Below are 113344 nucleotides of genomic sequence, written 5' to 3' on the forward strand. Positions count from 1 at the left end.
TACGCTCGTCCAGCAGCTCGGCGATGCGGCCCTCCTGATCGTCGGCCCCGGAACGGATCTCGGCCAGTTCCTCTTCCACCTCGGCCAGGCGCTCGCGCGCATGCGGCTCGTCCTGCAGATATCGGCTGAGGATCCAGGCTTCGTTGCCGCTGGGGAGCCGGATCCGGCTGTAACCGCTGTCTTCCTCCAGCACCTCGACCCGGTCACCGGAGTCCAGCGAACTGATGATCCGGCCGCCCTCGGGGCTGGACCAGACCCCCGTCTCGAGGGTGTCGGAAACGTAACGGGTCTCCGCCGCGGCCGAACCTCCGGCGAGCAAAAGCCCCGCCAGCGTCACTGTCATCAGCCCCTTTCGCATTCGCACCCCGCGTACCTCGGTCAATGTTTCGGATCGGACCGCCATTCTAGGCGAACGTCCGGTCAGGCACACATACCTCTGGCGGATGAGGTGAAACGCGTCACGCACCAGGAACACCCCCTGACCGGCGCGCCGCCAGGGCGCGACGGATCCACCCGGGCAGAAAGATCACCACCTCGAAGGCGGCCGGCAGCAGGCGACGCAGCTGGCATGCCCCCACGGCCAGCAGGTACAGCAAGCCGGCGAGCAGGCCCAGCAGGGTGCTCAGGAGACCGCCGAGTAGCACACGGGTCGCCTGCAGCAGCCCCACGACCCACACCGGCACCAGCGCCAGAACAAGCGGGATCAACAGTCCCAGGGCCGCGCCGACCAGCTGTTCCGCATGACGGATACCCGGCGGCAGTGCCCGCTCCTCGCCCTCCAGCAACAGCGTCACCAGCTCGTGCTGATACACCAGCCAGTCGAGATGGAATCCGGCCAGTGCGGACACTGCCGCCACCAACGCGAGCACCCCGATGGAAACCGCCGCCAGGGCCCGCGGTGCCCAGCCGCCACCCTCCATCAGGGCCCGCGGCAGCGTGCGGGTGACGCCGCGAGTCTCGGCCAGGATCCAGCCGGCCAGCGTCGCCATTCCCAGCAACAGGAACAGCATCCACTCGGCCCCCGGCGCGGTGAGGCCCGAGCCCTCCGCTGGATCCGGGAACATGCCGGCCAGGGCGGGGCCGAACACATGCTGATGCACCACCACGGCCAGCGCCGCCAGCGCCAGCCCGGCCGCCCCCATCAGCCATTGCGTCGCGGCCTGGGCATGCGCCGGCAGGGCCCGGCCCAACCGCTGCCCATCCTCCCCGCGGCGATTGAGCGAACGGTCCAGGCGTTCGCCCTGGCGTTCAAGCCGGCCCAGCTCGTCCTGCACCTGTTCCAGCCGCGCGACCATCTCGCGCAGCGGACTGTCGACCCGGCGCCGCGCCGACAGCAGGGCGCTGGCCGAGCGACGCTGCTCCTCCAGCCCCGAGCGGGCAATGCGCAGCACCGTGTCTTCCATGTCGTGCGCCAGGCGCCGTGCCTCCGGGGTCTCGCCGGCCGGGGTCTGCGCCAGCGCCTCCAGGCGCGAGACCCAGACCGGCTCCTCGGTCAACCGGCGTTCGTCGCGCTGGTAGGCCTCCTCCATCAGCCGCAGGGTGTCGTGTGCCTGCTGGCGCAGGGCCGGCAGCTGTGCGAGGTCATGCCCCACCATCTCGGCGTACCGGCGTTCCAGCGCGGTTACCGCACTGTGGATGCGTTCAGCCTCCAGCCGCTCCACGTGTTGCCCGTGCCAGCCCTGCACGGCATCGCGCAGGTGCAGGACCTGGCGGCGCAGGGCACAGGTCCCGCGCGCCAGCGCCGCCGCCACCGCGACCAGAAAACGCCGCAGCGGTTGCCGGGCCAGATCGAGCAGTCCGATGGCGATCGCGATCGCCAGGATCCACAACAGAACGGTGGCCGCCACTTCTCCCCCTTTCGGACCGCGCCACACACCGGCGGCAGGCCGGGGCGAAGACGCGGACTCGCGGTCTGGATGTCGGACCCGATTATGCACGACCCGCAGCCGCCTCGCCGTGCCATCCCCATGACCGGGATTCTGACCGGCCTCAAGTTCCGGACGGGCACGCCGATACCCCGATTAAATCTTCGGAGGATCCGCGATGCTTGATCTCGAACTCCTGTCCGGTCCGTCGGTGTCCACTCACGACGAACCGCAGTGGCTGGACACCGGCTTCACCGCGGGCTGGATTCCGGCCTTTCGTCACCGTGGCAACGGCGAGGTGCATGCCAGCCACCTGGAAGACGGCCGCCTCGCCAGTGCCCATATCCTGGACACCCTTCCGGATGCCTGGGTGGCCGAACGCGACGACCGGGGACGGCCCGATTCGCTGATCCCGCAGGTTCAGGCCGGTTACCTGCGCGGGGATCGTTTCTTCACCCTGGCGGAGCTGCTGCGCTACCCGGCCGACGCCTGACCCGCCCTTCCCGCCGCCGGCCCCGGCGGCGGGAATTGCTTTTGCCCGCCGGTTTCGGTCCAATACCGGGCTTTTCCCCCGAGCATCCTCCCCATGCAGAAGAATCAGTACGATCGCGACGAACTCCTGGCCTGCGGCTACGGCAACATGTTCGGCCCGGGCAACGCCCAGCTGCCGGTCCCCAACATGTTGATGATGGACCGGGTCACGGAGATCAACAGCGATGGCGGCCAGTACGGCAAGGGCGAGATGCTCGCCGAACTGGACATCCACCCGGACCAGTGGTTCTTCGCCTGCCACTTCCCCGGCGACCCGGTGATGCCCGGCTGCCTGGGACTGGACGCGATGTGGCAGCTGGTCGGCTTCTATCTCGCCTGGTTGGGCAACCCCGGCCGCGGGCGCGCGCTGGGCGTGGGCGAGGTGAAGTTCACCGGCCAGGTGCTGCCGACCGCCGAACGGGTCACCTACCACGTGGAAATGAAACGGGTGATCTCGCGCAAGCTGGTGCTGGGCATCGGTGACGGCACAGTGCAGGTGGACGGTCGTACGATCTACGAAGCCACCGACCTGCGCGTCGGCCTGTTCACCTCCACCGAAAACTTCTGAGGCAGCCCCAGCACGTCCCGGTGCCCGACCCGCAGGCGGCCCTCGCCCCGATCAATATGGGCGCGGCGCCGCTCGCCCCATTCCCGGAACGCCGCCGCCCGGCCAGGCTCGATCGCGGACGCCGCGGCCACCCAGCCATCCATCAGGGCACTTGCCAGGCCCGCCCGTGACGCGTCGAGATCCCAGACCGCATCGGCCATCTCGACGGCGTAGCCATGGTCTTCCAGGCGTCGCGCCAGATATTCGCCGGCCCGCGGGCCCAGGGCCGGGCCGAACCCCTTGTCGGTGAGCTGGTGGCGATTGACCGCCGCGCGCAGCGCCGCATCCCCGTGGTCCGCGGGACTTGCCTCGATCCGGCCGTCGTAACTGAGCGCGAACAGCACCGCGGCCCCGCGCTCTGCACAGGCCGCCACCAGCCGGTCCAGCCAGTCCGCCGAGACCAGGTCCAGCAGCGCGGAGCCGGTCACCACCAGCGGCTCGCCCGGCGGCGGGTCCGGCAACGGCGGCGGCCCTGCGGCGAAGTCTTCCACCCGGCGTTCGCGCACGTATTCGCCACCCGCGCCCCGGCAGGCCGCCTCCAGCAGTTCCGCGTCGTGGTCCACCAGGGTCCAGTGCTGAGGTTCCGGCAGCCGCGGCGCCAGCCAGCGCAGGCCGGAACCCCGGCCGGCACCCAGATCGAACACGCGCAGGGGCGTCTGTGGCGTCGCCCGCACCTGCCGCGCCCAGGCGTCCAGGGCATCGGCCAGGGCGGTCGAACGCGCCGCATGGTCCGCGGGCTCGCGCAGGCTCAGCCAGCCGGCATCGAAGTGCTCGCTCACGGCGCCAGTTCGCGCAGCGCGCGCTCCATCGCCTCCACCGACGCCGGCCAGTCGGACATGCGCCGCGCGGCCTCGCGGCCGGCCATGCCGGCGGCCCGCCGCGCCTGCGGGTCGTCCAGGAAACGCGCCAGTGCCTCGCGCAGGGCCCGGATGTCACCCGGCGGAACCCGCTCCCCGGCGGCGGCCGGAACGGTGTACGGGATCGCCCCGCCGGTGGTCGTGACCACCGGCAGGCCGCGCGCCATGGCCTCGGTGAACACCATGCCGAAGCCCTCGTATTCGCTGGGCAGCACGAACAGCGAAGCGGCGTCGTACAGCACCGCCAGATGCGCCTCCGAGCAGGCCCCGGTGATGCTGACCCGGTCCTGCAGACTGCCCTCTTCGACCTGGCGGTGCAGGCCCTGCACGAACGTCGGGTCACGGTCCGCCGGCCCCGCGAGCACCAGATGCCAGGGCCGGTCGGTGAGCCCCGCCAGCGCCGCGAGCAGATGCTGCTGGCCCTTGCGCGGGATCAATGCCCCCACCGCGAGCAGCCCGGGCGGCGCACCCGGGGCCGGCCCGGATGCCACGGCATGCCGCTCCACCCCCGGCGGGACCACCCGCAGGCGCGCGGACTCGACACCCCACCCGGCGAGCACCTCGGAGGTGAACGCACTGGTGGTGACGATGCCCTCGGCGGCCGCCAGTCCGGCGTGTTCCAACGCCAGCAGTTCGCGGCGGCGCCGGGCATCCAGACCGGTCTCCTCGCCGAGCGGGTGATGGACCAGCGCGATCAGGCGCAGGCGCCGGGCATGGCGCTGCAGGACCTCCGGGAAGGCCCCGCCGGCCAGACCGTCCACCAGCACTCGCTGACCGTCCGGCGCGGCTGCGAGCGCCGCTTCCAGCGCATGCTCCGCATCCCCCGAGGGCCCGGGGAAGTCCCCTTCCAGTTCATCCACCGCCAGCGACCAGCCCCGCGCGCGCAGGCCGGCGACCATCTGCGCGTCATAGCGGTACCCGCCCGTAGGCTGATCCAGCGACCCCGGCACCAGCAGGCGCAGGTCCGCGGCCTGATTCAAGGAGCGGCCTCATAGGAGGCCCAGGCGACGTGGGATTCGTGCAGGGTCACGCAGACCGCGTCCAGACCCCGCGCAGAGTCACCCAGGCGGCCGTCATGGATGGCATCGCTGATGCGTGCATGGATGGCGCGCGCGAGGAACTCCGTAGTGGTGTTGTGTCCCTCGAACTCCGGCCGGTCGTCCAGATTCTGGTAGTTCAGCTCGCCGAGGATCCCGCGCAGCACCTCCCCGGCACGGCCGATGTCGACCACCAGACCGTCGGCATCCAGCTCGCGCCGCCGGAAGGTCGCGTCCACCACGTAGGTGGCGCCGTGCAGGTTCTGTGCGGGGCCAAAAACCTCTCCGGCAAAACTGTGGGCGATCATGAAATGATCACGGACATTGAGGCTGTACATGCTCGGCTTTCTCCATTCGCAGTGATGGATCAGACCCACACCGGGTCGGGATCCGGGTAGCGGATGCGATGACAGAGGGTGGTCGCGGCGGCCGGCCCGGCCACCCGCGGCATCACCCGGGGCAGATCCTCGAAGGCGTCCTCGCCACTGATCAGCACGTCCAGCACGGGATCGGCCAGCAGCTCCAGGGCCAGCGCCAGGCGCCGGCGATGGTCCCAGCGCGCGGCCCGCGACGGCGGGATACGGCCAACCTGGCTGCTGCGCAGCTCCAGGCGCCGCGAATGGAAGCCCTCGCCCAGCGGCAGGCTCACGGCGCCGTCGCCGTACCAGCTGCCCTCCACCACCCGCGCCTCGGTGCCCGCCAGCTCCAGCGCCTGCACCAGGCCATCGCCATGGCCGCTGCAGTGGATCACCACGTCGCACGAAGCCGGCCCCGGCCGCTCGCGCGCGGCGGCCGGGGCATGCAGCGCGAGGCCCAGGGCCCGGGCCGGTTCGGCGCGCGCGGGTTCGGGGTCGATCAGTGCTACCCGCGTGCCCGGGATCGCGCGGACCAGCCACGCGCACAGCAACCCGACCACGCCCGCGCCGATCACCGCGACCCGGTCACCGGGGCCCACCCCGGCATCCCACACGGTGTTCACCGCCGTTTCCATGTTGGCCGCCAGCACCGCACGGGTGTCGGGCACCGCGTCGGGGATCGGCACCAGCATGGACTCGGGGGCGTTGTAGCGATCCTGATGCGGATGCAGACAGAAGACCCGTTCCCCGGCGCGCGTTCCGCCTTCCACCACCCCCACGCTGATGTAGCCGTATTTCACCGGCGCCGGGAACTCCCCTTCCTGCAGCGGGGCCCGCATCGCGGCGTACTGGTCCGGCGGTACCCGACCGCGGAACACCAGCGATTCGGTCCCGCGCGAGATCGCGCCATAACGCGCCCGTACGCGGCATTCGCCGGGGCCCGGCGGCGCCAGCCGGGTGGCGCGGATCTCGCCTTCTCCGGGGGCCGTGATCCAGAAGGCACGGGCCTGATTCATGCGGGTTCTCGCAACGTTCGGGACACGGGTTCATGCTCGCGGGTTATCCAAGGCCCGCAGTGTAGCCGAGTCGCCACCGTCCACCGCAATCCCGACCCCGGAGGCCGCCACGGATGCCCCTTTCCGCCGTTCTGCGTCGCCCGCTGCACCCCGCCGACCTGATCCTCGGCGGGGTGCTGGCGCTGGCTGTCGCCGGCGGCATCGTGCTGCTGACCCCGGCGGGTCCGGTCCTTCCGCTGGCCACACTGGCGCTGTGGGGACTGCTGGTGGCGCTGGTGGCCGGCAGTGCCGGCCGCAGGGGAGGACTGCAGTCCATCCCCGGACCGGGCAACCGGGTCACCCTGCTGCGCGCGGCCCTGACCGCCCCGGTCGGCAGCGCGGCCCTGCTCGCACCGGTCCCCGGCGCGCTCGCCCACGAAAGCCTGGCGCTGTGGGTCACCGGTCTCGCCCTGCTGGTGCTGCTGCTGGACGGACTGGACGGGGCGGTGGCGCGGCGCAGCGGGACCACCTCGGCCTTCGGCGCGCGCTTCGACATGGAACTGGATGCGGCCCTGATCCTCGCGCTGTCGGTGCTCGCCTGGCAGCCGGGGCCGGCCGGCCCCTGGGTGCTGCTGATCGGGGCGATGCGCTATCTGTTCGTGCTGGCCGGCAGGCGGCTGCCCTGGCTGCGCGCGGAACTGCCGCCCAGTCGGCGCCGTCAGGCGGTCTGCGTGCTGCAGACCCCGGCGCTGCTGATCGCCCTGGCCCCGCCGGTGCCCACGGGGCCGGCCATCGCTGCGCCGACACTCGCCCTGGCCGCGCTGACGGTTTCCTTCGCCGTGGATATCGTCTATCTGTATCGGGGAAGACCCGCGTCGGATTCACCCCTCCCGGAGGACACGTCATGAAGAACCGATTCCGCACCCTGGCCACCACCGCCCTTATGGGACTTGCATGGATGCTGCCAGCCGGCGCCGCGGCCATGGACGAATGGGAGATCGACACCGAGCACTTCGCGGTCGGGTTTATGGTCGATCACGCCGGATACGCGCGAGTGCTGGGGATGTTTCTCGAGGCCGAAGGCGCCTTCATGTTCGACCCGGATACCGGCGAGCTGGGGGAGGGCCATTTCGTGGTGCAGACCGACAGCGTGTTCACCAACCACGAGGAACGCGACGACCATCTGCGTAACGAGGACTTCCTCGACGTGGAAAACTACCCCGAGATGCGTTTTACCGCGACGGACTACGAGCCCACCGGCGAGGACAGCGGGCAACTGACCGGTGATCTCGAACTGCTGGGCGAAACCCGGCCAATCACTCTGGACGTGACCATCAACAAGGTCGGACGCTACCCGTTCCCGCTGGGCGGCGTCTTCTCGCGTCCTTACGTACTGGGCGCCTCGATGCGCGGGGAATTCCAGCGCAGTGACTTCGGCATGGACTACGGGCTGATCCGCGACATCGTGGGGGACACGGTGGAACTGATCATCGAATTCGAGGCGCAGCGTCAGTAGCCGCGCCGGGAAGCCGGGGACCGGGGCCCCCGGCCCTGCCTTCAGGCCGTGGTGTTGACCAGCGTCCCGACGTTGTCGGGCAGCGCCTCGGCCGCACCGGCCGCCGCCTCCACGCTGGCACCGGCCCCCGCGTTCACGTCGGCCACGCCCTCGATCAGCTGCGTCACCGCAGACCCTTCGGCTTCCATGGCACGGTTCATCACCGCGATGTCCTTCTGCTGCATCAGGCTGGCCTGCTGCATCTGCACGGATTGAGAAACCGCTGCGTTGACATCCATGGGTACCTCCTTGACGTTCACAGACGCTTCCGAATGTATGAACCGTCTGCGCCGGGGCTAACGGCAGGCTGCAGTCAGGCTTTAGGGTCCGAGGGAAGATTTTTTCGCACCACCGACGGGCGGGCGGTAAAACGCCGCATCACGCCCCGTGCCACCCGGTCATGCGGGTCGATGGCAAACCCCGCGGCCTCCACCGCCGCCTCGGTGTCGCGATTCGGATGGCAGCCGCCCGCGATGCAGGTCCAGGCCGGCTGCACCCGATCCTGCAGGCGCGCCAGGGTCGGACGCGTGTGCCGCACGTGTTCCAGCATGCGCAGCTCGCCCCCGGTATCCAGCACCCGCCGAACCTCGCCCAGCGCCCGCGGCGGGTCCTGCACCGAACAGAACACCAGCCCTGAAACCACCACGTCGAATCGCCCGTCGTCGAAGGGCAGGGCCTCCGCCCGGGCGATCACCAGCGGCACCTCGGGGGCACGCCAGCGTGCCCGGCGCGCGGCCGCCGGGTCGGGCTCGATGGCCACCACCTGCGCCGGAGATAAATACAGGGGAAGGTTACGACCCGTGCCGCAACCCACCTCCAGGATCCGGCCATGCACGCCGTCCAGCAGGCGCTCCCGCCAGCGGCGCAGACCGAGCAGCTCGGCCACCCGCATGAAGCCATCATAAAGCCAGGGAATCTGTTCCAGTCCGCGCATGTCACCTGCCTTGATCCGGATCCTCCGGTTCCGACCCCGGCGACCGGGAAGAAGTGCCCGACTGCCCCTTTTCGTGAACTGTATCGCACGCACCGGACGCAAATCGGAACTTCTCAGGCTGCGGTTCGTCCGACGCAATGAAGGGTGAGGGAAGCCCCGCCGCCGATCCGGCGGGGGGCTTCAGCCCCCGGGCCACGACGTGGCCACTGCATGGTGTGGACCCGGTCTACGACCGGGGCATCGAGACAACCGACTCCCTCCGTCACACGGTTGTTTCTGGATTAAGCCCGGCCCTGGTCGGGCTTCTTTTTTCGCATCTCCTCATCCGCGATCTTCTCCCCCGCGCCGACACGCCCATGGAACCGGCAACGAAAAAGGCCCGCAACCACCGGATGGCTGCGGGCCTTTGGAATATGGCGTCCCCACGGGGATTCGAACCCCGGTCGCTGCCGTGAAAGGGCAGTGTCCTAGGCCTCTAGACGATGGGGACGCAGAGGCAACGTCCTTGCTGCAAACCTAATCGGGCGGGCCCCGTGGCCTTTCAACACGCCCCCTGACCTTCGGGGGATGCAGGATGGTCGTCACCACACCGTTGAAAAGCAGCAAAAAGCCCAGCGGGACCATCGCGACCAGCATCTTGGACCATGTCTGCTCACCGGCAAACATCAGGCCGAAACCACCGATCAGTCCCACGATCGACAAAACCAGCCCAACGTAAACGGAGATCATCCCAAAACGATGCATCGCTGATCCTGCCTTTCGCCGTAATGGTGGAGCCAGGCGGGATCGAACCGCCGACCTCCTGCATGCCATGCAGGCGCTCTCCCAGCTGAGCTATGGCCCCGTAACCGGCGAGGTGCGTAATTTAGCCACACCCCTTTTACCTGTCAACCCGCCTGCGCGGAAATTCTCGCGATCGCCCGTTCGATCCGCTCCAGCGCGCGCTCGCGCCCGATGAGCACAAGCGTGTCGTCGATCGGTGGAGATACCGTACCCCCGGTCAGCGCGACACGCAATGGCTGCGCGACCTTGCCCAGTTTCAGGTCCAGGCGTTCGGCGGTGTGCTGCACCACCTCGTGCAGGGCCTCCTGTTCCCAGGCCCCCAGGGCACTGAAGCCATCGTGCAGGGTCTGCAGCACCGGGCGCGTATCGGGCGTCAGCTGCTTGCGCTCGGCCTTCGGATCGTAGTCGTCGAAGTCGCGGTAAAAATACACGCTGTTCTCGGCCATCTCGCGCAGCGTACGCGCCCGTTCCCGCTGCGCCAGCACCACCTGCCGCAGTTCCGGCCCCTCGGCGGGATCCACGCCCAGCTGGCCCAGGTGCCATCCCAGCTCCAGCGCCACATGGTCGGGATCCAGGGTCTTGATGTAGTGCTGGTTCAGCCACAGCAGCTTGTCGGGGTTGATGGCCGAGGCGGACTGATTCACGTCCTCGATATCGAACAGGCGTACCAGCTCGTCCAGCGAGAAGATCTCCTGATCACCGTGGGCCCACCCCAGGCGCACCAGATAGTTCAGCAGCGCCTCCGGCAGGTAGCCCTCCTCGCGGAACTGCATCACCGACACCGCCCCGTGGCGCTTGGACAGCTTGGCGCCGTCCGGCCCCATGATCATCGGCAGGTGCCCGTAACGCGGCGGTTCCACACCCAGGGCCTTGAGGATGTTGATCTGGCGCGGGGTATTGTTCAGGTGGTCATCGCCACGCACCACATGGCTGATGCCCATGTCCATGTCGTCCACCACCACGGTGAGGTTGTAGGTCGGCGAGCCGTCGGAGCGGGCAATGATCAGGTCATCCAGCTCGCTGTTCTGGAATGCCACCTTGCCGCGCACCATGTCGTCAACGATGGTCGCGCCCTCGTCCGGGGTGCGGAACCGGATCACCGGCTCCACGCCGTCACGCGGTTCGGTACGTGCGCGGCAGCGGCCGTCGTAGCGCGGCTTTTCCTTGCGTGCCTTCTGCTCCTCGCGCATCGCGTCCAGCTCTTCCTTCGTGCAGTAGCAGCGATAGGCGTGGCCGGAGGCCAGCAGCTGATCGATCACCTCGCGATACCGGTCGAAATGCTCGGTCTGGTAGAACGGGCCCTTGTCGTAGGTCAGGCCCAGCCAGTTCATGCCCTCGAGGATCGCATTCACCGACTCGGCGGTACTGCGCTCGAGATCGGTGTCCTCGATACGCAGTACGAACTCGCCACCATGGTGGCGGGCGTACAGCCAGGAAAACAGTGCGGTGCGGGCACCGCCGATGTGCAGATAGCCGGTGGGGCTCGGGGCGAAACGGGTACGCAGGGTCATGCTCGGACCATCGGTTGCTTGGGTGAACGGGTGCACAGGGTAGCAGACGACCGCGCCCGTGGCCCCGGCAGGACGCAGAGGACGGTCTACAATGTCCTCAGGGGCCGCCAGGAGCCTGTCCGCGGCCCCTTCAACCCGATAAGGGGGTTATGCGATGACCCGAAACCGGAGCTTCATCGCCTGTTCCGTGGCCCTTGCCGCCACCCCGGTCCTGCCCGTCTCGGCGCTCGCTGATCGCACGGATCCCGCAGAGGGTACGGAGCTCTATTTCATCAGTCCGCAGGATGGAGACACCGTCGTGAGTCCGATCCATGTGCGCATGGGCCTGCGCGGCACCCACACCCTGCAGCTGCTCTTCATGGACTATCGCCACATCAGCTTCGACCCGCCGGTGGTGTCCGAACAGATCACCATCACGGTGGAATAGAAGCCCCATCAAAAAGGCCCCCTCCATTCATGGAGGGGGCCGCGACAAGGGGATTCGCATCAACGCTCAGGTACCGCGCGATCCCCCGTGCATCACGGCAGCGCCGGGATGGTGATGTCCGGCATCTCGCCGGTCAGGGCGTGCATGAACGCCTCGAGGTCTTCCAGCTCGTCTTCCGTGAAGTCGGTGTCCAGCATCTCCTGACCCATGATGTCGATGGCTTCCTTGAGGGTCTCGGTCTCTCCATTGTTCATGTAGGGGTAGGTCAGGGCCACGTTGCGCAGCGTCGGGGTCTTGAAGGCGTACTTGTCGCGCTCTTCCCCGGTCACCAGATAGCGCCCCTTGTCCTCGGAGCCGGGCACCTGGATTCGGTGGAAATTCGAGTCCGTCAGCGCCGGGCCGCGGTGGCAGGCCACGCAACCGTTGTCCGCGAACAGGGCCATGCCGCGCTTCTGCTGCTCGGTCATCGCGTCCTCGTCACCCACCAGCCAGCGGTCCAGATCGGAGTTTGGCGTGTTCAGGGTACGCTGGAACGAGGCCAGGGCCTTGGCCACGTGATCGGTGTTCACGACGTTGTCGCCGTCATAATCCGGGTACGCCGCGTCGAACATCTCGATGTACTCGGGGAACTCCTCCAGACGCTCGATCGCTTCCTCCAGCGGCATCGCCATCTCCACCGCATCCTGGATCGGACCCAGGGCCTGACCTTCCAGGTCATCCTCGCGGCCGTCCCAGAACTGGGCCTCGAAGAACCCGGAGTTCAGCACCGTCGGACTGTTGCGTTCGCCCACCTGGCCGGCATGCCCAACGGCGCGCGGGATGCGGTCGGCCCAGCCCAGCGCGGGGTTGTGGCAGGTCGCGCAGGAGATCACGCCCGAGCTGGAGATGCGCGGCTCGAAGAACAGGAACTTGCCCAGCTCCACTTTCTCGTCGGTCAGGGAATTGTCGGCCGGGATCGGCGGCAGGGCCGGCAGCGGCTCGAACATGTCGCGGTACTGGTCGTAATCACCGGCGAACGCGGGGGCCGACAGCCCCAGGGCCACCGCAGTGCAGGCCGACAGCAGCAGGCCACGGAAGGTGCGGTTGTTCTGCATGGTGCGCTCCTTTTTTGTTTTTGATGACACATTTCCGTCCGGGGCGCGGAGGAGAATGCGTGGACTCAGTCTAAAAGAAGCTCCTGCTGTTTGGGGGGCTTTCTGCAGGGCAATCCCGTCCAGACTTGACATGGATCATCCCGCCCGCGATTTGCTCCGGCGGTTCCGCCCGGTTAGAGTCCGCTCGCCTTCAGGTGCCCCGGCCCACGACGCCGGGGATAATCGGGAAGCCGGTGCGTGAATCGACGTTCGCAACGCCGGCACTGCCCCCGCAACGGTAGGCGAAGACAGGCGGCTCCACTGCCACTGCGGCGCATCCACGGGATGCCCGCGGGAAGGCGATCCGCCCGGGGTGTCCTGCACCCCCTTCGCGAGTCCGGAGACCGGCCTGGAGGAAACCCGACGCCGCGGCGGGCGGCCGAGCGGGACTGGGCCGGTGTGTCCGCCCCCTTCCCCCTGCTCCCTTGCCCGACTGCCGGTGTCGTTTCATCCACGGCGTGCGGGGTCGCGCGCCCAAGGGAGCATCACAACAATGAAAGCTATCCATCTCCGACCGGGGCGGCCTGCCGTGCCGGCTCTGGCTACCCTGTGCCTGGTGACGGCCACGGGCATCGCGCCGGCGCAGGCCGGTTTCGATTTCGGCGACGCGGAGGACGGCCTGCAGGTCACTCTGGATCCGCTGATCCAGGGCCGTTACAGCTACGAGCATGATCCGGACGGTTCCAGCAGCGAATTCGATTTCCGGCGCGCCTGGCTAGACACCTCGGGCACCCTGTTCCACCCCGAACTGAGCTTTCGCCTGCAGCCGGATTTCAGCAACGGCGAGGTGTCCATGCGTGACGTCTGGCTGGAATACGGCCCGGGCGAACACCTGGGCCTGCGGGCGGGCCAGTTCACCGTGCCCTTCGGTCTGGCGCGGGACATCGGCGGCCCCAACCGCCTGTTCACCGAACTGAGCATCGCCGGCAACCAGTTCGAGATCCCGGCCGGACGCGACACCGGCCTCGCCCTGCTGGGTGGCGCGGGTGACGACCGCGCCTGGGCGGTCGGGATATTCGATGGCCGCGGCCGTCTCGATCAGCGCGACGACCGGCCCTCCACCTCCGGACACCTGTTCAGCGCCCGCGGCGCCTGGGCCCCGGTGGGGTCCGTCCCGCGCGACAACACCACGGTGGGCCGGGCCGTGGAGCGCACCGTAGCCCTGGGCGCCGGCCTGCAGGCCGCCAGCCGCAACCACCTGCGTGACTGGAGCCGCGGGCAGGAAGACACGGTGGACCGGCAGCGCGCCGACTGGGTCACCGCCACCGCCGATGCGGTGGTCAAGTTCGGCCATACCTCCCTGTCGCTGGCGGCCTACCGCCGCGATGTCTCCCCCGACCGCACCGCGAGCTACCACGACCTGGGGGCCGAGCTGGAACTGGCGCAGTCGCTGCCGCTGGAGGGCCTCGAGCTCGCCGCTCGCCACGCGGTACTGCGCCACGACGCCGGCGACGACCTGGACGGCGACGAGCGCTGGCAGCGCGAATGGGGCGCCGGCCTCAACTGGTACCACCGGGGGCAGCGGCAGAAGACCCAGCTCATGTGGCTGGACCGCGACACCGACACCTCGAACTGGCAGCTGCACCTGCAGCACCAGTTCCGCTTCTGAACAAACAGGGAGAATCGCCATGAAACGGATGCCATCCACGCGCCGGCCGCTGACGGCCGGCCTGTCGCTGGTCCTGCTGCTCGCAGCGACCGGTACCGCCGGCGCGGAAGACGAGATCAGCGTGCCGATGCCGGGCCCCTGGGGCGAAGACTACGCGGAGACCCTGGACGACCCGGCCGGAGTCGATGCCACCGAGGCCTTCCAGCGCTTTCGGCAGCAGAGCATGCAGGGCACCTCGGCCACCTACCGCAGCATCGAGCAGATCCTGCGCTACGACGCACCGTTCGCCGAACGTCTGCCCGAGCTGGCCGACGAACTCGCGCGCGGGGCCGCCGACATCGACACCTGGTTCGCCCGCGAGACACCGGCGCGGGACGGCCAACCCGGGGCCCTGCCCGCGGCCTGGGAGGATCCGGCGTTCGCCGAGTACAAGGCAGCCTACCGCGAGGCCACCACTGAACTGCAACGCAAGGTCGAGGCGGCCGACGACCTGGAGGACGAGGACTTTCAGCTACGCGCCACCGAGGCCCTGAACGGCGTACGCCACCAGTGCCTCGCCTGCCACGACAACTTCCGCCGCCGCTGAACCACGCGGGAAAACGCGGAAACCGGGGCCGCCGCCCGGCGGCCCCTTTCCTTCATCCTGACCGGGAAGGAACCACCTTCGCCTGCAAGCAGGCTCTACATCGTCGCCAACTTGCAGGAGCCTGCTTGCAGGCGAAAAGCCCCGTGTCCCACGACACTCACCGGCGTGATCCCTGTCTGCGGAAGATCGGGGGCGCCGCCGTTCAGTCCTCGTCCATGCCCCGGTAACGGCGCACGTGCGCCGGGTCGTACAGCGCACTGTCGCGGAAATCGCCCGGGTCCAGCGCCGGGCCCACCAGGATCAGCGCCGAGCGCCGCGTGGTCAGGGCCTGCGCCCGTTCCGCGATATTCCCCAGCGAACCGCGCACCACGGTCTCGTCCGGCCAGCTGGCGCGGAAGACGATCGCCACCGGGCAGTCGCAGCCATAGTGCGGCCGCAGGTCCTCGACCACGGTCTCGATATTGTGCAGCGACAGGTGGATCGCGAGCGTCGCCCCGGTGGCGGCAAAGCTCGCCAGCCGTTCGCGCTCCGGCATGGAGGACGCCCGTCCCGGCGTACGCGTCAGCACCACCGACTGCGCCACCTCCGGCACCGTCAGTTCCCGCCCCAGGGTCGCGGCGGCGGCGGATAATGCCGGCACGCCGGGCGTGATGCTGTACTCGATCCCGGCCGCCTCCAGCCGGCGGATCTGCTCGCCCAGCGCGCTGTAGACCGAAAGATCGCCGGAGTGCAGGCGCGCCACGTCCTGGCCCGCCGCGTGGGCGCGTTCGATCTCCTCCATGATCGCGTCCAGCGTCAGTGGCGCGGTGTTGACCACGCGCGCCCCCTCCGGGGCATGTTCCAGCACCGCCTCCGGCACCAGCGAACCCGCGTACAGGCACACCGGGCAGGCCGCGATGCGATCGCGCCCGCGCAGGGTCAGCAGATCGGCCGCACCCGGCCCCGCTCCGACAAAATGAACCGTCATCAAAACTCCTCGAAATTCCCGTCTGTCCCGTTCACCGTCCGCACGGCCACCGCGCAGCTCGCCCGTGCCGAGAGCCGCCGCGGCAGCAGCAGGCGCGCCCCGTCGCCGGCCACCGCCAGCGCCGCCGCCTCCGCCACCGAACCGACCCCGGCGGCGGCACGCGAGCGCGCCGACTCCGTGGACAGGGCCGCGTCGCGCGCGGCCAGCGCGGCCAGCGCGGCCGCCGACGCGAACACCGGCTCCAGCTCCAGGTCGCGCGCGGCCGTCCACAGCACCGGGCTGTCGCCCTTGTGCGCCGGGGCCGCCAGCTGCCGGATCTCGATCGCCTCGCCGCCCCCCGCCCGCAACCCGGCATGCGCCTCGGCCAGCATCTCGCGGACCAGTGCCTCCAGCTCGCCGGCCGTGCAGGCCGAGGCGAAGCCGACCCCGGGGGTCACCCGGACACGTGCCCCGCTCGGCGTTTCCCTCAGCCCCGGCGCAGCGACCACAGGGTCACCGGCCGCAGCGGCTGCCAGCCGGCCATGCCGCCCAGCGGCTCCGCGCGACTGACGTTGATCCGCGTGAGCTCGCCGCCGTGGCGCTCGTGCGCCGCCGCCAGCACCGCGTCCCCTTCCACGGTCACGCTGCTGGCGACCAGCCGCCCGCCCGGGCGCAGCTGGTCGATGCAGTGCTCCACCAGCCCCGGCGTGGTCAGCCCGCCGCCGATGAAGATCGCGTCGGGTGGCGGCAGGTCTCCCAGTACCTCCGGCGCCCGCCCGTGGATGGGACGCAGCGCCGGCACTCCCAGCGTGCTCGCGTTGCGCGCGATGCGTTCCAGGCGCTCCGCGCGCGGCTCGATGGCCACGGCGGTGTTGGCCGGATCCGCCAGCATCCACTCGATGCCGATGGCACCGGAGCCGGCGCCCACGTCCCACAGCCGCTCGCCGCGACCGGGCGCCAGCAGGGCCAGCGCCACCGCCCGCACCTCGCGCTTGGTGATCTGCCCGTCCTGCTCGAACTGCGCCTCCGGCCGGCCGGCACTGGCCGCCAGCACCTGCGCCGCCGGATCGGCCCGGCATTCCAGCGCCACGGTGTTCAGCGCCTCGATCGCGACCTCCGGCCATGCCCCGGCGCGCGCGCGGACGACCGCCTCGCGGTCCGCGCCCAGCGACTGCAGTACGGTCAGGGTGGAATCGCCGAAGCCGAGTCCGGTCAGCCAGTGCGCCAGTTCCGCCGGGGTATCCCCGTCGCGGCTCAGGATCAGCAGTCGCGCGCCGTCATGCAGCCAGGGCCGCAGCGCCTCCATCGGCCGGCCGTGCACCGACAGGCAGCGGGTCTGCTGCAGCGGCCAGCCCATGCGCGCGGCGGCCAGACTGAACGCCGAGGGCGCCGGCCAGACGCAGGTCTGCGCGACCAGAAAACGCCGCATCAGGGTCGCGCCCACCCCGAACCAGAAGGGGTCGCCGCTGGCGAGCACGCACAGCGGCTGCCCGGCGCGCGCCTCGATCCAGTCCAGCGCGGTCTCCAGCGGCGACGGCCACACCAGGCGCTCCTGCCCCGGCCGCTCCGGCAGCATCTCCAGATGCCGTGCGCCGCCGATCACCGTCGCCGCCGTGTCCAGCGCCATGCGGGCATCGGGGGCCAGCCCGGCGAGCCCCTCCGCGCCCACGCCGACGATGTTCAGCCATGGCGCTCGCTCCTCTCGCTCCTCGTTCGTGGCTAGACTGGTCATCCTCATGAGCTCCCGTTCATCCACCGATACCGGCCCCCGGGCGGCGCGCCCGCGGCAGATCCTGCTGCTGGGCGGCACCACCGAGGCCGCGGCACTGGAACCGCTGCTGGACGGCCACCCGCGGCTGCACGCCACCGTGTCGCTGGCCGGACGCACGCGCAGGCCCGCACCCTCGCGACTGCCGCGGCGCACGGGTGGGTTCGGCGGCGCCGACGGCCTCGCCGCCTGGCTGCGCGACCACGCGATCGACGCCGTGGTCGACGCCACCCACCCGTTCGCGCGGCAGATCTCGGCCAATGCCGTCGCCGCCACGCGCCGCGCCGGCGTACCCCTGGCCCGGCTGACCCGGCCGCCGTGGGAGGCCGGACCCGAGGACCGCTGGATCCGCGCTCCCGATCTCGCGGCCGCCGCCCGCGCGCTCCCCGGCCTCGGCCGGCGCGTGCTCATCACCACCGGGCGCCAGCACCTGGAGGCCTTCGCGGCCGCGTCCGAGCTGGACTACGTGATCCGCACCATCGACCCGCCGGAACCGCCGCCGGCGCTGCCCCGGGTCACCTGGCTGCGGGCCCGCGGCCCGTTCAGCCTGGCCGATGAGCACCGGCTGCTGGAGACCCACGCCATCGACGTGCTGGTCACCAAGGACAGCGGCGGCGCGGCCACCGCCCCCAAGCTGCAGGCCGCGCGCGAACGCGGCATCCCGGTGGTGATGGTGGACCGGCCGCCGGACGCCCCCGGGGTGCCCCGCTTCCACGCCCCGCAGGCGGCCCTGGAGTGGCTGGAAGGCCTCCCGCGCGTTCACCGCGACTCCGCCGACTCGACATAGCGCGGGGTGTACACATGGCGCCGGCCGGAGGGGCGTTCCAGCACCCGGGTGGAGGCGGCGCCGACGATCACCAGCGTGCTCATGTTGGCCGCCGCCGGATCCACCTCGCCGAGGGTGGAGACCCGCAGCTCCTCCCGCTCGCCGCGGCCCACCGCGGTGGCCAGCACCACCAGGGTGTCCGGGCCCTGGACCTCGCGCACGATGTCCAGCGCCGCACCCAGCTGCCACGGTCGCGCGCGCGAGATCGGGTTGTAGAAGGCCATGGCGAAGTCGGCCTCGGCCGCCAGCCGCACCCGGCGCCGGATCAGCGACCACGGCTTGAGATTGTCCGACAGGGAGATCGCGCAGAAGTCGTTGCCCAGCGGCGCCCCCAGCCGCGCCGCGGCCGCCTGCATCGCCGACACCCCGGGCAGCACCTCCACCGCCACCGCATCCCAGCGGCCCGGCTCCGCGCCCTCCAGGGCCTCGAACACCGCCGCGGCCATCGCGAACACCCCGGGGTCGCCCCCGGAGACCACCGCCACATCGCGCCCCTCGGCGGCCATGTCCAGCGCATGCGCCGCGCGCGCCAGTTCCTCGCGGTTGTCGGAGGCATGCACGCGGTGATGCGCCCCGGCCACGCGCTCCAGGTACGGCCCGTAGCCGACCAGGTCGGTGGCATCCGCGAGCAGCGCGGTCACCTCCGGCGTGATCCATTCGGGGCCGGCCGGTCCGACCCCGACCACGCTCAGACGCCCGCTCATCGCCGCACCCCCTCGCCATGGATCACGATCAGGGAGAAATACGGCGCCTCCCCGGGCGTCTCCTCGAGCGCCTCGGCCAGCGGCCGCACCCGTTCCTCGTCGAAACTCGCGCGTTCGATGTACCAGGCGCGCGCGGTCAGCCCCAGGCGCTCCAGCACGCGGCGGATCTTCGGCAGCTGCTTGCCGAGCTTCATGATCACCGCGGCCTGCGCGGGCGCGAGCGCCGCCTCCAGTTCCGCCTCCGGCAGCGTCCCCGGTACCACGCTCAGGGTGTCGTCGCGCATCACCAGCGGCGCCGGCAGTTGCGCCGCCGCGGCGATCGGCGAGATCACCCCGGGCACCACCTCGCTGCGAAAGCGCTCGCGCAGGCGCAGGTGCACGTGCATGAACGAACCGTAGAAATACGGATCGCCCTCGTTGAGCACGCAGACCGAACGGCCGGCCTCCAGATGGGCCGCCAGGCGTTCGGCGCACTGGTCGAAGAACGCCTCGATGCGGCTGCGGTAGCTCTCCTCTTCGTGGGCGATCTCGTTGGTCACCGGATACTCCAGCGCCTCCTCGATCTGCCCGGGACCGATGTGCGCATCCGCGATGCGCCGCGCCTGCCCGGTGGTCCCGCGCTTGCAGAAATACGCCACCACCGGCGCCTCGGCGATGCGCCGCGCGGCGCGGAAGGTCATCAGTTCGGGGTCCCCGGGGCCGGTGCCGACCCCGCAGAGCACCCCGGGTTCGATCGTTCCGGGTTCGACCGTTCCGGGCCCGCTCGTCTCCGCCGCACTCATGCCGGCTCCCTCCCCAGGCCGTTGACCGCCCCGGCAGTGATCGCGCTGCCGCCGCGGCGCCCGGCCACGGTCAGGTATTCCAGCCCGAACGGGTTGTCCGCCAGCGCCTGCTTGCTCTCCACCGCGCCGACGAAGCCCACCGGGATGCCGATCACCGCCGCCGGGCGCGGCGCGCCGTCGCGCAGCATCTCCAGCAGGCGGAACAGGGCGGTGGGCGCATTGCCGATGGCCACCACCGCCCCGGCCAGCTCGGGGCGCCACAGCTCCATCGCCGCCGCGCTGCGGGTGTTGTCCAGTTCGCGCGCCAGCTCCGGCACGCGCGCATCGCGCAGGGTGCAGCGCACCGGGTTGTCCGCCGGCAGGCGCGCGCGGGTGATGCCGTGGGCCACCATCTCGCTGTCGCACAGCACCGGGGCCCCGGCCTCCAGCGCCTGACGGAGCGCACTGCCGGCACCCGGCGAGAAGCGGATGTCCTGCGCCAGATCGGGCATGCCGCAGCTGTGGATCATGCGTTCCACCGCCGCCACCAGATCCGCCGGGAAGCGCTCCAGGTCCGCCTCGGCGCGGATGATCGCGAACGACTCCGCATAGATCGCCTTCCCGTCGCGCTCGTAGCGCCAGGCCTCAGTCTCCGTCACGTTCGTGCTCCTCGCACAGCGCCGCGTCCACCGCGGCATTCCAGGCCTCGGGCCCGATCCGTTCCAGCATGGTCTGCAACTCCTCTCCAGCATTGCGTTGACGGGCGAACGCCCGCTCCAGCGCCGTGATCCGGGCGCGCGCCTGTGCCGGGGCCAGCCCGCTCCATTCAAGGGCCGCACCGGGTCGCGAGCGCAGCACCACGGCATGGCCTTCCGGCCGCGCGATCCACTCGACCACCCCGGCTTCCGTCCGCGGCGGCGCCGCGCAGCGCTTGTCGCAGGCGGATACCTGCAGCCGCATCCCGCTCGCGGCCAGGGTCGGCATGCGCTGCACCAGCGCGGCGGCCTCGCTGCGCGCGGCGATGTGCGCCGAGGCGCAGCCCGGCTGCCCGACACAGGCATCCGCCGCCAGGCGCCGGTCGGCCGGCTCGGTCACCGCGCCCAGTTCCCGCAGCAGGCGCTGCAGCTCCGGAATGGCCTCCGCGGCCACGCCGGTCGCCAGCAGCGCCCGCCACGGCGTCAGGCGCAGACCGCCGCCGTGCGGCTCCAGCCACGCGGCCAGACGCTCCAGCCGGTCGGCGTCGATCACGCCGAACGGGAAGACCGCCCCCAGCCAGGCTCCGCCGGCCGCCGCACCGAGCCAGTCCCCGGCGCGCACCGGCGTGTCGGCGTGGGCGACCGCACCCGGCGTCTCCCCCTCCGAACCCGGCAGGCGCAGCGCCTCGCTCCCGGGCATGCCCAGCGCGTCACGCAGCCGTCCCGGCGGCGGATCCAGCACGACGCGCTGCTCGAGAAACGCGCGCAGGGCGCGCACCACCGCCTCCGGGGCGTGCTGCGCCGAGACCTCGCCGAGCGGGGTCGCCGTGGCCGCGGTGCCGCCGGCCGCCAGACGGAAACGAGGCCCCGCGCCGGCGAGCGGATCCAGACGCAGATCCGCCGGCACCCCGCGCAGCGAGGCACGCCCGCCACCGTCGACCACCACGCCCACCTTGGCCGGCAGACCCCGCAGCGCGGGCTCGTCGACGATCGCGGCGCTCACCGCGCGCGCCAGGGCCAGCACGTCCACCGCCTCCGGATCGAGGTCCGGCACCGGCGCCGCCAGCACGTTGCGCCGCGCCTCGCGCTCCGCCTGCGCATCCACCAGCCCGGTGGGGGCCAGGGCCGCGCGCGCCGCGTCCAGGTCGCCGGCCGCCACGCCGCGCAGCTGCAGGTTGCCGCGCAGGGTCAGTTCCAGTTCGCCGTTGCCCAGGCGCCGCGCGGTGTCCGCCAGCACCCGCGCGGCGGCCGCCCCCAGGCCCCCGATCGGGTGGCGCAGGCGCAGCAGATAGCCGTCCCCGGTGGCCATCGGCGCCGCCACCCCGGGACAGGCCCCGCGTACCCGCGGCGGCTGCGGCGCCGCCGGACGGTTCATGAGCGCAGCCTCCGGCTGTGGGCCAGCAGATACCAGGCCCCGCCCGCCACCAGCACACAGGCGGCGGCCAGCACCGCGAAGGTCGTGGTCCAGGCGACCGCGCTGACCCCCAGCAGGCCGTGGCGGAAGCCCTCGATCACGTAATAGAGCGGGTTCAGCTGCGCGATCCCCTGCCAGGGATCGGCCAGGCGCTCCACCGGATAGAACAGCCCGCCGAGATAGATCAGCGGGGTAAGCACAAAGGTGCTGATCACCGAGGTGTGGTCGAAGCTGCGCGCGTACAGGCCGTTGATCAGCCCCGCCAGCGAGAACAGCACCGCGGTCAGCAGCGCGATCCCCAGCACCGCCCCGGCGTGGTGCAGCTGCAGATCGCTGAACGGCAGCGCCACCGCCAGCACCAGCGCCCCGGCCAGCAGCCCACGCAGTACCCCGGCGGTGGCAAACCCGGCCACCAACAGCCACGCCGGCATCGGCGCCACCAGGATCTCCTCGATGTGGCGCTGCAGGCGCGCGCCGAACAGCGCGAGGCTGCTGTTGCCGTAGGCGTTGGTGACCACCGCCAGCATCACCAGGCCCGGCAGGATGAAGTCGGCATAGGGCACGCCGCCCAGGGTGCCGATCTCGCGCCCCACCAGATGCCCCAGCACCGCGAGAAACAGCACCGCGGTCACCAGCGACGGCAGCAGGTTCTGCACCCAGCCGCGCAGGAAGCGGCGCACCTGCTTCACCACCAGCCCGCGCCAGGCGTACCAGTACAGCGCGGCGTTGTGCAGCGGGCTCATGCCGCGCCCTCCCCGCCGCGCTCGCGCAGCAGTTCGAGAAAGCGGGTCTCCAGCCGATTGCCCTTCTCGCGCAGCCCGGCGATACGCGCCCCGGCGGCGGTCAGTTCGGCGAACACCGGGTTCAGCTCGGTGCCGCGCGGCACGTCCACCTCCAGGGTGTGCGCATCCACCGGGCGCAGGGTGCCGGCGGACAGCGCGAGCTCCCCGGGCCGCGCCAGCGGCTCTGCCAGTTCCACCACCAGGGTCTGGAAGCGCAGCCCGCGCAGCAGCTCGCCGGTGCCGCCGCGGGCGATGATGCGCCCGCCATCGATGATGGCCAGCTCGCGGCACAGGCGCTCGGCCTCCTCCAGGTAATGCGTGGTCAGCAGGATGGTCACGCCATCCGCGTTCAGTTCCTGCAGCAGGGTCCAGAGGTCGTGGCGGGCCTCCAGGTCGACGCCGGCGGTGGGTTCGTCCAGCACCAGCAGGCGCGGCTGGTGCACCAGCGCGCGCGCCAGCAGCAGGCGCCGCTTGAAGCCCCCGGACAGCCCCCAGGCGGTCTGCCGGCGGCGGTCGGCCAGCCCCAGGCGCTCGCACAGTTCGTCGGTGCGGCGGCGCGCCTGGCGCGGCGACAGTCCGTAGTAGGCGCCCTGGGTCTCGATGATCTCGCCCACCGGCTCGAAGCTGTTGAAATTGACCTCCTGCGGCACCAGACCGACCAGACGCCGCGCCGCCACCGGCTCGCGCGCGACATCGTGGCCGAAGATCCGTACCGTGCCGCGCTCCAGGCGCAGCAGCGAGGTCAGCAGCCCGATCAGGGTGGTCTTGCCGGCGCCATTGGGCCCCAGCAGGCCGAAGAACGCCCCCGGCTCGACGTGCAGGCTGACCCCGTCCAGGCCGACCCGGCCACCGCGATAGCGCTTGGCGAGGTCGTCGATGGCGATGGCCGGGGCGCTCATCGCGTCACCCCCGTGGCATGGTCGTGGTCGCCGGCCGTCCCCACCACCCGGCCCTGGCGATCCACCGCGACCACCTCCAGCGTGGTGTCGGGCAGCTGATAGCTGCGCGCCTGTTCCAGGGCCAGCGCCGCCATGCGGTCCCCCAGTGCCACGCCGGCCTCCTGACAGGCGGCGAGGGCCTCGATGCTGGTGTTGCAGCCGCGGATCCGCCGCGCCAGCGCGGCATCCGCCCCGGCGGCCGCGGCGGTGGCGGCGATGAAATCCAGGTCGATCGCGCTGCTGCGGCTGTGGGTATCCGGGTGCCCGGCGGCGAACTTGCCCAGCTTGGCGAAGCCCGCCACCAGCGCGACGCGCGGCAGCGGCTGGCGCCGCAGGTACTTGAGCGCCGCGCCGAAGAAATCGCCCATCTCCACCAGCCCCATCTCGTCAAGCCCGTAGCGCTCGCTCGCGGTGCGTTCGCTGGTGCCGCCGGTGCAGCAGGCGACCTGCCGCAGGCCGTTGGCCCGCGCCACGTCGATGGCCTGGTGGATGGAGGCGATGTAGGCGGAACAGGAGAAGGGCCGCACGATGCCGGTGGTGCCGAGGATGGAGATGCCGCCGAGGATGCCGAGGCGCGGATTCATGGTGCGCCGGGCGATGCGTTCGCCGCCATCCACGCCGAGCGTGACCCGGAACCCGCCCGCATGGTCCAGCTCGCGGGCCAGGCGTTCGAGGTGGTCGGTGATCATCCGCCGCGGCACCGGGTTGATCGCCGGTTCCCCCGGCGGCAGCACCAGACCGCTGCGGGTCACCGTGCCCACCCCGGGCCCGGCGACGAAGGTCACCCCCGCATCCGGCCGTGGTTCCACCCGCGCGCGGATCCAGGCGCCGTGGGTGGCATCGGGATCATCGCCGGCGTCCTTGATGACCGCCGCCTCGGCACCGCCCGGAACCCGCTCCAGCGACGCCAGCGCCAGGCTGACCACCTGGCCACGCGGCAGCACCACCTCCTGGCTCGTGGTCGCGCCGCCGCCCAGCGCCAGCCGCGCCGCCCCCAGGGCCGCCGCGGTCGCGCTGGTGCCGGTGGTCAGGCCGGTGCGCAGCGGCGCGGTGCCGTCGCGGCTCTCCGCGCGCATCGCTCCGGGTTGCGCGCCCGGCTCGGGTACGGGCTCAACCATGGATCCCGTCAACCGCGCCGAGGTCCATCGCGGGCGCCCCGGAAGCATCGCCCGTCAGCCGGGCGCGTTCGCCCACCACGTCGCCCACGATCAGCAGGCTGGGCGACTCCAGCGCGAGCGCCGCGGTGCGCCCGGGCAGGTCTCCCAGGGTGCCGGCGACCACGCGCTGCCCCGGCCGCGTCCCGTGCTCGATGATGGCGGCGGGCCGCGTGGCCGGGGCGCCGGCGGCGACCAGCCCGGCACAGATCTCCGCCAGCGGGTTCAGCCCCATGTAGATCACCACTGTCTGTCGCGGGGCGGCCAGCGCCTCCCAGTCCAGCTCGGTAATGCCGTTGCGCCGGTGCGCGGTCACGAACTGGCAGCGATGGGCATGATCGCGGTGGGTCAGCGGGATGCCGGCGAACGCCGCGCAGCCGCCGGCCGCGCTGATGCCGGGGATGACCCGCACCGGGATGCCGGCCGCCGCCAGTGCCGCCGCCTCCTCGCCACCACGGCCGAAGACATACGGATCTCCGCCCTTCAGCCGCACCACGTAACGCCCCTCGCGGGCGCGTTCGATCATCAGCGCGTTCAGCTCCTCCTGGCGCAGGCTGTGGTTGGCGCGCGCCTTGCCCACGTAGCAGCGTTCGGCCTGCGGACTGGCCATCGCGAGGATCGCCTCGGGGATCAGGCGGTCGTGCAGCAATACCTCGGCATCGCGCAGCGCCGCGGCCGCGTCCAGCGTCAGCAGCCCGGGATCACCCGGCCCGGCGCCGACCAGATCCACGCGGCCGGCGGCCGGCGTGCTGTCCGTGAACGCCCGGCTCATGACGCGAACAGGGCTGCGGCCGCCTCCGGATTGGAGGGGAACCAGGCGTGCAGGTAGGTGGCGGTCAGCCGGCCGTCGCGGTAGACCGCCTCGCCGGTGGAACCGGCGCCGCGGGCACGGGTGCAGTGCGCGACAGGTTCCAGCCCGACCTCGGCCCGGGTGTGGTGGAAGGTATGACCGCGCAGCTCGCCCTCCGGCAGCGGCGCCGCCTGCAGCCCGAGGCCCTGCAGCTTGTCCTCCAGACGCGCATGCCCCGGCAGCAGACCGGCCATCGGCGCGGCGTGGCCGTCGCGGTCCGCCAGCTCTTCCAGCAGGTAGAGGAAGCCGCCGCACTCGGCCAGGAGCGGCCGGCCGGCCGCGTGATGCGCGGCCAGGTCCGCCTTCAGGCCGGTGTTGGCCGCCAGTGCCCCCAGGTGCAGCTCGGGATAGCCGCCCGGCAGCCACACCGCATCCACCTCGGGCAGGCGGTCGCCGGCCACCGGGGAGAAGAACTCCAGGCGCGCGCCCAGCGCACGCAGGAACTCGAGGTTGCCCGGATAGGTGAAGGCGAACGCTGCGTCGCGGGCAATGCCGATGCGCAGCCCGTCCAGCCGCGGGGCCCGTTCGGTCCCGGAGTGCGAGTCGGGCTCCGCACCGGCGTCCGCTTCGGGGGCGAAAGCCACCGGGGCCGGCAACTCGGTCACCCCGGCCTCGGCGATCGCCTGCGCGGCGGCCTCCAGACGGGCGTCCAGGTCGGCGACCTCGCCGGCCTGCACCAGCCCGAGGTGGCGGTCGGGCACGCTCAGGGCCTCGTTGCGCTGGATCGCGCCGAAGAAATGCACGCCATCCGGGGTGGCATCGCGCAGCATGCGCCCGTGCCCCGGGCTGCCGGTGCGGTTGGCGATCACTCCGGCCAGTGGCATCTCCGGGCGGTAGGTCGCCAGCCCGTGCACGATGGCGCCGAAGGTCTGGGCCATGCCGCCGGCATCCACCAGCGCCAGCACCGGCAGGCCGAAGGCGACCGCCAGGTCCGCGCCGGAGGGGTCGCCGTCGAACAGGCCCATGGAACCCTCGACCAGGATCAGGTCGGCATCCTGCGCGGCGGCATGCAGCTTCGCCCGGCAGGCCGCCTCGCCCACCATCCACAGGTGCAGCGGGTCCACCGGATGCCCGGAGGCCTGCTCCAGGATCATCGGGTCGAGGAAATCCGGGCCGGTCTTGAACACCCGCACCCGGCGCCCCTGGTTGCGATGGTAACGCGCGATCGCGGCGGTAACCGTGGTCTTGCCCTGGCCCGAAGCCGGCGCCGCCACGAACGCGGCCGGGCAGCTCACCGGGGCACTCATGCCGACACCTCCGCCTGCAGGCCGGCCGCCTGCCGGGCCCGGTGCCCGTCCGGCCAAAGACCGCGCGCGGTCAGGCCTCGCTCATAGGGGGCTCGGTATCCGGCGGTGCGTCCTCGAAGATGCGCCCGCCTTCCAGTGTCAGGCCGACGCTGCGCAACTCCACAGTATCCTCCATGGAATCGCGTGGATCGTGCGTGTACAGCACCCAGTGCCCCTCCGGGTCGCGCCGGTAGAGCTCCACCGCGCCGCTGGCCGGGTCGATCATCAGGTATTCCTGCAGCGAGGCCAGGGAACGGTAGGCGGCGAACTTCGCCCCGCGGTCGAAGGCCTCGGTCGACGGCGACAGGACCTCCACCACCAGCAGCGGGGCCTGCTTGTACTGCTCGCGCCCCCGGTCCTGCGGATCGCAGGTGACCATCACGTCCGGATAGAAGAAGGCATCGGCCGCTTCCACCCGCAGCTTCATGTCCGCGATGAAGGTCCGGCAGGGCCCGCCCCGCAGGTATTCGCGCAGCGCCGAAGCCACATTGAGCGAGATCGTCACGTGCCGATCCGAGGCCCCGCCCATCGCAAAGACCTCGCCGGCCACAAACTCGTGCTTCTCCGGCTGTTCGGCCTCCCACGCCAGAAAGGCGTCGGCATCCATCTGTGCGGGTTGCGGGTTGCCCATGCTGGAGTCTCCGGTTCGGGCCGTCGTCCCCCTGATAGTAGCGCAGCGCCATGGCTGCCCGCAGCGTCCGCCGTGTCACAGTTCGATTCCCTTCTGCGCCTTGATGCCGGCCTGGAAGGCGTGCTTGACGACCTGCAGTTCGGTCACCGTGTCGGCGGCGTCGATCAGGCCCTGCGGGGCCGCGCGGCCGGTGGTGATCACGTGCTGCATCTCGGGGCGCGCGGTAAGGTCCCGCACCACCTCGTCGACATCCAGATAGCCGTACTTCAGCGCGATGTGCAGCTCGTCCAGCAGCACCAGGTCGATGGCCGGATCGGTCAGCATGTCGCGGGCGTGGGCCCAGGCCTCGCGCGCCGCCTCGCCGTCCTTGTCGCGGTCCTGGGTCTCCCAGGTGTAGCCCTCGCCCATCACGTAGTACTGCACGTTGTCCTGGCGCTTGAAGAAGGCCTCCTCGCCGGTGGCGAAACGGCCCTTGATGAACTGCACGATGCCCACCTGCATGTCGTGGCCCAGGGCACGCGCCGCCATGCCGAAACCGGAGGAGCTCTTGCCCTTGCCGTTGCCGGTCAGCACCAGGAACACACCGCGTTCCTCCTGCGCCTCGGCGATCTTGCGGTCCACCACTTCCTTCTTGCGCGCCATGCGCTCGGCGTGGCGGCGCGCGCGTTCGTCCTGTTCACTCATGGTCCTTTTCCTCGATTGGGTTTGCGGCCATCGGGCGGCCGGCTCGGGTGTACTCAGTCGCCACCCTCGATCAGCAGCATGCGGCCGGTCTCCGGGTCGCGGTAGACCTGGCCCATGGATTCGAACCCGGAGCCGGCCTCGCCGGCACCGTCGGGCAGTTCGGGAACCTCCTCGCCGGCCTCGACGTCCACGCCACCGGCTTCCTGCTGTTCCAGTCCGTCGTCGGCGGCCACCAGGGCCACGATCAGGCCGACCGCGAACACCAGCATGATGTCCGCGAGGTTGGCCAGCGGCCCCATGGGTTCCTCGTCCGGCGCGTCGAACCGGCTGGCACGGTAGTGCGGGACCCTCATGCCGCCTCCATGCGTTCCATCGCCCCGTCATACCAGCGCCGGCGCAGGCGGCCGAGCAGGAAACCGAGGATACCGATCAGCAGGCCCAGGACCGTGGTGTTGAACGCCACGGTCACCGCCTGCGCCAGTACGTCGAGTTCGCCCCGGCCCATGGCCGCCAGACCCGGTCCCAGCGGGATCAGCGTCCCCATCAGCCCCAGCATCGGGCCGATGCGCGCGAGCAGATCGGCACGGTCGATGCGCCGCCGCGCCAGGAACGCCAGGCGTTCGGCATTGCCGCTGGCCTCCAGGCGCCGCACGCCGCCGGTACGCTCGCCGATGGCCTGTCCCAGCTCCCAGACGGCCACCGCGACCAGCACCAGCAGGGCGATGATCACCGGCTCCAGCAGCCAGCTCACCACCGTGTCCATCAGTTCCATCGTGATCGAGAACGACATTCGCGTTACCTCATCAATCTTTGTTCAGCGCTTCCTTAACGGCGCCGGCCGGCAACGATGCCTCCGAGCAGCAGCACGAACAGCACCCCGGAGACCAACCAGGGGATCCACTGCATGGCCTGTGCCTCGCCCGATTCGCGGCCATCCTCGGCCTCCACCGCCTCGACCTCGGCCGGCTCCGGGGCCTCCTGCATCTCGCGGGCATCCGGCTGTTCCAGCGGCTGGATCTCGGCCATACGCGCCGGGTCGGTCTCGGCGGGCTCGCGTTCGATCTGCGCGGCCTCGCGCACGGCCTCGAAGGCCTCGGCCAGTTCCGCGTCGTCCAGACGTTCGGCGACTTCGTCGAGCACGGGATGATCCGGCCGCGTATGACCGCTGCCGGGCAGGCCGTGCTCGGCCACCAGTTCGGCGAAGTCCTCGGACAGCGCCTGCAGGACCTCGGGGTCGGCATCCCAGAACTCGCGGCTCGCGGCCACCAGCAGCGTGGCCTGCATGTGCGTCTTCACGTGCACCTTGTGGCCGTCTTCCAGGAATTCGTCGAGCCCCAGGTCGTGCCGGTCCTGCAGGTAGACGTCGTGTACGTGGTCCCATACCTCGGAACCGACCACGTGGGGGCTGGTCGCCTGCCAGCCCCACAGGTTGTTGACGAAATCGGCGGTGAAGGTCCGCGCCCCGGCATAGCCGTGGTCCATCAGCGGCTCGATCCACTGCGGGTTCAGGTTCTGCCCGTGCAGCTCGGTCATCAGCGCGCGCTGCAGGCTCTCCACGCGCGGGTTGTCGGGGTCGGCATGCTGCAGGATGCGATTGTCCGGCGGGGTTCCGCGGGCGTGTTCCACCGCGGCCGACAGACCGCCCTGGAAGTCGAAGCCGTCGTCGTTGTCCAGCAGGCCGTAGAGATGGCTGGCGCGGCCCAGATAGGTGCGGCCCACGCCTTCCAGACGTGCATCGAAGGCCTCGTGGGCGGGCTCGCCGCGGGTCCCGGCGCCATAGGCATGCCCCATGCGCCGGGCATAGGCGTCGGCCAGCTCGGCCCGATCCTCCCAGGCCCCGGAGCGGTCGGCCAGACGGTTCACCCCGGCGCCATAGGCCCCCGGCGCGGTGCCGAACACCCGCAGCGCCGCCTGACGGCCGGCCTCGGCCGCCTCCACGCCATCGGATTTCAGCGCCCGGGTATCGGCTACCCACTGGCTCGCCACGTCGTTGCGCTCCAGCGGCTCCCGGCCCGGATCCCTCAGGTCCTCGCTCAGGGGTTTCAGGGCCACGTCCAGCGCTTCGTCCAGGTGGGGATATTCGGCGCGGATGGTCTTCGACGAGCCGTCCAGCGCCAGGCGCGCGGCCTGGTCCAGCCAGGCCAGCTGATCCTCGTAGAGGTCGCGGAACAGGCCCGAGGTGGTGAACAGGGCATCCCGCCGACGCTCACGATCGGCCTCGTCGAGATCCATCAGCTTCAGGCCCTCGACGATCCCGCGGCTGTTCCAGTCGGGCTTGACCCCCAGCATGTCGAGTCCGAAGGCCACCATCACGCCTTCGTCGCGCACGGTGTCGGAGGCCCACAGCACCACGGCCTCGCTGCCGTCGGCCTCGGGGTCGCCCTGCTCGCGGGCATCGGCCGCCAGGTCCTGGCCCAGGCTCCAGGCGATGCGAGTGGGCACCAGATCGGAGGACAGGGCGTGGAAATTGCGCCCGGTGGGCAGCACATCCGGGGTGCGCACCGGATCGTTGCCGCGGCTCGGCGGCACGAAGCGGCCCTCGAGCCCGGCCAGCAGGTTCGCTCCCTCATTGGCGGGCGAGCCCTCCAGGTCTTCGCGCATCGCCGCGTCCGGCTCCGCGTCGCCGGCCATGGAGTCGAGCATGGTGTCCACGGCCTCGCCATCCCAGTCGCGGGCCAGCACATGCAGCCCGAGGGGCATGTGCTCCTCCTGCATGTCGGTCACCCAGTGACCGATGTCGTGGACCATCAGCTCCTCGTCGAGGTCCGCCAGGCCACCCTCGTGAGCCGAGTCATGGTCATGCCCGTGAGCGTGATCATCGCCATGGTCGTGCTCGCGGTCATGACCATGCTCCCGGTCCTCCTCATGACCGTGGTCACCATCGTCCTCGTGTCCATGATCATGGTCGTGGTCGTGGTCATGATCGGCCATCGCCTCTTCGATGGTCTCGCTCAGACCCAGCTCCTCGATGCGTTCCAGCAGCGTGTCCGCGGCCCGGGCCTGAGTCGGCGAGTCCGGATCGGTGCTCGCCTCATAGCTTTCGACCAGCTGGCGCAGTTCCAGCAGGTCGTCGTAGAGCTCGGTGGTCGCCAGCGCCGGCGTCAGATGGCTGATGATCACGCCCTGGGCGCGACGCTTGGCCTGGATGCCCTCGCCCACGCCATCGACGATGTAGGGGTACAGCACCGGCAACGGGCCGCCGAGGAGTTCCGGATAGTCGTCCGGGGCCAGCCCGGCGCGGCGCCGCGGCAGGAATTCGCGGGTGGAGTGGCGCCCCATGTAGACCAGCGCGTCCGCCTCGAAATGGTCGCGCAGCCAGTGGTAGAAGCCCACGTACTGATGGGTGGGCGGGAACGTGGTGTTGGCGTGCAGCAGGCGCTCGCTGACCTCCCAGCCCCGCGGCGGCTGCGGGCCGATGAACACGTTGCCGTATTCGATCCCGGGGAAATGCATCGCCCCGTCATGGGTCATGGCCTCGCCCGGGGGTTCGCCCCAGCCGCTCAGGCCCGGGATGCCGGTGCGTGTCAGGGCATCGCGCAGGGATTCCGCCTGCGCCAGATCCCCGCCGCCGTCCAGCAGCGCCTCCCATTCGCGCTCCAGTTGATCGATCAGTGACTGCGCACGCTCCTGTGCATCGTGCGAGTGGTTCTGCACCATGTGGCGCAGGTCGCCGATGCCGTTCTCCAGCGCGCGCTCGGCGGCGTCGGTCGCGCCCAGCTCGCGGGCCTTGAGCAGCCGCTCGTGCAGATAGCCCACCGGACCGTGCACCAGCTCGGCCTGTACGGTGTCCGGCAGGGTCTCGAAGTAAGAACGATAGGTCTCCGCATCCAGGCTGGCCACGCGGTCGGCGATGTCGGCGGCCGCGTCGGCCTGTTCGGGCAGGTTGACGCCGCGGTCCTGGATATCGTCCAGCAGGGCCTCGGCATCTTCCGGGTGATCCCCGGTGTCGTAGCCCGCGTCGCGCAGCAGATCCAGGGTCTCCAGCAGCGACTCGGGGACATCCAGCTTGTCGGCGCCGATGTTGTGGCGCCCCGGCGGATGGTTGTAATAGACGATGGCCACGCGCTTGTCGGCATTGGAGCGCTCGCGCAGGCGCTGCCAGCGGGCCATGCGTTCGGCCACCGCGTCGACCCGTTCCCGGATCGGCTCGGAGAGCATCAGGCGCACGCCGGTGCGGTCGTCGATCTCGGGCTCGCCGGCGGCGGCCAGCACCGTGGGCTGGCTCACGCCCTGCAGTTCGGGCATGGCCACCTGGTAGTGGACGCTGTCCCGGGGAACGCCGTCATGTGCGACCCGCCATTCGTCCTCGCTGCGCGAGGCCAGGCGCAGCCCCTTGACCACCGGCACGTCCAGCTCGCCCAGCGCCCCGGCAACCGCCTCGCGGTTACCGCCGCCCCCGATCACGAAGTCCTGCAGGGAGACGATGCCGGCGAGATCGGCGGGTGCGGCCGACTGCGCCAGGTCCTCCACCGCCTGCCGGCTGGCGCCACCCCAGCGCGCGAGCACGCCGAAGCACTGCAGATCGCGCGATTCCAGCGCGTCGCAGGCGGCGTCCAGCAGTGCACGGTCGCCCGGCCGGTCGCCGGTGTCCAGGTCCAGCAGGGCGACCGCCGGGCGTTCGTCCAGCTCCATTGCGGCGGCGTCATCCACCGCGTGGCCGTCGTGGTAGAAACGGATGGTCTCGCGCGGATCCGGCTGCGGCACGTCGATGTCGTGGCCGGCCTCGGCGGCCAGCCAGCGCATCAGACCCTCCATGCTCTCCGGCGTACGCCCCTGATAATACGCCCGGCCGGTGAGCCAGTCGGCCTGCTCGGGGAACGCCTGCCGCTGCTCCCGCAGGTGTTCGCGCGGATCCTCGTCGGCATCCGGGTTCTCCGCCAGCTCGGTCCGTTCGTCGTCTTCCAGACCGGCCAGCGGCTGCTCGCCATCCAGGCGCGACAGGGACGTCAGCTCCCGATCGCTGTTGATCGCCAGCAGCGGAACTTCGGCGTCCGGGCCGCGCTCGCGCAGCAGCCGCGTCAGCCGGCCGACCTCGTCGCCCAGCACCGCCGCCACCAGCACGGCGTCCGCGTCGTCCCACAACGCGGTGACCTCGGAGTCATCCTTGTCGGCCAGCTGCTCCGGGGTGCGCAGGCGCACCTCGGACTCGGGGAAGGCCTCGAGGAAACGGTGGGCCCCGGCCGTGACCTCGGCGGCGGAGCGGTCCGAGACGATGCCGAGGATATGCGGGGACGGGTCCGTGTCCGCCGACGGAACCCCCGGCAGCAGCAGCGCCAGCAACAGGGGGTAGCGTTTTTTCCATGTACTCATCTTCAACACCCGGATTCGTGCACACACGGCGGCCGGGACACGCGAGGCGTCCCGACGGAGCGTGGATAAAAGGGGAGCGGCCGCGGGTCGCGTCAGCGTCGCGGCATTACTGTCGATCGGGGCCGTCGCGGATCCGCCGTCACGGTGCCGCTGGCAGAATCAGCCGCCGGAGGCCTCGCGCCGCGCGGCGGGCTGCCACAGGACCTCGGAGCCGTTCTCGTGGCGCGCCAGCACGCGGCAGAACACGAACAGCAGGTCCGACAGACGATTGATGTAGGCCAGCGAGCTCGGCCGCAGGGCCTCGTGGTGGTTGACCGCGACCAGCCGCCGCTCGGCGCGGCGGCAGACGGTGCGGGCAATGTGGCAATCCGCGGTGGCCGGGCCGCCGCCCGGGAGGATGAACTCCTCCAGCGGCGGCAGCTCGTCATTGAAGCCTTCGAGCTCGACATCCAGGCGTTCCACCGACGCCTCCGGCAGCGCCTGATACCCCGGCACCGCCAGCTCCGCGCCCAGATCGAACAGCTCGTGCTGCACCCGGGCGAGGGAACCCCGAACGTCTTCGGGCAGCTCGTGCACCAGCACACGCCCGATCACGCTGTTCAGCTCGTCCACGTCACCAAAGGCCTCGACGCGATGCGAGTCCTTGTCCACGCGCGAACCGTCACCCAGACCGGTACGCCCCTCGTCACCCGTGCGGGTCGCGATCTTCGAAAGTCGATTGCCCATGACCTTACCTCTGCTGCTGATAGCGCAGTTTCACGAACGCGCCCATGCCGGGGTTGTTGTAGCCACCCTGGGTCTCGTAATCCCGATCGAAGACGTTGGTGAGGGAGCCCTCGACCGTCCATTCCGGATCCAGTTCATAAGCCGCGCGCAGATCCAGGGTCCCGTAGCCCGAGAGGCGCGTCTCGTTGTCGCCGCGGTCATAGCTGCGACTCCGGGCCCGGATTGTGCCGCCCAGGGAAGCGTCTCCGAACTGACGGTCCAGGTCGAAACGCGCCGAGACCGGAGGCCGGCGCGCCAGCTCGTTCCCCGTATCCCGGTCCTCGGTATCCAGCAGGGTCAGCGAGACCCGCGAATTCCACGGGCCCAGATCGTGGCCACCTTCGAGCTCCAGACCGCGAATGCGCGCTTCCCTGACGTTGCGAGGCTCGTTTATATCCGTGTCCGGGTTGCCGTCATCGCAATTCACCACACAACGACTTTGAATCAAGTCATCTACGTTCGTTTCAAATACTGAAACATCCACGTATGCAAGACTGGCCGAGTACCTCGCACCGAGTTCAAAAGTTTCCGACTCTTCCGGATCCAGGTCCGGATTGCCGAATCCGGGGAAATACAGGTCGTTGAATGTCGGGGCCTTGAACGCCGTGCCATAGCTGGCCCGTAGCCGCAGGGCATCCGTCGCCTGAAGACCCCAGGCGACCTGCCCGGTGGTCTTGTCGCCGAACTCTTCGTTATCGTCGTAGCGCAGCGAGCCTTCCAGGTCGTGGTTGCCGATCTCGGTGCGCAGGACCGAATACACGCCGACGTTGTAGCGCGAGTCCTCGTCGTAATCCGTCGAACCGTCAACCCGGTCTTCGTAGGCATCCACCCCGGCGATCAGGTCGGTGCGCTCCCCGACGCGGACATCATTGCGCCAGGCCGCCTGATCCCGCCGTGTGTCGAAACGGTCAACACCGCCGCCCAGGACGCCGCCTTCGGTCACGTCGTCACTCTCATCCCGCGACTGCCCGAGCGTGACTTCCGTGTCCCAATGGCGGGTCACGGGAATACGCACGCCTGCCCGCAACGCGGCATGCACGAAATCCGTATACGCCCGATCGTACGGTCCCAGAATGTCGACAGGATTGGCAGGATCGGATTCATCTGCGTCGTATTCCGAGCGGCCCTCCGAATACAGCACGTTGCCGAAGAACTCGAGCCCATTGGTGAGACGGTGCGACAGCTTGCCCGCCAGCGAGGTGTTGTCATAGCCGTCGGGGTCATCATCACCGACATCGTCCTGGACGTTGATGCCGTCGGTGTCGTAGCGGCTCAGGGACAGGCTGTAGCGGGTGCGTTCGGTGCCGCCGGCGATCCCGGCTCCGGCCTCGCGGGTACCGAAGGAGCCCAGCCCGAAGAAGGCGTTCACGCGCGGCGGTCCCTCTTCGCCCTCGCGACTGAAGATCTGGGTCACCCCGCCGATCGCATCGGACCCGTAGATGGAAGTGCGCGGCCCGCGCACGATCTCCACGCGGTCGACCTCCTCGGGTGGCAAGAACCTCCAGCTGGCGCCTCCGCTGGTCGCCGACCCCATGCGCACGCCATCGATCAGCATCAGGTGGTGGTCGGATTCGGTGCCGCGCAGGCGCACGCTCGACTGTTTGCCGAACGGACCGGCGCTGGAAACCGAGACCCCGGCGCGCCCTTCCACCAGATCGGTGAACTGGCGCGGCTGCAGGCGCTCGATCTCTTCGCGGTCGATGACCGTCACCGAGGCCAGGGCCTCGTCCACGGTCTGGCTCAGGCGGGTCGCGGTGACCTGCACGGGCTCCAGGGTCACGGCACCGCTGTCCGGTGCCTCTTCGGCCAGAGTCGGGGAGGCCGCCATCACGATGGCGGCGGAAAGAATGCTGCGTTTCATGTCTTCGGATCTCCCGGCGAGCCGCCCGCACGCCGCTGGTTCACGGGGATCGTGCTGGCGCGAGGGAGAAGACGACAACGCATTCCCGGGAGGGAACGGCCATCCGTCTCGCACGCCCTCCGCGTGCCGCACGACCATTCCCCGGCCGGTCTCCGGGCTGACGAGCGGGGCATGCCCGGCCGGCGGCGCCTTCCCGTGTCCGTGACACAGTGGCCTTGAGCCGCCAGCCTCCGGGATCCATGGCCGAAGGATTCCGGCCCGGATCCGCGCTCGATCACCGTTGCGGGGGCAGCGCCGGATTCGCGCCAGGGCGCTCACCGGACTTCCCGTTTAACCCGGCGGGGGACCGCCGAGGCACCGAGGAACGGGGCGAAGACTACATGAGGGATGGCTGATTTTCCACCCGGCAGGTCCGGCATGCCGCGCGACGTTCAGTTCTGGCGCGCCTCCTCCGCCTGGCGGTAACGGGCGCCCCGCCGCAGCAGCCGACCCCACTGCCGGTCCTGCAGCATCGTGTCGAACTCGGGCGAACGCTCGGCGCGCAGAGCCACCGGCTGCGATTCGTCGCCGGTATTCTGCGCCAGCATCTCCAGACGCTCGGGATTGGCCCCGTAGTGACTCTCGAGAAAGCCGCGCATGCCATCGGTCAGCGGCAGGTGGTAGACCCGGGTCAGACGCAGGGCCAGCCACTCGGCCGCACGCCCGAGGTCCTGGCGGACCATGCGCACCATGGCGGAGCCCAGCCCGGCCTTGGCATCGGCGCTCATGCCGACGTACAGCCCGCCGAGATAAGCCGCCGGACTGGCGTAGATCGCGCGCTGGATGCTGGGGTTGGTGAGATCCACCAGCGGATCCAGCAGCAGCGCCAGCTGGATGCCGATGCGCTTGGCGGTATCACTGTCCAGCGGCTTGTTGCCGAAATGGATAAAATCGCCTTCGCGTCGGATCTGCAGCTCCTGCAGATAGTCGCAGAAGCCATCCGCCAGCCGGATCTTCTGGTCGTCGTCCAGCTCGATCAGCTCCTCCGACACGCGGATGCGCCGCGCCGAACGCTTCTGCCAGCGCCGATCGCCCTTGCGGTCGCGTTCGCGCCGGCGCAGATTTTCCCAGCGTTCCACGGCGTTCGCATAGCGGCTCTGCGCCTGCATCAGCCGGTCACGCGCCTCTCGCAGCTCCTCGACCTGCGACATGGCGGCCCCGAGAATGCGCCCGTCCGGGCTCTTGACGTCCGGCGCGGCCTCCAGCAGCGCCTGCAATCCGGCCAGCACCTGCTGCCCCAGCACCGGGAGCGGTTCGCGCAGATGCTGCTGGGTAATGCCGCTGGTTTCGCTGTGTGCGAGCAACATCGCCAGCGAGCGCAGGCGACTGATCACGGCGGCCTGGGCCACGCGGAAACGATTGCCCTGGTACTCCAGCCGGTCCAGCGCCCGCCCCAGCTGCCAGGGGCCGGACCATTCGAAGCTCAGCCGCTTGATCTGGCGCCCGTTCACCAGCTCGAAGGCGAGCACGAAGATCGCCTGCACGTCATCCAGGGTGCAGCGCGAGAGATCATCGGCATCGGCCGCGGAGAACAGGCGTTCGAGGAACTGGTCCACGCGCCGTACGCCGTCCTCGCGCGTGGGCGCGATCCCGCGCAGGCGATCGCGCAGCAGCTCGGCCAGATCGGAATCCTCGGCATGCAGCCGTTCCAGCGCGGCCATGCGGGCGTCGGCGGTGGCATCCACCAGATCGGTCACCCGGGCATGCAGGCCCAGGCGCCGGAAGATCTCGATCTGTTCCGCGGTGGAGGCCAGGGTCGAATCGCCGGTCATCTCGCGCACCGCCACGGCCACCGCCTCCGGCGAGACCTCGACCTCGTGCAGCAGGACCCCCGCGGCCTGCCGTCGCCGTACGTCCGGCGTCATCTCGCCCATGGCCAGGTCGCGGGTCGCGAACAGCAGATCCGGCAGCAGATCGATGGTGTTGCGCAGCTGGGTCTGCGAACGCTCCTGGCGACGACCGCGGGTTGCATCCGCGACGAAACGCGCAACCAGACCGATCACCCCGAACAGCAGGGTGTAGACGGCGAAAAAGACGAAGTTCTGGGTGGGGGCCGCATGGCCGAAACCGAGGAAATACCCCCCCTGCATCGCGAGGAACGTCACCGGACCGGCGGCCCACAGCAGCTGCAACAGGTTCAGCGACCACGGCACCTTGCGCGCGCTGGTCGCCACCTCGGTGATGCGGCTGCGACCGGCGGCCTCGATCAGGACCTGATCCTGGTTCGACTCCTGTGGTTCGGCGGCGCCAGAGGCCCCGGACTTCTTTTGACGAAAAAGGCGGAACACCCCAACTCCCCGACCCCGGACTCGCCGGTCAGTGTAAAGCGCGAAAACCCCGCGCGCCGCCGTGCGCAAACGCGGGAATCACGTCTGGACCGTAGCGCCCGCGGGAGGTTCGGCGCGGCACTTCACCGCGGAGAAGAAATTCCTTCTTCCGCAGGCGGGACCGAGGAAGTCCCGGGATCCTCCAGGCCGCAGAGATAGTCGCGGGTCAACGGCACGGCGTCCTGCCGGCGCGCCATCTGGATGTGGAACACCACCTGCCCCCACCAGCGGAACGTGCCCTCGCAGCTGGCCAGGTAGAACTCCCACATGCGACAGAAGCGCTCGTCGAAGTAGTCGGCCGCCTCGTCACGGACCGCCTGAAAGCGCCGGTACCACTCGGCCAGAGTCTCCGCGTAGTGCAGGCGCCACACCTCGATGTCGGTGGTATGCAGCGGCGTGGGCTCCAGCGCCCCCGTCACCTCGGACAACGCCGGCGTGTAACCACCGGGGAAGATGTACTTCTTCAGCCAGGGATTGGAGGTGCCCGGCGGCCCCTGACGTCCGATGGTATGCAGCACGGCAATGCCATCCGGATTGAGCAGATCATTGACCCGCTGAAAGAACGTGCCGTAGTTGGGCTGGCCGACGTGCTCGAACATGCCGACGCTGACGATGCGGTCGTAGCGTTCTTCGTGCTCGCGATAGTCCTGATAGAGGAAACGCACGCGGTCCTCCAGCCCCCGGCGCTTCGCCTCCTCCTGCGCCACCCGCAGCTGCTCGCGCGACAGGGTGATGCCGTCGACCTGAACGTCCGCATGCTCGGCCAGATGCATCGCCAGCCCGCCCCAGCCGCAGCCGATGTCCAGCACGCGCATGCCCGGCTCCAGGCACAATTTCCTGCGCAGGACCTCGCATTTGGCCTTCTGGGCCTCCTCCAGGCTCATGTCCGGGCGGGCAAAGTAGGCACAGCTGTAGAACATGCCGTCATCGAGGAAGCGCCGGAACAGCCACTCGTCCACGTCGTAGTGATGGGAGATGTTGCGATAGCTGCGCGCCACGCGATTGCCCTGCTCCACCAGCCCCCGCAGGGTGCGGGTCAGGAATCCGACCCGTTTGCGAAACATCGGCGCAAAGTTGCGCATGGTCATGTCCAGGAAGACCCGCAGCCCCTCCGGACCGGGCGACCACAGCCCCTCCATGTAGGTCTGCCCCAGCTCGAAGCCGGGATCCCGCGCGATGCGCCGCAGGGCATTCGCCTCGTGCACCTGCAGCACCACCTCGGGACCCCCCTGGCCAAACCGCCGTTCGCTCCCGTCCGGATGACGCAGCAACAGCGTGCCGTAGCGAACATGCTCGTCCAGCATCCGTTCAATCATTACCTGCTGCCCCCCGATTCCCCGGTATCCGGCACGCATCCGTGTCCGGCCATTTTTATACTGAGTCTAAATCCTGCCTGTAAGGCCGTCCAGTGCAGCGGGCCTGCACAACGCATGTTGTACCAACGCATCAAGCGTAGTGCATCCAGCAAACACCGCCATCGCAAGTCGCGCCGCGAAAATCCGCAACGCCTTTCCACATTGACGCAAACGGGCTACCCTCGAGCCATGACCTTGCGCCCGGCCCAAGCCTGTGAAAAGTGCACCCTGCGTCAGCTCTGCCTGCCGATGGGACTGCCCGATACCGAGCTGTGGCAGCTCGACGAAATCGTGCAGCAACGCCGTCCGATCGAGAAGGGCAGCACGCTGTTCGCGATGGGCGCGCCGTTCGAATACCTGTACGCAGTGCGCACCGGCGCGATGAAAACGGTGCTGATGGGCGACGACGGGACCGAACAGATCACCGGCTTCGCGCTGGCCGGCGAACTCCTGGGGCTGGACGCCATCCACCAGGGATCCCACCCGGTCACCGCCATCGCGCTGGAATCCACGAGCGTCTGTGCGGTGCCGTGGTCACTGGTAGACGACCTGTCCGGGCGCCTGCCCACGTTCCGGCAACACCTGATGGGGGTGATGAGCCGCGGCCTGGCGAGCGAGGAGAACCTGCATGCACTGATCGGGCAACGCAGCGCGGAACAGCGCCTGGCTACGTTCCTGCTGTCACTGTCGCAACGCCACCAGGCGCGCGGCCTGGCCGCCAACCGCTTCATCCTGCCGATGTCGCGCGCGGAGATCGCCAATCACCTGGGGCTCACCCAGGAGACCATCAGCCGGCTGTTCACGCAGATGCGGCGTCAGGGACTGATCGAACTGCATACCCGCGACCTGCACATCCCCGACCTGGACGCCCTGCGCACCACGGCCGGGGTGAGCGTCTCCGCCGCCAGCAGTGCCTGAGGGCCACCCGGCGCCCGAGTTCTGGGCGTTTGCCGAAACCGTCTGGGCCCACCCGCCACTGCGCCGCCGGCTGCTGCAGTGGCAGGACCACCACGACGCCGACGTCATTCTTGTGCTGTTCGCCGCCTGGCACCCCGGGCCACTGACATCGGACGAACTGGCACGGCTGCGAACCCGCGCGCGCGACTGGAGCGCCCGCGCGACCACCCGGATCCGGCGCCTGCGTCGCCACCTGCACACCCCCGAACGCCATGCCCTCTACCGTGCCCTGCTGGATCTGGAACTGAGCGCGGAGCGGCTTGGCGCGCTGCACCTGCTGCAGGAATGCCCGCCCCCGATCGCCGTTGCAGGCCCGCACCGACGCGCGTGCGCGGACACCATCGAGGCGCGCCTCGGCCATCTCCAGCCCGAACTCCCGCCGGACGAACGCGCCAGCGGCTCCGCCGAACTCGCGGCGGTCCCGGATCCCACCTGACCGGACGGACCGGAAAAGCACCGACCACGCCCGGGCCGCCCCCCCTGCACGCGGCTCGCAGTTCCGGCTATCCTGAAGGGTTCCACTCAGCCAGACGGCGATCGAACATGTCCGACGCAATGCGCGACCAGCTCCTGAAGGCAGGACTGGTTGACGAAAAGCAGGTCAAGAAGGCTCGCAGCGAGCAGCACAAGGGCAAGAAAAAGGCCAAAAAGCCGAAGAAGGCCGCGCCGGCCGCGGCCGAGCCCACCGCCGCCGAGCAGCGTCAGGCGGAACAGGCCGAGCGCTCGCGGCGCAAGAACGAGGAACGTCAGGCCCGAGCCGCGCGCAAGGCGCTGACCGCACAGCTGCGCGAACTGGTCAGCTCCAACCTGTACCCGGTGCCCACCGGCAACGACGCCGAGGACTACCATTTCCAGCAGGGAGGGCGAATCCGCAGCCTGCCGGTGACACCCGCACTGCGGCGCCAGCTGGTGGACGGGCGCGCGGCGATCGCCGGGCTGGATCACCGCCCCGAGGCAGGCTTTCGCGTGGTGCCGCGCGAGACGGCGGACCGCATCCGCGAGCGCGATCCGCAGTGGCCGCTGGTCATCCCGGCCGAGGAAGCCGCGGACGCCGAACCGGCCGCCGACGACCCGTATGCGGATTACGTGGTGCCCGACGACCTGATGTGGTGAGGACGCCCGACGGCGTCAGTCGTCGTCGGTGCGCTTGACGTCAGCCGCCGGCATGCCCGGCTGCTGCGGACGCTGAACCCCCTCGTCCTCGGTCGGCTGCGGCTGCATCTGGCGATCGCCCAGGCTCTGCGGCGGGCCCTCTTCGGCCTCCGGCTCTCCGTTACAGCCCGCCAGCAGCAACCCGCCCGCCAGCAGGACCGAGATAGCGGTGATTCTGCCCGTGATTCTCTGCTTCATGATCCACCTCTCTCCCCCGATTTCAGCCCGCAAGACTGCACGCGAGCGCGCAGACGGCCAAGAACTCCGGTTGGTGCAGGGGATTCCCGGCTCCCGGCCCGCAACCGCCCATGCATCTCGATCGGTCAGTCCGGAACGATCCGCGTCCCGGCGTTCCCGGCAAGGATGGCCGCGGCCGACTCCAGCGCCCCGATACCCCCGATGCGGCCGCCCAGGGCCACCCGCCGCGCCGCATCCAGTTTGGGTCCCATGGACCCCGGCGGCCATTCGGCCGGGTCAATGTCGCTGGCCTTCAGGCGGTCCAGCCGTCGGGCCGCGTCCGTACCCCAGTCGGCATAGACCGCATCGACATCGGTGAGCATCAGCAGGGCATCGGCCTCCACCTCGACGGTCAGCAGGGCCGCGGCGAGATCCTTGTCCACCACCGCCTCCACACCAGCGAGCCGGCCGTCGGCATCGCGCGCCACCGGAACCCCGCCCCCGCCGGCACACACCACCAGGGTCCCGGCAGCAGCCAGGGTCCGGATCGCCGGCACGCCCAGCAGCGCGCGCGGCTCCGGCGACCCCACCACCCGACGCCAGGCCCTGCCGTCGCGGGCGATGCGCCAGCCACGCTCCTGTGCCAGACGCCGCGCGGCCTCCTCGGCGTAGGTCGGTCCGATGAACTTGCTCGGCTCGTCGAAGGCCGGATCATGCGGATCGACCTCGGTCTGCGTCAGCAGGCTGGCCACGCGGTCATGTCCCAGCGCGTTGTGCAGCTCCTGCGCGAGGATGTAGCCGATCATCCCGTGGCTCTCCGCGCCCACCACGTCCAGCGGCCAGGCGATGCGGTCGCATTCCGCCTGGTTCGCCAGCAGCCCCACCTGCGGGCCGTTGCCGTGGGTCACGATCACCTCGTGCTCCGCCGCCAGACCGGCGATGGCCGCGGCCGCGCGCCGCGCGTTGTGCCGCTGATTCGTGGCCGAGGGCGTCTCCCCCCGCTGCAGCAGTGCGTTGCCCCCCAGGGCGACCACGATGCGCATGCCCCTACCTCCCGTCAGCCGTTGATCGGCGTGAATCACCGTAATCTTCGTGCAACCAGTCGCGCAGGTCCTCGAACCCGGGGATGTCCTCGTCCCCGGTGGCCGGCGGCAGCTCGAAACCGTCGTGGAAGCCACGGGCCCGGAACGGCTCCAGCAGCTCCGGGTCGCCGGAGATCACGTGCACCGGCACCGCCCACGAGGGATCCGGGCCGGTCACCAGGGCCGCCGGCTGGTGGTCGCCCGGCATCAGAAACAGGGTGTCCTCGTCTACGTGGTCGCGCGCCCAGTGGCCGCTGACCTCCAGCGAGTAGCGCACCGCCTCGGCGTAATGGTCGCGCACGCGGTCGAAGTCCCGCCACAGGACCTCGGGGGCGGGCCCGGCCCCGGCCTGTTCGTGGAACACCCGCCCGTCGTCCATCGCATCCGGGTCGTCCAGCACGTCCAGTACCGGGGTCCACGGGGCGTGGCTGCTGACCAGCGCGAGCATCGCGAACACAGGCGCCTCCCCGCCCTGCGGGTCCGGCCGCACGTCCTGTTCGAAGCGCCACCAGGTGAATTCGTCGGGCATCGTGACCCAGAAGAACGGGGGGCCGCGGTAATCCATGCCGTCGCGGTCCAGGATCCGGTCCCAGCCGAACCAGCGCCCCTCCGGCCAGTCGAGGGTGATGGCCGGGGCCAGCATGGCCGTGTGATGGCCGGTGGCCGCGAAGTCCTGCACCAGGGTCGCCCGCTCGCGCTCCTGCAGCCGGCGGTACTGCCCGGCATGCCGCACGGCCACGCCCGACAGCAGGGAGGCATGCGCCAGCCACGACTGCCCGCCGGCGATCGGGGCCTTCATCACCCCGGTCACCGCGTGCAGATCCCGCGCGGCGAGATCCTCCTGCAGATCCTCCAGGGTCGGCTCGATGACCTCGGCATAGCGCGGGATCTCCAGCGCCGAGACCCCGTAGGACTCGATCAGGCCCACCACCACATCGACGCCGGCCAGACCCTCCAGCGACCGGGGTTCGGCCAGCCGCGGATCCTCGTCCAGCCGGTGCGCCAGCACGCGGTCCTCGCACCGCGCCTCGCGCATGCCGTCGACCTGCGCCGTTACCAGCGCCACCGCCGGGGCCGCCGTGCGCGGCGGCTCCACGCCCGTCGCGTGGCCCGCGAGCCCGGCGAGGCCCGCGCCCAGCAGCACGAAACCCGCGCCCCGGGGCACGACCGGGCGCGCCAGCAGACGCGCCAGCGACCACACCGCCAGCCCGATCACGGCCAGCAGCGCCGCGACGGCGAGGATCACGCCGGCAGTGGGGAGGTTGCCGGTCAGCAGCCGGAAGACGGCATCCAGCAGGCCGATGTCCACGTAGACATTCAGCGGACGGGCAAGGCTGACCCGGGCCAGCGCATCGAACAGCGCCAGCACGATCAGTGCGAGGAGGATGGCGGCCACCACCCGAGCCAGTACGCGGGCGGTGGCCAGAGGAAGAACCGCGAACAGTCCGGCGAGGACCACGGCCTCCCAGGCCAGCCACCCCGGCCCCGGGCCCGCATGGCGCGGGATGTCCAGGGCCAGGAGCAGTCCGTTCAGAAGCAGCAGGGTCAGCAGGACGCGGACCCCGCCGGGGACGGCGCGCAAGCGCCGGCCGGACTGTTCGGGCGGGAGGTTCAACCCGCCCGAATCAGAAGCTCATCGAGCGATCAAACTCGGCCACCGCCTGCACGTAGTGGCCCATGCCCGCGTATTCGGCGGTGGCCAGGAAGTTGTCCGGGGTCACGTCACGGCCACGGCCGCAGGCCTCGCAGACCCACAGCGGCACGCCGGCGTCGACCAGATCCTCGACGATGTCCTTCATTGCCGGCATGTTGTGGCCGACGATCTTGTCGTAGATGTTGCGGTTGGCGATGTTCGCCGCCTCGCCCTGCAGCCATACGGTCACGTCGTGTCCCTGATCCTTGGCCACCTTGGCGGCGATCATGCCCAGCGTGGCGCGGGTGGGGTCATCGGTTCCGGCGGTAACGGCAACGATAAAGCGCATGGTCGATTCTCCTGTGTCGTCGCGTGTCGGCCTTGCGGCCGGTTGGCGGACCCGGCGGGTCCGTTGTTGTTACAGCAATCCGCAGCGTACCCGATCAGACGCCGGTCCGGCTCTGGCGGGCCAGACGCAGCGCCATCAGCAGCCACGGCAGTCCGTGCAGCAGCAGACCGCCCCAGCCCGCCGCGCCGGCGAGTTCGCCGGCCAGCAGGTCGCGCACCAGACCGGCGATCGCCGGCTCGGGCTGCCAGGGCCACAGGCCCACGGTCGCCACGATCAGGGCGAACAGCCACAGCGGCAGGCGGTCGAACAGGCGCAGAACGGTCGGCATGGCGCGCATCCTATCGCATACGGCCACCGGTACCGCGCATGCCCCGACACGGCGGCGCGGATTCAGTGGCGAAAATGCACGAACAGCCGGCCGTGATTCTTCGAATCCTTCTCCACCCGGTGGTAACGCGCCTTGACCTCCGGCTGCTGCAAAAAACGCAGCACCCGCTTTTTCAGCTGCCCGCTGCCCTTGCCGTGGATGATCTCCACGGTCTTGATGCGTTTCTCGCAGGCCTCGTCGATCGCGCCGTTGAGCGCCTGATCGATGCGCCGGCCATCGCGAAAGCATTCGTGCAGGTCGATGGAAAGCCGCGACATCACGGACCTCCGCAGGGATCGGATCAGGGTTCGACGTCGGCCAGGTGGCCCTTGTCTTCCAGCCAGGCGCGGCGCTCGGAGGCGCGTTTCTTGCCCAGCAGCATGTCCATCAGCTGTTGCGTGTCGTCGGCGGCATCCAGGGTGAGCTGCACCAGACGCCGGGTGTCCGGATTCATGGTGGTCTCGCGCAGCTGCAGCGGGTTCATCTCGCCCAGGCCCTTGAAGCGGGTCACGGCGACCTTGCCCTTCAGCTTCTCCGCCTCGATGCGTTCCAGCACCCCGGCCTTTTCGTCGTCGTCCAGGGCATAGAAGGTCTGCTTGCCGACGTCCACGCGGTACAGCGGCGGCATCGCGATGTACACGTGCCCCTGCTCCACCAGCGGGCGGAAGTGCCGCAGGAACAGCGCGCACAGCAAGGTGGCGATGTGCGCGCCATCGGAGTCGGCATCCGCGAGGATGCAGACCTTGCCGTAGCGCAGCCCGTCGAGGCTGGCCTGCCCCGGATCCACGCCCAGGGCCACGGAGATGTCGTGGATCTCCTGGGATCCCAGCACCTGGTCGGGATCGACCTCCCAGGCGTTCAGGATCTTGCCGCGCAGCGGCATGATCGCCTGAAAGTCACGGTCGCGCGCCTGCTTGGCGGAGCCGCCGGCGGAGTCGCCCTCCACCAGGAACAGCTCGGTGCGCTCCAGGTCCTGGCTGGCGCAGTCGGCCAGCTTGCCCGGCAGGGTCGGGCCCTGGGTCACCTTCTTGCGCACCACCTTGCGCCCCGCGCGGCTGCGCTTCTGCGCGTTCTGGATCGCCAGCTCGGCGATTCGCTCGCCCTGCTGCGGGTGCTGGTTCAGCCACAGGCTGAAGGCGTCCTTGATGACCCCGGAGATGAACGGCGCGGCCTGGCGCGAGGACAGGCGCTCCTTGATCTGCCCGGCGAACTGCGGGTCCTGCATCTTGAACGACAGCACGCTGGCGACCCGTTCCCAGACATCCTCCGGCGCCAGCTTGATCCCGCGCGGCAGCAGGCTGCGGAATTCGCAGAACTCGCGCACCGCATCGGTCAGGCCGGTGCGCAGGCCGTTCACGTGGGTGCCGCCCTGGGGGGTCGGGATCAGGTTCACGTAGCTCTCGCTGACCACCTCGCCGCCCTCCGGCAGCCAGGTCACGGCCCAGTCCACCGCCTCGGTGGCGCCGGCCATCGAGCCCATGAACGGCTCCTCCGGCAGCCGCTCCAGGCCGTCCAGCGCCTCCACCAGGTAGTCGCGCAGCCCCGCCTGATAGCACCACTCGCAGGCCTCGCCGGTGGTCTCGTCGCGGAAGGTGACGGTCAGGCCGGGGCACAGCACGGCCTTGGCGCGCAGGATGTGCTTGAGCTTCGTCACCGAGAACTTCGCCGAATCGAAATACTGCGCATCGGGCCAGAAATGCAGCGTGGTGCCGGTATTGCGCTTGCCGACCTCGCCAACGGCCTCCAGCTCCTGCAGCCTGTGGCCGCCGGCGAAGGCCATCCGCCAGCGTCGGCCGTCACGGCGGATGTCCACGTCCAGGCGCTCGGACAGCGCATTCACCACCGACACCCCGACCCCGTGCAGGCCGCCGGAGAACTGATAGCTCTTGTCGGAAAACTTCCCGCCGGCATGCAGCGTGGACAGGATCACCTCCACCCCCGGGCGGTTCTCGCGCGGATGCAGGTCCACCGGCATCCCGCGTCCGTCATCGGTGACCGAGACCGAGTCGTCCTTGTGCAGGACCACGTCGATGCGGCTGGCATGGCCGCTGATCGCCTCGTCCACCGAGTTGTCGATCACCTCCTGGGCGAGGTGATTGGGCCGCGCCGTGTCGGTGTACATCCCCGGACGCTTGCGCACCGGGTCCAGTCCCTCGAGGACTTCGATGTCGGATGCGGAATAGCTCACTTGGGCGTTCCCCGTGTCGTTTCCGTCGGCCGGAATTCGCGCAGCGTACCAGAGCCTGCGGGCACGCGGCTTGCAATCCCGGGGCCGATCCCAACAATGCACGGAAGATTCCGTATTCCGGCATTTCAGGAGGATCCCCATGGCAGAAGCCGCAGGCACGACCGGCGAAAACATCCTTGACGTCACCCGGGACCAGTTCCAGCAGGCAGTGCTGGAGGAGTCGCACCGGCGTCCGGTGCTGGTCGACTTCTGGGCCGCCTGGTGCGGCCCCTGCAAGCAGCTGATGCCGCTGCTGCAGAAGATCGCCGAGGATTACGGCGGCGCGTTCCGCCTGGCCAAGGTCAACAGCGACGAGAACCAGGAGCTGGCCGGGCAGTACGGGGTGCGCAGCCTGCCCACCATCATGTGCTTCCGCAACGGCGAGGTGGTGGACCAGAAGATGGGCGTGCAGCCCGAATCCGCCATCCGCGAGATGCTCGACCGCTACATCGAGCGCCCCTCCGACACCCATCGCCAGCAGGCCCTGAGTGCCCTGCAGGCCGGTGACGCGGCCGGTGCCGTACAGGCGCTGGAACAGGGCGTGGCCGTGGACCCGGGCAACAAGGATTTACGCTCCGAGCTGGCCCGCGCGCAGATCCGCGCGGGCGACACCTCGGCCGCCCGCACCACTCTCGAGGCCGCACTGGAGACGTTCCCCGAGGATCCCGACCTGCGCATCGAACTGGCACGCACGCTGTCGCAGGCCGGCGACCCCGATGCCGCGGAGGCCCAGCTCAACCAGCTGCCGCTGAACCGCGCAGAGGATGATGCGGTGAAGACCCTGCGCGCCCACCTGCGGTTCTCCCGCCGGGCCGCCGGGGCCGACCCCGAGGCCCTGGCCCGCGAGATGCAACAGGGCGATCCGGCGCCCGAGACCCTCGAGACGCTGGCCGCGTACTCCATGCTGCACGGCCGCTACGAGGAAGCCCTGGGCCTTTATCTGGAACTGATGAAGCGGCACCCGGGGTACCAGGATGCCGATGGCGAGAACGCCGGCAAGGCCGGCATGCTCGCGGCCTTCAGCGCCCTGGGCGACGACAACCCGCTGGTTGGCCAGTACCGCCGCAAGATGATGGCCGCGCTGTACTGAAACGCCTCGCCGCGCGGATGCCTGCCCGCGGCGATTTACATTGCTCCGCATTGCCCTACACTCCGCACGATCAGGCGTCACGAGGAAACGCGGATGAAGCGCTACGGCGGATGCAGGGGCGCGGCCCTGCTGCTCGGTCTGCTGGTGCTGTTGCCGGCCCTGCCGGCCATGGCCGGGCAGGCCTTCGTGAATATCGGCACCGGCGGGGTGACCGGGGTGTATTACCCCGCCGGCCAGCACCTGTGCCGGCTGTTCAACGCGGAGCGCGACGAACACGGCATGCGCTGCACCGCCGAGAGCACCGGAGGTTCGGTGTTCAACCTGAACATGATCCGTTCCGGCGACATGGACTTCGGCGTGGCCCAGTCGGATCTGCAGCACCACGCCTACCACGGCAGCGGGCGGTTCGAGGCCTTCGGAGCCGCGCATCACCTGCGGGCGATGTTCAGCCTGCACCCGGAACCGCTGACCTTGGTGGTGCGCCGGGACTCCGGCATCGAGGGGCTGGATGACCTGCAGGGCCAGCGCGTGAACATCGGCAACCCCGGCTCCGGCCAGCGCGCGATGATGGAAGAACTGCTGGACGAACTCGGCTGGGACCACGACACCTTCGCCCGGGTCGCCGAACTGCCTTCGCGCGAACAGGCCCAGGCCCTGTGCGACAACCGGGTGGATGCCTTCGTGTTTTCCGTCGGCCACCCGTCGGCCGCGATCCAGGAACCCATCGCCACCTGCGACGCGCGCCTGGTCTCGCTGCAGGGCGAGGCCATCGACCGCCTGGTGGACGAGACCCCGTACTACATGGCCGCCGAGATCCCCGCCGGGACCTATCCCGGGCAGGACGAAACCATCCGCACCTACGGGGTAGGCGCGACCCTGGTCACCTCGGAGCGCACCAGCAGCGACGCCGCCTACGCCCTGACCCGTGCGGTGTTCGAGAATTTCGACACCTTCCGCAGGCTGCACCCGGCGTTTGCCGGGCTGGAACGCGAGGCGATGGTGGACGAAGGGCTCTCCGCGCCGCTGCACCCCGGGGCACGACGCTACTTCCGCGAGGCAGGGCTGCTCCATGACTGATTCCCGATCGGCTCCCGCACCCGACATCACGCCCGAGGAGATCGAGACCGGAGCGCGCCACCCGGGCACCGCGACCCGGGTCCTGATCTTCGTGGTCGCAGTCGCCTGGTCGCTGTTCCAGCTGTGGATCGCCTCGCCGCTGCCGGATGCGCTGGACTGGTTTACGGTGTCGGACACCGATGCCCGCGCGGTGCATCTCGCCTTCGCGGTGTTCCTCGCCTTCCTCCTGTTCCCGGCGCTGCGCCCGGGCGGCGGGCGCGCGGTGCTGCCCCGCAGCTTCGGCGTGGCCTACGCCCTCGGCGGGCTCGCCCTGCTGGGCCTGGGGGCCTGGCAGTTCATCGGCCTGGAACGTCTGGGCGAGGTCTACGCCGCGCTGGGCGCGGCCCTGCTGCTGGTGGCCTGGCCGCTGCTGCGCGGGCGCGATCCGCTGAACCGGGTCCCGGCGTTCGACTGGCTCTATGCCGCGGTCGCCGCGTTCAGCGCACTGTATCTGTACCTGTTCCACGAGACCCTCGCGGACCGCGCCGGTGCACCCACCGAGGTCGATCTGATCGTCGCCGGGATCGGCCTGATCCTGCTGCTGGAGGCCGCGCGGCGGGTGCTGGGGCCGGCGCTTACCATCATCGCGGCGATCTTCCTGTTCTACACCTTCGCCGGGCCGCTGATGCCCGACCTGATCGCCCACCGCGGCGCCAGCTACCCGCGCGCGATGGCGCAGCAGTGGCTGTCCAACGAGGGGGTCTTTGGGATCGCGCTGGGGGTCTCCACCAGCTTCGTGTTCCTGTTCGTGCTGTTCGGTGCCTTGCTGGAACGCGCCGGCGCCGGCGACTACTTCATCCGCGTGGCCTTCGCCCTGCTCGGGCATCTGCGCGGCGGCCCGGCCAAGGCCGCGGTGGTGGCCTCGGGCATGACCGGGCTGGTCTCGGGCTCCTCCATCGCCAACACCGTGACCACCGGGACCTTCACCGTGCCGCTGATGAAGCGCGTCGGCTTCCCCGCGCACAAGGCCGGGGCGGTGGAGGTCGCCAGCTCGGTCAACGGCCAGCTGATGCCGCCGGTTATGGGCGCGGCCGCGTTCCTGATGGTCGAATACGTGGGCATCTCCTACGTGGAGGTGCTCAAGCACGCGATCCTCCCGGCCCTGATCGCCTACATCGCGCTGCTCTACATCGTGCATCTGGAGGCCTGCAAGGGCGGCATGGAGGGCCTGCAGCGCGCGGTCGGCGGCACCCTGCGCGGACGCCTGATCGCGTTCGGCCTGACCCTGACCAGCCTGATCATCCTCGCCGCCGCGGTGTACTGGGGGCTCGGCTGGATCAAGGACGTGGCGGGCGAACGCGCCGCCTGGATCATCGCCGGACTGCTGTTCGCGGCCTACCTGATCCTGCTGTGGATCGCCGCGCGCGAACCCGATCCCGAGCCGCTGGACACCGACCGCCCGCTGCCGCGCATCGGCCCGGTGCTGCTGTCGGGCATGCACTTCGTGCTGCCGCTAGTGGTACTGGTCTGGGCGCTGGTGGTGGAACGCCTGTCGCCGGGGCTGGCCGCATTCTGGGCGGTGGCGTTCATGATCTTCATCGTCCTGACCCAGCGCCCGCTGGTGGCGCTGATGCGCGGCACGGGCGGCCTGCTGCAGGCCGCCTGGGTCGGGGTGTGGGAGCTGTTCCACGGCTTCGCCACCGGCGCGCGCAACATGATCGGCATCGGCGTGGCCACCGCGGCCGCGGGGATCATCGTCGGCACGGTAGCGATGACCGGACTCGGGCTGGTGCTCACCGACGTGGTCGACACCCTGTCCGGCGGCAACCTGCTGCTGGTCCTGCTGCTGACCGCGCTGATCAGCCTGATCCTCGGCCTGGGCCTGCCGACCACGGCCAACTACATCGTGGTGGCCACGCTGATGGCCCCGATCGTGGTCGAGCTGGGCGCCCAGAACGACGTCCTGATCCCGCTGATCGCGGCCCATCTGTTCGTGTTCTACTTCGGCATCATGGCGGACGTCACACCGCCGGTCGGCCTCGCCTCGTTCGCCGGCGCGGCCGTCGCGAAGGCGGACCCGGTGCGCACCGGGGTACAGGCCTTCGCCTACAGCCTGCGTACCGTGGCCCTGCCGTTCTTCTTCATCTTTAACAGTCAGCTGCTGCTGATCGGCGTGGACAACGTGTTCCAGCTGGCGCTGGTGTTCTTCGGCTCGCTGGCGGGGATCCTGGCGTTCACCGCGGCCACCCAGGGCTGGTTCCTGACCCGCAGCCGTCACTGGGAGTCCGCCCTGCTGCTGGTGGTGGCCTTCACCCTGCTCGCGCCGACCGTGCTGATGGACCGTATCGCCCCGGCCCATGTCAGCGAGGACCCGGCAACCCTGACCGAGGTGGTGGACGCGGCCCCGGATGGCGCCAACCTGCGCCTGCGGGCGACCGGGCTCGACCTCGAAGGGCGCGAGGTCACCCGCACGGTGATGTTCCCGCTGGGCGAGCGGCGCGACGACCCGCTGGAGCGCCTGTCCGAGGCCGGGCTGGACGTGGACCCGGAGGAAAGAACGCGCATCCGCACGGTTGCTTTCGAGAGCCCCGCCGCCCGCGTAGGCTTGGAAGGCGGCTGGGAGATCACCGCGGTACTGGTTCCGACCGACCGGCCGAGCCCGTACTGGTTCTATCTGCCGGCGCTGGCCCTGGGGCTGGTAGTGGTGTGGAACCAGCGGCGCCGCGAGCCGCCTGCGGGGCCCGGCCCGGCAACGGCGGCGCCGACGCTCCCGGCCTGAACCGCGCGGGTCCGGCCCTGACCGGCCGGACGCCGACCGCACCCGCGCGCCGCCACCCGAAACCCACGGAGACCGATGTCCGAGACCGCCGACCACAGCCAGGAAATCGCCCGCGCGGTCCGCGAGGCCGCCGATGGCGGCCGCCGGCTGTGGGTCGGCGGGGGCGGGACCCGGTCGACCATCGCCCGGCCCGACCCCCTGCCGGGCGACGTCGAGACCCTCGATGTCACGGCACACCGCGGCATTACCCATCTCGCCCCCAGCGAACTGGTGGTCAGCGTGCGGGCCGGCACTCCGCTGGCCGAACTGCAGACCGAGCTGGCCGCGGTGGGCATGATGCTGCCATTCGAGCCGGGGGATCCAGGGCCGGGCGCCACCGTCGGCGGAATGGTCGCGACCGGACTGTCGGGCCCGCGCCGGCCGTGGACCGCCAGCCTGCGCGACGCCGTGCTGGGCACGCGCGTGATCAACGGCGCCGGCGAGATCCTGCGTTTCGGCGGCGAGGTCATGAAGAACGTCGCCGGCTTCGACGTCTCCCGGCTTATGGCCGGCAGTCTGGGCGGCCTCGGGGTCCTGCTGGAGGTCAGCTTCAAGCTCCTGCCGCGCCCGGCGCATGAACAGTACCTGCAGCGCGAGCTGGATGCCGCCGGCTTCATCGACGCCTGTCGCGAGCTGGGTCGTACGGCCCTGCCGCTGTCCGGGCTGGCCTGGAGCGGCGGCCGCATGCAGCTGCGCCTGAGCGGCGGGGAACAGGCAGTCGCGGAGGCGGCCGAGCGTCTGGGCGACGCGGCTTCCGTTGAAGGTGAAGGGTTCTGGCGCGGCCTGCGCGACCATCGCGCGGACCTGTTCGGGCCCGCCCCCCTGCCGGGCGAACGCCTGTGGCGCATCGTCGTGCCCCCGGCCACGCCCCCGCTGGAGCTGCCCGGCGAGTGGCTGCTGAACTGGGGCGGCGGGGAGCGCTGGCTACGCAGCGAGGCCGACCCGGCACGGGTGCGCGCCGCGGTGGAGGCCGCCGGCGGACACGCTCGCATCTGGCACGGGGACCCGGCCGGTGCGCCCCGCCTGCATCCACGCGGCACCGCACTGGAGGCGCTGGAGGCCCGGGTGCGCCATGCGATGGATCCCGAAGGCGTGTTCCACAGTCCGCTGCTGCCCGGCTCCCCGGACCGCGCCACCGGCACCTGAAGCGAGCACTCCCATGGACACTCGTATCCACGAACGCTACGCCGACGACCCGGCCGCCCGCATCGCCGAACAGGCCCTGCGCAACTGCGTCCACTGCGGTTTCTGCAACGCGACCTGCCCCACCTACCAGGAACTGGGCGACGAGCTGGACGGCCCGCGCGGACGCATCTACCTGATCAAGCAGGTACTGGAACAGGGCGAGGCCGACGCGGCCACCGGGCGCCACCTGGATCGCTGCCTGACCTGCCTCAACTGCATGACGACCTGCCCGTCCGGGGTCAACTACGCACACCTGGTGGAATTCGGGCGCGAGGCGGTGGAACGCGACGTCCCGCGCGGCTGGCGCGAGCGCCTGCTGCGCGCCACGCTCAAGCGCACGCTCCCGGCCGGGTGGCCGTTCCGCCTCGCCCTGGGTGCCGGGCGCCTGGCCCGTCCGCTGCTGCGCGGCGAATTGCGGGCCAAGATACCGGCCGCCCATCGGGCCCCGCCAAGCCCCGCCAAACCCGCCGGCGATCCGGTGCTGCAGGGTGGGGCCGTATCCTTCGAGCACGGCCGCGTGCTGCTGCTGGCCGGCTGCGTGCACGATGCCATCGACGCGCGCATCAACGCGGCGTTCGAGCGCCTGATGGCCGCGCGCGGCATCGCGGTGGAACGGGTCTCCGCCGCGCGCTGCTGCGGCGCGGTGGAACATCACCTGAGTGATGCGGAACGCACGCGCGCCCGCCTGCACGCCAATCTCGACGCCTGGGCACCGGCACTGGAGCGGGGAGTGGACGCGGTAGTCTCTACCGCCAGCGGCTGTGGCGCGATGCTGCGCGACTACGCCCACCTGCTGGAGGGTGACGACGAATACCAGGAGCGGGCGCGCGAACTCACCGCGCTGGTGCGCGACCCGGCCGAGCTGTTCGACGCCGACACCATCCGTGCGCTGGGGATCGAGGTCACCGGCGAGGACCGCCGGATCGCCTGGCACGCCCCCTGCACCCTGCAGCACGGCCAGGGCCTGGCCGGACGCGTGGAGCCGCTGCTGCAGGCCGCCGGGTGCGAGATCCTGCCGGTCGCCGAGGGCCACCTGTGCTGCGGCTCGGCCGGAACCTATTCCATCACTCAGCCGGCCATGGCACGGCAGCTGCGCGACCGCAAGCTCGGGAACCTGGAAGCTGCGGCCCCGGCGCGCATCGTGTCGGCCAACATCGGCTGCCTGAGCCACCTGCAGTCGGGCACCGAACGTGGGGTGGAACACTGGCTGAGCCTGCTGGACCGCCACCGTCGGGAAGGGTGACCATAATCCGGCGCGGGGAACTCCCGCCGCGCGGTGGGGGCGCTTGCCCGCACCCCGGCCGGGGCCTACATTCGCGCCATCCGATTTCCCGAGTACAGCAGAAGGTTAAACGATGACCGCTTCTTCCTTTCTTCCGCCGCAACGCACCCTGATGGGGCCCGGCCCCTCCGACGTGAACCCGCGCGTGCTGAGCGCGATGAGTCGCCCGATCATCGGCCACCTGGACCCGGTGTTCGTCGGCATGATGGAAGAGATGAAGGGCCTGCTGCAGTACGCCTTCCAGACCGAAAACGCGCTGACCCTGCCGGTCTCCGCCCCCGGTTCCGCCGGCATGGAGACCTGCTTTGCCAACCTGGTGGAGCCGGGTGACAAGGTGATCGTCTGCATCAACGGGGTGTTCGGGACCCGCATGAAGGAGAATGTCGAACGCTGTGGTGGCACCGCCGTGGTGGTGGAAGACGACTGGGGCAACCCGGTCTCCCCGGACAAGGTCGCGGATGCACTGAAGGGCAACCCCGACGCGAAGGTCCTCGCCTTCGTGCATGCCGAGACCTCCACCGGCGCGCGCTCGGACGTCGAGACCCTTTGCCGGCTGGCCCGTGAGCACGACTGCCTGACCATCGTCGACTCGGTGACCGGCCTGGCCGGCAGCCCCCTGTACGTCGATGAATGGGGCGTGGATGCCATCTATTCCGGCAGCCAGAAGTGCCTGTCCTGCACCCCCGGCCTGTCGCCGGTCAGTTTCAGCCAGCGCGCGGTGGACCGTATCCAGGCGCGCAGCCACAAGGTGCAGAGCTGGTTCCTCGATCTGAACCTGGTCATGGGCTACTGGGGCGGTGGCGGCAAGCGTGCCTATCACCACACCGCCCCGATCAACGCCCTGTATGCCCTGCACGAGTCGCTGGTGATCCTGCAGGAAGAAGGCCTGGAGAACAGCTGGGCGCGGCACTGCCGTCACCACGACGCGCTGCGCGCCGGCCTTGAAGCGATGGGCCTCGAATTCCTGGTGGCCCAGGAACACCGTCTGCCGCAGCTCAATTCCGTCCATGTCCCCGAGGGCGTGGACGAAGCGGCGGTGCGCGGCGAGCTGCTGGAACGCTACGGCCTGGAGATCGGCGCCGGCCTGGGCCCGTACGCCGGCAAGGTCTGGCGCATCGGCCTGATGGGTTACGGCGCGAACGAACGCAACGTGCTGACCTGCCTGTCCGCGCTGGAGGCGGTGCTGACCGATCGCGGCTTGGTGGAACCCGGTCGCGCGATGCAGGCCGCCCGCGCGGCCTATGCGAACATGGACTCGGCCGCGGCCCGCGGCTGAACCGGCAACTCGAGCCGAAAATACCGGGAGGCTTTGATGAACCTGAGTGAACTGCTGAACTATCTCGACCGCAACCTGGATACGGAATTCCTCGACGGCGATGCCGCCGGCACGCTGGAAAAGGCCCGCAGCGGCGAACACAAGGACCCGATCGCCGCCGAGATCCTGGTCGCACTGATGGACGGTGCGGGAGCCGACGGCCCGGATACCCCGCTGGAGCGCGCCGAGGCGGTCAAGGCAATCGGCCCGCTACGGCTGAAATACATGGGCGATGATGCCCCGGTGGAGGGCTTCCGGCTGGTGGAGAAGACCATCACCACCATCGATGCCGCCTACAACGAAGAGGCCCTGGCCGCCCGCGGCTGAGACCGATCCGCCCTCCTCTCAGGTAATCCGCCGGAGCATCCCGCGCCGGCGGAACGCACGGGCGAACGCGTGCCCGGTGTGATACCAGTGCAGCAGCCAGGCCTCGCGCCACAGCACCGGCCCGCGGGCACCACCACGTCCGGGCTCGGCGGGGCACGGCTGCAGCTGCAGCCCCAGCCCGCGCGCGATTGCCAGCGCCCGGGCGAGATGATAACGGCTGGTCACCAGCACCGCCGGCGGAGGGGCCTCGCCGCCGGCGTTCTCCTCGTGCAGCAGATCCCGCGCATGCCGCAGATTCTCCAGGGTGTGCGTGGAACGATCCTCGATACGGATACGCGCGTTCGGGACGCCCCGTTCGCGCAGAAACTCGGCCCCGGCCGCGGCCTCGCTGGGCCCCTGCGCCGAGGTCTGTCCGCCCAGCACCAGCACCCGCGCCTGCGGATGCCGACGCAGCAGCCGCAGCGCCCGCAGCAGCCGCAGGCGATAGCCGGGTGGCAGGCATTGCGCATCCAGCTGCATCCCGGCCACCAGCACGGTCTCCACCACCTGCGGCCGACAGGCCCCGCGTGCCACGCGCCGCACCTGCCACCAGACCGCCAGCAGGCTGAGCCCGAGGGTCGCGACGGTCACCAGCTGTGACAGGGCGAACATCGCCAGACCGTCCAGCCCCACGCGTCCCAGGGTTACCCGGCGATACTGCACCAATGCGGCCTCCACGGATCGAGATGGATCTGCGATTGAATCGAGATGCGCGGGGCCACCCCGAAGGCTGCCACGGGCGCCGCCCCCGGAACACCTCCGTTTGAAGGGTACCAAGCCCGCGACGGTCCCGGTATCATCGCCCCCGATCAATGATTCCAGGAGAACCCAATGGGGGCGCAGACGGCATTCGAGCAGGAAGTGGCCCAACTGATCGTGGACAGCCTGAACCTCGAGGACACGGCGCCGGAGGACATCGATCCGGAAGCGCCCCTGTTCCGCGAGGGCCTCGGGCTGGATTCCATCGACGCCCTCGAACTGGCCCTTGCGGTCGGGCGCGCCTACGGGGTGCAGATCCGCTCGGACGACGAGGACAATCTGCGCATCTTCGCGTCGCTGCGCGCGCTAAGCGAACACATCGAGGCCAACCGCACCTCGTGAGGGGCGGGGCCGCCGTGGCCGTGGCGCTCGCCTACCCGGCCTCGGTGATCGCCGGGCAGTGGATCGAGCTGCAGCCCCTGCCGTTGATCCTGCTGGCACTACTGATATTTTTCGCACTGGCCCCGTCGTCCCCGGGTGTGTACCCGCGCCTGCTGCTGGGCGCCGGTCTGCTGGCGATCATGGGCACGCTGGGCCTGACCCCGCTCGGCGGCTGGGTGATCCACGCGGTGCCGGTACTGGTGCCAAGCCTGATCGGGCTGCTGTTCGCGCGCTCGCTGCGCCCCGGCTCCACGCCGCTGATCACGCGCTACGCGCTGGAGATGGGCGCCTCGGACAGCCCGGCGGTGCACCGTTACACGCGCACCATCACCACAATCTGGGCCACCACCTGCGTGACGCTCGCGCTGGTCTCCCTCGGCCTGTCGCTGTTCGCATCACCCGCAGTCTGGGCCGTGATCGCCAACGGAGTGAACTATCTTCTGCTGGGAGGGCTGTTCATGCTGGAATATCCGCTGCGTGCCCGCTTCCTGCCGGACGAGCCCCGCGCGGGCTTTCTCGCCTATCTGACGGAACTGGCGCGCGCCGACCACAGACGCATCCTGAGGCAGCCATGAGCGAGCCGGCGACCCCCGCCCACCCGCTGTACGCGACACACGACACGCCGCTGGCACGGATCAACGGCCGGCCGGTATCACGTGCCGCCTGGCTGGCGGACGTGCACGAACTGGCCGCACGCCTGCCGGAAGGCAGGGCGGCCCTCAACCTGTGCGAGGACCGCTACCGTTTCTCCGTCGCGTTTGCCGCGATCCTGCTGCGCGGGCAGATGAACCTGCTGCCGCCGGCGCGCGGGCGCACCGTGCTGGCCGAGATCGCGCGCGGCTATTCCGACCCGATCGCCGTCGTGGACTCCCGCGAGGGCGATTTTCCGCTCCCCACCATCGCGGTCACCGCCCGCGGCGAGGCAGCCGTGGCCGCCGGCGACACCCCGCCTCCCGAGATCCCGCTGGAGCAGACCGCCATCCTCGGCTTCTCCTCCGGCTCCACCGGCACGCCCACCGCCCACCCGCGACGCTGGGGCGATCTGGTCGCAGCCACCGGACAGGCCCTGCAGCGTCTGGAGATGGACCGCGCCCCCGGTCATTCACTGGTCGCCACCGTGCCGCCCCAGCACATGTACGGGCTGGAATCCACCGTGCTGCTGGCCCTGCTGGGCCCCAACACCCTGATCGCGGAACGCCCGTTCTACCCCGCCGACGTGCACGCGGCGCTGGCCCGGGAACCGCGGCCGGTGCTGATCTCGACGCCCTTTCATCTGGGCACCTGCCTGCGCTGCGGACAGCCGGCGCCCGCCTCGCCCGCCCGGGTCCTGTCGGCCACTGCACCGCTGGAGGCCAGCACGGCCAGGGAGCTGGAACGGCATTTCGACGCGCCGGTTACCGAGATCTACGGCTGCACCGAGGCCGGCGCGATCGCCACGCGGCGAACCGTGGCCGAGCATCACAGGACCCCCTACCCCGGCGTGCAGGTGAATGCCGATGACGGCACCTCCGGACTGGCGCTGGTGCAGGGGCCACAGCATGCCGAGCCGGTCCCGCTGCCGGACTGCATCGAGGTCCATCCGGATGGTGCGTTCCACATGACCGGGCGTCTGGCCGACATGCTCAACATCGCCGGCAAGCGCGCCTCGCTGGTCGAACTCAACCGCCACCTGCAGACCATCCCCGGGGTCGAGGACGGCGTCTTCATCCCGCCCGCCGCCGGCTCCGATGCCGCCGGCATCGAACGCCTTGCAGCGCTGGTCGTGGCCCCGGAACTGGACGAGGCCACCATTCAGGGCCGGCTCGCCGGGCGTCTGGATCCGGCCTTCCTCCCGCGCCCGCTGGTGCGGGTGGAGGCCCTGCCGCGTTCGGCCACCGGCAAGCTCCCGCGCCAGGCACTGCTGGACCTGCTCGCGCGCCACGGGGAGTGCGCCTGAGATGGCCACCCTGACCAGCCGGACCCACCGCATCCCCGCCGACCATCCGGCACTGCCCGGACATTTCCCCGGTCATCCCGTGGTGCCCGGCGTGGTAATCCTGGAACAGGTGGCGCAGGCGGCCACCGAACTCGGCCTGGAGGCGCCCGGGCGTTTCCCGCAGGTGAAGTTCATCGCGCCGCTGCCGCCCGAGGTGCCCTTCCGGATCGAGATCGATGATCCCGGACGCCGGGGCGGGCACGCCTTTCGCTGTCTGCGCGACGACGGCTCCGACACGCTGTTGTGCGCCGGCCAGCTGGCCCCGGGACCGGTGCACCGCCCCGACCCCACGGCACCCGGGCCATGACTGCAGGCTGGCGCGCTCAGGAGGAACGCGGCAGCCCCCTGGCCCTGCGCATCATCCTGTGGATCGCGCTGCATCTGGGGCGCCCGGCCGGACGCCTGCTGCTGTACCCCATCACCGCCTATTTCCTGCTGCTGGCGCCGCGTGCCCGGCGCCACAGCCGGCATTATCTGCGCCGGGTGCTGGGCCGGCCGCCGGGCATTCGCGACGTGGCCCGCCACCTGCACAGCTTCGCCACGGTGATCCTCGACCGGGTGTTCCTGCTCGCCGGGCGCGAACAGGCCCTGGATATCCGGGTGCACGGGACCGACATCTTCCACCAGGCTCTGGACTCCGGGGACGGCGCGATCCTGCTGGGGGCCCATCTGGGCAGCTTCGAGGCCCTGCGGGCGCTGGCCGTCGGCCAAAACGACTTTCCCGTACGGGTGCTGATGGATGCCGACCACAACCAGGTGATCACCCGGCTGCTGGATTCGCTCAACCCCGAGGTCGCCCGCAGCGTGATCCCATTGGGACGCACCGACACCCTGATCCGCGCCCGCGAGGCGATGGAACGCGGCGAGATGGTGGGCATGCTGGGCGATCGGGTGGTGGAAAACGATCGCACGATGGAGTGCGAATTTCTGGGCGACCGCGCGGTCTTCCCCATGGGGCCGATGCTGCTGGCCGCGGTACTGAAGGTGCCGGTGATCCTGTGCTTCGGGCTGTATCGCGGCGGCAACCGCTACGATGTCGTCTTCGAACGCTTTGCCGACCGCATCGAGGCCCCGCGCGCGCAGCGCGACGCGGTGCTGCAGGAATGGACCTGCCACTATGCCCGGCGTCTGGAGGCCCACGTGCGGGACGCCCCCTGGAACTGGTTCAACTTCTATGACTTCTGGCAAGACGACTGACCACCCTCGCCCGCGCGGACCCGTCCGCCTGGCGCTGCTCGCTCTGCTTGCGCCGCTGTGGCTGGCGCTGCCGACCGCGGCGGCCGACGACCTGGACGCGATCCTCGCGGCCCTGACCCTCGACGAGCCGTCACAGATGGACTTCAGCGAGGTCCGCCAGGAACCGATGCTGGAGTCACGCGAGCGCCAGAGCGGGCGCATCGCGTTCGAGCCCCCGGACACCCTGATCCGCGAGACCGACGGACGGCGTGGCGAGCACGTGCGCATCGAGGGCCGTGAGCTGACCCTGACCCGGGACGATTCGGTGCGCGAGATCCGTCTGGACGAACAACCCGGGCTGGAGGCCTTCGCCGGGCTGTTCCGCAGCCTGCTGCAGGGCGACCGCGAGGCCCTGGAGGCAGGCTTCGAGGTTGAACTGGACGGTGATCTCGACGCCTGGGAACTGGAGCTGCGCCCGCGTGACCGCGCGCTGCGCCGGGCGATCATCGAGATCACCATCCAGGGCCACGAAGGGGTAATCCGGCGCGTGGACACCTGGGAGGCGGGCAACCGCACCAGCCGCATGGAGTTCGCGACCGAAGACGCCGAGGACCCGTCCCCCGCCCCCCCCGCCGAGCACGACTGACCGCCGATGCCCTCCCTCCCCTCGCGCGCCGCGGTCGCGCTGTGGCTGGCCGGCCTGCTGATCGCGGCCCTGATCCTCGGTCTGCGCGGTGAGATGGCCACCGATCTCGGACGCTTCATGCCCGACCCCGGCGCCGAGGCCGGACTTCCGCTGGACATCGACGCCGGGCCGGGCGCCCGCCAGCTGCTGCTGGCCATCGAGGGCGGCGATGCCGCACAGCGGGCCGCGGCCTCCGACGGACTCGCCGACGCCCTGCGCGGGGATGCGGCGATCGCCGGCGTCCATAACGGACGCGGCGATTTCGACCCCGAGGCGCTGGAGGCGATCCTCGACCTGCGCTACCTGCTGAGCCCGGCGGTCACCCCCGAGCGCTTCTCCCGGGAACACCTGGACAGCGCATTCGCCGAGCGCCGCGACGACCTTTCCAGCGCGGTGCCGGCGATGCCGCGCGAGCTGATCCCGCGCGACCCCACCGGCGAACTGCTGGAACTGGGCGAGCGCCTGCGCGACCCGTTCGGCGACGCGACCCGCGGCGAACACGGCGTATGGACCGACCCGGCCGGCGAGCGGGCCCTGCTGGTCGTGCGCATCGCGCCGGCGGCCGAGGGCCTGGAGGAGCAGACCGGCCTGCTGCAGCGCGTCGAACAGGAATTCGCGGCCCTGGAGGACGCCGACCTGCGCCTGCTGCAGGCCGGGCCGCCCGCGATCGCGGTGGCATCGCGCGAGCGCATCCGCGCCGAGGTCACTGCCTTCAGCCTCGCCGCCTCGCTGGCGCTGGCGGTGCTCTTGCTGGTGGTCTTCCGCCACCCCCATCCGGTGTGGCTGGCGGCGATCCCGCTGGGCAGCGGGATCCTCGCCGGGGCGGCCGTGGTCACGCTGGTCTTCGGCCATCTGCACGGGATCGCGCTGGCCTTCGGCATCACCGTGCTGGGGGTCGCGCTGGACTACCCCCTGCATCTGTTCGCGCACACCGGCCGCCGGGGGGCCGCACGGGTCGCCGGGGAACTGTGGCCCGCACTGGTACTGGGTGCCGGTTCCACCGCGCTGGTCTACGCGCTGATGGCCGCGACCTCGTTCCCCGGCATGGCCCAGCTGGGCCTGTTCGTGCTGACCGGCATCCTGGTCGCCGCCGCAGTCACCCGCTGGGTCCTGCCGGCGCTGCTGCCACGCGGCGCACGCGAAAAGGGCCTGCCGGAACCGCGACTGCCCCTGCCCTCACCGTCATACCGCGGGCAGCTGGCCGGCCGCGGCCTGCTCCTGGTGGCGGTGCTCGCTGCGCTGGCCGTGCTTTTGAGCCGCGACCCCTTCCCGTGGAACGACCAGCTCACCGCGCTGAACCCGGTCCCCGAGGAGGCCATTGCCCTGGACCGGGAACTGCGCGATGCCCTGGGCCTTCCGGATGTGCGTCACCTGCTGCTGATCCGGGCGGAATCGGCCGACGCCGTGCTGCAGGAAGCGCGCGCGCTGGAAGAACCACTGGAGGCGCTGCGCGAGGAAGGCGCGATCACCGGCTTCGAGCATCCCGCGCGAATCCTGCCCGACACCGCGACCCAGCGCGAACGTCAGGCAGCCCTGCCCGAGCGCGACACCCTGGCCGAACACGTGGAACGGGCGGTGCGGGACCACGGCTTTCAGGCCGAGGCCTTCACGCCGTTTCTCGATGACGTGGAACGCAGTCGCGCGATGGACCCGGTGACCCCTGCCAGCCTGCCCGACGGGCCACTGCGCCAGGCGCTGGAACCGCTGCTGCTGGCCCCGGGAGAGCATTCGGCGGCGGGGCATGAACGGGCCTGGATCGGACAGGTGCTGCTGCGCGGGCTGAACGACGCCGACGCCGTCAGCGGGCATATCGACCGCCACAGTGCAGCCGCCGGCACCCGGGTCGAACTGGTCGACCTGCGCGCCACCACCGAGGCCATGGTGGCGGATTTCCGCACGGCGGCCCTGACTCGCCTGGCCCTGGCCGCGCTGGCGGTCACCGCCCTGCTGTGGCTGCTGACGCGCGATCCCGGGCGCAGCCTGCGCATCGTGACCGCGGTCGCCGCCGGTCTGCTGCTGACCACCGCCAGCCTGCTGCTGCTCGGGATCGAGCTGACCCTGTTCCACCTGATCGCATTGATGCTGGTGATCGGGCTGGGGCTGGACTACGCGGTATTCCTCGGCCGCCCGGGCGCCATGGAGCCGGACGAGGCCCGGCGCACCCGCCGCTCGGTGACCCTGTGCGCCCTGTCCACCGGTCTGGTGTTCGCCCTGCTGGCCCTGTCCAGCCTGCCGGTGCTGCGTGCCCTGGGTCTCACCGTGGCCCTGGGCGTGGTATTTTCCTACATGGCGGCCCTGTTGCTGGCCCGTCCCGTGAACCCGCCCCCGACGTCCGAGGCCTCCGGCCCCGGGCCGGGGTCATTGCGCTCGAGGATCCAACCGTTTCCATGAATGCCCTGGCCATTACCGCCCACACCCAGACCAGCGCGGCCGGCACCGGCAACGCCGCGGGCGCGGCCGCGCTGCGCGAGGGGCGCAGTGGCCTGCGGCGCTGCGACCTGCCCGACGTGGATCTGGAGACCTTCATCGGCCGTGTCGATGGCCTGGAGGACCACCCGCTGGGGGGCGAGCTGGCGGCGTTCGACTGCCGCAACAACCGCCTGGCCGAACTCGCCCTGCAGCAGGACGGCTTCCTCGACGCGGTCGCCGGCGCGGTGCGTCGCCACGGCGCCGACCGGGTCGCGGTACTGCTGGGTACCAGCACCTCGGGGATCGCGGCCACCGAGGCAGCCTACCGGCGGCGCGATCCGGACACCGGTGCCCTGCCGCCCGACTACGACTACCGCCACACCCAGAACATGTATTCGCTGGCGGACTACGTGGCCACGCGCCTGGGTCTGAACGGGCCGGCGATGGTGGTCTCGACCGCCTGCTCCTCCAGCGCCAAGGTGTTCGCCGATGCCTGGCGTCATCTGCGGGCGGGGGTCTGCGACGCGGCCATCGTCGGCGGGGTCGACTCGCTGTGCGGGATGACCCTGTACGGCTTCAACGCCCTGCAGCTGGTGGCCCCCGAGCCCTGCACCCCGCTGGACCGGCAGCGGCGCGGGATCTCCATCGGCGAGGCCGCCGGCTTCTTCCTGCTGGAACGCGAGGAGGACGCCCCGGCGGATGCCCCGCGCCTGACCGGCCACGGCGAATCCAGCGACGCCCATCACATGTCCGCGCCCCACCCGGAGGGCGCGGGCGCGGCGCGGGCCATGCGCGAGGCCCTGCAGCGCGCCGGATGTGCGGGCACCGACGTGGACTACGTGCTGATGCACGCCACTGCGACCCCCGCCAACGACCGCTCCGAGGCCCGCGCGCTGGCCGACGTCCTCGGCCCGCAGGCGCGCTGCGCCGGCACCAAGGGCCTGACCGGACACACCCTGGGCGCGGCCGGGGCGGTGGGCGCGGCCCAGGCGCTCGCCAGTCTGGCCGGCGACTTCGTGCCCGGCACCGCCGGACTGACCGACCCGGATCCCGAGCTGGACCTGGATGCGCGCGCGACCAGCGAGGCACGCCCGGTGCGCCGGGTGATGCTCAACGCCTTCGGTTTCGGGGGCAACAACTGTTCGCTGCTGCTGGAGGCCCCGTGCTGAATCCCGTCGGCATCCACGCGGTCGGGCTGATCGGGCCGGGGCTGACGGATTTCCCGTCGGCGCGCGAGATCCTCGCCGGGCGCGAGGAGCACCTGTACGCACCGGTGCAGATCCCGCCCACCAGCCTGCTGCCCGCCAACGAGCGACGGCGTACCACGCAGACCATCCGCCTGGCCCTGCACGCGGCCGAGGAGGCCAGCGAAGGTGGCGACCGCACGTCCATGCGCAGCGTGTTCGCCTCCTCCAGCGGCGACATGGACATCATCGACCGCATCTGCGAGACCCTGACCCAGCCGGACCCGGCGGTCTCGCCGATGCAGTTCCACAACTCGGTGCACAATGCCCCGGCCGGCAACTGGTCCATCGCCACCCGCAACCCGGCCCCGGCCACCGCGCTGTCCGGCTTTACCGGCACGGTGGCCGCCGGGCTGCTGGAGGCGGTGACCCTGCAACTGGCCGAGGGGGGCGAGGTCCTCCTGGTCTGTTATGACGTGCCGTCGATGGAGCTGTTCCGCGAGGTCCGCCCGGTGCACGAGCATTTCGCCTTTGGCCTGCGCCTGGGACCGGTCGCCGGTGCCCCCTGGCGCCTGCGCCTGGAACCCCGACCGCAGGCCGTGGAGACCCGCTGCCGGGCGGATGCACTGGAGGCCCTGCGCGACACCAACCCGGCCGCCCGCTGTCTGCCCCTGCTGGAGCGCCTGGCCGGCGCGCATGCGCAGGAGGTCGTGCTGGAGGCACCCGCCGGACGTTCGCTGGCCGTGCACGTGGAAGAGTCCGCGGAGGACACCCCATGACGCTGGATGCGAGCGCCATCCGCGAGCGCCTGCCGCATGCCGGCGCGATGAGCCTGCTGGACGAGGTCGTCGCCCACGATGCCGACGCCATCCACTGCCGCGCCCGTTCGCACCGCGATCCGGACAATCCGCTGCGTGGTGCACACGGGCTGCACGCCCTGGCAGCACTGGAATACGGTGCCCAGGCGATGGCCGTGCACGGCAGTCTGGGCGCCCCGGACAGCGACGGCGCACCACCCCGCGCGGGCTATCTCGCCGCGGTGCGCGACCTGCAGATCCACGCACGGCGCCTGGACACCCTGGACGCGCCGCTGGAGATCCATGCCCGCCAGGTGATGGCCGACGCCCGCAGCTCGATCTACGATCTCGCCGTGGAGGCGGCCGGCGAACCGCTGCTGGCCGCCCGCGCGACGGTCATCCTGGAACCCGGAGAGACCCCATGACGCGACGCGCACTCGTCACCGGCGGCAGCGGCGCCATCGGCGCGGCCATCGCCCGGGATCTCGCCGCTGCCGGCTGCGAGGTCTTCGTCCATGCCAACCGCAACACCGAGGCCGCCACGAGCGTCGCCGAAGAAATCCGCGCCGACGGCGGCCGGGCCGAGGTGCTGGGCTTCGACATCACCGATGCCGACGCCACCCGCGCGACGCTGGAGGCCGAGATCGCCCGCGGCCCGTTCCAGATCCTGGTGCACAACGCCGGGGTCCACGACGATGCCCCGCTGGCGGGCATGACGCCGGAACAGTGGCGCCGGCCGCTGGAGGTCTCGCTGCACGGCTTCTATAACGTGATCCAGCCGGCGCTGCTGCCGATGATCACCACCCGCTGGGGACGGGTCATCGCGGTCACCTCGGTGGCCGGGGTCACCGGGAACCGCGGCCAGGCCAACTACGCCGCGGCCAAGGCCGGTCTTCACGGGGCGATCAAGTCGCTCGCCCAGGAGGTCGCCAGTCGCGGCATCACCGCCAACGCGGTCGCGCCCGGGATCATCGAGAGCCCGATGAGCGAATCCGCGTTCGATGCCGACACCATCCGCCGCATGGTGCCCATGCGCCGCGCCGGCGAGCCCGCCGAGGTCGCCGGGCTGGTGGGCTATCTCGCCTCCGAGGCCGCCGGCTACGTGTCCGGGCAGGTCATCGGCATCAACGGCGCCCTGGCCTGAAGCGGGCCCGCCGATGACCGCCCCCGTCGTGTTCGCCGTGATCCCGGCCCACAACGAGGCCGCGACCATCGAGGCGGTGACCGCCGCCACGCGGGAGCAGGTCGACCGGGTACTGGTGGTGGACGACGGCTCCGCCGACGACACCGCCACCCTGGCGGCCACCCATGCCGAGGTCCTGCGCCTGGAACCCAATCGCGGCAAGGCCGGTGCCCTGTGGGCCGGGATGCAGCAGGCGGTGGCCGAGGGCGCCGACGCGGTCGTCACCCTGGACGGCGACGGCCAGCACGACGCCACGGAGATCCCGGCGCTGATCGCCGCGTGGCGGGAACAACCCCGACACCTGATCCTCGGCGCCCGGCTGAAGGAACGCGAACGCACCCCGCCGCTGCGCCTGTTCGGCAACCGGGTCGCGGATTTCTGGATCGGCTGGGCCTCGTCGCAGCCACTGCGCGATTCGCAGTCGGGCTTTCGCCTGTACCCCGCCGACCTGCTGCGGCAGATGCGCATCCCCCACGGGCGCGGCCGCTCGTTCGTGTTCGAGAGCGAGGCGCTGATCGCGGCCGAACGGCACGGCTTTCCGGCGCGTCTGGTGCCGGTACGCTGCATCTATCCCGAGGATCGCCGCCCCAGCCATTTCCGGCCGGCGGCCGACACCCTGCGCATCATCTTCATGGTCGCCGGTCACCTGCTGCGCCGCGGGATGCGTCCACTCGGACTGTGGCGTTCACTGCGCCACCCGCAGGTCGCGGACCCGGTGGAAAACCCGTGAGCCCGCCCATACACTCAATCGGGACGCCGCACTCGTGACGTCCGTACCCGCTTCTCCGGAGGGAGCCATGCGCTACAAGACCCTGATCCTGATTTTCGTCGTTGCCCTGGTCCTGGTCGCCGGCTGCCGCGGCACCGTTCCGGTCCACAACGTCAGCGACACCACCATCACCGATGCCCGCGGCGAGAGCCCCGATGCCGAACAGATGTCACAGGCGATCCGCAATGCCGGTGCCCACCTCGGCTGGCAGATGGAAGAGATCGAACCGGGCGTTCTGGAAGGCGCGATCCGCGTGCGGGACCACACGGCAGTGGTGGAGATTCCGTATTCCGACGGGCAGTACCGGATCGATTACAAGGACAGTACCAACCTCGACCACGCCAACGGCCAGATCCATCCGAACTACAACCGGTGGATCGAGAACCTCGACGACCGCATCCGCGCCGAACTGTCGCGTCTGTAGTCCCCGTTGCAGCCGCGGCGCCCCGCACCCCGGTCAGTCGGGGCGCGGGCGCTCCGGCTCGGATGGCCGCGGGCGCTCGCCGGCCTCCTCGGGGTCGGACGCATCGGAAAGTCGTTCCGCCGTCCCCGCCCGTTCGTCGTTCGAACTGCCGGATCCGGGCTCGTAGTCCTGCTGATGGGTATTCGCCAGCATCTTGCCCGCCCGATCCTCCAGACGTTCGCGGGTGGGCTTGTCGGCCAGCTCCTCGGCGCTCTGCGCGAGGTGATGGTAGAGGTCGCGATAGGTGCCTGCCATGCTGGCGAACAGCGTCGCGGTGCGATCGAAATGATCGTTCACCTGCGAGCGGTAGCGGGTGAGTTCCTGCATGCGCTGGTCCAGCTCTTCCTCCAGCTGACGGATCAGCTTGCGTTCGTCGCTGGTCACCCGGCCGACCCAGAATCCGACCAGCGCCGCCACCACGATCGCCAGGATACCCAGGGCCACCCACAGCCCGACTGCCGTCTGTTCCTCCACCACTCTCACCTCCTGCAATCCGGTTCCGGCCATTGTGCCCGACGCTTCGCGTGAAAGCACATGCTACCCTCGGCACACGTCCCGAAACCGAGGTTTTCCCGATGCAGGAGTCGCCGCGCGCGCAACAGATCCGGCAGGCCCACGCCACCCTGATCCATCTGGTGGTGCAGGCCTGCCAGAATCCGCAGAGCCGGCAGGAACTCGAGCCCGTGCTGGAACAGGCCATCCAGGGTGGCTGGACCGAGCTGGTCGCGCGTATCCGCCAGGTGCTGGACGGCCAGCGGGACCCGTCCCTGCTGAACGGGCTGGACGAGGAGGACACGGCCATCCTGTCTTCCATCCTCGCCGGCCTCCAGGATCCGTCGACGCTGCCCGACCCCGATCAGACCGCCGACGCCGCCCAGGCCGCCCCGGGACTGGCACAGATGATCCACGGGGCCTCGCGCGGGGATCCGCAGTCGCTGCACTGGCTGTCGCAGATGGCCGAGCAGATGACCCGCGCGGGCGGCGACATGGCCCGGCTGGGCGGGATCACCAAACGCCTGGTGGACGGGGAACGCGATCCGGAGGCGCTGTGCCGCGGCATGGGTCCGCAGGGGGAGAGCCTGGTGCAGTCCATCCTCAGCGAGCTGGGCAAGCTGGAACGGCATTAAGGAAACGCTCGTCGATGTACGTGGCCATGCAAGCGATCCGAACATCGCTGCACCTGCGCGGCAACAGCCTGCGCGCCCCGTATCTCCTGTTGCTGCCCCTGCTGCTGGCACTGACCGCCTGCGCCCCGGTACAGATCCAGCCGCCGGCGGACCCCGACCCGCCGGCCCGCGTCCTGCTGATCGATCACGGCCGCCACACCAGCCTGATGCTGCGCGACGGCGACGGCGAACACTGGCTGCGCTATTCCTACGGCGACTGGCGCTTCTACGCCGAGCGTCGCACCGGCCCGTTCAGCGCGCTGGCCGCGCTGGCCTGGCCGACCCGCGCGGCCCTCGGTCGCCAGGTGCTCACCGGGGAGGACCCAGAGGCCGCCCTGAGGCGTGATCTGCGCGTGCCGGTGCGCGAGACCCACGCCCTCACCGTGAACGCCGAGGATGCCGCCGTGCTGCGCGAGGATCTGGAAGAACTCTGGCGACGGGGCCGGGAAGACCGCCGGGAGATGGCCGCCTGGGACATGGCCTTCGTCGAACACCCCACAGGCTACAGCCTGCGCCACAACTCCAACCGCATGATCGCGCTGTGGCTGGCCGAGCTGGAGGTACGGGTGGCCCGCCCGCCGATCCTGTCGCGCTGGGAGGTCTGCCCGGCCGCGCCGGACGAGGAACCGGCTGCGGACCCGGACTGCTGACCCGGCGCGCACACTGCGGGCCCGGCTACAGCTACAGCTGCCGCACCCAGCCCAGCACGGCCTCCTGCAGGCTGCGCCCGGGACCGACATGGGCCCGCGCGTCGTTGACCATCAGGACCACACGCACGTCGTCTCCGCTCTGTGTACGCACGTAGCCGGCCACCGCCGAGACCTCGCGCAGATGACCGGTCTTCAGGTGCATGTGGCCGCGTTCGTCGCCATTGTTGAAGCGATTGCGCAGGGTGCCGTCGATCCCCGCCAGCGCCAGCGACGACTGGAATTCCGGTCGCAGCGGATGATCCCAGCCCGCTTTGAGCACCTCGCCCAGCTGGTACGGCGACATGCGCGCGTGACGCGACAGCCCGGAACCGTTGTCGACCACCATGCCACCCACGCCCACGTCGAGTTCGCGCAGCGCCAGCACCAGGGCTTCGCGCGCCTTTTCCGTAGTGGCCGGCGGGCCGAAACGCTCGCTGCCGAGGGTCAGCATCAGGTGCCGGGTCATCACGTTGGAACTCCACTTGTTGGAGACCCGGATGAGATCCGCCAGTGGGCGCGAACGGTGCGTCACCAGCGGTTCCTCCTGCAGGGGCGTGAAACGTCCGGAACGGATCTCGCCGTCCAGTTCACCGCCCCACTGTTCCCAGTGCAGGCGAAAAAGCCCGGCCTGGTTGGCCTCGGGGTCGGTCACCGAACGCAGCAGTTCGTAGTCCCCGCAGTTCGCCGGATACTCGCCCTTCAGGATCAGCCGCCCGGCGTCCTTGTCGGCCTCGATCTCGATCCCGCGCTGGAACCCTCTGCAGCTTCCGCGGGCAGGGCTCAGGCGGTTGTCGATCTCGACATTGGGCAGCGGCGGGTCGAGTTCCACCCGGACGCTGCGCCCTCCGCGTTCCGGACGCACGTGGATGCGCTGGGCGTTGGAATTGACGTGCAGCGCATAGACACCCTGGTTGTAGGCCCGCAGGGGCTGGCCGTTGAAGGCCGACGGATCCTGCGGGCCAACGTCGAAGAACGAGGCATCGAGGATCACGTCCCCGGCGATGCGCTTCACCCCGGCGCGGCGCAGCTTGCCGAGCATCCGCCAGTGTTCCTCGTTGACCATGCCCGGGTCGCCGGTTCCGCGCACCACCAGATCGCCATGGAGCACGCCGTCCACCACCTCGCCGGTAGCCCACAGCTCGGTCCTCCAGGTGTAATCCGGCCCCAGCTGATCCAGCGCCGCCAGCGAGGTGGCCAGCTTGATGGTCGAGGCCGGATTGAAGACGCGATCGGCATTCAACTGGGCGAGCACCTGATCGTCCCCGGCGCGCTCCACCCACAGCCCTACCGAGCGTGGTGACAGGCCCTGCTCCTCGATCGCCGACTTGAGCGCCCCCGGCAGGCGTTCGAATTCGGCCGCGGCCGGGACGGAGGACATCAGCAGCAGGCACAGCACGCCCCACAGCACACGGGTTGGACGGTTCATCGAAGCGGCCATCACTCTTTACGGAAAGCGGAATGCCCAGTATTCGCGGCCGCGCGCTCGCAGGCAAGCGGCCCGGCGGCCTGCAAGGGGCATCGGGAGCGGACGATGTCGCAGATCAGTTCCCGGCGAGGTTCTCCATGACCCCGGCGAGGTATTCGGCGGTGACCAGCTTGATGCCCATGCGATTGCCCAGCTTGCGCATGCCCTGGTCGGCGGTCGCCAGTTCGGCATCCAGCTCCATTGCCAGCAGCACCGCGTCCACGTCCTCGCGCGAGTCCACCAGACCCTTGCGCATCGCCTCGCGAAAACGCTCGCGCAGCTGGGTGATCAGCTCCGGGCGCAGGGACTCGGCCGCACCGGCCTGCCGTGTATGCTCCTCGGCGATCCGCAGGCCGCGGTCGATCCGGGTACGCACCTCGTCGATGAACTCGTAGAGGATGTCGCTGGGCAGGGTCAGGGCGAAGCGACGCGGCGAGCGCACCCAGACCACGGTCTCGAAATCCGCGGCCAGCGGCTCGAGATCGCGCATGGTGCGGAATTCCTCGTAGACCGACAGCGGCATGTAGAACTCCGCGCTGCAGTCGCGCGCGAGCCGGAGAAACTGCTGCAGGACCGCCTCGGGGGTCTCGCCGAACTGCGCCGAGACGTGCGGGTTGGTGAAGACGCTGGTGTCCAGCACGAAGCGGCGCATGGGGACCTTCCGGTGGCTGTGGGACGGGCTCCCATCATCGATACCCCCCGCGAGGGGGTCAACCGGGGTGTTACGCCGGGGCGTTACGGGCCGTTACGCGGCGTAACGACGGGTGTTACGTCACGTAACACCGGCCACCCCTGACGTTTCACAAGCCACTGTTTTTGAGGGCCCGGAATCACTGGCCCGCGACTTGCAAAGGGCGCGGAACGCCGATTCCCGCAGCCGACACGATGTCCGACGCCCTCGACAGCACCCGCGAGTTTCTCAGCGCCCACGCGCCCTTCGACCAGCTCGAGGCCGACGCGCTGGAATTCCTGCTGCCGCGCCTGCAGACGCGCTTCTACGAACAGGGGGCGCGCATCACCGACCCGGAGGCGGGGCCGGCGCAGCGCTTCCACATCATCCGTCAGGGACGCATCCGCGGGGAGAGCCCGAGCGAGGACGAACAGCTCTCCGGCAACGCCTGGGAGCTGATTCCCGGCGAATGCTTCCCGATCGGGGCCCTGCTCGGCCGCCGCGCGGTGCATACCGTGCATCGCGCGGCCGAAGATACCCTGTGCCTGGAACTGAGCCTGGAGGATTTCGACCGCCTGCGGGCCCGCTCGCGGGTGTTCAACGACTTCTGCACGCGGCGTCTGGCCAACCTGCTGGATCGCCTGCACCAGGGACTGGACAGCCTGAGCGCGCAGGATGCCGCCGGCGGCGGACAGCTGAACACGCCGCTGGCACTGCGCCTGGCGCGCGAACCGGTCACCTGCACCCCGGAGACCTCGCTGCGCGAGGCCCTGAGCACCATGCGCGACCAGCGCGTGGGCTCGATCGTCGCGGTGAATGCCGAACATGCACCGGTGGGCATCTTCACCCTGCACGACCTGCTCAACCGCGTGGCGCTGGAAGGGATCGGGCTGGATACGCCGGTGCGCGCGGTGATGACCCCGGACCCGGTCGCGCTGGAGGAGAACGCCCCGGGCTTCGAGGGCATCGAGGCGATGACCGAGCACGGGATGACCCATCTGTGCGTGGTCCGCGACGGCCGCCTGACCGGGGTGCTGGGCGAACGCGACCTGCTCACCCGCCAGCCGCTGACCCTCGACGGGCTGGTGCGCGAGATCCGCCAGGCGACCGCGGTCGACGAGATCGCCGCGCGCCTGCGCCAGGTCCCGCGGCTGGTGGAGGCGGTGATCACCCAGGGCGCCGAGGCCGATCAGGTCCTGCGTCTGATCACGCGCCTGAACGAACACGCGACCCGCCGGGTGCTGGCCCTGCTGCGCCCGCAGTACGACATCGAGGGCATCGATTTCACCTGGCTGGCGTTCGGCTCGCAGGCGCGCGAGGAACAGGCGCTGATCACCGACCAGGACAACGGCATCCTGTTCGATGCCGAGCCGGGCGACGAGGATGCGATCCGCGCGCGCCTGCTGCCCTGGGCGCAGGCCGTCAACCGGGCACTGGCCGAATGCGGTTTCACCCTGTGCCCCGGCAACATCATGGCGGGCAATCCGGAGTGCTGCCTCAGCGGCCCGGAATGGGAGGCCCGTTTCACCCGCTGGATCGAACAGGGCACCCCGGAACACCTGCTCAAGAGCACCATCTTCTTCGACCTGCGCGCGGTGGACGGCGACGCCTCGCCGGTGGAGGCGCTGCGCACCTTCCTGCTGCAGAAGACCGCCTACAACTCGCGCTTTCGCCGGCAGATGGCCGCCAACCAGCAGGCCTTCCGCCCGCCGCTGGGCCTGTTCGGCGAGATCCGCGCCGGGGCCGAGGGCATCGACGTGAAGAAACAGGGCCTGACCCCGTTCGTCGACGGCGCGCGGGTGATCGCACTCGCCGCCGAACTGCCGGCCACCGGCAGCCACGAGCGCATGGACCAGGCGGTCAGCGCCGAGGCCATGCGCCCCGGCGACGCCGCCGACTATCACGCGGCCCTGCGCTATCTGCAGATGCTGCGCCTGCGCGCGCAGCAGAAGGCCCTGCGCGAGGGCCGCGAGGACGACAGCCGCATCCGGCCGGAAGAACTGGGCGCCCTGGAGGGACGGGTGCTCAAGGAATCCTTCCGCCAGGCCCGCAAGCTGCAGGGGCAGCTCGCGGTGCAGTACCAGCTGTGAGGCCACCACAGCGCCATACCTACGAAAAGAGGAGCAACACCATGTCGCAAGACCTCAGTCGCGAGGCGTACTGGAAGGCGAACCTTCGCCTTCTGGCGATCTGCCTCGGCATCTGGTTCTTCGTGTCGTTCGTGCTCGGCATCCTGCTCGCCGCGCCACTGAACAACTTCTACCTGGGCGGGTATCCGCTGGGCTTCTGGTTCGCCCAGCAGGGCTCGATCTACACCTTCATCGTCCTGATCTTCGTTTATGCCTGGCGCATGAACGTGCTGGACCGCAAGTTCAACGTCGACGAGGAGTAAACCGACCATGGATCAACAGATTCTCAGCCTGATCGTGGTCGGCATCACCTTCGCGATCTACATCGGCATCGCGATCTGGGCCCGCGCCGGCTCGACCAGCGAATTCTACGTGGCGGGCAAGGGTGTCCACCCGGTCGCCAACGGCATGGCCACCGCGGCCGACTGGATGTCCGCGGCCAGCTTCATCTCCATGGCGGGCCTGATCGCGTTCCTCGGCTTCACCGGGGGCGCCTATCTGATGGGCTGGACCGGCGGCTACGTGCTGATGGCCCTGCTGCTGGCCCCCTACCTGCGCAAGTTCGGCAAGTTCACGGTGCCGGAATTCATCGGTGACCGGTTCTACTCGAAGACCGCGCGGGTGGTCGCGGTGATCGCGCTGCTGGCCATGTCCATCACCTACGTGATCGGGCAGATGCGCGGCGTCGGGATCGCCTTCTCCAACATCCTCGAGGTGCCGCTGGCGGTGGGCCTGGTCGCCGGGATGGCGGTGGTGTTCATCTACGCCGTGCTCGGCGGGATGAAGGGCATCACCTACACCCAGATCGCGCAGTACGTGATCATGATCTTCGCCTACACGGTGCCGGCGGTGTTCATCGCCATCACCCTGACCGGCAACCCCATCCCGCAACTGGGCCTGGGTTCCACCCTGCAGGGCTCCGACACCTACCTGCTGGAGGCCCTGGACAACACCATGGTGGAACTGGGCTTCACCCAGTACACCGCCACCGAGGGTGGCATGAGCATGCTCAACATGTTCCTGCTGACCCTGGCGCTGATGATCGGGACCGCGGGCCTGCCGCACGTGATCATCCGCTTCTTCACCGTCCCGCGCGTGCGCGATGCGCGCAAGTCGGCCGGCTGGGCGCTGGTCTTCATCGGCATCCTGTACACCACTGCCCCGGCGGTGGGCGCGATGGCCATCTGGAACCTGGTCAACACCGTGCATCCGGGCGAGATCGGCACCGAGGAAGGCCACCTGGCCTACGAGGACAAGCCGGCCTGGATGGAGCGCTGGGAACAGACCGGCCTGCTGGAGTTCGAGGACAAGAACGAAGACGGCGTGATCCAGTACTACAACGACGAGGACGAGGAGTTCGCCGCCTACGCCGAGGAGGAATACGGCTGGGAAGGCAGCGAGATCGTCGAGCTGGACCGTGACATCATGGTGCTGGCCAACCCCGAGATCGCCGGTCTGCCGGGCTGGGTGATCGCCCTGGTGGCGGCCGGGGGGATCGCGGCGGCGCTGTCCACCGCGGCCGGGTTGCTGCTGGCGATCTCGTCGGCCATCTCGCATGACCTGCTCAAGGGGGTCTTCACGCCGAAGATCAGCGAGAAGCGCGAGCTGCTGGCCGGACGCATATCGATGGCCGTCGCCATCCTGTTCGCCGGCTATCTCGGGCTCAATCCACCGGGCTTCGCGGCCGAGGTGGTGGCACTGGCCTTCGGACTTGCGGCCGCCTCACTGTTCCCAACCCTGATGATGGGCATCTTCATGAAGAAGATGAACCGCGAAGGCGCGATCGCCGGCATGCTGGTGGGTCTGGTGAGCACCCTGCTGTACATCTTCCTGTACAAGGGCTGGTTCTTCTTCCCCGAGACGGCCATGCTGCCGGACAACCAGGATGGCTGGATCCTCGGCATCAACCCGTCCAGCTTCGGCCCCATCGGTGCGGCCCTGAACTTCATCACCGCCTACATCGTGATGAAGATGACCGCCCCGCCGCCGAAGGACATCCAGGAGCTGGTGGAAAGCGTGCGGGTGCCGCGCGCCGACTGATCCACTCCCGGGTGCGCCCGGAACTGGCCCCGGGATCATCGCTGGATGATCCCGGGGCCGTCGCGGGTCCGGCCACCACGGCCGGGCCCGCGGCGATCCCCGCAAGGGGATCGTCCCCAAGTCCATCGACGTGGGCTTGCGGACGATCCTCGCAACCTCCCCGTCCACCACGGAGCAGCGCGATGACCGCCGAACTCGACGAGATCCGCGACTTCCTCGATCAGGCGCCGGATCTCGCGGAACTGCCCGCCCCGGCCCGCGCCGCCATGGTGCGGCGCCTGACCCTGCGTTACCTGCGCCACGGCGCGGCGTTTCCACCCGCCGAGAACGGCGACGGGCTGTGGATCGTTCACACCGGGGCGATCGAGCTGTTCGACGCCGGCGACACCCTGTGCGACCGTCTCGGCGAGGGCGACGTGGCACGCGTGACTGGCGGCGAGTGTGCGGCCACGGGCTCCGGCGGTCACGCCCGGGTGACCGAGGACGCACTGGTGTATCACCTGCCGCAGGCGCGGGCCGAGGACCTCGCCCTCCACCACCCCGCTCTGGGCGACTTCCTGCGCGCCCCCGGCGGACTGTCCGCGCCGGACAACGACGACTGTGGCGACATGGGCGAGCGGGATAACCTCGGCACCGCCGACGGCCGCACCACCCTGCTGACCACCCCGGTGGCCTCGCTGATGAGCCCCCAGGTCCTGCAGGCGGATGCCGGCATCTCGCTGCGCGAGGCCGCCCGCCGCATGACCGGGGCGGATGTCTCCGCGCTGCTCCTGCAGGACGGGGAGCCCCCCGGCCGACCGGCCGGCATGCTCACGGACACCGACCTGCGTCACGTCCTTGCGGAGGACATCCCGCCCGACACCCCGGTACGCGAACGCATGACGCGCGAACTGGTCACCGTCACCGGCGACACCCCGGCGTTCGAGGCCCTGCTGGAGATGGCGCGCCGCGACATCCATCACCTGCCGGTGATGGAACCCGACGGCGAGCGCCTGGCCGGGATCCTCTCCGGCACCGACCTGATCCGCCACCAGGGGACCAGCGCAATCCACCTGATCCGCGACCTGCGCCGCGCGGGTTCGCCGGCCGAGCTGAGCCTGCGGATGCAGGCCCTGCCCCGGCTGCAGCAGCAGTTGAGCGAGGCCGGGGTGGATGCCCTGCGCTGCGCCCAGGTGCTGACCCTGGTGATCGACACCCTGACCCGGCGCCTGCTGGAACTGGCCGAGGAGCGCCTGGGCCCCGCGCCGGCCACCTGGACGTGGCTGGCCAGCGGCAGCCAGGGCCGCCATGAACAGCTGGCGCACACCGACCAGGACACCGCGCTGGTGTGGGCGGACGATGCCCCGGACGAGGCGGAAGAATGGTTCGCCGCCCTCGCCCGCGAGGTGACCGACGGACTGGACGCCTGTGGCATCCGGCGCTGCCCCGGCGGGGTCGATCCCACCCACGCCGCCTGGCGCGGCCCGGAGCGCGACTGGCATGCGGCCTTCGAGCGGGTGTTCACCCGGCCGGATGCGCAGGACGCCCGGCTGGCCGCGCACTATCTCGACCTGCGGGTCATCCACGGCAGCCACAGCCTGTTCACGCCCCTGCGCCAGCAGGCGCTGGAGCTCGGTTACCGGCACGAGAGCATCCACACCGCGATGGCCCTGCAGGCGCGCGAGCTGCGGCCACCGCTGGGTTTCTTCCGCCGTTTCGTGCTCGAACACGACGGCGAACACAGCCCGGCCCTCGACCTCAAGCGCCGCGGCCTGCTGCCGATCGTGGCGCTGGCCCGGGTATGTGCCCTGCGCGCCCGGGCGGATGCCCGCAGCACTCCCGAGCGGCTGCGCGCCAGTGCCCACGCCGGGATCCTCACGGACGACACGGCGCGCGAGCTGGAGGAGGCCTTCCGCTTCATCGCAGGCGTGCGGGCGCGCCACCAGGCGGGCCGGATCGCCGCCGGCCAGTCCGCGGACAACCACGTCGATCCGACCACGCTCACGGGGCTGGAACGCAGCCGACTGAAGGCCGCCTTCGTGCGCGTGGCGCAGGCCGCCCGGGCGTCGCTGGGGGGCGAGGGGCAGGCATGAGCACCGCCATGGCCTCGCCCGGCCAGGCCTGCCCGTTCGCCCGGGCCGCCGCCTGGTTTTCCCCCGGGTACTGGCGCTTCTGCCGAGCCCGCAACCGCGCGCGGCTGCAGACCCCGGCGGGCCCGCTGCGCGACTGCCTGGAGACCCCGCCGCCGGCGCCCGCGCAGGCGGTGGCCCGCACCCGCTTCCTCGCGGTGGACATCGAGACCACCGGCCTCGAACCGGAGCAGGACGCGATCCTCAGCATCGGCTGGGTGGCGCTGGAGGGCACGGCCATCGATCTGGCCACCGCCGACTATGTGCTGGTGCGCCCGGACCGCGAGGTCCCGGAACAAAGCGCGGTGATCCACCACATCACCGATGAACACGCCGCCCGCGGGGTCGACGTCGGGGAGGCCCTGGACGCCCTGTTCCGCGCGCTCGACGGCCGCGTGCTGATCGCCCACCACGCGGCCCTCGAACTGGGCTTTCTGGCCCGAGCCTGCGAACGGCGCTACGGCACCCGCCCGCCCCTGCCGGTGGTCGACACCCTGCGCCTGGCCGAGACCGCCCGGCGCCGCGCCGGCCGTCCGGTAAGTGCCGGTGGCCTGCGCCTGCACGCCCTGCGCGGCGACTACAACCTGCCGCCCCGGCGCACCCACGACGCCCTGCTGGACGCCCTCGGCGCGGCCGAGCTGTTTGCCGCGCTGGTGGCCGAACGCGACCCGACCGGGGCACTCGCACTGGGACGCGTACTGTTCCGTCCCGCCCGGCTCTGGTAGGGCGGACACGGCCAGCAGGCATGCTATCCTCGCGCCGACAAGACCCATACCCCCAACGAATCCGCTGGAACCACGCAGAACATGGAGGCCCGCATGAGTGACACCATCGAGTCCACCCTCACCGAGACCCGCCATTTCGAACCGCCGGCGGCATTCACCGCGAACGCCCGGCTCAAGCCGGAAGACGTGGAGGCCCTGCACAACAAGGCCCGGGCCGACTACGAAGGCTTCTGGTGCGACCTGGCGCGCGAGAAGATCGACTGGCAGAGCGAATTCACCGAAGGGCTGGACAGCTCGAACGCGCCGCATTTCCGCTGGTTCGCCGACGGGCGCATGAACGTCTCCTACAACTGCATCGACCGCCACCTCGAAGCCCGCGGCAACAAGACCGCGATCCGCTTCGAGGCCGAGAACGGCGACACCCGCAACCTCACCTACCGCGAGCTCTACAACGAGGTCGGCAAGCTGGCCAACGCGCTCAAGGGCATGGGCGTGGAGAAGGGCGATCGCGTGGTCATCTACATGCCGATGAACGCCGAGGCCGTGATCGCCATGCAGGCCTGCGCCCGCATCGGCGCGATCCACTCGGTGGTGTTCGGCGGTTTCTCCGCCGATGCCCTGCGCGACCGCGTGGTGGACTCCGGCGCCACCGTCATCATCACCGCCGACGGCGGCGAGCGCGGCGGCAAGGTAGTGGGCCTGAAGGCCGGCGTGGACAAGGCGCTGGCCAGCAACCCCGCCGAGGTCGAGAAGGTGATCGTCTGCCGGCGCGCCGGCAATGACGTGACCATGCAGGAAGGCCGCGACGTCTGGTGGGAAGACGCGGTGGACGGCGAATCGGTCGACTGCGAACCCGAGTGGGTGGAATCCGAACACCCGCTGTTCCTGCTCTACACCTCCGGCTCCACCGGCAAACCCAAGGGCATTCAGCACTCCAGTGCCGGCTACCTGCTGGGCGCGATCCTGACCAACGAGTGGGTCTTCGACCTGCAGGGCGACGACATCTTCTGGTGCACCGCCGACGTCGGCTGGATCACCGGCCACACCTACGTCGCCTATGGCCCGCTGGCGGTGGGCGCCACCCAGGTGGTCTACGAAGGCGTGCCCACCGTGCCGGATGCCGGACGCTGGTGGAAGATGTGCCAGGACCACAGCGTCACCGTGTTCTATACCGCCCCCACCGCCATTCGTGCGCTGATGAAGGCCGGCCCCGACCTGCCCGAGCAGTACGACCTGTCGAAACTGCGCCTGCTGGGCACCGTGGGCGAGCCCATCAACCCCGAGGCGTGGATGTGGTACTACCGCGAGGTCGGCGGCGAGCGCTGCCCCATCGTGGACACCTGGTGGCAGACCGAGACCGGCGCCAACATGATCGCCCCGATACCCGGCGCCACCACCCTGGTCCCGGGCTCCTGCACCCGCGCCCTGCCCGGCATCGACGCCGACGTGGTGGACGAGGACGGCAACAGCCTGGGTGCCGACGAGGGCGGCTACCTGGTCATCAAGAAGCCCTGGCCGTCGATGCTGCGTACCGTGTGGGGCGACGACCAGCGCTACAAGGACACCTACTGGCCCAAGTTCGGCGGCAAGTACTACCTCGCCGGTGACTCCGCGCGCCGCGACGCGGAAGGCAACTTCTGGATCATGGGCCGCATCGACGACGTGCTCAACGTCTCCGGGCACCGCATGGGCACCATGGAAGTCGAATCCGCGCTGGTCGCGCACCCCGACGTGGCCGAGGCCGCGGTGGTCGGGCGTCCGCACGACGTGAAGGGCGAGGCCATCGTCGCCTTCGTGATCCTGCAGCACGACCGCCTGACCGGCGACGAAGCCGAACGCAAGGTCAAGGAGCTGCGCGAATGGGTGGGCGAGCAGATCGGCCCGATCGCCAAGCCCGACGACATCCGCTTCGCCGACGGTCTGCCCAAGACCCGTTCCGGCAAGATCATGCGGCGCCTGCTGCGCTCCATTGCCAAGGGCGAGGAGATCACCTCGGACACCTCCACCCTGGAGAACGAGGCGGTCATCCCGCAGCTGCAGGGCAAGGCCTGACGGCCACGCCCGGATTCAGCACGCCCGCATTCAGTCGGGGGCCACCCGGGCCCCCGGCTCCACATGATCTCCGGGGCGGGTCACCACCCGTTCCCCGGCCTCCAGACCCTCGCGGATCTGCGTGGTGAAGTCGCTGCGGCGGCCGACCTCCACCCGGCGCGGCTGCGCCCGGCCTTCCTCCACCACGAACACCGCCCATTCCCCGCCCTCGCGGAACAGGGCACTGGTGGGGATCTGCAGCACGTCCTCGCCTTCCCACAGCAGGAACTCGGCTTCCACGTGGTAGCCCACCACCAGCCCCGCCGCGCGGGCCTCTTCCGCATCCACTTCGAGCAGGGCCGGCACGCGCTGCTCGTCCACCCCCAGCGCCGACGTCCGCGTGAAGCCCGCCGGCCGCAGTCGGCGCACCCGGGCCTCCAGCGCCTCGTCACCGCCCCAGTCGGTCAGACGCACGCGCATGTCCGGCGTTACCCGCACCGCATCCATCGACAGCAGGTCCACCTGCACCTCCAGATCCGCCGGGTCCCCGAGCTCCAGTACCGGTTCGCCGGCCGCGACCGAGCCCTCGCAGCAGCGATGCCGGTGCAGCACCACGCCGCCGGCCGGCGCACGCACGGCCAGCGATTCGGCTTCCTCCTCGCTGCGTTCGCCGGTGGCGATGTCCAGGATCACCCGCGCCGCCTCGACCTCGCTGCGAGCGACCTCCACCGCCGACTCTCCTGCCTCCACCGCCGAGCGGGCGCGATCCCGCCGGGTCTCCACCCGCTCCAGATCGCTGGCGGACACCGCCCCGTCCTCGAACAGTTCGCGGTGACGCCGGTACTCCGATTCCGCCAGCCGCGCCTCGGCCCGCAGGTCCTCGAGACTGGCCCGTGCCCCCTGCAGACGCGAGCGTGCCGCGGCCAGGTGCTCGCGGGCCTGCTCGCGCGAGCGCGCATCCAGCCCCGGCGCCGGCAGCGGCTCCATGCGGAACAGTTCATCGCCGGCGGCCACCGCATCGCCCTCTTCCAGGTGCACGCGATGCAGGAACCCCGCGATCGGCGCCGACACCTCCCAGGTATCGCGCAGCCGCGTGCGCCCCTCCTCGCGCAGGGTCTCCGTGAATGGCCCGGACTCCACCTCGCTGATCTCCACCGCGACCGGCCGCGGGCTCAGCGCCCACACCAGCGCGGCGGCGCCCGCCAGTACCACCAGTCCCGCCGTGATTTGCTTCTTCAACGCCATTTCCTCAGTCTCGCAGATCCCGCGCCCCTGCGCCGCAGGCGAGCGTGCCTGACACCGCGGGTTATTCCGCGGCCTTCAGGGCCTGCACACGGTCCAGGCCGCGCAGCCGGCGCAGGATCAGCAGGCCGGACAGCGTGGAGGCCATGATGATCCCCAGCGCGGCGAAGCCGTACAGCTGCGGCGTGATGACGAACGGCAGACGCACGAACTCCAGCGTCAGGGCCTGGTTCAGCAGCCAGGCGAACCCGGTACCGCTGGCCCAGGCCACCGGGATGGCGGCCAGGCTGACCAGTGCGATCTCGCCCAGCAGCACCCAGCTCACCTGCGCCCGCGAATACCCCAGCACCTCCAGCGTGGCCAGCTCGCGTTCGCGCTCGGCATACGCGATGCGGGCATTGTTGTAGGTCACTGCGAAGGCGATCGAGCCGGCCAGCAGCACGAATACCGCCGCGAACACCAGCACCGTCTCTTCCATGTATTCGCGCACGTTGGCTTCGGCCTCACGCACCCGTTCCACGCTGGCCACCTCGGGGCGGTCGAACAGCGAGTCATACAGCGCCTCCTCATATTCGGAGTCGACCAGCAGCCAGGTCCCGGTGACCGCCGGACCCTCGCCCTTCAGCCGATGCAGCGCATCGCGCCGGATATAGGCCCCGGTACCCATCGGTTCGTCGACCACCCCGGCCAGCTGCGTGGTGACCGTGCGCCGGCGACCTTCCAGGAACTCGATCTCCAGCGCATCGCCGGCCTCCAGCCCCAGCTGGTCGGCGAGATAGTCGGTCAGCACCACGCCCGCGGTGGGCAGGCCGGTCTCACCGACCTGCGCGGAGGGCAAACGGCGCAGGCGCGGCTCCGGGTCCATCCCCAGCAGCCCGATGCGTTCGCTGCGCGCCCCGGCATGCAGGCGCACCGGCGCACTGCGCCAGGTCTCCACCGCCAGCACGCCCGGCTCGTGGCGCAGTTCCCCCGCCACCCGCGGCGGCACCGGATCGGTAAACGCCACGTCGACGTCCATCTGCAGCGTCATGCGGTACTGCTGGTCGATCATGTGGCTGACCGCCTGCAGCTGATAGGCCCCGATCAGCAGCAGCCCGCCGGACAGGCCGATCCCGATCACCGACGCCAGTGACTTGAGCCGGTGGCGCGCTAGATTGCGCAGGATGATGCGCGAGGACTGCCCCAGCCCCCGCATCAGCGCCGAACCCTCCAGCCAGCCGCGACCGAAGCGTTCCGGCGCCGGGGGACGCATCGCCTCCGCGGGCTGCATGCGCACCGCCTGCCACACCGCCTGCAGGGTGCCCAGCAGGGCGGCCACCATCGCCACCCCCAGCGCCAGCAGCACCAGCCAGCCCTGCAGGCGGAAGCTCAGCTCCGGAAAACGGAAATACTCCATGTACAGATCGACCAGTGCGAACGCGGTCCATGCCCCCAGGGCGATCCCCGCGATGCTGCCCGCCAGCACGATCAGCGCCGTCAGCAGCACGTAATGCCACGCGATCGCGAGGTTGCCGTAACCGAACGCCTTGAGGATCGCGATCTGGTCGCGCTGCCCGCGGATGATGCGCCCCATCACCACGTGCAGCAGAAACGCCGAGACCAGCAGGAAGATCGCAGGAACCACCACCGCCATCATGCCCAGCTGCTGGATCTCCAGGGTGACGAACTCGTGCGAGAACAGCTCGTCGCGCCCATGGGCCCCGGTGCCGCCATAACGCGCGAGCGCGGCATCCAGCGCGTCGATCACCGCCTCGCGGTCGGCATCGCGCTGCAGGCTCACGCTCAGGCTGTTGAAGGCCCCTTCCATGCCGTAGGCGGCGGCCAGCGCGCTTTCGTTCATCCACAGGATCGCGTAGCGCTCGTAATCCGGCATCAGGTGCCCCGGCGAGACCTGGTAGATGAACTCCGGTGACAGTGCGATGCCGCTGACGCGCACCTCGACCAGCCGCCCCCCGATGATCAGCCGCAGCGCGTCCCCGGCGACCAGCCCGTGGGCCTCGGCGAAGCCGTCGCTGACCACCACCTCGTCGGAGCGGGCCCGTTCCGGCAGGCGGCCCTCGCGCAGGTGCAGCTGGTTGAGGGCCGGCTGGCGCCCGTCCGGCAGCGACAGCACCTGGCCACGGATCGGGTCGTCGAAGCCGTCCAGTTCCAGCCGCGCCGGCGCACGCACCCGCGGCTCCACCTCGGCCACCCCGGGGATCTCGCGCAGCGGATCGGCGATCCGCCGCGGGGCCCGGTTCACCTCGGCGAAGACATCGGCAAAGTGGCGCTCGGCGTAGAAACGTTCCTGCGTCAGGCTCAGTGCGTCATGGCCCATCACCGAGAACACCAGGGTCAGCACCCCGCTGGCGATGACCAGCGCGATCGCCGCCGCCTGTCCGCGCAGCCGTGCGAGGTCGCGCAGGACCTTGAGATGCAGGGTGCGCACGGGTATGCGTCACCACCGCAGGGTGGCCGGGTCCGCCCGCTGCGGATTCTCCACGATGGAATCGACCCGGCCGTCGCGCAGATGGATCACCCGGTCGGCCATCTCGCCGATCACCGCGTTGTGGGTGATGATCGCGACCGTGGTGTTCAGCCGCTCGTTGATGTGCGCCAGCACCTCCAGCACGCGGATCCCGGTCTGCGAGTCCAGCGCGCCGGTGGGCTCGTCGCACAGCAGCACCGCCGGCTGCTTGGCGATCGCGCGGGCAATCGCCACACGCTGCTGCTCGCCGCCGGACAGCTGCGACGGAAAGTGATCCATGCGGTCCTCCAGCCCCACCAGCGCCAGCGCCTCCTCCGGCGGCATCGGATCGCGCGCGATGTCGGTGACGATGGCCACGTTCTCGCGCGCGGTCAGACTGGCGATCAGATTGTAGAACTGGAACACGAAGCCCACGTGGTCGCGGCGAAAGGTGGTCAGCACCCGCTCGGAGGCCTGCGCCAGATCCTGGTCGCGGTACCGGACCTCGCCCGCGGTCGCGGTATCCAGGCCGCCCATGATGTTCAGCAGCGTCGACTTGCCGGAGCCCGACGCACCGAGCATCACCACCAGCTCGCCGGCGTAGACCTCCAGATCCACCCCGCGCAGCGCCTGGATGGTGACCTCGCCCATGCGATAGACCCGGGTGACCCCGCTCGCATGGAAGATGACCTCGCGCCGGCCGGAACCGGCGGCCGGAGCCACGATGGCGTTCACACCGGAATCGACGCCGCCCGGGCCACCGGGACCGGAGGTTCGGCCGCCGGGGCCGCCCCACTGTCCGGCGCACCGGGCAGCAGACCGCCGCCATTGCCGTCCAGGCCCGCCGACCACAGGCTCAGCAGCAACAGCAGGAGGATCAGGATCGGGATCAGGATGCGTGGTTTCATCGGACAGGCCCTCGCTCGCAGCAATACCCCAATGCTGCCACAAAGGCCCCCGCACCACGTCGCCAGAAGCAGCCCCGCCGCACTGATATACTTGGCCCTATGCGCCTGTCCCCGGAACAGCAAACCGTCATCCGTCAGGAAGTGGCCCGTGCATTCGGCCCGGACGCCCGGGTCTGCCTTTTCGGGTCCCGCACGGACGACTCGGCGCGGGGAGGTGACATCGACCTGTACGTCGAGGCCGAGGGCACGCCGGACGAACTACTCGAAAGCGAACTGAAGCTGCATGCCGCCCTGCAGCGGCGGCTTGGCGAGCGCCGCGTGGACCTCGTCGTCCATCGGCGCGGTACTCCCGCGCGGCCCATCGACACTCACGCCCGACGCACCGGACTCCCGCTGTGACCACCGATTCGCATGCACGCCTGGCCCGGCTGCTGAACCTGGTCGATCGCGAAGACGAACATCTTCTGGGGGTACGGGAACGGCTCCTCGCGGGTGATTGTTCGGTTTCCCCCGACCGTGTGCGAGGCATCCTTGCTGCCGACAGCGGCATCGACCGGCTCGAATCCTTCGGTGCCAAGTTCGGGCGGATGCAGGACACGATCATGGACAAGCTGGTCCCGGCCTTTCTCATCAGTGCGGGCGAGAAACCGGGACCAGCCATCGACAATCTGGCACGCCTGGAAAAGCTGGGGCTCATCGAACAGGCCGATGACTGGTTACAGATGCGCCATCTGCGCAACCGGCTGGTCCACGAGTACATCGAGAACCCCGATGACCTGGCCCCGGCCCTGCAACGCGCCTGTCATTTCACCGACCGAATGCACACCGATTACCAGCGCCTTCGGGGCTATGCCCGGGACCGCCTGGCGGTCGAGGTCCCCGGCAACACGGGAAACTGAAGCCCCGCGGGTACGGGAGCGAGGGTCACGCGGCGTCGATTTGTTGTTTTGCGCCCAAATATTTACCCTGTGCGCACCGTCCGGCCCGCCGCAGACGCGCCGCGCACCCCGCAATCGCGCGCCGCAGGGCCGTTTTGACGCCAAATCGGCGTCATCCGAACCGCTTCAACAACGCAAGGAGTCAACATGTCCGCTCTGATCTGTGGGTCCATGGCCTACGACACCATCATGGTGTTCCCCGACCGCTTCAAGAACCACATCCTCCCGGACAAGGTGCACATGCTGAATGTGTCCTTCCTGGTCCCGGACATGCGTCGCGAGTTCGGCGGCTGCGCCGGCAACATCGCCTACAACATGAAGCTGCTGGGCGCGGACCCGACCGTGATGGCCACCGTGGGCGGCGATTTCGCGCCGTATGCCGACTGGATGGACAAGCACGGCATCTCGCGCAAGTTCGTCAAGGAGTTGAAGGACACCTATACCGGTCAGGCCTTCATCACCACCGACCAGGACGACAACCAGATCACCGCCTTCCATCCGGGCGCCATGGGCTTCTCGCACCAGCAGAAGGTCACCGACGCCGACGGCATCAAGGTCGGCATCGTCTCCCCGGACGGCCGTGACGGCATGATCGAGCACGCGCAGCAGTTCAGTGATGCCGGCATCCCGTTCATGTTCGACCCGGGCCAGGGTCTGCCGATGTTCGACGGCGACGACCTGAAGCGCTTCATGGAGAACGCCACCTACGCCGCGTTCAACGACTACGAAGCGCAGCTGACCGCCGATCGCACCGGCATGAGCATGGAGCAGCTGGCGGAGATGGTCGACGCGATGATCGTCACCCGTGGCGGCGACGGCTCCGACATCTACACCGGCGGCAAGAAGATCACCATCCCGTCGGTCGAGCCGGCCGCGATCAAGGATCCGACCGGTTGCGGCGATGCCTACCGTGCCGGCCTGCTGTTCGGCCTGGAGAAGGGCTATGACTGGGAGACCACCGGCCGCATCGCCTCGCTGATCGGCTCGATCAAGATCGCCCATTCCGGCACCCAGAACCACCACTTCTCGGCCGAGGAATTCGCCGACAAGTTCGAGAAGGCCTTCGGTTACCGCTACTGAGGCAGGCCTCTCCGGATCCGGCGCCGAGGGCCGGGTCCTGGCGAGCTTCCGGCCCGGGCTCCCCTTTGGGGACCCGGGCCTTTTTCGTTCCGGGGGACGCGCGCGGATTCCTTCAATGAACAAATGGACTTTGCTAGTGTGGGATCGCTCGCCGGACTTTGCCGGAGATCGCGCTGATTGACGAGGACAACGACATGGAAAAGCAGGACGTCCTGGACCGTCTGCACCAGGCCAAACGCGCCCACCTCGCCTGGGTCGGCCGCGCCGAGCTGCTCACCCGGGGGGTGCCGGTCGGAAAGGATCAGATCCCGGTGCTGCATACCGACTGTCCGTTCGGGCAATGGTATTTCGGCGATGGACAGGTCCTGCACGATTTTCCCGAGTTCGAGTCGATCGACGAGGCCCACCGCCATCTGCACGAGGCCTACGCCGAGATCTTCAAGCTGGTGACCGAGGAGGGCAACGCATCGATGTTCTCGAAACTGCTCGGCCGCGCCCGTCGCCAGCACGAACAGAACGAGCCGGTGATCCGGCGAAACATGGAATCGCTGGATGAGGCTTCACGCACGGTGGTACACCACCTCGACGCACTGGAACACCGGATCCGGCAGATGGAACCGGAGGAATTCAACCAGACGGTCCGGGCCTGACCTCGGGCGCGTGCCGCGCCGAACTCACACGGTGGCCGGCGCGGCCCGAGCCCAAGCGGCCTTCCAGCCCTCGTAGTCCTCGACCAGCTGCTCCACGTCGGCCTCGTCGAACGGCCGCAGGCCGCTGAGGACCAGGTGCTTGCTGCCACGGGCGACCACCGCGCCGTCGGTCACCAGTTCGTAATCGAGCCGGATCTCGCCGCGCTTGCCGTTGACCGTCATCACTGCATCCCTCAGACGCGGCTCGGGTCGCGCGTCCGCGGCCGCCAGCGGTTCGGGCAGCTCGAATCCCATGCGCTCGTACATCACCAGCGGCCGTTTGGGGTTCACCATCACCTGGTGTTCGCGCATCAGCGGCACCAGCACGTGCGGGAAATTCTGCCCGGAGAACGACACGTAACTGCGGATCAGCGATTCGAGGGCCGCCGGGTCTTCGATCACCTCCCCCGAACGCTCGATCTCGACCACGCTCTTGCCGTTTTCATCGGTGATCGCGACCTGCTCCCCGGGGTCTGCGGGAAACTGCACCGGGGCGTCGCCACCCACCATGCCGGTGAAACGGAAGTTCATCGTGGCACTGGCACCCCAGGTATCGAGGGCCAGCGCGAACAGCAGGTCCCCGGGCACGCAGAAGCGCCGCGAATCGGCATCGTGGATGGGATTGAAATCCCCGGCCACCGTCTTGGCGAACCGGCTGCCCTGCTCCGGGGTCACCACGAGCTGCCCGTCCTGATAGCGGTAGAAGTCTTGCAGAAATGAAATGCGGCTCACTCGTCTCTCCCCGGTCCTGATTGCCTGTTATTCCCGGGCTGCCAGCCCGAGGTGTTCGTGGATCGCCGTCAGGAAGGCCTCTCCGTAACGGTCCAGCTTGTGCTGCCCGACCCCGGAGATCCCCAGCAGCTCGTCCGCGGTGCGCGGCGTCCCGGCCACCATCTCCAGCAGGGTGGCATCGTTGAAGATCACGTAGGGCGGTACCCCCTGATCCGTCGCGAGTTTCTGGCGCAGCCTGCGCAGAGTGTCCCACAAGGCCCGGTCTTCCGCATCCAGACCGGCGACCGAACGTGCGGTGTTACGCCGCGCGGCCCGGGCGGGGCGCGCGCCGCCGGGGTGTTCGTGACGCAGATAAAGGGACTGTTCGCCGCGCAGCACGGCACGACACGCGGGATCCAGACGCAGCCCGCCATAGCCCTCGGGATCCAGCCGCAACAGGCCGCGCGCGAGCAGCTGACGTACCAGGCCGCGCCACTGACGCTCGTCCAGTTCGCTGCCGATGCCGAAGGTGCTCAGCCGGTCATGGCCCAGCCGGGTCAGGCGCTCGCTGCGGCTGCCGCGCAGGACCGCGATCACGTGGCCCGCGCCGAAACGTTCGCCGGTGCGGTAGACACAGGAGAGCAGCTTCTGCGCGGACACGGTGGCATCCCAGGTGGGTGGCGGATCCTGGCAGTTGTCGCAGTAGCCGCAGGGCTCCGGCAGGGTCTCGCCGAACCACGCGAGCAGGGCCTGACGGCGGCAGGTCGTCAGTTCGCTGAAGCCCAGCATGGCCTCGAGCTTCTGCTGCTCGATGCGCTGGCGCTCCTCGCCGGCCTCCGAGTCCTGCAGCATCTGCCGCAGCGTGACCACGTCCTGCAGCCCGTAGAGCATCCAGGCATCGGCCGGAAGGCCGTCGCGTCCGGCGCGGCCGGTCTCCTGGTAGTAGCCCTCGAGGCTCTTCGGCAGGCTCAGGTGGGCGACGAAGCGCACGTCGGGCTTGTCGATGCCCATGCCGAAGGCGATGGTCGCGACCATCACCACGCCGTCCTCGCGCAGGAAACGGCGCTGGTGCTCGGCGCGGGTCGCCGCCGACAGCCCCGCGTGATACGGCAGCGCGGTCACCCCGCGCCCCGCCAGCCATTCGGCGGTCTCGTCCACCTTGCGCCGCGACAGGCAGTACACGATGCCCGCCTCGCCGGGATGCTCCTCGCGGAGGAAACGCAGCAGGCGTTCGCGCGGCGGCCCGGAGGCGCCGTCGGCTGCCGCGACCCGGTAACGGATGTTGGGCCGGTCGAAGGAACTGACGAACATCCGCGCCGACTCCAGGCGCAGGCGCTCGCGGATCTCCTCGCGGGTGGGTTCGTCGGCGGTGGCGGTCAGGGCGATGCGCGGCACCGACGGGAAACGCTCCGCCAGCACCGCCAGGCGCCCGTATTCCGGGCGGAAGTCGTGCCCCCACTGCGACACGCAGTGCGCCTCGTCGATCGCGAACAGCGCCAGCTCCAGCCCTTCGAGACGCTCCAGCATGCCGGGTGCGAACAGCCGTTCGGGCGACAGGTACAACAGATCCAGCTCCCCGGCATGCAGCGCGGCCAACACGCCACGCGCGGTGGCCTCGTCCTGGCCCGAATCCAGCCCGGCCGCGGCCACGCCGTTCTGGCGCAGGGCCTGCACCTGGTCGTGCATCAGCGCGATCAGGGGCGAGATGACGATGGCGCAGCCGCGCCGCGCCAGCGCCGGGATCTGGTAGCACAGCGACTTGCCGCCGCCGGTGGGCATCAGCACCAGGGCGTCGCCGCCGCCGATGACGTGTTCCACCACCGCCTGTTGCTGCCCGCGAAAGGCTTCGTAGCCGAAGGTCCCGCGCAGGATCGCCTCGGCGGCGCCTCCCTGCGCCGGTACCGCTGCGGTCTGATTCCCTTCCACCGGAGTGTCCACCTGACTTGCCATGAAGGCTGCCAGCCTGCCCCAGGCCCCGCGCCGGGCGCAAGAACAGGCAGCCGCGCGGTGCGCATAGTAGTGTGTGCGGCTGTTCCTTGCAGACGGGTTCCCCATGCGCGGCTTCGGCTCTTCGGTCCACGACGCCCCCGACAACGCGGTCAACTGGCGCATCGTCCGCAGCCTGCTGCCCTATCTGTCCGAGTTCCGCGGACGGATGTTCCTGGCGCTGGGGCTGATGGCGCTGGCCAAGCTGGCCACCGTGACGGTGCCGATCGCGCTGAAATACATCGTCGAGCATTTCGAGGAGGCCGGCGCGGAGGCCCTGGTGACCGTGCCGGTAGCGCTGGTGCTGGGCTACGGCCTGCTGCGCTTTGGCGGGACCTTCTTCGGCGAACTGCGCGACGCGGTCTTCGTGCGCGTGGCCGAACGCGCGATGCGCCGCGCCTCGCTGCGGGTCTTCCAGCACCTGCACCGGCTGGAGCTGGGATTCCATCTCGCGCGCGAGACCGGCGGCCTGGCCCGCGACATCGAACGCGGCACCAGCGGCATGAGCTTCCTGCTGCGCTTCATGGTGTTCAATATCCTGCCGACCCTGATCGAGATCCTGCTGGTGGCCGGCATCCTTCTGTTTGCCGTCGGCCCGGTGTTCATGTTCACCGTACTGGCGGCGGTAGCGGTGTACGCGGCCTTCTCCATCTGGATCACCGAATGGCGCACGCGCTTCGTGCGCGAGGCCAACCAGCGTGACAACGAATCCAACACCCGCGCGGTCGACAGTCTGCTGAACTACGAGACGGTCAAGTACTTCGGCAACGAGGAGTTCGAGGCCGGGCGCTACGACCGCGGCCTCGCCGCCTGGGAACAGGCCCGCACCAAGAACGTGCTGTCGCTGGTGCTGCTGAACTCCGGGCAGGCCCTGATCATCGCCGCGGCGATCACCGTGATGATGCTGCTGGCGGCCGCGCGGGTGGCGGACGGATCGATGTCGCTGGGCGATCTGGTGATGGTCAACGCCTACATGATCCAGCTGTTCATCCCGCTGAATTTCCTCGGCTTCGTCTATCGCGAGATCCGCCAGTCGCTGGCCAACATCGAGCGCCTGTTCGGCCTGCTGGAGAAGCCCGTGCAGGTCGAGGACCGCCCCGATGCCCCGGACCTGGAGGTCGGCGCCGGGCACGTGCGGTTCGAGCATGTGGACTTCCACTACCAGCCGGAACGCCCGATCCTGCGCGACGTGACCATCGACCTCCCGCCGGGCCGGCGCATCGCGGTGGTCGGTCCCAGCGGGGCCGGCAAGTCCACCCTGTCACGCCTGCTGTTCCGCTTCTACGACGTGACCGGCGGGCGCATCACCATCGACGGTCAGGACCTGCGCGACGTGACCCAGGCCAGCGTGCGCCGGGCCATCGGCATGGTTCCGCAGGACACCGTGCTGTTCAACGACACCATCCGCTACAACATCGCCTACGGCGACCCCTCCGCCAGCGACGCGGCGATCGAACGGGTGGTGCGCCTGGCCCATCTGGAGGGCTTCGTCGCACGCCTGCCCGACGGCCTCGACACGGTGGTGGGCGAACGCGGTCTGAAGGTCTCCGGCGGCGAGAAGCAACGCATCGCGATCGCCCGCATGCTGCTGAAGGATCCGCCGATCCTCGTCTTCGACGAGGCCACGTCGTCGCTGGACGCCCAGACCGAACGCGGCATCCTGCAGGCCCTGGACGAGGTCTCGCAGCGGCGCACCACGCTGGTGATCGCCCATCGGCTGTCCACCGTCCGGAACGCCGACCGCATCGTGGTCCTGGAAGACGGGCAGGTGGTCGAGAGCGGTACCCACGATGAACTGCTGGGCCACGACGGCCATTACGCGCGCCTCTGGCGGCAGCAGGAGGCCGGGACTGAACTCACCAACGATCAATGCTAGGGTTTTTTCGGGATCCCTGAAGAATCCGGTGCGATGAGAACGATGCTGCTCCTGTGCCTGCTGGCCCTGACGCCCGCGTTGGTCGCGGCCGACGACGATTCGTATCGGGCACCGGAGGCGATCCCGGACACCACGCGGGTGGATGCGGACCAGGCCTGGCGCCTGTTCCGCGACGGGGTCACGTTCGTCGATGTCCGCCTCGAGGCCGATTTCCGCGCCGCACGCATCCCCGGGGCGGTCAACCTGACCATCATGCGCGACCCCGAAGACCCGCGGAACCGCTTCACCCGCGAATCCCTGCTCGAGGCCGCCGGTGACAGAGAGGCCCCGCTGGTGATCTACTGCAACGATTTCGACTGCTGGCGCACCGAGGCCGCCATCCAGCGCGCGCTCGAATGGGGCTTCGGCGATCTCCACTATTTCCCCGGCGGGTACCCCGAATGGAGCCGCCGGAACTACCCCTTCGAATGAGGTCATGAACGGGGCGGGGGTTCGATTGATCCGGCTGCGCACGGCCATTGCGCTGGCCACCTTCGCCGGTCTCGCCCTGCTGACCGCCGCCCTGGCCACCGGGTGCCATCTGGCCCTGCAGCAGGCGGATCAGCGGCTTGATCGCTTTGCCATGGAAACCCAGGAGGCTGCCTGGCAACAGGTTCTGGAGGCCGAGCTGCAGTCCCTGCGCAGCGAGGCCACCGCGATCACCCGCAACGGTGCACTGCGCGAGGCGCTTGCTGGCGGCGAGCCGGTGGCGGCCTATGCCGACCCGCTGCACAATCGACTGACCGCCGCGGGGGTCGCGAGCGGCCTGGTGATCCATGACGCCGATGGCGAACGCCGCTTTGATTCCGTTCGCGAGAATTCCACGGACCTGTCACTGGTTCGCGCCACGCTGGAGGACGGCCGCATTCACCAGGGTCTGCACCGCACTCCGGACGGGCGCTATTACGCCGGCCTGACCATCCCGCTGTACGACCAGGGAGAGCTGGTCGGCGTGGTCGTGCCACTGCAGTCGCTGACCAGGACCGCACTCGACACGCTGGGAGCCCGGACGGATACCCGCGCGGTGCTGCTGGACACTGGAGGCCGGGTGGAATACACCGCACCCGCGGCGGACGGGCCCTACCCGGGCCCCATACTGAACCGGGCAGGGACGCGGCGCACGACCGCGGACGGGCGTCATGAACTCGCGGTACACCTGCCGCTGAGGCCGTTCGGCGGCGAGGACGTGACGGGCAATGTGGTGATCATCCGTGACATCACCGATTCGGTCACGACCCAGCGCTTCATCAACACCGCCACGCGTGCCGCGGCCATCGTCGCCCTGCTCCTGATTGGCTGGGCACTGTACTTCTGGCTGGGACGTGCGCTGCAACCGCTGCGCGAGGCGGTGGCCACCCTGGAGGACGTGGGCCAGGGGCGATTCACCACCAGCATCCGCCGCGACTCGCGACTGCAGGAAGTCGCCTCGCTGCAGGGCGCCACCCTGGACATGGTGGAGCGGCTGCAGCGCATGCTGGAAGTCGAAGAAGACGCGCGACTCGCCTTTCTCGATCCGCTGACCGGCCTGGCCAACCGGCGGCTGCTGCATCTGCGCCTGGAGCACGCCATTCGTGCCTCCGAACAGTCCGGGCGGCACGCGGCCCTGCTGCTGATCGACCTCGACAACTTCAAGACCCTCAACGACACCCGCGGGCATTCGGTCGGTGACCGGCTGCTGACCGTGGTCGCTCAGCGTCTGCAGGCGCAGGTCCGCCCGCAGGACACGGTGGCACGCATCGGTGGCGACGAATTCGTGGTGCTGCTGGAAGAACTCAAGTCCGATCAGGATCAGGCGGTCACGGATTCCGGCCAGATCGCCACCAAGCTGCTGGAGCAGATCCGGGAGCCGCTGACACTGGACGGCATCCAGCACGTCATCCAGGCCAGCATCGGCGTCAGCGTGTTCCCGCAGGGCGCGGACACCGCCGAGGAACTGTTCAAGCAGGTCGATTTTGCGATGTATCAGGCCAAGCATCACGGCGGCGACACGATGCGTTTCCAAGACCCCGAGATGCAGCGCCAGCTGCAACGGCGGGCGGAACTGGAGCGTGCGCTGCGCGACGCGCTGGATGCCGGGGAACTGGTCCTTCACCTGCAGCCGCAGGTGGACACGGACGGCAACGTGATCGGTGCCGAAGGCCTGATGCGCTGGAACCCGGGCGACCCCCGGGAGGTTTCACCCGCCGAATTCATCCCCGTGGCGGAACAGAGCGGCCAGATCATCACGATCGGGCGGGTCGCCCTGCGCCAGGCCTGCGAGCACCTGGCCCGCTGGCGCCACCTCCCTGGCGCGGAAACCCTCCAGCTCGCGGTCAATCTTTCCGCCGCCCACCTGCGCGACGCCCGGCTGCTCGGCGAAGTGCGCCAGCTGCTGGATGAGACCGGCGCCCCACCGCAGCGGCTGACACTCGAGATCACCGAGAGCGTGATGGCCGAGGAATCCGAACAGTTGATGACCAACCTGCAGGAGCTGCGGGCGCTGGGCATCGGCCTCGCACTGGACGATTTCGGCACCGGCTACTCGTCGCTCGGCTACCTCAAGCGGTTGCCGGTGACCGAACTGAAGATCGACCGCTCCTTCGTGCGCGACCTCGAACACGATCCGGGCGACGCCGGGATCGTGACCACCATCCTCGCCATTGCCCGCACCATGGAGCTGGACGTCGTGGCCGAAGGGGTCGAGACACCCGCCCAGCAGGACTTCCTCAGACAGCGCGGCTGCAGACGTTTCCAGGGCTTCCTGTTCCACCGCGCCATGCCGGCACAAGGCCTGGAAGCGCTGCTGCCCTGACGAGCTCAGTCGCCGGGGTCGACGCGGCCGCGCAGGGCCTTCCTGCGCCCACGGCGGGCCTTGGCGTCCAGCCGGCGCAGTTTGGCGGCGCGCGGCGGACGCGTCGGCCGCCGCTTCTTCACCGGCTGACCGGCCTCGCGCAGCAGTTCCGCCAGGCGCTCCAGTGCATCCTCGCGGTTGGCCTCCTGCGAGCGGTACTGCTGCGCCTTGATCACGATCACGCCGTCACGGGTGATGCGCCGGTCGCGCCGACGCAGCAGGCGGTCACGGTAGACCTCGGGCAGACTGGTCGAGGCGCGGATATCGAAGCGCAGGTGGATGGCGGTGGCCACCTTGTTGACGTTCTGCCCGCCGGCACCCTGGGCGCGGATCGGCGTCAGCTCGATCTCCGCGTCGGGGATGGTCACGTTGCTGGAGATCCGGAGCATGTCAGCGGAATTCACCATCCACGATGCGACCCTCGTCGTCGAGGTCGGCGAAGAACCGGCTGTTATCCGTGCGGTACTCGTGAGTCGCGACGTCCCCCGGTAGCACCAGCGTGACATCCGGATAGACCCGCCGAAACTCCTCGGGGGTCGGGCGGGTGTCGATGAAGCCATGGAACGGCTCCAGTTCCTCGACCGTGCCCGGCCGCGGCTCGAGGCCGTTGCCGCCGCGCTCCTCGGTCTCCAGCGAGCAGCCCCCCACGGCCAGAACCATCACGACCGCCAGTACGGCCCGGTGTCGAAATATCATCGCTGCCTCCAGCGCCGCGCCGCGATCGGCGCGGGTCAGTCGCCCGGCTGCCCGTGCTCGCGAGTGGCCAGGAAGCGGATCTCCGGCCATTTCTCCTCGGCCATCTGCAGGTTCACCCGCGTGGGGGCGATATAGACCAGATCCCCGGCATGATCGAGGGCAAGGTTGTTCGCTGCCTTGTCCCTGAACTCCGCCAGCTTCTTCGGATCATCACTTTCGACCCAGCGGGCGGTCTGCACGTTCACGTTCTCGAACTGCGCCTCCACCTTGTACTCGGTGCGCAGGCGTTCGGCGACGACTTCGAACTGGAGCACGCCCACCGCCCCCAGGATCAGGTCGTTGCTGGTCAGCGGCCGGTAGAGCTGAGTCGCCCCCTCCTCGCACAGCTCCTGCAGCCCCTTGGTCAGCTGCTTCATCTTCAGCGGGTCCTTCAGCTGCGCGCGGCGGAACAGTTCGGGCGCGAAGTTGGGGATACCCCGGAACGTCAGGTCCTCGCCCTGGGTAAAGGTGTCCCCGATGCGGATGGTCCCGTGGTTGTGGATGCCGATGATGTCACCGGGATACGCGGTCTCCACGTGCTCGCGATCGGAGGCCAGGAAGGTCAGCGCGTCGGGGATCTTCACGTCGCGGCCGATGCGCACGTGGCGCAGCTTCGCCCCCTTGTCGAAGGTGCCGGAGCAAATGCGCATGAACGCGATGCGGTCGCGGTGATTGGGATCCATGTTCGCCTGGATCTTGAACACGAACCCCGTGAACTTCTCCTCGGTGGGCTCGACCACCCGCGAATACGCCGGACGCGGCAGCGGACCGGGGGCAAACTCGACGAAATCGTCCAGCAGTTCCTCGATGCCGAAGTTGTTAATCGCCGAACCGAAGAACACCGGCGTCTGCTCGCCGCGCAGGTAGGCGTCCGGATCGAACTCGTGCGAGGCACCCTGCACCAGCTCCATCTCCTCGCGCAGCTCTTCCGCCTGGCTGCCGAGCACTTCGTCGAGCCGCGGGTTGTCCAGCCCCTCGATGATCTCGCCGGTGGATTTCTTCCCGCCCTGCTCCGGGTCGTACAGGTGCACCGCGTCGCGGCGGATGTGGTACACACCGCGGAAGCGCTTGCCGGAGCCGATCGGCCAGGTGACCGGGGCGCACTGGATCTTCAGCACATCCTCGACCTCGTCCAGCAGTTCGATCGGCTCGCGTCCCTCGCGGTCCATCTTGTTGACGAAGGTCATGATCGGGGTATCGCGCAGACGGCAGACCTCCATCAGCTTGATGGTCCGCTCCTCCACGCCCTTGGCCGCGTCAATCACCATCAGCGCGGAGTCCACCGCGGTCAGCGTGCGATAGGTATCCTCGGAGAAATCCGCATGCCCGGGGGTGTCCAGCAGGTTCACCATGCGCCCCTTGTAGGGGTACTGCATCACCGAGGAGGTCACCGAGATGCCGCGCGACTGCTCCATCGCCATCCAGTCGGAGGTGGCGTGACGCGCGGACTTGCGGCCCTTGACCGTACCGGCGAGCTGGATCGCGCCGCCGTACAGCAGGAGCTTCTCGGTCATGGTGGTCTTGCCCGCGTCCGGATGCGAGATGATCGCGAACGTCCGGCGGCGGGCGGTCTCGTCGACAAAGGACATCAGTCGGGCCCGTTCGGGAGAAAACCCGACAGTCTAGGCAATTTCTGTCAACCAGGATACCGTCTTGCGGGTCTTTTCGTCCGTCCGCGGCCTTGCCGGCGCACGCAAATCCGGCGCCATCCGGCATCCAGTTTTCCGACCATCGCCTCAAGGCAAGACCGGTTGCGGTACACCGGCCCGCGGTTGGCAGGCCCGGGTTGGGCGGGCCCGTGCTAGCGGGCAGCCTCGGTCTGCATCGCCGCGCGCTGATCTTCCAGGCTCTCGCGCGCGGCGGCCATCTCGGCCTCGCTCATGCGTGCCTCCAGGCGCTCCACGTGCTCGGCATCATCGCCCAGGCGGTACCACACCCACGCCTGGACCCGGTCGCGGTTCACGCCGCGGCCGGCCATATGCAGGCGCCCCAGACCGCGCTGGGCCTGGGCGTTGCCCTGCTCGGCCGCACGTACGTACCACTCGACCGCTTCGTCCACCGAACGCTCGACACCCTGCCCGGTCTCCAGCAGATAGCCGTAATGATACTGGGCGGAGGCCAGTCCCTGATCGGCCGCACGCGCGATCCATTCAGCCGCCCCGGCGGTGTCGTCCGCGAGGGCATCGCGTCCGACCCGATACTGGGCATCGGCATCCCCCAGCTCAGCGGCACGCAGGTAGTGTTCGTCGGCCTTCTCCGGGTCCTCCGGCACGCCGCGCCCGGCCGCATGCAGGAAGCCGAGGAAATAATGCGCCCGCGCATGATCCTGTTCTGCCGCGCGCTCGAACCATTCCGCCGCGGCCGCGTCATCCTGCTCGGTCCCGCGCGCGGTGTAATGCGCCATGCCAACATCGAACTGGGCGTCGCGATCGCCACGCTCCGCATTACGCTCACGGATACCGAACCAGACCCCCAGCAGCTCCTGCTGGCGCTCGGCCTCGTCCATGACCGGCACGGAGGCCGCCGCAGGCCCGGTGGTGAATACGAGCGGCAGGGCCGCGGCGAGGAGGAGCAGAGATTTTTTCATGACAGCCTCAGTTCAGAACCGTTCGTAATTCGCTGAGAGTAGACGGTCCCGGCTCGAAAGGCAAAACCGCTGCGCCATCAGGCCCCGGCGGGCTCCTCGCACGCACGCCGCAGCACCCAGGCGTCCTCGCGACCGCTGGGCAACGGGTAATAGCGCGGCCGGGTGCCGACATGTTCGAAGCCTTCGGAAAGGTAGAGTTGCAGCGCCGCACTGTTCGACGGCCGCACCTCGAGATACAGGGCTTCGGCCTGCTCGTGACAGGCGCAGGCCAGGAGTTCGCGCAGCATGAACCGTCCCAGACCATAGCCCTGCCAGCGCGGATCCACGGTCAGGTTGAGCAGATGCGCCTCGCCGGCGGCCACCGTCAGCATCGCATGCCCAACCTGTCGGCCATCGACCCGCAGGACCCAGCCGTCGTAGCCCACCTGGAGACAGTCCTGAAAGATCCGCGCGGTCCATGGATAGTCATAGGCCTGGCGCTCGATCACCATCACGCGATCGAGATCGGCCGGCTGCATGCGCGACATCTCCGGTCTCGTACGCGCTTTGGCACTCATCGCTCGTCCTCCCTCATGCCGCAGTCGACCATGCAGCCCGCCGCGGGTTCACTCGGGCGTGGCGGCCCCCAGGCAATCGCGCGCCCGCAGGAGGTCCTCCCAGGCACCGGCCTTTTCGCGCGGCGAACGCAGGAGATAGGCCGGATGCCAGGTCACCACCAGCGGAATCCCGCGGTATTCGTGCGTGCGCCCGCGCAGACGGCCGACCGGCGTGTCGGTCCCCAGCAGGTTGTGCGCCGGGACCCGCCCCAGGGCCACGATCACCTCGGGCGCGATGGCCTCGATCTGACGGTCCAGGAACCCGCGGCAGGCCAGCGCCTCGTCGGGCTTCGGGTCGCGGTTGTTCGGCGGGCGGCACTTGAGGATGTTGGCGATGAACACGTCGGTTTGCCGGTCCAGCCCAAGAGCCCCCAGCATGTTGTCCAGCAGCTGTCCGGCTCGCCCGACGAAGGGTTCGCCGCGGCGGTCCTCCTCCGCGCCCGGGGCCTCACCAACGAACAGCCAGCGCGCGGCGGGGTCCCCGACGCCGAACACCGTCTGCCGCCGGCTGGCCGCCAGTTCGCCGCAGGCGGTGCAGGCCGCGACCTCGTCGCGCAGGGCCTGCCAGTCGGTGGCGGAAGGCGCCACTACCGGCTTCGCGACCGGTTCCCCGGTATGCGGCTCCGGTGCGACGGGATCCGCCATCGGTTCCGCGGCCGGCTCCGGCGAGGTCCCGGTTTCCCGGGCATGCCGGGCCCGCCACAGCGGGATCCCCATGTCGGCGAGGATCCGCCGCTTGCGCTGCGAGAGCTCCACGCGCGCCCTCAGTCCTGCGTCCCGCGTCCACGCCGCCGGTGACGCTGCCAGCGGATCAGGGTCAACAGCGGCCCGGACAGGGCATATGCCACGAAGCCCGCCAGCAGCATCTTGGGCGGATCCAGGGCCGCCAGCATCAGTGCCCCGACCACACCCAGCATGGCCAGGAACGGCACGCGGTGACGGAAGTCCATGTCCTTGAAACTGAAGTAGGTCAGGTTGCTGACCATCGCCGCGCCGGCGAGGACGGTGATGACCAGAACCGCCACGGCACCGGTGTCACCCAGTTCCGCCGCCAGCCCGAGGTCTTCTACCACCCACACGGTGCCCACCAGCAGCGCCGCGCTGGCGGGGCTCGGCAGGCCCTGGAAGAAGCGCTTGTCGGTGACCGCGAGGCGGCTGTTGAAACGCGCCAGGCGCAGCGCCGCGGCGGTGGCGAAAAAGAATGCGCCGACCCAGCCGAAATTGCCCAGGTCCTGCAGCTGCCACAGATACACCACCAGCGCCGGCGCGAGGCCGAAGGAGACCAGGTCGGAGAGCGAATCGAACTGGGCGCCGAACTCGCTCTGGGTATCGGTCATGCGGGCGACGCGACCGTCCAGGGTGTCCAGCACCATGGCCACGAAGACCGCGATGGCCGCGGTGATGAATTCCCCGTCGATCGCGGAGACGATCGCGAGAAAGCCCGAGAAGAGCACCCCCGTGGTGAACAGGTTCGGCAGCAGGTACACCCCGCGCCGCCGTCGCGAGCGCGGTGCCTCGTCTTCGAGTTCGTCCTCGCCACGGATGATGTCGGGGTCGTCTTCCGGTTTCATTCGCCCACCTCCACGGCACCGGCGTGCTCGCGGGGCGGCAGTCCGCCGAGCAGGGTATGCCCGGCCAGCACCACCTGGCCCGGGCGCACCATCACGTGCGAACCCCGCGGAAGCCACAGCTCCGCGCGCCCGCCGAAACCGGCGAAACCGATGCGCTTGCCCCGCCCCAGGCGATTCCCGGGCAGCACCTCGGCCATGCGGATGAAGCGCGGCCAGTGACTCACGCCGAGGGCCAGGGTCATGCGCTCGTCCTCGTCGGTGGCCAGCGCGAAGGCGAGCCGGCCGGCGAGCTGCGGATCGGGCTCGCGGTCCGATTCCTTGCCCGGCCACACCCGTTCACGCACCTCGACCTCCTGCGGCGCGTGGATGTTGTACTCGCCAAGATAGCGCTGGCGCATGCGGATCCTTTCGGCCTCGCGCCCGGTGAACGGGTCGGTGGTGGTCTCCACCGACTCCACCACGCCATCCACCGGGGCCACCAGCCCCAGCGCCTGGGCCGGCGCACGCCGGCGCAGGTCGCGGAACAGGGCCATCAGCGCGAGCATCAGGATGACCAGGAACAGCCCCATGTCGGCCAGCCCGGACAGCAACGTAATCACCGCCATCCAGGCGATGACGATCACGAACAGTCGGCCTTCCTTTGCAACCGGAAACAGCATGTCCCCTCCGCGGCCCGCGCCCGGGGCCGGTGGTGCCGCGGATCAGTTGCGCGACTTGTCGACCAGCTGGTTGGCCTGGATCCAGGGCATCATCGCCCGCAGCCGTTCCCCCACCTGCTCGATCTCATGGGCGGCGTTGCGGCGGCGATGCGCGGTCATGGAGGGGTAGTTGGTGTCCCCTTCCTGGATGAAGCGCTTGGCGTACTCGCCGGTCTGGATGTTGTGCAGGGCCTCGCGCATGGCCGCGCGGGACTGCTCGTTGATGACCTTCGGGCCGGTCACGTATTCGCCGTACTCCGCATTGTTGGAGATGGAGTAATTCATGTTGGCGATGCCGCCCTCGTACATCAGGTCGACGATCAGCTTGAGCTCGTGCAGGCACTCGAAGTAGGCCATCTCGGGGGCATAGCCCGCCTCGGTCAGGGTCTCGAAGCCGGCCTTGACCAGCTCCACCGCACCGCCACACAACACGGCCTGCTCGCCGAACAGGTCGGTCTCGGTTTCGTCCTGGAAGGTGGTCTCGATGATGCCGGTGCGCCCGCCGCCAATGGCCGAGGCATACGACAGCGCGATGTCGCGCGCCTTGCCGGAGGCGTCCTGCTCGATGGCGATCAGGTCGGGGATGCCGCCGCCGCGGGCAAATTCCGAGCGCACGGTGTGACCCGGCGCCTTGGGCGCGATCATGATCACGTCGAGGTCGCCGCGCGGCTCGATCTGGTTGTAATGGATAGTGAAGCCATGGGCGAACGCCAGAGTGCCGCCCTGTTTGAGGTTGGGCTTGATCTCCTCGCTGTAGAGCTTCGCCTGGTATTCATCCGGGGCCAGCACCATGACCAGATCGGCGGCGGCCACCGCGTCGGACACGTCGGCCACCTTCAGGCCGGCCTCCTCGGCCTTGGCGCGCGAACCGGAACCGGCCCGCAGGCCAACGGTGACGTCCACGCCGGAATCCTTCAGGTTGTTCGCATGGGCGTGCCCCTGCGAGCCGTAGCCGATGATGGCCACCTTCATGCCCTGAATGATCGAAAGGTCGGCGTCTTTGTCGTAGTAGAGCTTCATTGCAGTTTCCTTGGCAAGCGATGAAAAGGCGTTCAGACCTGCAGCGCGACGTCGCCGCGCGCGATCCCCATGACCCCGGAGCGCACCACCTCCTGCACGGGGAAGGGCTCCAGGGCCTGGAGGAAGGCATCCAGCTTGGAGCCCTCCCCGGTGATCTCGATGACGTACGTCTTGTGCGTGACGTCGATGATGCGACCGCGGAAGATGTCGGCGAGGCGCTTGACCTCCTCGCGGTCACCGGCCTCGTCCACGCGGACCTTGACCATCGCCATCTCGCGCTCGATATGCGGATAGGAGGTCAGATCGAGCAGCTTGATCACGTCGACCAGCTTGTTCAGCTGCTTGGTGATCTGCTCGACGATCTCGTCCGAGCCGCTGGTGACGATGGTCATGCGCGAGAGCGTGGGGTCGTCGGTGGGCGCGACGGTCAGCGATTCGATGTTGTAGCCGCGAGCCGAGAACAGGCCGGCCACCCGCGACAGGGCACCGGATTCGTTCTCCAGCAGGACACTGATGATGTGACGCATACGGAATCCTTCCCTGTCAGACCAGGATCATTTCGTTCTGACCGGCACCGGCCGGGATCATCGGGTAGACGTTCTCGGACTGATCGGTGATGAAGTCCAGGAACACCAGGCGGTCCTTCTGCGCCAGGGCCTCCTTCAGCGCGCCCTCCACGTCGCCCGGCTTGTCGACCTGGATGCCCACGTGGCCGTAGGCCTCCGCCAGCTTGACGAAATCGGGCAGCGCATCCATGTACGACATCGCATAGCGGCCCTGGTAGAAGAACTCCTGCCACTGCCGCACCATCCCCATGTAGCGGTTGTTCAGGTTCAGGATCTTCAGCGGCAGCTGGTACTGATAGCAGGTCGACAGCTCCTGCATGCACATCTGGATGCTGGCCTCGCCGGTGATGCAACCCACCGTCGCATCCGGATGTGCCAACTGCACGCCCATCGCGAACGGCAGTCCCACGCCCATGGTTCCCAGGCCGCCGGAGTTGATCCAGCGGTTGGGCTTGTCGAAGCCGTAGAACTGCGCCGCCCACATCTGGTGCTGGCCCACGTCGGAGGTCACGAAGGCGTCGCCGCCGGTCAGCTCCCAGAACTTCTGCACCACAAACTGCGGCTTGATCAGCTCGGAATCGCGATCGTACTTCAGGCAGTCCTGGCCGCGCCATTCGCGGATCTGGTCCCACCAGGCCTTCAGCGCGTCGGCGTCGGGCTGGCCGCCGTTCTCGTCCAGCGCACGGATCAGCTCGCGCAGCACCGGCTCCACTTCGCCGACAATGGGCACGTCCACCTTCACGTTCTTGGAGATGGAGGCCGGGTCGACGTCCACATGCACGATCTTTGCGTGGGGGCAGAACTTCTCGATGTTGCCCGTCACGCGGTCATCAAAGCGCGCGCCGATGGCGATCAGCACGTCCGCGTGGTGCATCCCCATGTTGGCCTCGTAGGTCCCGTGCATCCCCAGCATGCCGACGAACTGCTCGTCCGAGGCCGGATAGGCGCCCAGCCCCATCAGGGTGTTGGTGATGGGGTAGCCCAGCTTGCGGGTGAATTCGGTCAGCGCCTCGGAGCCCTTACCGAGGATCACCCCGCCACCGGTATAGATCATCGGCTGTTTCGCCGACAGGATCAGGTCGATCGCGCGCCGGATCTGTCCGGTGTGGCCGCGGGTCTTCGGGTTGTAGGAGCGCATGTGGATGCTCTCGGGGTACTCGAACTCGCAGCTGTCGGCGGTGACATCCTTGGGGATATCCACCACCACCGGACCCGGGCGACCGGTGGTGGCGATGTAGAAGGCCTTCTTGATGGTGGTCGCGAGATCCTTCACGTCCTTGACCAGGAAGTTGTGCTTCACGCACGGGCGCGTGATGCCCACGGTATCCACTTCCTGGAAGGCATCATTGCCGATCATGCTGGTCGGCACCTGGCCGGTGAACACCACCAGCGGCACCGAATCCATGTACGCATCGGCAATGCCGGTCACTGCGTTGGTCGCCCCCGGACCGGAGGTCACCAGGGCCACGCCGGGCTTGTCCGAGGATTTGGCGTAGCCCTCGGCGGCATGGATCCCGCCCTGCTCGTGGCGGACCAGTACGTGCGAGACCTGGCTCTGCTTGTACAGCGCATCGTAGATGTGCAGGACCGCGCCGCCGGGGTAGCCGAAAACCAGGTCAACGCCTTCGGCCTGCAGACTGCGGACGAAGATTTCGGCACCGGTGAGGACGGTGGACGATGCAGAGGTCTCGGACATGGCGGTTGTTCCTTACCAGGGGCTGTTGGGCGATCGTGATCCGAGCAGGCAGCCGGATCAAAATAGCCCACCATACTAATATGAAATCGCCCGCGCTTCACGCCGCGCGGCGCATGCCCGGACCCCGCAGCGGCGGGACACGCGCGCTCAGCCCTGCCCGCTGCCTCCCGCCTGCGCGGTGGGCAGCTCGGCGAAATGCCGGCGCGCGCGCGCCACCAGATCCCCCGGTAACCCTTCCTTCTCCGCGATGGTCAGGCCGAAGGACACCCCTGGCTCGCCGATCAGCAGGCGATAGGTGGGCGACAGGGTATCCGGGTCGAACTGCATGGAGGCGTTGAGGATGCCCGCCTGCTGCGCCGCATAGTCCTTCAGCGGCGCCAGGTGGGTATTGACGATCCCGCGGGTGCCGCGCGTGCGCAGCTCGTCCAGCATCGCCATCGCCAGCGCCGCGCCCTCGTCCGGGTCGGTGCCGGTCCCCAGCTCGTCCAGGAGGATCAGGCTCTCCGGACCCGCGTTGTCCAGGATGCGCTTGAGCACCGCCACATGCCCGGCAAAGGTCGACAGGTGGTGCAGCAGGCTCTGGTTGTCGCCCACGTCCACCATCACCTGGTCGAAACGGCCGATGCGGCAGTCCTGCTCCGCGGGGATGTGCAGCCCGCACCAGGCCATGGTCACCAGCAGGCCGAGGGTCTTCAGCGCGACCGTCTTGCCGCCGGTGTTGGGACCGGTGATCAGCAGCAGCGGCTGTTCGTCGTCCAGGCGGATCGACAGCGGCACCGGCTGCGGGCCGTTGCCCTCGGCGAACTGCAGCAGCAACAGCGGATGATAGGCCTCGTCCAGTTCCACACCGGGACGGTCTTCCAGGACCGGGGCATGGGCGTTCATCTGCGCGGAGAGCTGCGCGGCGGCCGAGGCCAGATCGATCCAGGTCAGCGCCGTCAGCATCAGATCCAGCGGCTCGCCGTATTCGCGCACGGTGTCGGTCAGCTCGCGCAACAGCCGTTGCTGCTCGTTGTTGATCTGGCCGTTCACGGTATCCAGCTGGTTGTTCAGCGGGACCGCCTCGATCGGCTCGATGATGTGATCGCGCCCGCCCATCGCGGTGCCCCGGCGCACGCCCTTGACCGCCCCGGCCGCATCGCCGCGCAGCACCATCACCGCACGCTCCTGATGCCACTGGACCTTCAGCGCGTCTTCGCCCGACTGGGCCAGGTCCGACTGGGTCAGGCGCTTTTGCACCACCGTCTCGACCTCGCCGCGCAGCCGGTTGCGCTCGCCGAAGGCCTGCACCAGCGAGTCGCTGGCGTCCTCGCGCAGCGATCCGCCCGGGTTCAGGCAGGCGGACAGGCGCTGCTCCAGCGCCTCCGGCGGGTACAGCTTGTTCAGGTCCGCGGGGTAGATCTCCGGGGTGTCCGCCAGCTGATCCGCCAGCTCGCGCGCCTGGCGCATGATGGTCTGCAGGTTGTGCAGCGCCTGCACCGGCAGCGCCGAACCCGGGTTGCCGGCCTGACGCAACGCCGCGCGCACGTCCGGCAGTTGCCCCAGACGCGGCAGCGTGCCTGCGTCCAGACGCTGGCGGGCCACCGTCACCGCCTTCTGCAGCGCGCGCGCGGCCTCCAGGTTGGGGGCCGGCTCCAGCCCGCGCGCGGCATCGGCGCCGTAGGGCGTGGCGGTCAGGCGTTCCAGCAGACGCTGGATCGCGGGAAATTCGAGGGCCTTCAGATCGACCTGCATGACATCCCCTTGTTCATGAAATCTTTTCCGGTTCCCGCAGGGGGAGGCGCAAGGACCGGGCCTATTCCTCGGCCTTCTTGAACATGCCGAGGTAGGCCTTCTTGTCCAGCATCGGCTCGCGCATCACCGCCAGCATGTCGTCCAGATGCTCCGGCGTGCTCATGCCCACCAGCGAGGTTCCCAGACCCGGCGTCGAGCGATTGAACTGCATCGCGCGCCGGGCCGGGTTGGCCAGCCCGCTCATCTCGCGTTCGACCACCTCTACCGACTGCTGCGCGAGGTGGCCCTTGAGCATCGTATGCGAGGCCATCATATAGATCTCCAGCTGATGCGCCGCCTGCAGCGGACTGGCCACGTTGCCCTGTCCGGTGGCCGTATTGAAGCGCGTGAAGCCCTCAAGCATCACCTGATTGAACGGCAGCATCGCCAGCTTGAAATGATCGCGCGCGAACTCGTCGCCGGTCACGGTCTGCGCCGCCCGCTGGGCCAGCCCCTGGATCGAGGTCAGCGACTGGAATACCGCCGCGTCGGTCTCCTCGCGAAAGCCCTCGAAGGTCGAGATCCCGTAGGCGCGGATCTTCTTGTCGCGCGCGGCGCGCTCCAGCATCTCGAACACCGGCTCCAGCTTCCAGTTGGTGCGCTCCTTGCCGATCTCGTGGATGTGCACCTCGGGCTGGTCGATGATGAACGCATCCAGGGTTTCCACGCCCATCAGCGAGCGCGACAGCTCCATCTGGTAGTGGATGTATTCCGGCGTCAGCAGGTGCGCGCCCTTGGCCAGGTCCTCCTTGGTGCCCATGCCCGGGGCCTCGATCTCGCGCTGGAACCAGGCGTCCATGTCGTCCGGCTGGCCGCCGCGCAGGGTCAGGAAACCACCCTTTGAGATCAGGAACATCGCCTCCCGGGGAACCCCGGCCTCCAGCGCCGTGCGCACGCCCGCGCCCACCGCCGCCAGCGAGCGGCCGTAGCGGTAATGCGCGGAGGTATCCACCACGTTGATGCCCTCGGTCAGCCCGCGGGCCACGATCGCGGAGATGGCGGCATCCACCTCGGCGGTGGCCGCCCCGCCAAAGGTGCCGATGCCCAGACTGGACAGGCGCATCCGCGCGCGCGAGAACTCGCTGTAATGGCCCTCCGCCGCGCGCCCGTCGGCGACGAAAGAATCGGCGTACTTGCGTGTCGCCTTGGCGTTGGCGTAGCCGGGAATCAGTTTCTGCGAAGCTTCCATCATTCTCCCTCGAACGGCCGCAAACGGGGCAGGCGCCGGACCCCGAGCATCCGGCGCAGCACCTTCAGGAATGCGAATCCTACGCGCTTTGGCCGCGCTTGCTAAAACCCGTTCGGCCGCGGCGAGTTTCCGCGCGGCGTCCGCGGGCATGCCTCAGCCGGCCGGTTTCCCGCGCAGCCGCAGCAGATAACGCTCCATGAACAGGTCAGCGAAGGCCAGCAGGCTCACCGCCACCACGGTCGCCACCAGCCATGCCCCGTCACCGCTGCCCAGCGCCCCGCCCACCGTCAGACTGAACACCAGCACCAAGGGGATCATCACCGATCGCGCCAGCAGCACCGCCGGGGCGTTCTCGGTATCGATACGCCCGGTCAGGCGGATCAGGGCGGTCGCCAGCACCAGCAACAGGACCCCGATCCCCATCTCCTGCAGCCCCTCCCACAGGCCGATGAACATGAAGACGAAAGCACCCTGGATGCCCGACATGATCAGCCCCGGCTTGATCAACCGGAACAGCGCCTCGGCCCGGGGCAGATCGGTGAGCCGAACGCGGGGCCGCCCGTCGGATACGCTCGCTGCCGGGTCACCGATCCACAACACTTTCACCGCACCGCGATGACCGGAATCACGCCAGTCCGGTCGGCGTCCCTCCGGCGGCAGGTGCCACAACGCCCGGACCGCGAGCACCAGCACCACCAGGGTCTCCAGCCAGACCACCAGCAGCACAGCGCCGAAAGGCACCCACCCCGCCAGCGCGCCGATCAGCGGCAATATCAGCGCCAGCAGCGGCCCCCAGCGGGTCAGTCCCGCGTCCGTCACCCCGGCATCCGGCATACCCTTGCCCATCTCTCGAATCCCTGTCCCGATGATCCCTTGCGCGGCCCGGATACGGACCCCTGTCCGCGGCGCAGCGCCCCCGGGCATCATAAGCAAATCCGCCTCCCATGGCAGGCCCGCCGCCGCGCGCCCGCCGGGCTTGATCGGCCCGTCGCTGTGTGGACACTTCGCCCGCATGAGCGAAGAGATGCCCATCGACGCCCTGCGCGGGGACTTCGCCGCGGCGCTGGCCGCCGGTCCGGTGGTGGTATCGGCGGCAACCGGTTCGGGCAAGTCGACGCGCCTGCCGGTGTGGGCACGCGAACGGGGGCGCGTGCTGGTGGTGGAACCGCGCCGGGTGGCGGCCACCAGCCTGGCGCACTGGGTGGCCGGCCTGCTCGGCGGCAAGCCCGGGCGCGAGGCGGGCTTCGCGGTGCGCGGCGAGGTGCGCTGCGACCGCGACACGCAGATCGTGTTCGCCACCCCCGGGATGGCCCTGCAGTGGCTGTCGCACCACGGCCTCGCGGATTTCGCGGTGGTGGTCCTCGACGAGTTCCACGAACGCCGCTGGGACACCGACCTGCTCTACGCCCTGCTGAACGGGGCCGGACGCCACCGCCTGGTAATCACCTCGGCCACCATCGACGGCGCGCGCCTCGCCCGCGAACTCGGCGGCACCCACCTCGAGAGCCCCGGCCGCGCCTGGCCGGTCGCGCTGGAGCACCTCGCCGCAGAGCCGCAGGCGATGCCCCATGCGAAGGACCTGGCCACGCGCGTGGCCGAAGGCGTACGCACCGCACTGGCGCGTACCGACGGCGATGTCCTCGCCTTTCTGCCCGGACGCGGCGAGATCGCCGCGGCGGCGCGGGCCCTGAAGGACGAGCCGGTGGCCTGTATCGAGCTGCACGCCGGCGCCAGCGCCGAGGCGCAGCGCCATGCCCTGCAGCCGGGGCAGGAACGCCGGGTGGTCCTCGCCACCAACGTCGCCGAGAGCTCGGTGACCGTGCCCGGGGTCACCGCCGTGGTCGACAGCGGCCTGGAGCGCCGTACCGGACGGCGCAACGGCCGCACCGTACTCGCACTGCAGGCGATCGCCGCCGACAGCGCGGAGCAGCGCCGCGGGCGCGCGGGCCGCACCGCGCCGGGGCTGTGCCTGCGCCTGTGGGGCCGCAATGCCCCGCTGGCTGCGAACACCCCGCCGGAGCTGCAGCGCGAGGACCTCACCGAACCGGTGCTGGCGGCCGCCTGCTGCGACCGCCCGGCGCGCGAACTCGCATTCCCCGATCCCCCGCGCGAGGAGGCCCTGGAGCGCGCCGAAAACCGGCTGCGGGCGATGCACGCGATCGACGCGGACGGCCGCGCGACCGAACACGGCCGACGCCTGTTCGCGCTGCCGGTGGACACCGCGCTGGCCCATCTGGTGCTGGCCATGCCGGATGCGGCCACGGCCGCGTTCATGGCCGACCTCGCCGGCGCCCTGAGCAGCCGCCGGGCGGTCGCGACGCTGGCCGACGACGAACGCGAGCGGCAGGATGCGGTCGCCGCCCTCGGCCGGGCCTGTGATGCGACGCTGCGGGTCGCCGCGGTGCGCGGTCACGCCCCCGCGGGGGTCCGCATACGCCGGGAGGAACGCCGCGAGGCGCGCCAGCTGGCCCGTCAGGTGCGCGAACTGGCCGGCCTGCCCGCCCGGGAATCGCAGCAGGAGCCGGAGCCGCTCGCGGTCACCGCGCCGCGGGCCCTGACCGCCGCGGTCGCGGCCGCCCCCGAACTGGCGTTCGTGCGCCGCGAGCGCCGCCGCTTCGCGCTGGGCAACGGCGGCGAGGAGGCGGAGATCGGCCGGGATTCGCTGCTGGCCGAAGATGCCGAGGCAGCCGTGGTGTTCGACAGCCACAGCCTCCCCGGCAAGGGCACCCGCGACACCCGCACCATCGCCACCGTACTCGCGCCGCTGGAACCCGATGCCCTGATCGACGCGGGGGTGGCCACGCCGGCCATCGCCGATCCCGAATGGTCCGCCGACGGACTCGTGGTCCGCCGCGACTGGTGGCATGCCGGGCGCGTACTGCGCAGCGACCGCACGCGCCCCGCAGGCGCCGCGGCACGCGAGGCACTGGCCGCGCTCATCCTGGATGACCAGCTGCTCGCCCCCGCCGGCTCGCGCCTGCGCGACGACCTGGACGCCTGGGCGCTGTATCTCGCACTGGGCTTCGAGCAGGGCGAGGTCCCGGACGCCCGCGACTGGCTGGCCCGCCGCCTGCAGACCCTGGGCGTGGAATCGGACGAGGACGTGGCCCTGCTGGAACCGGAGGATCTGGTGTTCGACGGCGTGCCCGAGTGGGAACGCGAACGCTTCGATCGCCGCTATCCGCGCGAGGTGCGGCTCTCCGGCCTGCACATGCGCATCCATTACGACGTCGCCCGCCGTACCGTCACCGCAGAGAAGATCGACGGCAACCGCCGCGACGACCCGAAGCGCTGGGAACTGCCCGCCTGGCAGGGCTGGCACGTCCGCTTCCAGCGCGCCAGCCGCCTGGTCGACGTGCGTTAACCTCCGGGCGGTCGCGAGATTACATAGCGGTTCCGCCCGGCCGCCTTGGCCCGGTACATCGCCTGATCCGCCTCGCGCAGCAGCTGTTCCGGGCCCGGTTCGGGGTCGTGTCCGTAGAATGCGACCCCCAGGCTGGCGCTGACCCGGAACACGTTTTCGCCGTCCTCCACCGGCGCCGCCGCGGCCGCCAGCAGGCGTTCCAGCAACGGGACGGTCACTCCCGGGTCCACGTCCTCGAGGACCGCGACGAATTCGTCGCCACCCAGCCGGGCAAAGGTATCGCCCTCGCGCAGGCAGGCCCGCATGCGTTCGGCGACCACCCGCAGCATACGGTCCCCGGCGTCGTGGCCGTAGCCGTCGTTGACCGCCTTGAAGCCGTCGAGATCGAGGAACACCACCGCCAGCTGCGTGCCCCGGCGCCGGGCCCGGACCATGGCCTGGTGCAGGCGATCGAGCAGCAGGACCCGGTTGGGCAGCGCGGTCAGGGCATCGTAATGGGCACCGTGCTCGAACTCGCGCAGCAGATCCTTCTGCCAGGTGATGTCGGTGGAGATGCCCAGCAGACTGTCCGGGCGGATCCTGGACGGGTCCGAGTAGATCGGGGTCTTCACTTCCCAGTAGAACCGGCGGACCCCGCCCTCGTCGACCGTCTCGATCTCCTCGCGGCTGTCCTCGCCGGCCAGCACCCGGCTGTCCACCTCGTGCAGACGGGCGACCGTGGCCGAAGGGAAGAAATCCTCGTCACCGCGTCCGTACAGCTCGCCCGCCGTGCAGCCAAACACCCGCAGGGTCTCACGGTTGCCGTAGGTGTACCGGCGTTCCCGGTTCTTCACGAAGACCGCAATCGGTAGGCGGTCCAGCGCCTCGTGCAGCACCTCGATATGGCGCAGGGAACGGCGGAGGTCCTGTTCCGCGGCCAGACGCGCGGTGATGTCGTAGCAGAAGCCGACGTAGCCCAGAAACTCGCCGTGCGGGCCATGGCGCGGCCCGCCCTCGTCGAGAATCGAGCGGTACTCGCCGTCGGCGCGGCGCAGGCGGTATTCCAGGGTAAAGGGCCGGCGC

Annotated in this window: 111 protein-coding genes, 2 tRNA genes and 2 riboswitches (2 of these 115 running past the window's edge); of the genes, 47 read left to right on the plus strand and 66 right to left on the minus strand. The window is 69.9% G+C overall.

All coding sequences use genetic code 11. The features are described 5' to 3' along the window. Nucleotides 1-358 carry the 5' portion of a TIGR04211 family SH3 domain-containing protein gene (locus D571_RS0111075; RefSeq protein WP_018936758.1) on the minus strand. It extends 308 nt beyond the left edge of the window, so 358 of the gene's 666 nt are visible here — the first part of the coding sequence; the start codon lies at nt 356-358; the stop codon falls past the left edge of the window. A gap of 100 nt (nt 359-458) precedes the next feature. Continuing rightward, nucleotides 459-1847, minus strand: a complete 1389-nt coding sequence (locus tag D571_RS0111080; protein WP_018936759.1) for a hypothetical protein — start codon at nt 1845-1847, stop codon at nt 459-461. Between the two features lie 196 nt (nt 1848-2043). Here D571_RS0111080 and D571_RS0111085 point away from each other — a divergent pair, with 196 nt between their 5' ends. Together D571_RS0111085 and fabA are read left to right on the plus strand one after the other, a co-directional pair. Continuing rightward, nucleotides 2044-2358 carry a hypothetical protein gene (locus D571_RS0111085; protein ID WP_018936760.1) on the plus strand — a complete coding sequence of 105 codons (315 nt, stop codon included), beginning with the start codon at nt 2044-2046 and terminating at the stop codon, nt 2356-2358. 93 nt (nt 2359-2451) lie between these two features. After that, a complete protein-coding gene (gene fabA / locus D571_RS0111090; protein ID WP_018936761.1) occupies nt 2452-2964 on the plus strand; it encodes a 3-hydroxyacyl-[acyl-carrier-protein] dehydratase FabA in 513 nt (170 codons plus the stop codon). Here the strand turns inward: fabA and D571_RS0111095 are convergent. The 4 genes from D571_RS0111095 to D571_RS0111110 are packed head-to-tail and all read right to left on the minus strand — an operon-like array spanning nt 2910 to nt 6269. Then, on the minus strand, nt 2910-3782 hold the full coding sequence (locus D571_RS0111095; protein WP_018936762.1) for a hypothetical protein: 873 nt from the start codon (nt 3780-3782) through the stop codon (nt 2910-2912). The two genes, fabA and D571_RS0111095, sit on opposite strands and share 55 nt — an antisense overlap. Continuing rightward, a complete protein-coding gene (locus D571_RS0111100; protein ID WP_018936763.1) occupies nt 3779-4840 on the minus strand; it encodes a glycosyltransferase family 4 protein in 1062 nt (353 codons plus the stop codon). Before D571_RS0111100 ends, D571_RS0111095 begins: the two co-directional genes overlap by 4 nt. Further along, entirely contained in the window at nt 4837-5235 is a 399-nt protein-coding gene (locus D571_RS0111105) for a 6-carboxytetrahydropterin synthase (RefSeq protein WP_018936764.1), read from the minus strand. Before D571_RS0111105 ends, D571_RS0111100 begins: the two co-directional genes overlap by 4 nt. A 29-nt stretch (nt 5236-5264) precedes the next feature. Continuing rightward, nucleotides 5265-6269, minus strand: coding sequence for a zinc-binding alcohol dehydrogenase (locus D571_RS0111110; RefSeq protein WP_018936765.1), 1005 nt, complete (start codon nt 6267-6269; stop codon nt 5265-5267). Between the two features lie 113 nt (nt 6270-6382). On the opposite strand from D571_RS0111110, the gene D571_RS0111115 reads away from it, so the two are divergent. Further along, nucleotides 6383-7156: a CDP-alcohol phosphatidyltransferase family protein gene (locus tag D571_RS0111115; protein ID WP_018936766.1), complete on the plus strand. Its 774-nt coding sequence runs from the start codon at nt 6383-6385 to the stop codon at nt 7154-7156. Next, a complete protein-coding gene (locus tag D571_RS0111120) occupies nt 7153-7764 on the plus strand; it encodes a YceI family protein (protein WP_018936767.1) in 612 nt (203 codons plus the stop codon). Before D571_RS0111115 ends, D571_RS0111120 begins: the two co-directional genes overlap by 4 nt. Nucleotides 7765-7805: 41 nt before the next feature. On the opposite strand, the gene D571_RS0111125 is transcribed toward D571_RS0111120, so the two are convergent. The 6 genes from D571_RS0111125 to gltX form a co-directional block, all read right to left on the minus strand. Next, on the minus strand, nt 7806-8042 hold the full coding sequence (locus D571_RS0111125; protein WP_018936768.1) for a putative motility protein: 237 nt from the start codon (nt 8040-8042) through the stop codon (nt 7806-7808). Nucleotides 8043-8116: 74 nt separating this feature from the next. Continuing rightward, a complete protein-coding gene (locus D571_RS0111130) occupies nt 8117-8737 on the minus strand; it encodes a class I SAM-dependent methyltransferase (RefSeq protein ID WP_018936769.1) in 621 nt (206 codons plus the stop codon). Nucleotides 8738-9151: 414 nt separating this feature from the next. Continuing rightward, nucleotides 9152-9227: transfer RNA gene (locus D571_RS0111135), tRNA-Glu, on the minus strand. A 26-nt stretch (nt 9228-9253) separates the two neighbouring features. Next, nucleotides 9254-9481 carry a hypothetical protein gene (locus D571_RS0111140; RefSeq protein ID WP_018936770.1) on the minus strand — a complete coding sequence of 76 codons (228 nt, stop codon included), beginning with the start codon at nt 9479-9481 and terminating at the stop codon, nt 9254-9256. 24 nt (nt 9482-9505) lie between these two features. Further along, nucleotides 9506-9581, minus strand: a tRNA-Ala gene (locus D571_RS0111145). A gap of 43 nt (nt 9582-9624) precedes the next feature. Further along, a complete protein-coding gene (gene gltX, locus D571_RS0111150) occupies nt 9625-11031 on the minus strand; it encodes a glutamate--tRNA ligase (protein WP_018936771.1) in 1407 nt (468 codons plus the stop codon). Between the two features lie 154 nt (nt 11032-11185). Between gltX and D571_RS0111155 the strand changes: the two genes are divergently transcribed. Then, nucleotides 11186-11458, plus strand: a complete 273-nt coding sequence (locus D571_RS0111155) for a DUF4399 domain-containing protein (RefSeq protein WP_018936772.1) — start codon at nt 11186-11188, stop codon at nt 11456-11458. Between the two features lie 92 nt (nt 11459-11550). On the opposite strand, the gene D571_RS0111160 is transcribed toward D571_RS0111155, so the two are convergent. Beyond that, entirely contained in the window at nt 11551-12552 is a 1002-nt protein-coding gene (locus tag D571_RS0111160) for a cytochrome-c peroxidase (protein ID WP_018936773.1), read from the minus strand. A gap of 175 nt (nt 12553-12727) precedes the next feature. Next, nucleotides 12728-12959: riboswitch (cobalamin riboswitch) on the plus strand. 125 nt (nt 12960-13084) lie between these two features. On the opposite strand from D571_RS0111160, the gene D571_RS0111165 reads away from it, so the two are divergent. Together D571_RS0111165 and D571_RS0111170 are read left to right on the plus strand one after the other, a co-directional pair. After that, nucleotides 13085-14200: a porin gene (locus D571_RS0111165; protein ID WP_026287801.1), complete on the plus strand. Its 1116-nt coding sequence runs from the start codon at nt 13085-13087 to the stop codon at nt 14198-14200. A 19-nt stretch (nt 14201-14219) separates the two neighbouring features. After that, nucleotides 14220-14786 carry a cytochrome c gene (locus tag D571_RS0111170; protein WP_018936775.1) on the plus strand — a complete coding sequence of 189 codons (567 nt, stop codon included), beginning with the start codon at nt 14220-14222 and terminating at the stop codon, nt 14784-14786. 202 nt (nt 14787-14988) lie between these two features. Here the strand turns inward: D571_RS0111170 and cobM are convergent, their stop codons facing one another. From cobM to D571_RS0111185, 3 genes are read right to left on the minus strand one after another with little or no spacing between them, the layout of a single operon-like run. Beyond that, nucleotides 14989-15753 carry a precorrin-4 C(11)-methyltransferase gene (gene cobM / locus D571_RS0111175; RefSeq protein ID WP_018936776.1) on the minus strand — a complete coding sequence of 255 codons (765 nt, stop codon included), beginning with the start codon at nt 15751-15753 and terminating at the stop codon, nt 14989-14991. Beyond that, entirely contained in the window at nt 15753-16190 is a 438-nt protein-coding gene (locus D571_RS0111180; RefSeq protein WP_018936777.1) for a cobalamin biosynthesis protein, read from the minus strand. Before D571_RS0111180 ends, cobM begins: the two co-directional genes overlap by 1 nt. 29 nt (nt 16191-16219) lie before the next feature. Beyond that, entirely contained in the window at nt 16220-17464 is a 1245-nt protein-coding gene (locus tag D571_RS0111185; protein WP_018936778.1) for a bifunctional cobalt-precorrin-7 (C(5))-methyltransferase/cobalt-precorrin-6B (C(15))-methyltransferase, read from the minus strand. A gap of 4 nt (nt 17465-17468) precedes the next feature. Between D571_RS0111185 and D571_RS0111190 the strand changes: the two genes are divergently transcribed. Beyond that, nucleotides 17469-18287, plus strand: a complete 819-nt coding sequence (locus D571_RS0111190; RefSeq protein ID WP_018936779.1) for a cobalt-precorrin-6A reductase — start codon at nt 17469-17471, stop codon at nt 18285-18287. Here the strand turns inward: D571_RS0111190 and cobJ are convergent. The 18 genes from cobJ to D571_RS0111280 all read right to left on the minus strand — a co-directional run bounded on the left by cobJ (nt 18260) and on the right by D571_RS0111280 (nt 39843). Then, nucleotides 18260-19030: a precorrin-3B C(17)-methyltransferase gene (gene cobJ / locus D571_RS0111195; protein ID WP_018936780.1), complete on the minus strand. Its 771-nt coding sequence runs from the start codon at nt 19028-19030 to the stop codon at nt 18260-18262. The two genes, D571_RS0111190 and cobJ, sit on opposite strands and share 28 nt — an antisense overlap. Then, nucleotides 19027-19812, minus strand: coding sequence for a precorrin-2 C(20)-methyltransferase (locus D571_RS0111200; protein WP_018936781.1), 786 nt, complete (start codon nt 19810-19812; stop codon nt 19027-19029). Before D571_RS0111200 ends, cobJ begins: the two co-directional genes overlap by 4 nt. Beyond that, nucleotides 19809-20450: a precorrin-8X methylmutase gene (locus D571_RS0111205; protein ID WP_018936782.1), complete on the minus strand. Its 642-nt coding sequence runs from the start codon at nt 20448-20450 to the stop codon at nt 19809-19811. The genes D571_RS0111200 and D571_RS0111205 overlap by 4 nt, the downstream gene beginning before the upstream one ends. After that, nucleotides 20437-21861: a precorrin-3B synthase gene (cobG, locus tag D571_RS0111210; RefSeq protein ID WP_018936783.1), complete on the minus strand. Its 1425-nt coding sequence runs from the start codon at nt 21859-21861 to the stop codon at nt 20437-20439. The genes D571_RS0111205 and cobG overlap by 14 nt, the downstream gene beginning before the upstream one ends. Next, nucleotides 21858-22643, minus strand: coding sequence for an ABC transporter permease (locus tag D571_RS0111215; protein ID WP_018936784.1), 786 nt, complete (start codon nt 22641-22643; stop codon nt 21858-21860). The genes cobG and D571_RS0111215 overlap by 4 nt, the downstream gene beginning before the upstream one ends. After that, nucleotides 22640-23581 carry an ABC transporter ATP-binding protein gene (locus D571_RS0111220; protein ID WP_018936785.1) on the minus strand — a complete coding sequence of 314 codons (942 nt, stop codon included), beginning with the start codon at nt 23579-23581 and terminating at the stop codon, nt 22640-22642. Before D571_RS0111220 ends, D571_RS0111215 begins: the two co-directional genes overlap by 4 nt. Further along, on the minus strand, nt 23578-24696 hold the full coding sequence (locus tag D571_RS0111225) for a cobalt-precorrin-5B (C(1))-methyltransferase (protein ID WP_018936786.1): 1119 nt from the start codon (nt 24694-24696) through the stop codon (nt 23578-23580). Before D571_RS0111225 ends, D571_RS0111220 begins: the two co-directional genes overlap by 4 nt. Nucleotides 24697-24730: 34 nt before the next feature. After that, a complete protein-coding gene (gene cobA, locus D571_RS0111230) occupies nt 24731-25546 on the minus strand; it encodes a uroporphyrinogen-III C-methyltransferase (protein WP_018936787.1) in 816 nt (271 codons plus the stop codon). Further along, the gene (locus D571_RS0111235) at nt 25543-26871 is read right to left on the minus strand and encodes a cobyrinate a,c-diamide synthase (RefSeq protein ID WP_018936788.1); all 1329 of its coding nucleotides are present in this window, start codon (nt 26869-26871) and stop codon (nt 25543-25545) included. Before D571_RS0111235 ends, cobA begins: the two co-directional genes overlap by 4 nt. Nucleotides 26872-26941: 70 nt before the next feature. Further along, nucleotides 26942-27541: a Uma2 family endonuclease gene (locus D571_RS0111240; RefSeq protein ID WP_018936789.1), complete on the minus strand. Its 600-nt coding sequence runs from the start codon at nt 27539-27541 to the stop codon at nt 26942-26944. A 75-nt stretch (nt 27542-27616) separates the two neighbouring features. Then, the gene (gene cobO / locus D571_RS0111245; RefSeq protein ID WP_018936790.1) at nt 27617-28225 is read right to left on the minus strand and encodes a cob(I)yrinic acid a,c-diamide adenosyltransferase; all 609 of its coding nucleotides are present in this window, start codon (nt 28223-28225) and stop codon (nt 27617-27619) included. Between the two features lie 53 nt (nt 28226-28278). Beyond that, a complete protein-coding gene (locus tag D571_RS0111250; RefSeq protein WP_018870223.1) occupies nt 28279-28578 on the minus strand; it encodes a DUF2149 domain-containing protein in 300 nt (99 codons plus the stop codon). Further along, a complete protein-coding gene (locus tag D571_RS0111255) occupies nt 28575-29015 on the minus strand; it encodes a MotA/TolQ/ExbB proton channel family protein (protein ID WP_018936791.1) in 441 nt (146 codons plus the stop codon). Before D571_RS0111255 ends, D571_RS0111250 begins: the two co-directional genes overlap by 4 nt. 35 nt (nt 29016-29050) lie before the next feature. Beyond that, nucleotides 29051-33505: a cobaltochelatase subunit CobN gene (locus tag D571_RS0111260; protein WP_018936792.1), complete on the minus strand. Its 4455-nt coding sequence runs from the start codon at nt 33503-33505 to the stop codon at nt 29051-29053. Nucleotides 33506-33694: 189 nt separating this feature from the next. Continuing rightward, entirely contained in the window at nt 33695-34261 is a 567-nt protein-coding gene (locus D571_RS0111265; RefSeq protein ID WP_018936793.1) for a cob(I)yrinic acid a,c-diamide adenosyltransferase, read from the minus strand. 4 nt (nt 34262-34265) lie between these two features. Next, a complete protein-coding gene (locus D571_RS0111270) occupies nt 34266-36161 on the minus strand; it encodes a TonB-dependent receptor domain-containing protein (protein ID WP_018936794.1) in 1896 nt (631 codons plus the stop codon). Between the two features lie 125 nt (nt 36162-36286). Then, nucleotides 36287-36538, minus strand: a riboswitch (cobalamin riboswitch). A 54-nt stretch (nt 36539-36592) separates the two neighbouring features. Then, entirely contained in the window at nt 36593-38488 is a 1896-nt protein-coding gene (locus tag D571_RS0111275) for a hypothetical protein (RefSeq protein ID WP_018936795.1), read from the minus strand. Nucleotides 38489-38610: 122 nt separating this feature from the next. Then, the gene (locus D571_RS0111280) at nt 38611-39843 is read right to left on the minus strand and encodes a cyclopropane-fatty-acyl-phospholipid synthase family protein (protein ID WP_018936796.1); all 1233 of its coding nucleotides are present in this window, start codon (nt 39841-39843) and stop codon (nt 38611-38613) included. Between the two features lie 228 nt (nt 39844-40071). Between D571_RS0111280 and fnr the strand changes: the two genes are divergently transcribed. From fnr to D571_RS0111295, 3 genes are all read left to right on the plus strand, one after another. Beyond that, a complete protein-coding gene (gene fnr, locus D571_RS0111285; RefSeq protein ID WP_018936797.1) occupies nt 40072-40800 on the plus strand; it encodes a fumarate/nitrate reduction transcriptional regulator Fnr in 729 nt (242 codons plus the stop codon). Next, nucleotides 40793-41275, plus strand: a complete 483-nt coding sequence (locus D571_RS0111290; protein WP_018936798.1) for a DUF2390 domain-containing protein — start codon at nt 40793-40795, stop codon at nt 41273-41275. Before fnr ends, D571_RS0111290 begins: the two co-directional genes overlap by 8 nt. A 107-nt stretch (nt 41276-41382) precedes the next feature. Beyond that, nucleotides 41383-41952 (plus strand): DUF2058 domain-containing protein, encoded by a 570-nt coding sequence (locus D571_RS0111295; RefSeq protein ID WP_026287803.1) that lies wholly within the window; start codon nt 41383-41385, stop codon nt 41950-41952. 15 nt (nt 41953-41967) lie between these two features. On the opposite strand, the gene D571_RS0111300 is transcribed toward D571_RS0111295, so the two are convergent. The 7 genes from D571_RS0111300 to parE all read right to left on the minus strand — a co-directional run bounded on the left by D571_RS0111300 (nt 41968) and on the right by parE (nt 47787). Beyond that, complete coding sequence (locus tag D571_RS0111300) at nt 41968-42189, minus strand: hypothetical protein (protein WP_038047113.1); 222 nt, start codon at nt 42187-42189, stop codon at nt 41968-41970. Between the two features lie 125 nt (nt 42190-42314). Next, nucleotides 42315-43211, minus strand: coding sequence for a carbamate kinase (locus D571_RS0111305; RefSeq protein ID WP_018936801.1), 897 nt, complete (start codon nt 43209-43211; stop codon nt 42315-42317). Nucleotides 43212-43215: 4 nt separating this feature from the next. Beyond that, a complete protein-coding gene (locus D571_RS0111310) occupies nt 43216-44865 on the minus strand; it encodes a hypothetical protein (RefSeq protein WP_026287805.1) in 1650 nt (549 codons plus the stop codon). A 10-nt stretch (nt 44866-44875) separates the two neighbouring features. Continuing rightward, nucleotides 44876-45232 (minus strand): DsrE family protein, encoded by a 357-nt coding sequence (locus tag D571_RS0111315; protein ID WP_018936803.1) that lies wholly within the window; start codon nt 45230-45232, stop codon nt 44876-44878. A gap of 94 nt (nt 45233-45326) precedes the next feature. After that, on the minus strand, nt 45327-45560 hold the full coding sequence (locus D571_RS0111320; RefSeq protein ID WP_018936804.1) for a hypothetical protein: 234 nt from the start codon (nt 45558-45560) through the stop codon (nt 45327-45329). Between the two features lie 62 nt (nt 45561-45622). Further along, nucleotides 45623-45877: a Smr/MutS family protein gene (locus tag D571_RS0111325; RefSeq protein WP_018870239.1), complete on the minus strand. Its 255-nt coding sequence runs from the start codon at nt 45875-45877 to the stop codon at nt 45623-45625. 23 nt (nt 45878-45900) lie between these two features. Continuing rightward, nucleotides 45901-47787 carry a DNA topoisomerase IV subunit B gene (parE, locus tag D571_RS0111330; protein ID WP_018936805.1) on the minus strand — a complete coding sequence of 629 codons (1887 nt, stop codon included), beginning with the start codon at nt 47785-47787 and terminating at the stop codon, nt 45901-45903. A 139-nt stretch (nt 47788-47926) separates the two neighbouring features. Here parE and trxA point away from each other — a divergent pair, with 139 nt between their 5' ends. From trxA to D571_RS0111365, 7 genes are all read left to right on the plus strand, one after another. Beyond that, on the plus strand, nt 47927-48916 hold the full coding sequence (trxA, locus tag D571_RS0111335) for a thioredoxin (protein WP_018936806.1): 990 nt from the start codon (nt 47927-47929) through the stop codon (nt 48914-48916). A gap of 93 nt (nt 48917-49009) precedes the next feature. Further along, nucleotides 49010-49993: a TAXI family TRAP transporter solute-binding subunit gene (locus tag D571_RS0111340; protein WP_018936807.1), complete on the plus strand. Its 984-nt coding sequence runs from the start codon at nt 49010-49012 to the stop codon at nt 49991-49993. Next, complete coding sequence (locus D571_RS0111345) at nt 49986-52751, plus strand: TRAP transporter permease (protein ID WP_018936808.1); 2766 nt, start codon at nt 49986-49988, stop codon at nt 52749-52751. Before D571_RS0111340 ends, D571_RS0111345 begins: the two co-directional genes overlap by 8 nt. 75 nt (nt 52752-52826) lie before the next feature. After that, nucleotides 52827-53936, plus strand: coding sequence for a glycolate oxidase subunit GlcE (gene glcE, locus D571_RS0111350; protein ID WP_018936809.1), 1110 nt, complete (start codon nt 52827-52829; stop codon nt 53934-53936). A gap of 13 nt (nt 53937-53949) precedes the next feature. Next, nucleotides 53950-55218, plus strand: a complete 1269-nt coding sequence (gene glcF, locus D571_RS0111355) for a glycolate oxidase subunit GlcF (RefSeq protein ID WP_018936810.1) — start codon at nt 53950-53952, stop codon at nt 55216-55218. Nucleotides 55219-55330: 112 nt separating this feature from the next. Beyond that, nucleotides 55331-56533 (plus strand): alanine--glyoxylate aminotransferase family protein, encoded by a 1203-nt coding sequence (locus tag D571_RS0111360; RefSeq protein ID WP_038047117.1) that lies wholly within the window; start codon nt 55331-55333, stop codon nt 56531-56533. 36 nt (nt 56534-56569) lie between these two features. Then, complete coding sequence (locus D571_RS0111365) at nt 56570-56899, plus strand: hypothetical protein (RefSeq protein ID WP_018936812.1); 330 nt, start codon at nt 56570-56572, stop codon at nt 56897-56899. 18 nt (nt 56900-56917) lie between these two features. Here the strand turns inward: D571_RS0111365 and D571_RS0111370 are convergent, their stop codons facing one another. After that, on the minus strand, nt 56918-57550 hold the full coding sequence (locus D571_RS0111370) for a YdcF family protein (RefSeq protein ID WP_051076183.1): 633 nt from the start codon (nt 57548-57550) through the stop codon (nt 56918-56920). Between the two features lie 219 nt (nt 57551-57769). Between D571_RS0111370 and D571_RS0111375 the strand changes: the two genes are divergently transcribed. From D571_RS0111375 to D571_RS0111435, 13 genes are all read left to right on the plus strand, one after another. After that, the gene (locus D571_RS0111375) at nt 57770-58039 is read left to right on the plus strand and encodes a phosphopantetheine-binding protein (protein ID WP_018936814.1); all 270 of its coding nucleotides are present in this window, start codon (nt 57770-57772) and stop codon (nt 58037-58039) included. A gap of 14 nt (nt 58040-58053) precedes the next feature. Next, nucleotides 58054-58653, plus strand: coding sequence for a hypothetical protein (locus D571_RS0111380; protein WP_018936815.1), 600 nt, complete (start codon nt 58054-58056; stop codon nt 58651-58653). Beyond that, the gene (locus D571_RS0111385; RefSeq protein WP_018936816.1) at nt 58650-60014 is read left to right on the plus strand and encodes an AMP-binding protein; all 1365 of its coding nucleotides are present in this window, start codon (nt 58650-58652) and stop codon (nt 60012-60014) included. Before D571_RS0111380 ends, D571_RS0111385 begins: the two co-directional genes overlap by 4 nt. 1 nt (nt 60015) lies before the next feature. Beyond that, nucleotides 60016-60360: a hypothetical protein gene (locus D571_RS0111390; RefSeq protein ID WP_018936817.1), complete on the plus strand. Its 345-nt coding sequence runs from the start codon at nt 60016-60018 to the stop codon at nt 60358-60360. Next, nucleotides 60357-61250 carry a hypothetical protein gene (locus D571_RS0111395; RefSeq protein ID WP_018936818.1) on the plus strand — a complete coding sequence of 298 codons (894 nt, stop codon included), beginning with the start codon at nt 60357-60359 and terminating at the stop codon, nt 61248-61250. Before D571_RS0111390 ends, D571_RS0111395 begins: the two co-directional genes overlap by 4 nt. Further along, nucleotides 61228-61875, plus strand: a complete 648-nt coding sequence (locus D571_RS0111400) for a LolA-related protein (protein WP_018936819.1) — start codon at nt 61228-61230, stop codon at nt 61873-61875. The genes D571_RS0111395 and D571_RS0111400 overlap by 23 nt, the downstream gene beginning before the upstream one ends. Before the next feature lie 6 nt (nt 61876-61881). Beyond that, on the plus strand, nt 61882-64305 hold the full coding sequence (locus tag D571_RS0111405; protein WP_018936820.1) for an MMPL family transporter: 2424 nt from the start codon (nt 61882-61884) through the stop codon (nt 64303-64305). After that, nucleotides 64302-65492, plus strand: coding sequence for a beta-ketoacyl-[acyl-carrier-protein] synthase family protein (locus tag D571_RS0111410; protein ID WP_018936821.1), 1191 nt, complete (start codon nt 64302-64304; stop codon nt 65490-65492). The genes D571_RS0111405 and D571_RS0111410 overlap by 4 nt, the downstream gene beginning before the upstream one ends. After that, nucleotides 65489-66286 carry a beta-ketoacyl synthase chain length factor gene (locus D571_RS0111415; protein ID WP_026287807.1) on the plus strand — a complete coding sequence of 266 codons (798 nt, stop codon included), beginning with the start codon at nt 65489-65491 and terminating at the stop codon, nt 66284-66286. The genes D571_RS0111410 and D571_RS0111415 overlap by 4 nt, the downstream gene beginning before the upstream one ends. Further along, nucleotides 66283-66729: a hypothetical protein gene (locus tag D571_RS0111420; RefSeq protein ID WP_018936823.1), complete on the plus strand. Its 447-nt coding sequence runs from the start codon at nt 66283-66285 to the stop codon at nt 66727-66729. The genes D571_RS0111415 and D571_RS0111420 overlap by 4 nt, the downstream gene beginning before the upstream one ends. Then, nucleotides 66726-67448: a 3-oxoacyl-ACP reductase FabG gene (fabG, locus tag D571_RS0111425; RefSeq protein WP_018936824.1), complete on the plus strand. Its 723-nt coding sequence runs from the start codon at nt 66726-66728 to the stop codon at nt 67446-67448. The genes D571_RS0111420 and fabG overlap by 4 nt, the downstream gene beginning before the upstream one ends. A gap of 13 nt (nt 67449-67461) precedes the next feature. Beyond that, nucleotides 67462-68217: a glycosyltransferase family 2 protein gene (locus tag D571_RS0111430; RefSeq protein WP_018936825.1), complete on the plus strand. Its 756-nt coding sequence runs from the start codon at nt 67462-67464 to the stop codon at nt 68215-68217. Between the two features lie 67 nt (nt 68218-68284). Further along, a complete protein-coding gene (locus tag D571_RS0111435) occupies nt 68285-68680 on the plus strand; it encodes a hypothetical protein (RefSeq protein ID WP_018936826.1) in 396 nt (131 codons plus the stop codon). Between the two features lie 33 nt (nt 68681-68713). Here D571_RS0111435 and D571_RS0111440 read toward each other — a convergent pair whose 3' ends face one another. After that, nucleotides 68714-69193 carry a YhcB family protein gene (locus tag D571_RS0111440; protein WP_026287808.1) on the minus strand — a complete coding sequence of 160 codons (480 nt, stop codon included), beginning with the start codon at nt 69191-69193 and terminating at the stop codon, nt 68714-68716. Nucleotides 69194-69294: 101 nt separating this feature from the next. Between D571_RS0111440 and D571_RS0111445 the strand changes: the two genes are divergently transcribed. Together D571_RS0111445 and D571_RS0111450 are read left to right on the plus strand one after the other, a co-directional pair. Further along, nucleotides 69295-69846 (plus strand): hypothetical protein, encoded by a 552-nt coding sequence (locus D571_RS0111445; RefSeq protein WP_018936828.1) that lies wholly within the window; start codon nt 69295-69297, stop codon nt 69844-69846. 26 nt (nt 69847-69872) lie between these two features. Beyond that, entirely contained in the window at nt 69873-70535 is a 663-nt protein-coding gene (locus D571_RS0111450) for a DUF2459 domain-containing protein (RefSeq protein WP_051076185.1), read from the plus strand. Nucleotides 70536-70566: 31 nt separating this feature from the next. Here D571_RS0111450 and dacB read toward each other — a convergent pair whose 3' ends face one another. Both dacB and D571_RS0111460 read right to left on the minus strand, forming a co-directional pair. Next, nucleotides 70567-72012 (minus strand): D-alanyl-D-alanine carboxypeptidase/D-alanyl-D-alanine-endopeptidase, encoded by a 1446-nt coding sequence (gene dacB / locus D571_RS0111455; protein ID WP_026287810.1) that lies wholly within the window; start codon nt 72010-72012, stop codon nt 70567-70569. A 103-nt stretch (nt 72013-72115) separates the two neighbouring features. Next, on the minus strand, nt 72116-72691 hold the full coding sequence (locus D571_RS0111460; RefSeq protein ID WP_018936831.1) for an RNA ligase partner protein: 576 nt from the start codon (nt 72689-72691) through the stop codon (nt 72116-72118). A gap of 233 nt (nt 72692-72924) precedes the next feature. Here D571_RS0111460 and D571_RS0111465 point away from each other — a divergent pair, with 233 nt between their 5' ends. From D571_RS0111465 to acs, 6 genes are all read left to right on the plus strand, one after another. Next, nucleotides 72925-74799 (plus strand): DUF294 nucleotidyltransferase-like domain-containing protein, encoded by a 1875-nt coding sequence (locus tag D571_RS0111465; RefSeq protein WP_018936832.1) that lies wholly within the window; start codon nt 72925-72927, stop codon nt 74797-74799. Between the two features lie 41 nt (nt 74800-74840). Beyond that, nucleotides 74841-75101 (plus strand): DUF4212 domain-containing protein, encoded by a 261-nt coding sequence (locus tag D571_RS0111470; protein ID WP_018936833.1) that lies wholly within the window; start codon nt 74841-74843, stop codon nt 75099-75101. A gap of 7 nt (nt 75102-75108) precedes the next feature. Continuing rightward, a complete protein-coding gene (locus tag D571_RS0111475) occupies nt 75109-76878 on the plus strand; it encodes a sodium:solute symporter family protein (protein ID WP_018936834.1) in 1770 nt (589 codons plus the stop codon). Between the two features lie 182 nt (nt 76879-77060). Beyond that, a complete protein-coding gene (locus D571_RS0111480) occupies nt 77061-78950 on the plus strand; it encodes a putative nucleotidyltransferase substrate binding domain-containing protein (protein WP_018936835.1) in 1890 nt (629 codons plus the stop codon). Between the two features lie 8 nt (nt 78951-78958). Then, the gene (locus tag D571_RS0111485) at nt 78959-79711 is read left to right on the plus strand and encodes a 3'-5' exonuclease (RefSeq protein ID WP_018936836.1); all 753 of its coding nucleotides are present in this window, start codon (nt 78959-78961) and stop codon (nt 79709-79711) included. Nucleotides 79712-79804: 93 nt separating this feature from the next. Beyond that, nucleotides 79805-81763, plus strand: a complete 1959-nt coding sequence (acs, locus tag D571_RS0111490; protein ID WP_026287811.1) for an acetate--CoA ligase — start codon at nt 79805-79807, stop codon at nt 81761-81763. A 30-nt stretch (nt 81764-81793) separates the two neighbouring features. Here the strand turns inward: acs and D571_RS0111495 are convergent, their stop codons facing one another. The 4 genes from D571_RS0111495 to D571_RS14475 all read right to left on the minus strand — a co-directional run bounded on the left by D571_RS0111495 (nt 81794) and on the right by D571_RS14475 (nt 86338). After that, complete coding sequence (locus D571_RS0111495; protein WP_018936838.1) at nt 81794-82987, minus strand: efflux RND transporter periplasmic adaptor subunit; 1194 nt, start codon at nt 82985-82987, stop codon at nt 81794-81796. Nucleotides 82988-83048: 61 nt separating this feature from the next. Beyond that, the gene (locus D571_RS0111500; RefSeq protein ID WP_018936839.1) at nt 83049-85412 is read right to left on the minus strand and encodes an FtsX-like permease family protein; all 2364 of its coding nucleotides are present in this window, start codon (nt 85410-85412) and stop codon (nt 83049-83051) included. A gap of 9 nt (nt 85413-85421) precedes the next feature. Then, the gene (locus D571_RS0111505; protein WP_018936840.1) at nt 85422-86165 is read right to left on the minus strand and encodes an ATP-binding cassette domain-containing protein; all 744 of its coding nucleotides are present in this window, start codon (nt 86163-86165) and stop codon (nt 85422-85424) included. Continuing rightward, the gene (locus D571_RS14475; protein ID WP_018936841.1) at nt 86162-86338 is read right to left on the minus strand and encodes a hypothetical protein; all 177 of its coding nucleotides are present in this window, start codon (nt 86336-86338) and stop codon (nt 86162-86164) included. The genes D571_RS0111505 and D571_RS14475 overlap by 4 nt, the downstream gene beginning before the upstream one ends. Before the next feature lie 99 nt (nt 86339-86437). On the opposite strand from D571_RS14475, the gene D571_RS0111515 reads away from it, so the two are divergent. The 4 genes from D571_RS0111515 to D571_RS0111530 all read left to right on the plus strand — a co-directional run bounded on the left by D571_RS0111515 (nt 86438) and on the right by D571_RS0111530 (nt 89006). Continuing rightward, nucleotides 86438-86737: a nucleotidyltransferase domain-containing protein gene (locus tag D571_RS0111515; protein WP_018936842.1), complete on the plus strand. Its 300-nt coding sequence runs from the start codon at nt 86438-86440 to the stop codon at nt 86735-86737. Then, nucleotides 86734-87237, plus strand: a complete 504-nt coding sequence (locus tag D571_RS0111520) for a hypothetical protein (protein ID WP_018936843.1) — start codon at nt 86734-86736, stop codon at nt 87235-87237. Before D571_RS0111515 ends, D571_RS0111520 begins: the two co-directional genes overlap by 4 nt. A 186-nt stretch (nt 87238-87423) precedes the next feature. Further along, complete coding sequence (locus D571_RS0111525) at nt 87424-88356, plus strand: carbohydrate kinase family protein (RefSeq protein ID WP_018936844.1); 933 nt, start codon at nt 87424-87426, stop codon at nt 88354-88356. A gap of 194 nt (nt 88357-88550) precedes the next feature. Further along, on the plus strand, nt 88551-89006 hold the full coding sequence (locus D571_RS0111530; protein WP_038047142.1) for a CZB domain-containing protein: 456 nt from the start codon (nt 88551-88553) through the stop codon (nt 89004-89006). A gap of 24 nt (nt 89007-89030) precedes the next feature. On the opposite strand, the gene D571_RS0111535 is transcribed toward D571_RS0111530, so the two are convergent. After that, complete coding sequence (locus D571_RS0111535) at nt 89031-89777, minus strand: DUF3581 family protein (RefSeq protein WP_018936846.1); 747 nt, start codon at nt 89775-89777, stop codon at nt 89031-89033. Between the two features lie 27 nt (nt 89778-89804). Beyond that, nucleotides 89805-91706 (minus strand): DNA helicase RecQ, encoded by a 1902-nt coding sequence (gene recQ, locus D571_RS0111540; RefSeq protein ID WP_018936847.1) that lies wholly within the window; start codon nt 91704-91706, stop codon nt 89805-89807. A gap of 103 nt (nt 91707-91809) precedes the next feature. Between recQ and D571_RS0111545 the strand changes: the two genes are divergently transcribed. From D571_RS0111545 to D571_RS0111555, 3 genes are read left to right on the plus strand one after another with little or no spacing between them, the layout of a single operon-like run. Next, nucleotides 91810-93618 (plus strand): ABC transporter ATP-binding protein/permease, encoded by a 1809-nt coding sequence (locus D571_RS0111545; RefSeq protein WP_018936848.1) that lies wholly within the window; start codon nt 91810-91812, stop codon nt 93616-93618. A gap of 42 nt (nt 93619-93660) precedes the next feature. Further along, the gene (locus tag D571_RS0111550) at nt 93661-94089 is read left to right on the plus strand and encodes a rhodanese-like domain-containing protein (RefSeq protein WP_018936849.1); all 429 of its coding nucleotides are present in this window, start codon (nt 93661-93663) and stop codon (nt 94087-94089) included. 4 nt (nt 94090-94093) lie between these two features. Beyond that, nucleotides 94094-96448 (plus strand): bifunctional diguanylate cyclase/phosphodiesterase, encoded by a 2355-nt coding sequence (locus D571_RS0111555; protein ID WP_038047127.1) that lies wholly within the window; start codon nt 94094-94096, stop codon nt 96446-96448. A gap of 5 nt (nt 96449-96453) precedes the next feature. Here the strand turns inward: D571_RS0111555 and arfB are convergent, their stop codons facing one another. The 14 genes from arfB to D571_RS0111625 form a co-directional block, all read right to left on the minus strand. Next, nucleotides 96454-96876 (minus strand): alternative ribosome rescue aminoacyl-tRNA hydrolase ArfB, encoded by a 423-nt coding sequence (arfB, locus tag D571_RS0111560; protein ID WP_018936851.1) that lies wholly within the window; start codon nt 96874-96876, stop codon nt 96454-96456. A 1-nt stretch (nt 96877) separates the two neighbouring features. Further along, nucleotides 96878-97183, minus strand: coding sequence for a hypothetical protein (locus tag D571_RS0111565; protein WP_018936852.1), 306 nt, complete (start codon nt 97181-97183; stop codon nt 96878-96880). Nucleotides 97184-97218: 35 nt separating this feature from the next. Then, nucleotides 97219-98811, minus strand: coding sequence for a peptide chain release factor 3 (locus D571_RS0111570; RefSeq protein ID WP_018936853.1), 1593 nt, complete (start codon nt 98809-98811; stop codon nt 97219-97221). Between the two features lie 212 nt (nt 98812-99023). After that, nucleotides 99024-99809, minus strand: a complete 786-nt coding sequence (locus tag D571_RS0111575; protein WP_018936854.1) for a tetratricopeptide repeat protein — start codon at nt 99807-99809, stop codon at nt 99024-99026. A 77-nt stretch (nt 99810-99886) separates the two neighbouring features. After that, entirely contained in the window at nt 99887-100366 is a 480-nt protein-coding gene (gene rimI / locus D571_RS0111580) for a ribosomal protein S18-alanine N-acetyltransferase (RefSeq protein WP_026287815.1), read from the minus strand. Nucleotides 100367-100414: 48 nt separating this feature from the next. Then, nucleotides 100415-101161, minus strand: coding sequence for a uracil-DNA glycosylase family protein (locus tag D571_RS0111585; protein ID WP_018936856.1), 747 nt, complete (start codon nt 101159-101161; stop codon nt 100415-100417). 8 nt (nt 101162-101169) lie between these two features. After that, nucleotides 101170-101976 carry a CDP-diacylglycerol--serine O-phosphatidyltransferase gene (gene pssA, locus D571_RS0111590; RefSeq protein WP_018936857.1) on the minus strand — a complete coding sequence of 269 codons (807 nt, stop codon included), beginning with the start codon at nt 101974-101976 and terminating at the stop codon, nt 101170-101172. Next, nucleotides 101973-102635, minus strand: a complete 663-nt coding sequence (locus tag D571_RS0111595) for a hypothetical protein (RefSeq protein ID WP_018936858.1) — start codon at nt 102633-102635, stop codon at nt 101973-101975. The genes pssA and D571_RS0111595 overlap by 4 nt, the downstream gene beginning before the upstream one ends. Nucleotides 102636-102677: 42 nt before the next feature. Further along, a complete protein-coding gene (gene ilvC, locus D571_RS0111600; protein ID WP_018936859.1) occupies nt 102678-103694 on the minus strand; it encodes a ketol-acid reductoisomerase in 1017 nt (338 codons plus the stop codon). Between the two features lie 32 nt (nt 103695-103726). Further along, nucleotides 103727-104221, minus strand: coding sequence for an acetolactate synthase small subunit (gene ilvN, locus D571_RS0111605; protein WP_018936860.1), 495 nt, complete (start codon nt 104219-104221; stop codon nt 103727-103729). A 16-nt stretch (nt 104222-104237) separates the two neighbouring features. Continuing rightward, complete coding sequence (gene ilvB / locus D571_RS0111610; RefSeq protein WP_018936861.1) at nt 104238-105956, minus strand: biosynthetic-type acetolactate synthase large subunit; 1719 nt, start codon at nt 105954-105956, stop codon at nt 104238-104240. A 147-nt stretch (nt 105957-106103) separates the two neighbouring features. Continuing rightward, nucleotides 106104-107690 (minus strand): DNA mismatch repair protein MutS, encoded by a 1587-nt coding sequence (locus D571_RS0111615; protein WP_018936862.1) that lies wholly within the window; start codon nt 107688-107690, stop codon nt 106104-106106. Nucleotides 107691-107751: 61 nt separating this feature from the next. Further along, nucleotides 107752-108918, minus strand: coding sequence for an aldo/keto reductase (locus tag D571_RS0111620; protein ID WP_018936863.1), 1167 nt, complete (start codon nt 108916-108918; stop codon nt 107752-107754). Nucleotides 108919-109071: 153 nt separating this feature from the next. Continuing rightward, a complete protein-coding gene (locus D571_RS0111625) occupies nt 109072-109764 on the minus strand; it encodes a DUF6498-containing protein (protein WP_018936864.1) in 693 nt (230 codons plus the stop codon). A gap of 178 nt (nt 109765-109942) precedes the next feature. Between D571_RS0111625 and D571_RS0111630 the strand changes: the two genes are divergently transcribed. Next, nucleotides 109943-112282 carry a helicase-related protein gene (locus tag D571_RS0111630; RefSeq protein WP_026287816.1) on the plus strand — a complete coding sequence of 780 codons (2340 nt, stop codon included), beginning with the start codon at nt 109943-109945 and terminating at the stop codon, nt 112280-112282. Here D571_RS0111630 and D571_RS0111635 read toward each other — a convergent pair. Further along, a protein-coding gene (locus D571_RS0111635) for a diguanylate cyclase domain-containing protein (protein ID WP_018936866.1) crosses the window boundary here: on the minus strand, nt 112279-113344 show its 3' portion. The gene runs 338 nt beyond the window's last position; only the last 1066 of its 1404 coding nucleotides appear in the window; its start codon lies off the right edge, out of view; its stop codon occupies nt 112279-112281. The two genes, D571_RS0111630 and D571_RS0111635, sit on opposite strands and share 4 nt — an antisense overlap.

It is taken from the genome of Thioalkalivibrio sp. ALJ24 (genome assembly GCF_000377785.1).
GTDB lineage: Bacteria > Pseudomonadota > Gammaproteobacteria > Ectothiorhodospirales > Ectothiorhodospiraceae > Thioalkalivibrio.

Coding starts and splice junctions, on each gene's coding strand:
- D571_RS0111085 (WP_018936760.1), top strand. CDS start 2,044: ATGCTTGATCTCGAACTCCTGTCCGGTCCGTCGGTGTCCACTCACGAC.
- fabA (WP_018936761.1), top strand. CDS start 2,452: ATGCAGAAGAATCAGTACGATCGCGACGAACTCCTGGCCTGCGGCTAC.
- D571_RS0111105 (WP_018936764.1), bottom strand. CDS start 5,235: ATGTACAGCCTCAATGTCCGTGATCATTTCATGATCGCCCACAGTTTT.
- D571_RS0111110 (WP_018936765.1), bottom strand. CDS start 6,269: ATGAATCAGGCCCGTGCCTTCTGGATCACGGCCCCCGGAGAAGGCGAG.
- D571_RS0111115 (WP_018936766.1), top strand. CDS start 6,383: ATGCCCCTTTCCGCCGTTCTGCGTCGCCCGCTGCACCCCGCCGACCTG.
- D571_RS0111120 (WP_018936767.1), top strand. CDS start 7,153: ATGAAGAACCGATTCCGCACCCTGGCCACCACCGCCCTTATGGGACTT.
- D571_RS0111125 (WP_018936768.1), bottom strand. CDS start 8,042: ATGGATGTCAACGCAGCGGTTTCTCAATCCGTGCAGATGCAGCAGGCC.
- D571_RS0111130 (WP_018936769.1), bottom strand. CDS start 8,737: ATGCGCGGACTGGAACAGATTCCCTGGCTTTATGATGGCTTCATGCGG.
- D571_RS0111140 (WP_018936770.1), bottom strand. CDS start 9,481: ATGCATCGTTTTGGGATGATCTCCGTTTACGTTGGGCTGGTTTTGTCG.
- gltX (WP_018936771.1), bottom strand. CDS start 11,031: ATGACCCTGCGTACCCGTTTCGCCCCGAGCCCCACCGGCTATCTGCAC.
- D571_RS0111155 (WP_018936772.1), top strand. CDS start 11,186: ATGACCCGAAACCGGAGCTTCATCGCCTGTTCCGTGGCCCTTGCCGCC.
- D571_RS0111160 (WP_018936773.1), bottom strand. CDS start 12,552: ATGCAGAACAACCGCACCTTCCGTGGCCTGCTGCTGTCGGCCTGCACT.
- D571_RS0111165 (WP_026287801.1), top strand. CDS start 13,085: ATGAAAGCTATCCATCTCCGACCGGGGCGGCCTGCCGTGCCGGCTCTG.
- D571_RS0111170 (WP_018936775.1), top strand. CDS start 14,220: ATGAAACGGATGCCATCCACGCGCCGGCCGCTGACGGCCGGCCTGTCG.
- cobM (WP_018936776.1), bottom strand. CDS start 15,753: ATGACGGTTCATTTTGTCGGAGCGGGGCCGGGTGCGGCCGATCTGCTG.
- D571_RS0111185 (WP_018936778.1), bottom strand. CDS start 17,464: ATGACCAGTCTAGCCACGAACGAGGAGCGAGAGGAGCGAGCGCCATGG.
- D571_RS0111190 (WP_018936779.1), top strand. CDS start 17,469: ATGAGCTCCCGTTCATCCACCGATACCGGCCCCCGGGCGGCGCGCCCG.
- cobJ (WP_018936780.1), bottom strand. CDS start 19,030: ATGAGCGGGCGTCTGAGCGTGGTCGGGGTCGGACCGGCCGGCCCCGAA.
- D571_RS0111200 (WP_018936781.1), bottom strand. CDS start 19,812: ATGAGTGCGGCGGAGACGAGCGGGCCCGGAACGGTCGAACCCGGAACG.
- cobG (WP_018936783.1), bottom strand. CDS start 21,861: ATGAACCGTCCGGCGGCGCCGCAGCCGCCGCGGGTACGCGGGGCCTGT.
- D571_RS0111215 (WP_018936784.1), bottom strand. CDS start 22,643: ATGAGCCCGCTGCACAACGCCGCGCTGTACTGGTACGCCTGGCGCGGG.
- D571_RS0111220 (WP_018936785.1), bottom strand. CDS start 23,581: ATGAGCGCCCCGGCCATCGCCATCGACGACCTCGCCAAGCGCTATCGC.
- D571_RS0111225 (WP_018936786.1), bottom strand. CDS start 24,696: ATGCGCGCGGAGAGCCGCGACGGCACCGCGCCGCTGCGCACCGGCCTG.
- cobA (WP_018936787.1), bottom strand. CDS start 25,546: ATGAGCCGGGCGTTCACGGACAGCACGCCGGCCGCCGGCCGCGTGGAT.
- D571_RS0111235 (WP_018936788.1), bottom strand. CDS start 26,871: ATGAGTGCCCCGGTGAGCTGCCCGGCCGCGTTCGTGGCGGCGCCGGCT.
- D571_RS0111240 (WP_018936789.1), bottom strand. CDS start 27,541: ATGGGCAACCCGCAACCCGCACAGATGGATGCCGACGCCTTTCTGGCG.
- cobO (WP_018936790.1), bottom strand. CDS start 28,225: ATGAGTGAACAGGACGAACGCGCGCGCCGCCACGCCGAGCGCATGGCG.
- D571_RS0111250 (WP_018870223.1), bottom strand. CDS start 28,578: ATGAGGGTCCCGCACTACCGTGCCAGCCGGTTCGACGCGCCGGACGAG.
- D571_RS0111255 (WP_018936791.1), bottom strand. CDS start 29,015: ATGTCGTTCTCGATCACGATGGAACTGATGGACACGGTGGTGAGCTGG.
- D571_RS0111265 (WP_018936793.1), bottom strand. CDS start 34,261: ATGGGCAATCGACTTTCGAAGATCGCGACCCGCACGGGTGACGAGGGG.
- D571_RS0111270 (WP_018936794.1), bottom strand. CDS start 36,161: ATGAAACGCAGCATTCTTTCCGCCGCCATCGTGATGGCGGCCTCCCCG.
- D571_RS0111280 (WP_018936796.1), bottom strand. CDS start 39,843: ATGATTGAACGGATGCTGGACGAGCATGTTCGCTACGGCACGCTGTTG.
- fnr (WP_018936797.1), top strand. CDS start 40,072: ATGACCTTGCGCCCGGCCCAAGCCTGTGAAAAGTGCACCCTGCGTCAG.
- D571_RS0111295 (WP_026287803.1), top strand. CDS start 41,383: ATGTCCGACGCAATGCGCGACCAGCTCCTGAAGGCAGGACTGGTTGAC.
- D571_RS0111300 (WP_038047113.1), bottom strand. CDS start 42,189: ATGAAGCAGAGAATCACGGGCAGAATCACCGCTATCTCGGTCCTGCTG.
- D571_RS0111305 (WP_018936801.1), bottom strand. CDS start 43,211: ATGCGCATCGTGGTCGCCCTGGGGGGCAACGCACTGCTGCAGCGGGGG.
- D571_RS0111315 (WP_018936803.1), bottom strand. CDS start 45,232: ATGCGCTTTATCGTTGCCGTTACCGCCGGAACCGATGACCCCACCCGC.
- D571_RS0111320 (WP_018936804.1), bottom strand. CDS start 45,560: ATGCCGACCGTTCTGCGCCTGTTCGACCGCCTGCCGCTGTGGCTGTTC.
- D571_RS0111325 (WP_018870239.1), bottom strand. CDS start 45,877: ATGTCGCGGCTTTCCATCGACCTGCACGAATGCTTTCGCGATGGCCGG.
- trxA (WP_018936806.1), top strand. CDS start 47,927: ATGGCAGAAGCCGCAGGCACGACCGGCGAAAACATCCTTGACGTCACC.
- D571_RS0111340 (WP_018936807.1), top strand. CDS start 49,010: ATGAAGCGCTACGGCGGATGCAGGGGCGCGGCCCTGCTGCTCGGTCTG.
- D571_RS0111345 (WP_018936808.1), top strand. CDS start 49,986: ATGACTGATTCCCGATCGGCTCCCGCACCCGACATCACGCCCGAGGAG.
- glcE (WP_018936809.1), top strand. CDS start 52,827: ATGTCCGAGACCGCCGACCACAGCCAGGAAATCGCCCGCGCGGTCCGC.
- glcF (WP_018936810.1), top strand. CDS start 53,950: ATGGACACTCGTATCCACGAACGCTACGCCGACGACCCGGCCGCCCGC.
- D571_RS0111360 (WP_038047117.1), top strand. CDS start 55,331: ATGACCGCTTCTTCCTTTCTTCCGCCGCAACGCACCCTGATGGGGCCC.
- D571_RS0111365 (WP_018936812.1), top strand. CDS start 56,570: ATGAACCTGAGTGAACTGCTGAACTATCTCGACCGCAACCTGGATACG.
- D571_RS0111370 (WP_051076183.1), bottom strand. CDS start 57,550: ATGTTCGCCCTGTCACAGCTGGTGACCGTCGCGACCCTCGGGCTCAGC.
- D571_RS0111375 (WP_018936814.1), top strand. CDS start 57,770: ATGGGGGCGCAGACGGCATTCGAGCAGGAAGTGGCCCAACTGATCGTG.
- D571_RS0111385 (WP_018936816.1), top strand. CDS start 58,650: ATGAGCGAGCCGGCGACCCCCGCCCACCCGCTGTACGCGACACACGAC.
- D571_RS0111390 (WP_018936817.1), top strand. CDS start 60,016: ATGGCCACCCTGACCAGCCGGACCCACCGCATCCCCGCCGACCATCCG.
- D571_RS0111395 (WP_018936818.1), top strand. CDS start 60,357: ATGACTGCAGGCTGGCGCGCTCAGGAGGAACGCGGCAGCCCCCTGGCC.
- D571_RS0111400 (WP_018936819.1), top strand. CDS start 61,228: ATGACTTCTGGCAAGACGACTGACCACCCTCGCCCGCGCGGACCCGTC.
- D571_RS0111405 (WP_018936820.1), top strand. CDS start 61,882: ATGCCCTCCCTCCCCTCGCGCGCCGCGGTCGCGCTGTGGCTGGCCGGC.
- D571_RS0111410 (WP_018936821.1), top strand. CDS start 64,302: ATGAATGCCCTGGCCATTACCGCCCACACCCAGACCAGCGCGGCCGGC.
- D571_RS0111420 (WP_018936823.1), top strand. CDS start 66,283: ATGACGCTGGATGCGAGCGCCATCCGCGAGCGCCTGCCGCATGCCGGC.
- fabG (WP_018936824.1), top strand. CDS start 66,726: ATGACGCGACGCGCACTCGTCACCGGCGGCAGCGGCGCCATCGGCGCG.
- D571_RS0111430 (WP_018936825.1), top strand. CDS start 67,462: ATGACCGCCCCCGTCGTGTTCGCCGTGATCCCGGCCCACAACGAGGCC.
- D571_RS0111435 (WP_018936826.1), top strand. CDS start 68,285: ATGCGCTACAAGACCCTGATCCTGATTTTCGTCGTTGCCCTGGTCCTG.
- D571_RS0111445 (WP_018936828.1), top strand. CDS start 69,295: ATGCAGGAGTCGCCGCGCGCGCAACAGATCCGGCAGGCCCACGCCACC.
- D571_RS0111450 (WP_051076185.1), top strand. CDS start 69,873: ATGCAAGCGATCCGAACATCGCTGCACCTGCGCGGCAACAGCCTGCGC.
- dacB (WP_026287810.1), bottom strand. CDS start 72,012: ATGGCCGCTTCGATGAACCGTCCAACCCGTGTGCTGTGGGGCGTGCTG.
- D571_RS0111460 (WP_018936831.1), bottom strand. CDS start 72,691: ATGCGCCGCTTCGTGCTGGACACCAGCGTCTTCACCAACCCGCACGTC.
- D571_RS0111465 (WP_018936832.1), top strand. CDS start 72,925: ATGTCCGACGCCCTCGACAGCACCCGCGAGTTTCTCAGCGCCCACGCG.
- D571_RS0111470 (WP_018936833.1), top strand. CDS start 74,841: ATGTCGCAAGACCTCAGTCGCGAGGCGTACTGGAAGGCGAACCTTCGC.
- D571_RS0111475 (WP_018936834.1), top strand. CDS start 75,109: ATGGATCAACAGATTCTCAGCCTGATCGTGGTCGGCATCACCTTCGCG.
- D571_RS0111480 (WP_018936835.1), top strand. CDS start 77,061: ATGACCGCCGAACTCGACGAGATCCGCGACTTCCTCGATCAGGCGCCG.
- D571_RS0111485 (WP_018936836.1), top strand. CDS start 78,959: ATGGCCTCGCCCGGCCAGGCCTGCCCGTTCGCCCGGGCCGCCGCCTGG.
- acs (WP_026287811.1), top strand. CDS start 79,805: ATGAGTGACACCATCGAGTCCACCCTCACCGAGACCCGCCATTTCGAA.
- D571_RS0111495 (WP_018936838.1), bottom strand. CDS start 82,987: ATGGCGTTGAAGAAGCAAATCACGGCGGGACTGGTGGTACTGGCGGGC.
- D571_RS14475 (WP_018936841.1), bottom strand. CDS start 86,338: ATGAAACCACGCATCCTGATCCCGATCCTGATCCTCCTGCTGTTGCTG.
- D571_RS0111515 (WP_018936842.1), top strand. CDS start 86,438: ATGCGCCTGTCCCCGGAACAGCAAACCGTCATCCGTCAGGAAGTGGCC.
- D571_RS0111525 (WP_018936844.1), top strand. CDS start 87,424: ATGTCCGCTCTGATCTGTGGGTCCATGGCCTACGACACCATCATGGTG.
- D571_RS0111530 (WP_038047142.1), top strand. CDS start 88,551: ATGGAAAAGCAGGACGTCCTGGACCGTCTGCACCAGGCCAAACGCGCC.
- recQ (WP_018936847.1), bottom strand. CDS start 91,706: ATGGCAAGTCAGGTGGACACTCCGGTGGAAGGGAATCAGACCGCAGCG.
- D571_RS0111545 (WP_018936848.1), top strand. CDS start 91,810: ATGCGCGGCTTCGGCTCTTCGGTCCACGACGCCCCCGACAACGCGGTC.
- D571_RS0111550 (WP_018936849.1), top strand. CDS start 93,661: ATGCTGCTCCTGTGCCTGCTGGCCCTGACGCCCGCGTTGGTCGCGGCC.
- D571_RS0111555 (WP_038047127.1), top strand. CDS start 94,094: ATGAACGGGGCGGGGGTTCGATTGATCCGGCTGCGCACGGCCATTGCG.
- arfB (WP_018936851.1), bottom strand. CDS start 96,876: ATGCTCCGGATCTCCAGCAACGTGACCATCCCCGACGCGGAGATCGAG.
- D571_RS0111565 (WP_018936852.1), bottom strand. CDS start 97,183: ATGATATTTCGACACCGGGCCGTACTGGCGGTCGTGATGGTTCTGGCC.
- D571_RS0111570 (WP_018936853.1), bottom strand. CDS start 98,811: ATGTCCTTTGTCGACGAGACCGCCCGCCGCCGGACGTTCGCGATCATC.
- D571_RS0111575 (WP_018936854.1), bottom strand. CDS start 99,809: ATGAAAAAATCTCTGCTCCTCCTCGCCGCGGCCCTGCCGCTCGTATTC.
- rimI (WP_026287815.1), bottom strand. CDS start 100,366: ATGAGTGCCAAAGCGCGTACGAGACCGGAGATGTCGCGCATGCAGCCG.
- pssA (WP_018936857.1), bottom strand. CDS start 101,976: ATGAAACCGGAAGACGACCCCGACATCATCCGTGGCGAGGACGAACTC.
- D571_RS0111595 (WP_018936858.1), bottom strand. CDS start 102,635: ATGCTGTTTCCGGTTGCAAAGGAAGGCCGACTGTTCGTGATCGTCATC.
- ilvC (WP_018936859.1), bottom strand. CDS start 103,694: ATGAAGCTCTACTACGACAAAGACGCCGACCTTTCGATCATTCAGGGC.
- ilvN (WP_018936860.1), bottom strand. CDS start 104,221: ATGCGTCACATCATCAGTGTCCTGCTGGAGAACGAATCCGGTGCCCTG.
- ilvB (WP_018936861.1), bottom strand. CDS start 105,956: ATGTCCGAGACCTCTGCATCGTCCACCGTCCTCACCGGTGCCGAAATC.
- D571_RS0111615 (WP_018936862.1), bottom strand. CDS start 107,690: ATGCAGGTCGATCTGAAGGCCCTCGAATTTCCCGCGATCCAGCGTCTG.
- D571_RS0111620 (WP_018936863.1), bottom strand. CDS start 108,918: ATGGAAGCTTCGCAGAAACTGATTCCCGGCTACGCCAACGCCAAGGCG.
- D571_RS0111625 (WP_018936864.1), bottom strand. CDS start 109,764: ATGGGCAAGGGTATGCCGGATGCCGGGGTGACGGACGCGGGACTGACC.
- D571_RS0111630 (WP_026287816.1), top strand. CDS start 109,943: ATGCCCATCGACGCCCTGCGCGGGGACTTCGCCGCGGCGCTGGCCGCC.